Raw genomic sequence first — 115,343 nt, 5'->3', positions numbered from 1 at the left:
ACCGCCTTCCAGTCCTCGTCCTTCCGGAAGCGGCCCTTCACGCCCGCGCGATCGACGTGGTGGCGCGGCGCGCGCGCGATGAGCTCGCCCACGTCGGTGCCCTCGCGGATGGGGCAGGTGTACGGCGGCACGGGGACGTCCGCGCGCCGGATGCGCTCGGCGTCCTCGGCCGACGTCTGGAAGCCGCGCTCCCCGAACAGCGCGGCCGGCAGCGGGCTGAGCGCGCCGAGCCGATCGAGGAGCCGCCGGGACACGCCGTCGAGATCCGAGCGCGCGAGCGACCAGCAGGGGGCGCTCGCCGCCGCCCGGGGGGACGGGGGCGCGAGGCGGGTCGAGAGGAGGCCCATGCACGGCTGGAAGACGCCCTCGAACGCGTCGCTGCCGAAGCTCGGGAGGTCAGGGTCGACGGCGCAGAGCGCGTCGTGCGCGCGCCGCGTGGGGCGGTAGCCATCGAGGTCCGCCACCGACGTGGGGATGACGAGGCCGAGCCGCCCGCCCGGCCGGAGCAGCGACGCAGCCCGGTGCACGAACAGGCCGTGCAGCGAGCGGTAGCCATGGAAGGCCGGGTTCCTCCGGAGATAGAGGTTGAAGACCTCGGGCGCGATCGGCTGCGCCGCGCGGCCGACGTACGCGACCCAGGGCGGATTGCCGATCACGGCGTCGAAGCCGGGCTCCGCGCGATCGAAGGCGCCGGGGAACGCGAGCTCCCAGTGCAGGAACCGGCGCCCCTCGGCGATGCGGCGCGACACAGCCGCCCGCGGCTCGGCCGGATCGCCCGCCGCGGCCATGTAGCGCGCGAACGTGGCCGGCCCGGGCGCCAGGGCCGCGAGCTCGCCTTCGGACGGCCAGAACCACAGGGCCATCCAGGCGTCGAGCGCCGCCTGATCCGCGCCCTCGGCGCGCTCGGCGCTGTCGCAGGCCGCCCCCTCGGCGCGCGCCGGCGACCGGCGCGCAGGAGCTCGCCGCGACAGGGACCGCCGCGCCCGGCGCTCCCCGGCGGCGTCCGCGGGCCCGCCGCGCGTCCACGCCGCGGCCGGGAACGCGCCGACCTCCGCGCGCTCGGCGCCGATGAGGCTGTCGCCGCAGCGGAGCTTCCCATCGAGGAGGCTCGGCGGGAGGTCCGCGTCCTGCACGACAAGCCAGAGCGAGAGCCTGGCGAGGTCGACCGCGAGCGGGTCGAGGTCGACCCCGTACAGACAGCGCTCGGCCACGAGCGCCATCGCGCGGCGGAGCGGCGGCTCCCCGGGGGCGAGGCCCGGCGTCGCGCCGGCGCGCTGCCAGGCGGCGGCGAGGTGCGCGGCGAGCTGGCGGCACGCCTCCACGAGGAACGCGCCGGAGCCCATCGCGGGATCGCACACCGCGAGCGAGAGGATGTCGTCCGGCGCCGGCGGCCCGCCGGCCCGCGCGAGCAGCGGCGACAGCGTGCGCTCGACGACGTGGCGCGTGATGTCGCGCGGCGTGTAGTACGAGCCCGCGCGCCGCCGGAGCTGCCCCGGCTGGAGATAGAGCGTGCCCCGCGCGAGGCGGCCCGGCTGGCGCGGGGAAGCGCGGCGCGCGAGCGCCTGCGACAGCTCGGCCACGCTGCCCGCCGCGACCACGCTGGCGGCGAGGCGCGCGCCGAGCCGGAGGTCCGCCACCTCCTCGAGCCGCGCGAGGCGCTCGCCACCCGGGAGGGCGAGGAGCGCCTCCAGGTCGACGACCGCGTGCGACGGCAGGAGCGCCATCGACTCGCCCTCGGCGATCTCGAGATCGAAGGCGATCAGGCCCTCGTAGAGCGTGCCGATGTGCTCGACCTCGAGCTCGCCGTAGCGCACCGGCGCGCCGTCATGCGCGAGGAGCGCCGCGAGCACGCGGTGGAGCACGCCATCGCTGAGCGAGGATCGACCGTCCAGCAGAGGGTGCGCGTCCGGGCCGCAGAGGCCGCCGCGCGCGCCCCCGGGACCGCGCTCGAGGAGCGCACGGAAGAGCGCCGCGACGCGCGCCCACGCGCCGTGGCGATGCCCGAGGTCGCCGCCCCGCCGCCGCTCCTCCTGGAGCTCCTCGAAGAGCCGCGCGAGCGGAGCGCCGTCGCCGTCCGCGCCGGCGAGCAGGCCGCGCGCCTCGGCGTAGAGGAGGAGGATGAGCCGCATCAACGCGGTCACGAGGCCGGCGCGGAGGTGCCGCCGGCCCGCGGCGGAGCCGCCCGAGGCCGCGCCGCCGCCCTGCGGATCGGCCGACTGAACGCCGCGGAGGAGCTCGCCGAGCGCGCCCTGCGCCTGCTCGCGGAGCTGCCTGGCCACGCCGTGGCCAGGCGGCGCGGGCTGGCGGCGGAGCTCGCCGGGCGCGCCCTCCTCCCTCGCGCCGTCGCGCGGGGAGCACGAGTCGACCCGTTCACGGTCGCAGCGCAGGGAGGCGCCGAGCTGAGGGCATTCCGAGGACACGCGGGATCCGCACGGAGCATTGCGGATAGGACGGGGTGCAGGCAAGAGCCCCGACGCCGAGGCGCGCGAGGGCCGCGGCGGCGGCCCGGGTGGAGCGTCGCCCCGGCGGGCGACGCGCGGCGCGCTGGAGAGGAGTCCTTCCTCGCCCGGAGGTCCTGACGCGCGGCGCGCTGGAGAGGAGTCCTTCCTCGCCCGGAGGTCCCGACGCGCGGCGCGCTGGAGAGGAGTCCTTCCTCGCCCGGAGGTCCTCCCCCAGCACGCTTTACCGGGATGCGCGTGAAAGGATTCCCGGCGCAGCGCCGCGCGGAGGTACGGTTCGTGCCGTGTGTCCTCGAATGAAGGCCCAGACGCTCGAACGGCACGCACTCGCTCATTCACGCAACTCACACCCTGGCTCCGCGGCGCGGCGCGGCGCCTTGATCGCCGCGATCTTGCTCGGTATCTCGGCCTGCCAGGGCGCCGGAGAAGAGCCGGAACAAGAGGCCACCGGCGCCGTCAGCGCGGGCGCCGACCTCTATTCCGGCATTCCCCAGGACGGCGTCGTCCTCGGGGATCCGGGCGCGCCGATCACCCTCGTCGAGTTCTCGGATCTCCGCTGCTCGCATTGCCGGGATTACGCGCTCGAGGTCCTGCCCGTGATCCTCGACCGCCACGTGCGCACGAGGCAGGTGAAGCTCGTGTTCCGGAACCTCACGTTCCTCGGGCCGGGCTCCGTGCAGGCCGCGCGCATGGCCGCGGCGGTCGGCATGCAGGGCCGGCTCTGGGAGTTCGTCGACAACTTCTTCCGGATCCAGGCGCGCGAGCGCCCGCCGGTCACGGACGAGCTCCTGCTGCGCATCGCCTCCGAGCTGCCGGGCGTGGACGCCGCGCGGGCGATGGCGCAGCGCGACAGCGGGGAGGTCGTGCGGCAGCTCGAGGCCGCGCGGGCCGAGGCCGCTCACCTCCAGGTCCACGGCGTGCCGGCGCTGTTCCTGAGCCGCGAGGGAGAGGGGCTCCGCCGGCTCCGCCTCTCCTCGATGTCGCCGGAGCCGATCTCCCGCGCGATCGAGCAGCTCCTGCGCGCGTCGGGCCCGCGCGGGTGAGCGCGCGGCGACCGCAACAGCGGCCGGCTCCCCGCGCGGTTTTTGGTACGCTCGCGCGGGGATGACCGCCTCGCCGCTCGTGTTCCCTCCCCGCCCCCCCTCGCTGCACGGCCGGCGCCGCGAGCTCGCGACGCTCACGGCGACCCTGCGCGCGTCGCGCCCGACGCGCATCGCGCTCGTCGGCACGGGCGGCAGCGGCAAGTCGACGCTCGCGTGCGCGCTCGGGCACAGGCTCGCGGCCGAGCTCCCCGGCGGGATCCACTGGTTCCGGGTCGGCGCCTGGGACGCGCGCACCCTGCTCGGGATGCTGTCGCTCCGCTTCGGGGCCGGGCCGTCGCCCTCGCTGCCGGCGCTGCGGCGCCGCCTGCGAGCGCTCGGCGAGATGCTCATCGTGCTCGACAACCACGAGCACGACCGCGCCGTCGCCGAGCTGCTCGACGGCCTCCGCGACGAGGCGGTGACGTGGGTCATCACGGCGCGGCGCTGCCTCGTGGCCGGCGTCTCCATCTTCCCGGTCATCGCGCCCCTCGTGACCTCGGGGCAGAGCCCCTTCCCCGCGGTCGCCTCGCTGACCCGCCTGCTCCGCTGGAACCCGGTCTCCCTGGAGCTCGCCGACGCCATCGTCGAGGGCGGCGCGGCCGACGTCGCCGAGCTCCACCGCTGGCTCGTGTCGGGCGGCGTCGACCGCGTGCAGGTCATCGATCACGAGGACGACCTCCCCGAGGTCGGCCTGCTCGTCGCCTGGGTCTTCCGCGGGCTCTCGCCGCCGGCGCGGCGGATGCTCGCGGTGCTGGCGCACTCGAACGGCGACCACATCGACGAGGGCTCGCTCGCGCAGCTCGCGCGGGCGGGGCGGAGCGCCGGCGACGCCCTCGCGTCGCTCCGCCGCTTCCGGCTTGTGCAGGAGCCGCTCGCGGGCCGCTTCGCGCTGCACGCGACCGTGCGCCACGCCCTCATGAAGCGCACGCGGTTCGATCAGGGCCGCTTCTTCGAGCACTACGTGGCGCTCCTCGAGCGCTCTCCGGAGCGGCTCGACCTCGAGCAGACCCACCTGTTCGCGGCCATGGACTACGCCCATGACACAGGGAGCGTCGCGGCCGCGATCCGCGTGAACGAGCTGCTCTCGCGGCTGTCGCTCTGACGCCCGCGCTCCCCGCGGACGGCCGCCGCGGCCGCGGTCAACGCGGCTCTTCGGGGCTCCCCTCGTGCGGGCTCCCCACGTGCTCGCAGCAGAGCTCGACGAGGCGCTTCAGCACCCACTGCCCCGCGGGGCCCAGCACGAGCCCCGGCCGGTGGACCACGGCGAGCGACAGGAGGTGCTCGTCCTCTCCCCACGCCTCCGGCCGGACGCGGACCAGACGTCCGGACCTGAGATCGTCGCGGATCATGTGCTCTGGCAGGTTTCCCCAGCCGAGCCCTGCGCACAGGAGCTCTCGCTTGGTCTGGAGATCGACGACACGCCAGGTGCGGGGGGACAGCACGGCCTGCTCCGGTGAGCGCGCCCCGCCGCGCTCGCTCAGCACGATCTGCACGTGCTCGCGCAGCTGATCGGTCGCGACGCGCCCGGCGTGCTGCTGCGCGGCGGCGAGCGGGTGCGTCTTGCCGGCGACTGGCACCATGCGCACGGACGTGAGGTGACGGCGCTCGAGCCCCTGGGCCGCCGCCGCCGGCCCCACGACCCCGAGCTGGCAGGTCCCGTCGAGCACCCGATCGGCGACGGCGGCCATGGTCTCGGTGTGCACGACGAGCTCCACGGTGGGGTAGACGCGCGCGAACTCGACGCAGAGATCGACGAGCGCGGAGAGCGGAAAGACAGCGTCGACGCACAGCGAGACGAGCGGGTCGAGGCCGCCGGCGAGCCGCTGCGCCGCGCTGCTGAGCGCGTCCGCGTCGGCGCACACCCGCCGCGCGGCGCCGAGCAGGACGCGGCCCTGCTCCGTGAGCGCCGGGATCCTCGTCGATCGGTCCCAGAGGACGACCCCGAGCTGGCCCTCCAGGTTGGCCATCGCGTGGCTCACGGCCGACTGGACGCGGTGGAGCTTCCTGGCCGCGGCCGAGAAGCTGCCCTCGTCGGCGACCGCGATGAACGTGCGCAGCTGGTCGAGCGTGATGGAGTCGTGCACCGCGCGTCACCCTGCCACGGCTCGCCGCGCCCCGGCGCGTCGGTCGTCCGTCAGCCCGCCGGCGGCGGGCCTCCTGCGCTTGTGAGCTCGACAAAAACAGCGCGGCGGCCGGGGCAGGCGAGGAGCGTTTTCCCAAGGGGTCTACCCTCCAGCCGGCCGCGCGGCCCGCGGGCGGGTAGACCCCTTTTTCTACGCTCCTCGCCTGCCCCGGCCGCCGGCGCGCGCTCGATCGAGCGCGCTCGTCACGGCCTGGAGCAGCCGACGACGCCGATCAGAGCGGCGGGTTGGCGTTCTTCACGCACTCCACGAAGTACTCGTGGAACCAGAACCCCGCTTCCGGCGCGCGCTGATCTGCGTTCTCGTAGCCGCAGAACAGGTCGTAGCGCTCCGCGCTCGTGTCGGCGGTGCCGTCGGAGTCACCCGGCGGCTTGACCCAGTAGAAGGCGTCGAGGCGCGTCGCTCCGCCCGGGTTCGCCCGGGGCCGCTCGCCCATGCCGGCGCCCTCGTTGTTGCACCAGAAGCCCCAGTCCGACCGGATGTTGCCGCGGCCGTTGCGGCTCGTGTCGATGATGAAGTGCTTGTCCCCGAGGCCTTCAGCCGCCAGCGCCGAGGCCATGGCATCGACATAGTCGTACTCGCCGAAGCACGGGTTGTCCTGCTGATCGTAGCTCTCCGAGCTGTAGGTGAGCTGCGTGTAGTTCGCGACGTTGGTCGCGAAGCCGCGAACGCCCTTCGGATTGCCGGCGGCCTCGATGACGCTGGCGAAGATCTCGGCGCCCTTCTTCTGGTTGTCCGCCCAGCCGAGCCAGCCCGAGTGCGCCGCGTCGATGTACTGGTACACGTGATCCATATTGAGCTTCTGGAGCGCGTACGCGACGTTCTCGCGGTAGGCCGTATCCGTCTCCGGGGTGCAGTCCTTCTTGCCCAGATTCGTCGCGAGGTTGGGGAGCGAGTCGGGCTCGATGATCGCGATGATGCGCTGGTTCGGACGCGCGGCGAAGATCGCGGCGATCCGATCGATGAACTCTTCCCTGTACCGCTTGACGCCGCCGTTCTCGACCCGGAGCTCGCCGTTCGAGGCCTCGGCGAAGCAATCGCGGTTCGGCAGGTCGTACACGACGATGACCGGAATGACCGGCTCGCAGATCTGGTTCTGGAGCGCGAGCGCGGCGTCGAGGTGCCCCTCGAGGCGGTCGACCGCCGCGATCCGGTCGAGCCAGAACGCGGTCGGGATCTCCTGGACCTTCTTCATCTTCTCGACGAGGGCCGCGTCCGTCGTCTTGTCGATCGACGACTGGACCTTCGCGATATACTCCGGGTCGACGAACAGCGTCCCGCCCACGAACGGGTTGCCGTCCGCCGTCGAGATGTCGACCGGTCCGGTGCAGTTGCCGCCCGACGCCGTCGAGGCCGTGCCCGTCGGGGTGCCCGCGCCCGCGCCGCTGCCCGTCGGGGTGCCCGCGCCCGCGCCGCTGCCCGTCGGGGTGCCGGCGCCCGCGCCGCTGCCCGTCGGGGTGCCCGCGCCGCTGCCCGTCGGGGTGCCGGCGCCCGCGCCGCTGCCCGTCGGGGTGCCCGCGCCCGCGCCGGCGCCGCCCTCTCCGTTGCTGCTCCCGCCGCCCCCGTCGCCCGAGCACGCCGCAAAAGAGGCGGTCGTGAGGAGGACCGCAACCCACTTTGCCAACCCGAGCTGATGCGAATTCCTTCTCAGCATATTAAGCCTTTCACCTACGTCACTGAAGAAACCAGGCAAATCCAACGTATCAAAAATAGCGTGCCGAGCCTAGACCAAGGGTTTCGCAGGGGCAAGGACAAACGGCGGCTATCCCATGCCAGCGTGGCTCCATCGTAATCTGCCGTGCGGTTATTTTTCACGGCGAATAGAAATGTCCGCCGCCTCTCGACCGCCTCTCGACCGCCTCTCGACTTACGACGTTCCGACGCGCGTCGCGAGCGCGTCACATGGCGCGTCCGACAACGGCCCGCAAGGCTGTTTCGCACGGGGAAACCACGCTGGGAGAGGATGGCCTCCGGGCCCAACGCATCGCGCAACCCACGCGACGGGTCGGCGCGGCCTGGCCGTCGAAGTGACATGGCAGACAACGAGAACTGTTTCGGGTTGATTTCCAGGTACGTCACCGACGGTGAGCTCACCCTCTCTGAACCGCAGCGTGCTCGGGTTGCGCGGCGAGTCACGGTGAGCTCACCCTCTCTGAACCGCAGCGTGCTCGGGTTGCGCGGCGAGTCGGACGTGCAGTGACGCAGGGTGGCACTTTGAGACGCACCGCGCCGGGGGCGCGTCGTGCCGTGATCGTGGGGAGTGCAGCGCTCATCCTCGGCTTGCCCGCGCGCCTTCATCCAGCCGGCGCTCATGGTGTTGATAACGAGTGGGCTCTCCGGCCGGCCGCGTCGCGCGGAGCGCGTGTCGAGGGACGCCGTCCGCAGGCGCGCCCGTCGCCGGGCCGCCACCGAGCCGCTTCTGGCCGGTCGCCGCCGATCGGTTAGGCTTCGGTCCCCCCCTGCCCCGCAGAGCCCGCCATGCGCTTCGTCGTCGTCTCGCTGATCCTCCTCGTCGTCCTCGGGGCCCTTGGCCTGTACGTGCACCGGCGCGCCTCCGGCCTGCTCGGCTTGAGCCGGCGCGGCCGGCGCGTGCTGGCCTGCCTGCTTGCCGCCGGCGTGCTCGCGATGATCTCCGCGCGGCTCTGGCGGGGCGTGCTGCCCGAGGGCGTGCTCCGCGGGGTGGTGCTCGTGAGCAGCATCCTCTCGCTCGGCGTCCTGCTCTCCGCGGCCCTGCTCGCCATCGTGGACCTCGGGCACCTGATCGCGCGGCTCGGGCGCGCCGCGCTCGGACGCGCCCGAGCCGCCGCGCGCCCCGCAGACGCGGACGTGGCGCACCGCCCTGGCGAGCCAGGGGCGCGCGAGGACGGCGGCGACGCGGGCGAGCCGCTCTCGCCGCAGCTCGCGCCGCTCGCGCCGCCGGCGCTCCCCCGCCGCGCATTTCTCGCGAACGGGGCCGTCGGCTCCGCCTTCCTCATCGGCGGCGGCAGCGCGGTGTATGGCGCCCTGGTCGGGCGACACGACTACGTCATTGAAGAGGTCGCCATCCCGATACCGGGCCTGCCGCGCAGCCTGGATGGCTTCACGATCGTGCAGCTGTCCGACATCCATCTCGGGCTGTTCGTGGGTGAGCCGCAGATGCGCGCCGCCGAGGATCTCGTGCGCAAGGCGCGCGGCGATCTCGTCGTGATGACGGGCGATCTCATCGATTTCAATCCGACGTATGCCGAGCACCTCGGGCGGCTCACCCGGAGGCTGGGCCCGCTCGCCCGGGAGGGGGTCGCGGCGATCCCGGGCAACCATGACCATTTCGCCGGCATCGACGCGGCGCTCGACGCGCTGGAGCGCGGCGGCGCCCGCGTGCTGAGCAACCGGGGGAGCGTCGTGGGCGGGGCCGGCGGCGCCTTCGCGCTGCTCGGCGTCGACGACGTGTGGGCGCGAGGGCGCGTGCCCGGCGGCGGCCCCGACCTCCGCCGCGCGCTCGCGGACGTGCCCGGCGACCTGCCGCGCGTGCTGCTCTGCCACAACCCGGTGTTCTTCCCCGACGCCGCCGGCGAGGTGGCCTTGCAGCTCAGCGGCCATACCCACGGCGGCCAGGTGAACCCGCTCGTCCGGCCTGCCGACCTGGTGCTCCCGCACGGCTACGTGGCCGGGCTCTACAAGCGCGGCAGCGCGCACCTCTACATCAACCGCGGCTTCGGCACCGCCGGGCCGCCCGCGCGCATCGGGGCGCCCCCCGAGGTGAGCCGCATCGTGCTCGTCGCCGCCTGACGCCTGGCGCGATGCCCGGGGCCGCCGTCGCTGAGCCCGCCTGGCGCCTGTCGAGCCGATGCGGGCAGGGGCTCGAGAGCGGCGGTGATCTCCGGCGGCGATCGCGAGCTCCCGAAGGTCCTCGATAATTTTCGCGATAGGGCGTGTCCTCCGGTTCTTGATTCTCGTGCCGAGGGTGTTCAGGCTCTGACGCGCGATGAGCGCGACGCGCGCGACGATCCGACGACCGCTGCCGACCTGTGGCCCGCGAGGGGCGCTCTTGCTGGGCCTGCTGCTCGCGACCTTCGCCGAGGGGTGCGCGCGCCCGCCGCTCGCCGCCCCTGTCGGCCGGAGCGATGCGCCCATCGCCCCGCCGGCGGGCGGCCCGGCGGACGGCTTCGAGCCGGCGCCGGAGCCTCCGCCGCCTGCGGAGGAGCCGGCGCTCCTCGAGATCGAGGTCCCCGGCTTCGGACCTGCGGTGGTCGTGACGGCGCGCGGCGAGGGGCCGCGGCCCGTGCTCGTTGTCGCGCACGGCGCGGGCGATCGGCCCGAATGGCACTGCGAGCTCTGGCGCCCGATGGTGCGAGGGGCCGGGTTCGTGCTCTGCCCGCGCGGCAAGCCCATCGACGCCCGGGCGCCGGATGGCGGGCGGATCTTCTACTACCCGGACCACCACGCGCTGAGCCGCGAGGTCGCCGCGGCCGTCTCGGCGCTGTCGACGCGCTTCGGGGATCGGGTGGATCTCCGCGACCCGGTCTATGCGGGGTACTCGCAGGGCGCGATCATGGGCGCGCTGCTCTTGCCCGGGCACGCCGCGCGCTTCGCCCGGGCGGCGCTGATCGAGGGCGGATACGGCGGCTTCGGCGAGTGGACGCCGGGCACCGTCCGGCGCTTTCGCGGCGGCGGCGGGGCGCGGGTGCTGCTCGCGTGCGGGGGGGCCTACTGCGCGGCGCAGGCGCGCAAGACGCAGGCGATGCTCGAGCGCGGCGGCGTGACCGCGCGCGTCCTGCACGCCGAGGGCGCCGGCCACAGCTACGGCGGCCTGATGGAGCGCGCGCTCCACGAGGTATACCCGTGGGTCGTCGAGGGCGATCCCCGCTGGCTCGGCGGCGCCTCGCCCTCGCCCGATGCGGACGCGCCCTCGCCCGGTGCGGCCGCGCCCTCGCCGCGCGCCGGCGCCCGCTCAGGCGGACGCGGCGGCGATGCCGCGCGCGCGCTCGGCGAGCCCCTGCACGACCGAGTGGAAGCTGCGCAGCTGCCTCACCTTGCCCTCGCCGAACCGCCGCTCGATGCCGCGCCGGAGGGCTGGCACCCTCGCGGTCCCGCCCGTGCAGCACACGACGTCGACCCCATCGAACGACACGCCGGCGTCCTGCACCGTCTGGTCGAGCGCGCGGAGGATCGCGTCGATCTGCCGCTCGCTCCCGGCGTCGAACTCCTCCCGCGCGATGCGCTCGCGGATGTGCATTGACGGATAATCGAACCGGAACTCCGTGACCGCCTCGCCGGACAGCGCGCACTTGCTGCGCTCGATCTCCTCGAAGAGCCGGAAAGCGAGCGAGTCTTCCACGAGGCAGAGCAGGTTATCCATGCGCTGCCGATCCTCGGACCCGAGGGACCACGCCCTCACGTCGCGGAGGAAGGCGAGGACATCGCGGTGCTGGAGCACCGTCATGTCGGCCGGGGAACAGAGCTTCTCGACGATGGGCCGGGGCATGGTCAGCTGGTTCGAGCCGAGCGGGACGCGGTAGGTGACCTCCGCCCCGAAGTGGCGGGCGATCTTGTGGCGCATGACGCTGCCGTCGAGCGCGTCCCCCGCGATGGAGACGCCGCCGAGCGAGAGCACGTCGGACGGCGTGAACCCCTCCGGCCGCATCCGCACGATCGTGTAATCGGACGTCCCTCCGCCGAAATCGGCGACGAGGACGACGGCCCCGCGGTCGAGCTCCAGGTGAAAGTCGTGCGCCGCGGCGACCGGCTCGGGGCAGAAGAAGACGTCGCGAAAGCCGGCGATGCGCGCCGCCCGCTCGAGCCGCTCCTCGGCGAGGCGGTCCTCCGCCGGGTCGGTCGAGAACTTCGCCGGCCTGCCCAGCACGACGCGCGCGACGTCCGCGTCGAAGTGGCGGTTCGCCCGCTCGCGCATCTCGCGCAGGAAGCGGCCGATCAGGTCCTCGATGGTCACGAGCCGGTGCCCGATCTGCGTGCCCGAGAAGCTCCGGTCAGGGAGGTATTTCTTGATCGAGCGGATGAAGCGGCCTTGCATGCCGTTCGCGACGAAGTCCCCGATCGCCGCCGCGCCGCAGGAGAAGTGCTGCTGCCCGAAGAACAGCAGGCTCCGGAGGACGGTGGGGTCGGCCGCCGCGCCGTCGAGCGGGATGGGCGGGCAGGTCGCCTCCGCGCTGGCCGCCGAGAGCAGCGAGTTGGAGGTACCGAAATCGACGGCATACACCTCGGGCCTGAACCGTGCGGACATGATCTCGCCTCCTCGTGGGGTGCCTGGCGGGGACGGGGATCTCGCCGATCCAACCGCTGTTGACAAGCTCGCTAGGACACGCGCGTCACGCGCCGCAGCGCCACGAGGAGCGCGACGAGCGCGATCAGGGCCGGCAGGGCGATCGCGCCGATGTTGAGCCAGCCGAGCCAGTCGGTCGGGGCGAGCCCCAGGGCGGGGATCGGCAGCGCGAATGCGTTGTAGGCGGCGACGCCGAGCGCGAGGACGCCGCACGAGAGGAACAGCCACGCGAGCGCGGCCAGGAGGCCCTTGCCGAGGCGCTCCATGGCCGGCGCGCTCCGCCAGCGCCCGATGAGGACCCGGATCGTCGCGCTGAACGCGAAGAGCGAGAGCGCCCCCGCGACGCCCGCGGCGATGAGCATCTCCGTCTCGCTGAGCGCCCGCCGCTCGGTGACGCCGTAGACCGTGCGGAGGACCATCGCGGCGCTCGTGAAGACCGCCGCGCCCGCGGCGAGGCTCACCGCGATGGACAGCAGCAGCGCGACGGGCCGCGCCCGCCGCGCCCTGCGCGTCACGTCGTCCGCGCTCTGGCTGCCCTGGGCGTTGGGGATGACGACCGTGGCGATCTCGTCGTTCGGCGCGCCGTCGGTCATCGCCGTGGTCGTGCCGAGCGCGCGCGCGGGCCCGAACGGGTCCTGCATGTCGAAGTCGGCGAGCAGGCGGTCGAGCTCCTGCGCGGAGGGCGGCCGGTCCTCGCGCGTCCGGGCCATGGCGCGCTGGATCAGCGCCTCGAGCCCCTCCGGGATGGTCTTGTCGATGTCGCGCGGGCGCCGCGGATCCTCGGTGAGCAGGCGGATCATCGTCCGGGCCGGCTCCTCCTCGGGGAAGGGGCGCTCGCCCGTGAGCATGCGGTAGAGCACGGCGCCGACCGCGTAGATGTCCGCGCGGGAGTCGACCTGGGCCGAGCCTCGCGCCTGCTCCGGCGCCATGTACTGCGGCGTGCCGACCACCGAGCCCGTGCGGGTGAGATCGGCGCCGTCGAGCACCTTGGCGACCCCGAAGTCGAGGATCTTCACGTGGATGCTGCCCCCCTCGCGCCGGACGAGGAACAGGTTCGACGGCTTGAGGTCGCGGTGGACGACGCCGGTCGCGTGGGCCGCGGCCAGGCCCCGGCAGACCTGGCGCGAGATGGTGATGGCGGTCGGGAGCGGCAGCTTGCCGACCTGGTCGAGGAGGCCGCCGAGATCCTCGCCGTTGAGCAGCTCGGTCACCATGCACGGGCGCCCGTCCTTGAGGCGCACGATGTCCACCACGTCGATCACGTGCTCGTTGCCCACGCGCGCGATCGTCTGCGCCTCGCGCTCGAAGCGGGCCATCGCCTCCCGGTGGCTGGCGAAGTGCTCGTGCGGCACCTTGACGGCGAAGCGCTTGGGCAGGCGGATGTGCTCGGCGACGTAGACGCGGCCCATGCCGCCCGCGCCGATCACGCCGGTGATGCAGAAGCTCCCGGCGAGCAGCTCGCCGACCATCGGATCGGTCGCGGTCACGCCCTGGAGCTCCAGGGCGGTCGCGTCGATGGGGCAGACGAGGAAGTCGAGCGGGTACCGGACGGCGCACACGGGGCAGCGTCGGGTAGGTCGTTCCGGGGGTGCCTGCCGCGCCTGGTCCGGGTCGACGTGCCTGGCTAGCTCGACCATCGACCGGCAGTCTAGAACATAAGCGGGTTCCCGGCGCGACGGATCTCGGCCGCGCCGGCCCTGCCGCCGGCGATCACATCTCCTCGAGCTCCTTGCCCTTCGTCTCGGGGATGAAGGCGATGACGAACACGAGCGAGGCCGCCGCGGCGGCGGTGTAGAGCCCGTAGGCGATGCCCAGGCCGGCGACCTTGAGCACGGGGAACGTGGCGGTCACGAGGAAGTTCGCCAGCCATTGCGCGGCCGCCGCGATCGAGAGGGCGAGGGCGCGGATGCGGTTCTCGAACATCTCCCCGAGCAGCACCCACGTCACCGGACCCCAGGACGCCCCGAAGCAGAAGACATAGAGATTGGCCGCGAGGAGCGCGATGGGGCCGGCGGCGCCCGTCAGCACGGGGTTGCCCGCGGCGTCCTCGCCCGCGGCGGCGAACACGGCCGCCAGGGTGCCGAGCGTCAGGGCCATGCCGATCGAGCCCGCGATGAGCAGCGGCCTGCGCCCGACGCGGTCGACGGTCGCGATGGCGAGGAGGGTGGTCGCGATGTTCGTGACGCCGGTGATGACCGTGATCGCGAGGGCGCTTCGCTCGGAGAACCCGACCGCCTGCCAGAGGACGCTCGAGTAATAGAAGATGACGTTGATGCCCACGAGCTGCTGGAACGCCGACAGGCCGATGCCGATCCAGACGATGCGGAGCAGCCCTGAGCGCCCCCGCAGGTCGGCGAGCCTGGGCCGGTGCTCGGACGAGAGCGTCCTCTGGATCGCGAGGAGCTTCGCCTGGGCGGCCGCGCCGAGGAGGCCACGAAGCACGGCGAGCGCCTCGGCCACACGGCCCCTCGCCACGAGATAGCGCGGGGACTCGGGGATCAGCAGCGCGCCGATCCCATAGAGGAGCGCCGGGGGGATGGCGCTCCAGAACATCCATCGCCAGGCGCTGGCCCCGAGCCAGAACGGGTTTGACGCCGAGCCCGCGGACGTCGCGATGGCGTAATCGCCGAGCAGGGCGACGAAGATACCGAGCACGATCGCGAGCTGCTGGAGCGATCCGAGGCGGCCGCGCAGGTGAGCCGGCGCGATCTCGGCGATGTACGCCGGAGCGACGACGCTGGCCGCGCCGATGGCCACGCCCCCGAGCACCCTCCACGCGCTGAAGTCCCAGGGCGAGAGCGCCGCCCCCGAGCCCGCCGCGCTGACGACGAAGACAAGCGAGTTCACCAGCATGGTCCGTGTCCGGCCGTAGCGATCGGCCAGCCTGCCCGCGAGCACCGCGCCGACGGCCGCGCCGAGCAGCGCCGAGGACACGGACAGGCCGACCGCGACCGTGTGCGCTCTGAACATCCTCTCCAGCGCGCCGACGGCACCGTTGATCACGGCGGTGTCGAACCCGAACAGGAAGCCGCCCAGCGCGGCGACGGACGCGATCAGGGCAATCCGTATCGTGGAGGGGTGCTTGTCGCCGCGTCCGTCCCCCTGCTGCCCCGCTGGCTCTCCCATGAGCCCGGTGAACCACGAAGCGTGCCGCCGGCGCCTCGTCAGCTCGAGCGCCGCAGGCGCCCATGGGGCTGGGCGCCCAGAGCAGCGGGATGCCAGCGGGGCGGGACCGATCGCGTCAGGCGGGTCACGACGAAGAAGATCGGCAGCATGTGGATGAACCACAGCGTGCCGATCGGATCGATCCAGCGCCGTAAATAGGCCAGCACGACCCCGCGCGCTGAGGCGTCGTCCGCGCGGACCAGGGGCTCGAGGTCCACGACCACGAAGCGCAGCGTCATCCACAGCAGATAGTAGTAGAGGAAGTGCACGACCTTTGTGTCGAGGTAGCGCCGCCACGGCCGGCGCAGCGCGCTCGCCAGGAAAAGGCCGGCGATCAGGAAGAAGTCGGGCATGCGGAACGGCCGGGCGAACTTGACGACCTCCTCGAGCCAGCCGATCTCGCGCATCCGCTCCTGCGCGACGTCATTCGCGTGCAGCATCACGACGAAGAAGATGCAGATGCCCTTCGCGTAATCGACCCACTCCACCCGCGGCTTCGGGATCTGCACGCTCGGCGCGATGGCGGGCGGTTCACCTGCGGCTTGCATGGAGAGGGAAGCCTTCATGTACAGAACGACCTCGTCGACACCCACCCGACGACACGACCGCGTCACCGATGCACGAAATCGGGAGCAGTGCCCATCATAGCAAGAAACGCGAGCTTCCGGCGACGAGCGAGATCGAATCCACGTCGGACAGACGTCCGAGGAGTAATGTCGTGACCAGAGCGAACCTGGTCACTTTGACGAGCAAAACTGGTCGATGAGGTCACGACCAAAATCATCATTCGTCGTCAAATCTCGACCGGTGGTCACCCGATCTCGCTCGAGGTGCTCTGCGAGCAACCTGGACGCATCGGCGGGCGATATGGCATGAACGCATCCACGACGATCGGAGCAGGGTGCCGGAACGGCGTCCTCGCTGCCGCCGAGATCTCCGTGGCGGCCCTGCGCGAGCGGGACGAGCACGCCGGGGCGCGGCGCTGCCCCCGCGCCCTGCCGCGGGCGTGCCGCCCGTGGAGAGGGGCAAAGAACGTCTGCTGCCCGCGCGATCCGGGCGGCGTGGAGGTCCGGGAGCGCTACCGGGCGTGGGCGCAGAGGATGGCGGCGGCGCCGCGGCCGCACACGTCGAGCGCGCCGTCGCCGTCGAGGTCGGCGAGCTCCAGCGTCATGCCGTGGCGGTCGACGCCCCAGCCCGCGGCGTTCGTGTAGTCCTGCGGCAGGATCGGGCGCATGCGATCGAAGCCGCTGCCGCTCGACAGCCCGCAGACCAGGCCTGTGGGGCTGCGACCGCACACGTCGGCGTAGCCGTCTCCATTGATGTCGCCGAGGCGAATGGACCCATAATAGGCGCGCGACGCGTCCCAGCCGGTCGGGGTCCCGGTGTCGGCGAAATCGTTCCGCAGCGACCACCTGCGCGGGTCCTCGAAGCCGCCGCCGCCGGCCTTGCCGGTGGCGCAGATGATCTTGGCGGCGCCGCGGCCGCACACGTCGGCGCGACCGTCGCCGTTGATGTCGCCGAACGCGAGGGTCATGCCGTGCCGCTCCGCGCTCCAGCCGAGCGCGTCGAGGTACTCGGTGCCGAGCCACGTGGCGGCGGGCTGGAAGGCGCGGTGCTGATCGTTGATCGCGCACTGAATGCCGCCGGCGCCGCGGCCGCAGACGTCGGCGTAGCCGTCGCCGTCCACGTCCACGAGGCGCAGCGAGCCATGGTATTGCGCGCCGGCCGCGAACTCGGTCGCGTTCGAGAATGACGTGGTCCAGGCGCGAAAGTCGGGCACGAAGGCGGTGCCGGTCGCGTTCGCGGTCGCGCAGAGGATGCCGGCGCCGCCGCGGCCGCAGACGTCGGCGCGGCCGTCGTGGTCCACGTCCCCGAGCATGAGCGTCATGCCGTGCATCTCGGTGGCCCAGCCGCGCGCGTCGCTGAACTCGGCTGTGTAGAGCGCGGGAGCGCCGAAGCCGGATCCGCCCTGGTTCAGGGCGCAGTAAACGCCGTCGGGGCGGCGGCCGCAGACGTCCGCCAGGTGATCGCCGTTCACGTCGCCGAGGCGGACCGAGCCATAGTAATACGAATGGTCCCCGTAGAGGCCGGACGCGTCGCCGTCGCTGAGCAGGCCGCCGCTCGTCCAGCCGGTCACCACGCCGAAGCGCGGGGTAAAGCTCTGCCGCGGGACGACCTCCAGACCGCCGCCGCTCGCCGGCTGCGCGACGCAATCCCAGACCTGGACGACCGTGCCGTTGGCCGGATTGGCGCCCCTCACGTCGAGGCACTTGCCGTCCAGCCCGCGCAGCATGCCGTCGCTCGTGAGGGTCCACTTCTGGTTGGGCACGTCGACGCAGTCCCAGATCTGGACGGGCGTGCCGTTCGTGGTGTTCGCGCCCCGGAGATCGACGCACTTGTCCGTGCCGGTGAGCTGGATCTTGCCGCCCTCGAGGGTCCATCGCTGGTTGGGCACGCCGGCGCAGTCCCGGATCTGGAGCGTTGTGCCGTTCGTGGTGTTGCCGCCCGGGAGGTCGAGGCACTTGTCCGACAGGCCGGCGAGCCACCCGTCCGCATAGGTGATCTGGGCGCTCTGGTACTGGCTGCCCAGCCATGAGCCGTGCGCGCTGTCGCCGTAGGTCGAGCAGTCGCCGATATGCGCGTCATGCGCCGCGTAGGCGCAGAAGACGTCGGTCTTGTCCGCCTTCTGCTGCGCCGAGAGGTTCTCCTCCTCGTTCGCGATGTTGTAGTCGCGGTGCACGACGAGCTGGTGGTCCGGCGCGTAGGCGTGATGCGCATTGAACGCGAACTTCGCCGCGTGGACGTGATCGGAGTGGTCGCCGCCGTAGAGATCGCTCAGGTCCTGGATGTGCATGCGCGTCGGGGCGAAGCGCTCCACGAGCGAGCGCAGGACCGCGCCGAGCTCGCTCTTCGTGTAGGTGGTGCCGGCGCAGCTGCCCCACGTACCGAGCACCGGGACCGTGGAGGCGCCCGTCGTATCGTTCCACAGGTTGCGCAGGCTCTTGTGACCCGGGCGGTTACAATCGGTGTCGCCCGAGGGGGAGGCGAAGCCGTCGCCGCCGCCGCCGTCGGGCAAGCGCAGGAAGACGACGGAGACGCGGCGGTTGCCGTCGAGCGTGAAGCGGTAGGTGGGCTTTTCGTTCACCGTATCGACGCTGGCGGTCCAGCGGTTGGCCACGCCGGCCATGAGCGCATAGGCCGCGCGGATGCCCGCCTCGCGCCCATCCTTCCAGTAGGCGCTTGTGTCGCCGGCGTCGCCGGCCGTGAGATAGACGGTGCGCACGGTGTGCCCGGCGCGAATGCTCTCACGCACGTCCGGGCTCATGAACAGCAGGTCGTCATCCTCGTGGGCGACCATGTAGAGATCATGAAACTGGCTCCCTGCGGGCAGCGTGAGCGCCCCGGCGGCCTCCCCGGATTCGTCGCCCGGCGCGGCGTCGTCGGAGGCGTAGCACCCGGCGGCGAGCCCGCCCGGTCCGAGCAATCCGATGAGGAGAAGGCTGCGCGCTGCGGCGCGCTGCCAGCGAGAGGGAGACTTGGGCTGTTTTGAACTGGACACTGGACACTCCTGCCTTCGAGCCGCGCGGGTCGCGAGGCGAGCAGGCGCGAGAGCAGGATGCGTGCCCGGGCGATGGGCGTGGGATGGGCGAGGCTCCGGCGGTATCCTGCGGAGAGCGGTGGCGAGAGGGCGTCGCCGAGCCGGCCAGTGGCCGGCCGGTGGACCGCCGGCCACATCGAGCGGGGCCGCGCAGCGTGGGCCAGAGCAAGCCGCGCAGGTGTGGGCGTACAGTATCACCTGAATGGTTCAACCCGACGGCTGCGTGATCCTCTGGCCTGAATTTCAATTCTACCGGGAGGCTCCCGGCAGCCTCCGGTCGCGCTTCGGAAGGAGATCCGGCAGCGCTTCGCCACGGATCGCGCAGCGCTGGTCGTACGAAACACGGCGAGCGGCTCCCGCGACCGCCTCGCGCGCCGGAGACTCTATCAGCGCGCTCCGCCGCGACGTGCCTGATCGGCCCAGTAGGCCTGGTAATGCTGATACAATCCCTGCCAGGAGCGATGCTCGTCCGGCACGCGGCTCAATCGCTCTTGCCATGCCTTGTCGACAGCGAGCCTGTCGTGGTGCGACACGAGACCGTACCGTTCGAAAATGGCCTCGCTCTGCCGCGGAGACACGGCGAGCTCCGCGCACAACGAGGCGTACTGCGCGAGGGTCAGGCGAGAGATCGGCCCGCTCGTCGGCGCTGGCGTCGCCGCGGCGGAGAGGGGCTCCGGTGCCGGGGGAGGAAGCGGGGGAGCTGAGGGACGAGACAGCGAAGCGACACCCTCCTGCGACGCCGCACGCGATGGCGAAGCGGGCTGGAAGGGCAACGGATTCCTGGCGACCTGCGGTGGCGCCATCAGCGTCGAACCGAAAGGACTGCCCACCTGCGGGGTGGCTGTCACGCCTGTCGGAGCTCCCGGCGGCGGAGAGCGCCTCGTATCGCCGGCGTCCCGCTCCACGGCAGGGGGGTGCGCCGGTGCCTCGGAAGGGGACTTGAACGGAAGAACTGGCCCGTGTGGAAGAAACGCGGGCAGGTGTGAGGTCCCTGGCTGTGACCTGGGGGCGGCCGGCGCCTGGATGGGCAACGGGCGGGCAGGGACGTCACTGGACCCCCTCGAACCTCCGGCCGCGCCGGACGCCCAGCCTCCCGGCGTGAACGCAATCGTCGCCACGTGGGCTCGTAGCTCGGCGAGGTGCTTCTTTTGCCGGGCCACCCAGTCGTGAGGTGAGAAGAGCGACGGGATCCCTGTCAGCACCGCGAGCTCGAGCGCGGCCTCCTCGCGCCGGTCGGGCGGCGTCGATTTCGCCTCGATCTCGTTCACGATCTGCATCGGCGAGAACGGAACGCCGCCGCGCGTCCTCAGCCGCGCGTCGAGGCGCCGCGCCTCCTCGTGCATCCACGCGGACCACCGCGCCGGATCGGTGACGACCCGCTCCACCTTGCGCAGCGGGACGGGGATCCCGCCCGCCGCCGCCGCCTCCGGAGGAAGCTCGACTTCCCACGGCTCCTCGATGATCTCCCGCAACCCGGCGCCCGTGATGCGGTCGAGCGCCTCCGCGGCGGCCGCGACGACCTCCACGTCCTCGCGCCTCAGGAAGTCGAGCAACGTCCCGAGCGACTCGACGTGCCCGTAGCGGCCGAGCCCGCGCAGGATCGGCGCCGTGGGAGCGTCGTGCGCCGCCGCGAGCAGGCGGTCCAGATCGCTCACGCGCCCGACCAGGCAGAGCAGCGGCAGGGCGCGACGGCGCCGCGCGTCCGAGGTAGGCGCGTCGACGGCGCGGCGCAGGAGGTGGACGGCCGCGCCGCCCCCGCGCTGGAGCAACGACGCGACGGCGGCGAGGAAGAGATCGTCGTCCTCGGTCGTCCCGCAGATGCGCTCCAACGTTTCAATCGCGTCCCGCCGCGGCAGCGCCGTCGCGAGCGCCCGCGCGACACGCGCCGCGATCTTCGGCTCCGGGCGTTCGAGGAGCGCCTCGACGACATGATCCGGCGTCTGCCCGCGCGCATGCAGCACGTCGAGCGCGAGCGCGACGTGCTCGGGCCGGGCGCTCGTCGTGAGGTCCGCCATCGCGACGTCGATCGCAGGGCTCGGCGCGAGCCAGAAGCCCTCCATCCAGCCCGGATACTCCTCCGGCGCGCTCTGCTTGAGCGTCATCACCGCCGCGCCCACGGTGTCGCTGCCCTCGATACAGCCGAGCGTCAACGCGACGGCGAACGCGCGCTCCGGGTCGGGCGCCTTGGCTTCCGCATGGAACAGCGACACGAGCGGCAACACACTCCCACCCAGCGCGGCGAACGCGTCCAGGTTGTCGAGGAGGCGCTGCTCGAAGGGCTCCTGATCGAGCCACGTCTCCATCGCGTTGGGCTTGCGGAGGCTGCGACCGGCGGCGAGGTCCTCCAGGCAGTCGCGGCCAATGTCGCGGAGGAGCTGAACCTCCTCCACGGCGGGCTCGAACGGCGCATACGGGGCCTCGCCGGCCGGCGCCGGCGTGGGCTCATCGCGATCCTGGCCGGCGAGGCGCTCGGCCAGGGCGCCCGAGAAGGCGTCGGCCGCAAAGGCCTCCAGCTCCGCCAGCGTGCGAGGGGTGGCCAGGGTGACCGGCGCGGCGGCAGAGGCCCGCGGGGGATCGCCCGACTCCAGCGAGACATGCGGCAGCAGCACCAGGCGCGCGGGGGCGTGGAGCTCCGGCAGCCCGACGCTGGCGCGCATGGGGCGCGCGCGCAAGGCGCCCGCGGCGGGGCCGGAGATGACCTCGGTCCGGCGAGCCAGATGGATCTGACGGACCGCCTCGGCGCCCTGGAGCATGGCGGCCTCGGCCTCGGCGAGGTGCGCCACGGCGCGCCGGAGCGGATCGCTGAAGGCCGGATCGCCTGCGCGCTCCAGCAGCGCGCGCGACTCCCGGGCCATGGCGGCAGCCTCGATGAGGCCGTCGAGGTGCGCCGCCGTGATCACCTGCGAATCGATCGCCAGGTAGGCGCAATGAACGGCGCGCAGCAGCCTGTCGCGCAGATCGGCCCGGGGGAGGTCGAGCGGGAGGAGGGCGATGGCGAGCAGCGCCTCCTCGATCGAGCTCCGCCCGCGGCGCGCCGCGCTGTGGCCGGGCCCCGAGGGCGGCTCGGGTCCGGGAGGGGTGAATCCAGCATGGCTCGGCCCCGCGCTCATCGTGCCGTCTGCTGCTCGAGCACCATGGCGCCGCGCTCGGGTCCGTCGGAGTGGGTCGCGATCAAGGCGCGGACGCCCGGCGCGCAGCCCGTCTCCCAGCGCGTCACCGCCATCGCGGCCAGCACCGCCGCGCTCGCTGCGCCCAGATCGCCCGTCTGGAGCAGCGCGGCCTCGTGAGCCACGTCCTGAGTGAACACCGCGTGATTGCGCAGGAACGCGCTGGTCCACTCGTCGACCCGATGGCGCTCATTGGCCACATCGGTCAGCGCCCACGGAATGCTCCCAGCGCCTCCCAGGCCGGCGGCCTCGGCGGCCTTCTTGACGGCGAGCGTCATCCCGAGCCCGAGGCACGGCTCGGCCGAGCCATAAGGGTGCGGCTCGTCCACCACGGCGGCGGAGAGCAGCCTGCCGCGGCGGGGAAGCGCGCCGCGCCGGCTGCGGGCGGCCAGCAGCAAAAACCCCGCGCCCTCGCCGGGGATGAAGCCGTTCTCCGTCTCGGGTCCGTGCAGGCGCAGCTCGCGATCGAGGTGCTCGAGCGCGTCCGGATCGAAATAGCTGTCGACGCCGCCGACCGCGATCGCGTCGCAGCGCCCGGCGCGCAGCTCGCCGAGGGCCGCGTCGACGGCGGCCACGCCGCCCCCGCGGCCCTCGCATACCAGCCGCGATCGATCGAGATCGAGCGGCACCTGCGAGCGGGCCGCCAGCCCAGGAAGCAGGTGCTGCATGAGCCTCGCGTCGAAGCCGGGCCGGGCCCGGCTCGGGAGCGCCACGATGACCGGCAGGCGCGCCGCGGTCCGCCCAGACTGCGCGGTGAGCCAGGGATGCGCCGCCTGAATCAGCGCCGGCCCCGCCAGCGCCAGGAAACGATCCATGCCATAGACGCCGTCGCCGATGGAGCGCAGCCGGGCCATGCCGATGGGCTGGCCCGATTTGTCGATCATATGCGACGCGCGCGGCGCGAGCTTCCGCGCGCGCGCGCTCATGGTGACCTGAAGCGCGGTCAGGCCGGCCGCGGTGCGGGCACCGACGCCCGCGATCACCGCGCCGGCCGCGACGGCGCCACCCGGTTCGCTCACGCGGGTACGGTCTCAAGGGGGACGCCTCGTGTCAAGGATCGGAGGGCTTTGTCTTTGCGGGGCCGGGAGCGGCCGGGTAACCTGCAATCAGGCGCTCGACGCAGGGGCGGGAGGGAGCCGGTGATGGGTCGAGGATTGCGCAGGGAGGAGCGCGACATTGCGCGGCAAGTGTTCCAGTCATCCATACCGTACTGCCGCGTCGAGATTCATCCCGGCATCGGCATCGGCGGCGTCCCCTTCACCCTCCCTTTCCCGCTCCCCATCGTCTCTCCCATCGCGCTCGGCTACATCATCCACGCTGGCGCCGAGGCGTTCTTCGCCGGAATGCATACGACGGATGCGTTGCGAGCAACCCTGATCCACGAGCTCACCCACGTGTGGCAGGGCGTCCACGGCCTCTGGAGCACGCAGTTCGTGCACAGCTCGGTGATCGCGCAGGGCCGGGCGATCGCCGGCGGCAATCGAGAGGACGTTTACATCTATACCGCAGGCCTCACTTGGGACGAGTACAACGTCGAGCAGCAGGCGAGGATCGTCCAGGACTGGTTCACGGGCGGGATGGACACGAGTAGCCCGCTCTTCCCCTACATCCGCGACGAGCTCCGCGACACATCGTTCAACTTCTGACCGCCACGATTCACAGAAGGGGAGCCCCATGAGCGTGAACGCCAGGCTGACGTGCGATCCCATGGGCGAGCTCACCGTCGTCACCGCCAGCGTCACGGAGGCGATCTCCGGCGTCGTCCGGGCCGCCGTGAGCGCGCTCGGCGGCGACGACGCCGACCTCGACGGCGCGCCCGGGCAGCCCGCGCACCTCGTGATCGAGGAGGAGGGCGGCATCGTGCGCCATTTCCACTTCATCGTGAAGGCGGTCCACTTCGAGGGCCGCCAGATGCGCGAGCGCCGGCGCTACAACCTGGAGCTTGTTCACGAGCTGTATCTGCTCTCGCTGCGCGCCGATGTGCGCATCTTCCAGGACAAGGACGTCAAGGCCATCGTGTCCGAGGTGCTCGAGGGGGCGGGCGTCCCCTCCGACCACGTGAGCTTCACCGTCCAGCGCTCGCTGCAGAAGCGCGAGTACTGCGTGCAGTACCGCGAGACGGACCTCGATTTCGCCTCGCGCCTGCTGGAGCACGAGGGGATCTTCTACTTCGCCCACGACGACGCGTCCTCGACGCACCTCACCTTCGCCGACGCTCAGAGCGCATTTCCGCCCATCGAGGGCGACTGCAAGGTCCCGCTCTGGAAGGGGCACGGGTACGGCATCCACGAGCTGGTGTTCGAGTCGCGGCCCACGCCCGGCAAGGTGACGCTCTCGGACTACAGCTTCGCCAACCCCGCCGTCGATCTCACCATCCGCCAGGACACGGGCGGCGGCCCGGGCGATTGGTTCGAGTACACCGCCGGCCACACGACGCAGGCCGAAGGCAGGGCGCTGGCCGGCATCCGCCTCGACGAGCTCCTCTCGGAGGGCAAGGTCGGGCTCGGCGCGTCGGACAGGCTCGGGCTGCGCGCCGGTTCCTGGTTCGAGCTGGAAGGCGCGCAGCGCGCCGCGCTCGACGGCAAGTACCTCTTGACCGAGGTCGAGCACGTGCTGGAGCGGGCGCACGTCTTTAACCGGTTCCGCTGCATCCCGTACGACCGCACCTACCGCCCGCGGCGCGCCGCCCCGCGCCCGGTGATGCGCGGCGCCCACTCGGCGGTGGTCACGGGCCCGGCAGGCGCGGAAATCCACACCGATGAGCACGGCCGGATGAAAGCCAAGTTCTTCTGGGACCGCCTGGGCAAGAACGACGACCAGAGCTCGTGCTGGATGCGCGTCGGTCAGCTCCCCATCGGCGGATCCATGGCGCTGGCGCGCGTGGGCTGGGAGATGGCGGTCGTCTACCTCGACGGCGATCCAGACCGGCCGACGGCCGTCGCCCGGCTCTACAACGCCGAGAAGACGTCGCCCTACAGCTACCCGGCCGCCATGACGCGGATGGCGCTCCAGACGCCGTCGAGCCCGGGCGGCGGCAAGTCCAACGAGATCCGGATGGAGGACGGCTCGGGGGGCATGGAGTTCTTCGCCAATGCCTCGAAGGACTACGACGGCCAGGTGAACAACAACCTGACCGAGACCATCGCCGTCGATGAAAAGCTGGCGGTGGGCTCCGACTGCGAGATCAACGTGGGGGCGAGCCAGAAGATCTCGGTCGGCGGCGACGAGTCGACAACCGTCGGCGACGTGGAGGGCGTGACCATCAAGGCGGACCGGACCAAGAGCGTGGGCGGGTCCGAGTCGGTGACGGTCGGCAGCGGCCTCGCCATGAAGGTGGGCGGCTCTGACACCGAGTCGACCGGCGGCAGCCACACCACGCTGGCGGCGCTCGGCATCACCCGCACCTCGTCGAGCTCGCACGACCTGACCGTCGGCGGATCGCTCGTGTCCGCGGCGGGGGCCGGGGTGGGCGTGGCGATCGCCGGCGCCAAGTCCGAGACGGTGGGCGGCCTGAAGCTCGCGATGTCGCCGGCCACGGTGGGCGAGTCGGTCGTGGGGGCGCTGGCCGAGACGGTGGGCGGCGTGCGGGTGCAGGCCGCGGGCGGCAACCGCGAGGGCGCCACCAAGGGCGCGGCCGCGGTCACGGTCGGCGGCGTGCTGTGCTCCAGCGCCGGCAGCAAGGTGAGCATCAAGGGCAAGAAGGTGACAATCCGCGTCGCCGGCGTCGCGAACCTCCTGGGCGGCGGCGCCATCCTCAACATGACCCCCGGATCGGTCTCGTTCGTGGGCCTGGTCGTGCTCGACGCCTCGGGCAATATCACCATCTCGGGAAACCCCAACCTGGCAGGGTGACGCGATGCCCACCGCCGAGCTCGCGATCAACGGCGTCGATCTGGACGTCGACATCGTCCGGGGCACCTCCGGCCTCAGCCGCCCCTTCGCGTTCAGGGCGCAGGCGTCGAAGGCGTCGTCGCCGCCGGAGCTCGCCGAGCTGGTCGGCGCGCCCTTCACGCTGACCCTCCGCGATGCCTTCAATGTCGCGCTCGAGGTCCGCGGCGTCGTCATGTCCGCCGAACGGACGGCGGGCGCGTCCGGCGACGCGACCTTCGATCTCTCGCTCGAGCCCGAGGTCGCGCCGCTCTCGGTCGGCCAGGGCTCCCGCGTCTTCCAGGAGATGACCGCGGTCGACATCGTGAAGGAGGTCCTCTCGGACGCGGGCGTGCCCGGCACGGCCATCCGCTGGTCCACCTCCGGTAGCTACCCCAAGCGGCCCTACTGCGTGCAGTACCACGAATCCGACTGGGCCTTCGTCGAGCGGCTATTGGGCGAGGAAGGGATCTTTTATCACTTCGAGTGGAGCGACGGCGCGACCACGCTGGTCCTCCTGGACGATTCGACGGCTGCCCCCGATATCGAGGGCGGCGCCGCGCTGCCCTTCCGGGACGACAGCGCGCTCGCGTCCACCGAGGCGAGCGTGGTCCGGGTGGGCCGCAAGGCCTCGCTCGTCCCGACGGGCGCGCGGATCCGCGACTACAGCTTCGACAAGCCCAGGCTCGATCTCGACGCGGAGGCGGGCAGCCCCACGCGCGAGATCTACGATTTCCCTGGGCGGTTCGGCGCCCCGTCCGACGGCGACCGGCTGGCCCGCGTGCGGCTCGAAGGGAAGAAGGCGCACGAGCGGGAGATCTTCGGCGAGTCCATCAGCCTGAGGCTGCGGCCGGGCCAGATCTTCGAGCTGACCGAGCACCCCATCGAGGCGCTCAACGGCCGGTATCTTGTCGAGTTCGTCTCCTACTCGGCCACCGTGCACGGCGAGATGCACCTGATCTGGCGAGCCATCCCCGCCGCCACCCCGTACCGCGCCGCGGCCTCGGCGGTGACGCGGGCGCCCGGCGGCCCCCAGACGGGCGTGGTGGTCGGCCCGAGCGGCGAGGAGGTCTATCCGGACAAGAGCGGCCGGATCCGGGTCAAGCACTGGTGGGACCGGTCGCCCGCGCGCGACGAGACGGCCTCGACCTGGATGCGCGTCGGCCAGTTCCCGCTCGGCGGCTCGATGGTCCTGCCGCGCATCGGCTGGGACACCCTGGTCCACCACCACGAGGGCGACATCGACGCCCCGTTCGTGCTGACCCACCTCTACGACGGCGCGCACCCCGTTCCGTACGCGCTGCCCGCCGGCAAGACGCGCACCGCCTGGCAGACGGCGACCACGCCGGGGGGCGGCACGACCAACGAGATCCGCTTCGAGGACAAGAAGGGCTCCGAGGAGATCTTCATCAACGCCTCGAAAGACATGAACGTCGTGGTCGGCGACAACAAGCAAACCAAGGTCGGCGTCGATCACGTGCACGACATCGGGTCGAACCTCGGCACGACCATCGGCGGCCAGCTCAAGGTCGGCGTCGTCTCGAGCCAGAGCGTCTCGATCGGCGGATCGGAGACGCTGAACGTCTCGAGCGACCGGACGATCACGGTGAGCGGCGCCGAGTCGGCCACCGTCGGCGGATCGCGATCGGTCACCGCATCGTCGGGCGTGACCTTGTCCGCCACCGGGGGCCGGACGCTGACGGTCGGCGGGACCATGACGTCGGCGTCGGCGCTGGCGGTCGCGCGCATGGCGCTCGGTACGATGAGCGTCACCGTGGGCGGGAGCTGGATCAGCGCCGCCGCGACGGGGCTCGCCAACGTGACGGGCGGTGCCTCCTCCGAGACGGTGGGCGGCGCCAAGATCCACCTTGGGGCCGCGGGCTGCGAGACGGGCGTCAAGGGCGCCCTGGCCGAGACGGTGGGCGGCGCGTACGTGATCGCCGCCGGGGGCAACGTCTCGGAGTCATCGAGCGGCGCGCTGGCGCTGACCGTGGGCGGCGCGTTCGTGGCCAACGCGCCCGCGATCGAGATCGAAGGCGAGTCGGAGATCTCGATCCGCTGCGGAGCGTCGGTGCTGACGATCTCGTCGGGCTCGGTCGAGGTCAAGGCGCCCTCGCTGGCGAGCCCGGGCGCGACCATCAGCAAGAAGGCGTCGAAGGTCAACCACAACTGAGGCGCGCATGGCCGAGCAAACGTTCCTTCACCAGCTCATCTTCACGGCCGAAGGGGTGGACCCCGGCGCGGCGCAGGTCCGGAGCCTCGAGTGCGCCGAGGGCCTCTCGCGGCCGTACGCCGCCGAGGTCGAGCTCGACGCGGCCGATCCCGACTTCGATCCGAGCTCGCTCCTCCTGAAGAGCGCCGAGGTGTTGGTGGATCAGGGCGGCGCGGTGCTCCGCCGGTTCCGGGGCGTCGTCACGCGCACGCGCGAGGTCGCGAGCGACGCATCGGGCCGGACGCGCTTCACGGTCACCATCGAGCCGCGTCTCGCGGTCCTGCGCCTCAGCGCCGATCATCGCATCTTCCAGGAGCAGACCACGCAGCAGATCGTCGAGACGCTGCTGGGCGAGGCCGGGATCGAGGGGAGCGAGTTTCGCCTCTCGGGCTCGTACCCGACGCGGGAGGTGTGCACGCAGTTCGGCGAGACCCACCTGGCGTTCATCTCCCGGCTGCTCGAAGAGGACGGCATCTTCTACTTCTTCGAGCACCGCGAGGGGGGCGACGCGCTCGTCTTCGGCGATAGCAAGTCGGCCTACTCGGCCACCACGCCGTCCGACGAGCTGCCCTTCCGGCGCGCCTCGGGCCTCATCTCCGAGCAGGCGGTGTTCGAGCTGCGCGAGCGCGACCGCGTCCGGCCGGCCAAGGTGACGCTGCGAGATCACGACTTCAAGCGGCCCGCGCTCGATCTGGAGGCGTCGGCGCGGGACCAGGCGCCGCTCGGGCGCGAGCACTACGATCACCCTGGCCGCTACGTCGATCCTGGCGAGGGCAAGCGCCGCGCGCAGGTCCGCCTCGACGCGATGGCCTGCCAGGCCAGGCGCGTCGCAGGGACGAGCACCGGCTTCTCGCTCACGCCGGGCCACACCGTCAAGGTGACCGGCGCGCCGGACGCGAGCCTCGACCGCGAGTGGGTGGTGGATGAGGTGATCCACCACTGGTGGATCGCCCAGGGCGCGGCCAGCTTCGCCAACCGCTTCGAGCTGCTCCCGGGCGACGTCGACTTCCGGCCGCCCGAGCGCTCCCCGCGCCCCCGGGTGCGCGGCCCGCAAGTCGCGCGCGTCACCGGCCCGAAGGGCGAGGAGATCCACTGCGACGAGCACGGACGCGTCAAGGTGTACTTCCCCTGGGATCGGCGCAGCACCCGCGACGAGAAGAGCTCGGCCTGGGTGCGCGTCGGCCAGATGCACACCAGCGGCTCGGTCGCCATCCCCCGCGTCGGCTGGGAGGTGCTGATCGAATTCGAGGACGGCGATCCGGATCGGCCGATCGTGGTGGGGCGCCTCTATAACGGCATCTACGCGCCGCCCTACAAGCTACCCGGCGGCAAGACGATGTCGTCGTTGAAGTCGGCGTCGACGCCCGGCGGAGGCGGGCACAACGAGATCCGGATGGAGGACGGGGCCGGCGGAGAGCACCTGCACGTGCATGCGCAGAAGGACCTGAACCTCAACGTGGGCAACAACAAGACCGAGACGATCACGACCAACGCCCTGCACAGCGTCGGCTCGAACCAGACCCGCACCGTGGGAGCCAACGAGACGCTCGAGGTCAGCGGCCAGCACGGCCTCACCGTGGGGGCCTCACAGACGTGGTCGGTCGGCGGATCGCGGACCAAGACCATCGGCGGCGGCGAGAGCGTCACGGTGACCGGCTCGCGCACGCTGTCGATCGGCGGCAGCCACACCACCATGACGCCGCTCACGGTCGGTCACTCCACGCCCGCGGCGTTCTCCGAGACGGTGGGCGGGAGCTGCATCGAGGCGGCGGCGCTCGGGGTGAGCATGGCGGCGGCGGGCGTGGGCTCGTTCACGGTGGGCGGCTCCAAGGTCGAGGTGGTCGCCACCGGCAAGACCGACATGACGCTCGGCGCCCGCGCGTCGACCGTGGGAGGCGCCTTCATCTCGGCGAGCAGCGGCAACGTGGCGGTGAAGACCGCCGGCGCCAAGGCGACCACGGTGGGCGGCGCGTGGGCCGCCAACGCTGGCGGCGATGTGGTGCTCGCCAGCAAGGCCAACGTGACGATCACGGTGGGCGGCGCGGTGGCGCTGAACGCGGGCAGCGTCGCGCTCAAGGTGGGCGGCTCGACCGTCACCCTGGCCGCCGGCATGGTGGTGATTCAATCGCGCGAGATCAAGCTGACGGCGACAGGGCCTCACGCCGAGCTCGCGCCGATGGTGGAAGACATCTGACCGCGTCGCCTGCGGGCTCAGCGCAGCATCGTCTTCTCGATCAGGCGCACCCGCTCCAGCATCTCGTATTTGCGCGGGAGCGGCACCGCCGCGCGCCAGGTGAGCTCCACCCGCTGCGCGCCGGCGTCGATCAGCACGGTGTCGAGGTGGGTGCGGTGGTCCTGCACGCGCCCCTCGATGGAGCTGGAGAAGCCGGGGACCAGGCGGGGGAGCTCGAAGCGCCAGGCCCCCTCGGGTGTGGCGCCGTGGATCTCGCACGGCTCGTCGCCGCGCAGCGGCGTCGGCGACCATTGATCGTGCGGCACGCAGACGTGGAAGCGAGGATCGAAGTCCTCGGGCAGGAGCGGCATCCGCGTCTCGATCCAGGCCTGGTCGTGGGTGCCCGCGTACGACGCGCGGGGCTGCCAGTGACGATGGATGGCGCCGAAGCTCGCCGGCGTGTTGTTGCGGCCGCCCAGGGGGTGGGCGGGATCCTCGAGCTGCGCGGCGGGCTGGCCCACCAGCGATTCGGGATCGCACGCGACGCCGCGGCCGACGTAGTTGCGCGGCTCGCCGGCGGGTCGCTCCGGATCGGTCAGATCCATACCGCCCCAGGCCAGCTCGTAGATCAAGGGGATGGGCTCGCGGATGGGCCGCGCCGGGCCGGGCGAGAGGCCGCCGAAGGTGCTCGGCATCCAGGCTCGCACGCCGTGGGCGCGCACGGTCTTGCGGACGGGGCCGAAGCGCAGCGAGACGTCCACGTGCGTCGCGTTGCCGCGCCGCGGAGGATAGGCGCTGCCGATCAGGACAACGTCTGTCCCGGGCTTCTGGTCGAAGAGCTGCGAGGGCCGCCGGATGCTGGATTTCGCGGGGTCTTCGCCGTTGTAGGTGTCGACGAGGTCGACCTCGGCGGCGCCCTCACCCAGGAGCTCGACCCGGCCCGTCGGGCCGACCGCGAAGGTGTACTTGAGCACGCAGGCCAGCTGATCGCGGCCGGCCTTGTCCTTCGAGGGAAAGGCGAAGCTCATCCCCTGGGTGGCGTTCTGAACGTTCATCAGAACGGGATGTCGTCGGTCGAGGGAGCCGGCGGGAGCACGCCGCCCTGGCCGAAGCGCTGGAGCCAGTCGCTCGTCTCGGGCACGCTCCAGGGCGATCCGAAGAAGACCAGGCTCTCGGCCGCGGTGCCGCCCGCGCGCACCGGGCGCACCAGCGCGTCGGCGGCCACGTAGGCCGGCGGGACCTGAAGGCGGTTGATGTCGCCCCGCTCGGGCCTGTCGCCGGCGCGGAGGAGGACGGAGGTCCCCACGGGGCTCACGACGAGCGGTCCTGCGCTCTCCAGCTTCTTGCCCGCCTGCCGCAGCCGCTCGGCCAGCGCGGGGCCCACGAAGGTGAGCCAGTTGACCGAGCGGATGGCGTCGTGGAGCCTCGCCGTCGCGTTCAAGTAGTGCGGCACGTCGTAGCCGTGGAAGCGGCGGGCGTGCTTGTAGATGGCCTCGTCGGAGGTCTTGTAGCCGTACACGTCCCACGTCGCATAGGTGAGCCCCGCGGCCGCCCAGCGTAAGCGGAGCTCGGCCGCGATGGCGGAGACACGGGCGGCGAAGTCCTGGTGCGGCCAGGTGTCGGGCACCGTCAGCGAGAGAACCGGACAGACCCGGAAGCGCTCCTCGGGCGGGTCGGTGAAGAACGTCGCCCAGAAGCCATAGGAGTACGGCGACGCCGCGGCCGCAGTCCTGCCGCCCCCAAAGTGGATCGAGTAGTCGTTGCGGCCGAAATGAAAGTCGAGTGCCGCCTGGCGATCGATCGGAGGGTCCCGGGGAAGCTCGAGCGTGCGGCAATAACCGGAGACGTAATCGAGGTCGGTCTGCCGGAAGGCGGGTACGGTCCGCAGGAACGGCGCGCTGGACCAGCGCAGGCGAGGGCCGAACCAGCCCAGGACCAGCTCGTTCACCCGGTCGAAGCGCGCCTCGTCGTCCGGCTCGACCAGCTCGCAATGAAAGAAGGCGCCGAGCGCGCTGTACACCTTGGGGACGCCGTTCTCGCTCGCCAGCGGCTCTCCAGGCTCGATCGACGACGCTGCATGGGTCATGGCGAGATCTCCGCGAGCTCGATGGGCGCAACCGTCGCGTGGAAGCGCGAGAGCGCGTTGACGAGGCGCGCCCGCGCCGGCCCGGTCTTGAAGTAGAAGTCGTCGTACCCTGCGGCGAACTCGACTTTGCCGGATCCGCAGCGGGGAAGGCTCCTGTCGATGCGGCCCGCCTCCGGCTCGCCTGTGTCCCAGATGTACGAGGAGACGTCGTTGAGCCACCCCAGCGCCAGGAGGTCCAGCTTGCGGCGCAGCGCGGGCGTGATCTCGGCCCCCAGCCGGATCCGGAACATGGCCCATCGACCCTGGTCGACCACGGGGAAGCCCGGATCCGGCCACTGCCCCACGTAGGCGTCGGGATCGTCGAGCCAGCGCTTGACGTCGGCTTCCCGCACCGAGAGAACGGTCGCGTCGAGCGGCAGCGAGCCGGTGATCCGCATCGACGTGACCGGGTGGTCGAGCCCGGCCATCCGCAGCTCTTCCACGACCGTGCGCAGGAAGAGCGGATCGACCGCGGCCATGCGGACCCTCCAGAAATAGTTGGGGCCGCATGGATCCGACCCCTCGTCGGTGATGATCGCCGCGCCGGCCGTCGGCGGGAACCGCGCTCCGCCGGCGCTGCCGGAGTTCACCGAGGTGAGCAGCTTGCGCACGGTGAGCTGGGCGTAGGGAAAGCGCGTGACGCCCGCGGTCGCGACCGAGATGTCGACGAGCTGAGGATCGAGGCTGGCCCGGTAGGCGACGTGGAGGTTGCTCCGGGTGAAGTCGAGATTGGACAGGATCGGCATCGATGGCCTTTCTCAAATGGGGTCGGCCGGAGCATAGCCCATGCCGTCCGGGCAACCGTTGCCGCCCTCGCCGCAGTTTGCCCCGGGGCAGTTGCAGCCGGCCAGCTCCACCTTACCCCCTCCCGCCTCGAACGCCGCGTGCTGCTTCTTCTGCCAGTCGCTGACATCGTCGTTGGGGCGTTTGATCTCCAGCCAGGTCTTCCCGTCCCTCGACAGCCCGTCCGGATAGCAGTCCCAGGCCTGCGGGGGAGGGTTCATCGCGTCCTTGGCGGCCGTGAAGGCGCCGTGCATCTCGTTGCGCGTCATGAACCACGCGGGCCCGTTCGACGGGTTGTACGCGCCGAGCAATGCCGCCCCGAGCGCGGCCAGCGGGTGGGCCAGCTGCGCCAGCGTCGATGCGCGCGTGAGCTTCAGCGCCCCGTCCTTCATGAAGGCGACGACCGGTGTCTCGCGCGTCATGTTATTGAAGATGTCGGGGAAGTCCTTCTTCAAGTTCTTGAAGTACATGTTGTCGAAGTTGGGGCGCTTCGGCTTCTCCTTGCACCACTGGTGCAACGTGGTCACGAATGTCTCGCAGAACGGGTCCTTCCCGCTCCCGGGCGCGCCGGCGCCCGGGCCGTTGGCCACCGTGCCGCTCGACTGGGCGGTCATGGCGCGTCAGCCGTTCGACAACGACGAGTCCAGCGTGCGCACCACCGCCCCACCCTCGGCGTTGACGTCGTTCGACGCCATGGTGATCTCGCACATCCCCATGATCTTGCTGCTGACCACCCCCAGCGCCACGCCCGGCTGATCGCCGTTGGAAATGGCGGTCTTGCCGTTCTTGGTCCACATCGGGGTGGCCATCACCAACGTCTTGGTGGTGTAGCCCGGGCCCATGGTGGCCGACACCGCGACGTTGGGATACGGCAGCGGGACGGGCGCGGGCGCCGGGGGCGCGGGCGTCTTGCACACATCGTTCGGGCCCTGGCTCACGGCGACGTGGCCCGAGGCGACGCTGGCGACGAGCTTCTTCTGGTTGACGAGCGGCATAGGGCGCCCCCTCGGCTAGTTCAGCCGGATCATCCTGCCGATGATCTTGTTCACACCGGACGCTCTCGCGGTGATGTCCTGCGCCAGCGTCTCCACGTGACCATAAGCGCGCAGGACGAAGCTGGCCGCGCCGCTGATCACGCTGAACTCGTGCGCGGCCTCCACCGTGACTCGCCGCGCCTTGATGGTGAAATCGTCGCCCTCGTCCACCCCCGGCGTGGCTGCCGTGCGCAGCGCCCCCAGGACCACCCAGGCGCCGCCCTCGCGCTGGGCGATCACCCGCTCGCGTCGCCGCAGCGCCGTGCGCAGCACCGCTGGATCCACCGACGGATCGACGGTCGCCTCGACCTCCTCGCCGTCGATCCGGATCGCCGCGGTGCGCGCCGCCTCGTCGATCGCGCCGAGCAGCACCGCCACGAGCCCGGCGGACGCCTGGTCGGCCGGCTTCACGGTGATTCGAGACGAGACAGGCTCGCCGCCTTCGAACGTTCCCTCCGACCGCCACGTCGCCGCCGCTGCGCCGTTCGCTTGATCCATGGAGATCCTCCGCGGAGGAAAGAGCTTATCCGAACCGGCCGGGCGGCGCCAGCCAGGGCCCGCGTCACCGCCGGGCAGCGATCTCGGCCTGCGCGGCGGCAAAGGCCTCGTCATGATCACGAGACAGCGAGAGGTCCTGCTGCAGGAGCGCGGTCGCCACGCGGAGCAGCCAGGTCGTCTCGATGGAGGTCCAGCGCAGCTCCGTGAGGCCCGCGCGCGCGAGCACCGCCGCCCTGGGCTCGTCGCGGGCCGCGAGCGCCGCCGAGATCGCCGCGAAGGCGCGCAGATCCAGCCCGTCGACCGGCGTGCGCGGGACGGGCTGTCCCGCGTCCGGCCCCCCCGGAAGCTGCGGGACGGAGGAACGCGGCGGCATGCGGTCCACGCTAACCGCGCCACCTTGCGCCGACAACCCTCTGGACACCCGATCGGGAGTGCTCGCACCATAGCCGAATGACGGGCGGCTCCGGCGCCGGAGGCGGCGCGAAGAAAGTGACACAGGAAGGCGCCCCGCACGGCATCACGCTCTTCCACCACGCCCGGATCTCGGCCGAGATCGCCGAGGGCGATCGGCCCGTGGCGGCCGTGCTGAAGGCGCACGAACTCACCGACGCGCAGTGGAACGAGTCGACTCTGTACTGGATGACCCGCATGGGCGACGACGTGCGCCAGAGCGGCCAGGACGCGCGGATCCCGCACGTGTACTCGGACGCGTTTGCGGAGGCGCAGGACGCGATGAAGCCCGTGCCCCCCATGGACGCCGCCGGCTACGCGAGGCTCGTCGTCGATGTGCAGGCCGCGGGCGGACCGGCGGCGCCGCTGGCCGCACGCGGGCTGTCCACCGCCGATTACCTCCGCCTGTCGCGCTGCTGGGCGCGCGTGCTCTCGTCCGACCCGACGCAGGCGAAGCTCTACTTCGAGGTATACGAGGCGCTCCACGCGGCGCCATCCCCCTGATGGGCCCAAGGGTGACGGCGACAGCCGGGGGGCCTGCGGCCATCCGGGAAGATGATGGCTATTTTACGCTACATCCGTCAGCTCAACCGGGCAGTGTGATCGTTCATAAGAGGCCTGTTTCCAAGGCCGAGAAGTACCCGAACGAGCTCCTCACGCTCGCGCGTGGCTCCTGGCGCAGGGGCTCGGAAGGCTGGCCGCTGCGCGATTGTCTGCAGCACCGGAAAATGGTGGCCGTCCGGGCAAGACAGGAGAGAGTTGCCGCCGGGCCCGAGCGACCAGAGCGAGCGGTTGCCCCACCGCAGGTCGAGAGATGCCTCGACACCCCGTTCAACACCGTTCACAATTCTCCTTGATGATGAAATTGATTTTCAATATCCTCCAAGGCATGGGATCTCCAGCGATTCTCCCCCTCTCGACGTGAACTTGGACGTGAACTTGAACATCGCCAACCTGGGTTCGGCCGGCGTTACCGACATGGCCACGCCGGCGCACGACGCGCGCGCCGGCGTGGCTGCGGGCCCGCTCGCGAATGCAAGCGCCGGTGAGCGGGTGGTCGTCATCGAGGTCAGCCTCGAGGCGGATCTCGCCGGCTGGCTCGGTGCGATGGGGCTCGGCTCCGGCCAGACGCTCACGGTGATCCGGCGCGCGGCGTTCGGCGGCCCGCTCCATGTGCGCACCGGCTCCGGCGGCGAGCTCGCCATCAACGCGGGGCTCGCGCGCTCGATCCTTGTCGCGCCCCTCCCCGCGCCGAGGCAGACCACATGACCACCGCGCTCGCCGATGCCCGCACGGAGCGCCCCCCGGCGGCGGCAGGACGCCCGCTCGTCGCGCTGCTGGGGCGGCCGAACTCGGGCAAGTCGTCGCTCTTCAACCGGCTGACCGGCGGCAGCGCGCACGTCGGCAACTTCCCCGGCATCACGGTCGATATCCTCACCGCCGACGTCCGCCTCGCCGCCGGGACGGCCGTGACGATCGCGGATCTCCCCGGGCTTTACTCGATCGAGTCCGTCGTCGACCCCGCGACGGACGAGGGCGTCGCGCGCCGCTTCCTCGATCGCACGGACGAGGGCGGGCGGCCGCGCCTCGTCGTCCAGGTGCTGGACGCGACGCAGCTCGCGCTCGGCCTGCGGCTCACGCGCGAGCTCGTGCGGCGCGGGCTCGCGCCGCTCGTCGTCGCCACCCAGCGCGACGTGCTCGAGGGCGAGGGGCGCCGGCTCGACCTCGGCGCCCTCGAGCGCGGCATCGGCCTGCCCGTGCTGCTCGTGAGCGCGAGAGACCCGGCCGCGCGCGGCGCCGTGCTCGACGCGATCGCCGCGCGGCTCGACGCGATCGCCGCGGGCGCCGCGCCTGCCCCCGGCGCCGCGACATGGGACCCGGACGCGATCGCGCGCGACGCGACCCTCGAGGCGACGCGCCACGACGCCGCCGCGGAGCGAAGGAGGACGTTCACCGCGCGCGCCGACGCCGTGCTGCTCCACCCGGCGGCCGGTCCGGTCCTGTTCCTCGGGCTCATGGCGCTCCTCTTCGCCGCCGTGTTCCTCGTCGCCACCCCGGTCACCGAGGCGCTCGACGCGGCGATCGGACAGCTCGGCGGCCTCGTGTCCCGCGCCCTCGGCGGGGGGCTCGCCGCCTCGTTCGTCGTCGACGGCCTGCTCGGCGGCGCCGGGACGGTGCTCGCCTTCATGCCGCAGATCGTGATCCTCACGGTCGCCATGGAGCTGCTCGAGGCGAGCGGCTACCTCGCCCGCGGCGCCTTCCTCGTCGACCGCCTCCTCCAGCTGATGGGGCTGAGCGGCCGCGCGTTCGTCCCGCTGCTCATGGGGCATGCGTGCGCGGTGCCCGCCGTGCACGCCACGCGCATCCTCCGCGATCCGCGCGAGCGGCTCACGGCGATCCTCGTCCTGCCGCTCATGGCCTGCTCCGCGCGGATCCCGACCTACGGGCTCCTCCTGACGACCTTCTTCGCCGCCCACGGCGCGTGGGTGCAGGCGCTGCTCTTCGTCGCGCTGTACGTCGCCGGCATCGCCTCCGGGCTCGTCGCCTCGCTCGCGCTGCGGCGCACGGCGACCCGCGGGCGTTCGCTCCCCATGGTGCTCGAGATGCCGGCCTACCGCAGCCCCGAGCCGCGGCTCGTGGTCCGCAAGGGGGCCCAGGCGGCGTGGCGGTTCACGCGCGAGGTCGGGACCGTGATCCTGGCCGTCTCGGCCGTGCTGTGGGTGCTGCTGAAGGTCCCCATGCCGGGCGCCGCGGCGCCGGAGCCGTCGACCGCCGCGGCCGACCTCGCGGGGGCCTCGCTCGAGTCGAGCATCGCCGGCAGCGTCGGGCGCGCGCTCGAGCCGGTGACCGCGCCGCTCGGCTTCGACTGGCGCATCAACGTCGGCCTCATCGGCTCGTTCGGCGCGCGCGAGGTCATGGTCGGGACGATGGGCGTCATCTTCGGCGTCGAGGGCGCCGACGACGAGCCCGCGCCGCTCGCCGAGCGGATCCGCGAGGCGAGGCGCCCGGACGGGACGCACGCCTACTCGAGCCGCACGGGGCTCGCGCTGCTCGCGTTCTTCGTCCTGGCCTGCCAGTGCATGAGCACCGTGGCGGCGATCCGCCGCGAGACAAAGACATGGCGCTGGCCGGCGTTCGTCCTCGCCTACAGCTACGCGGCGGCTTACGTCGCGGCGCTCGTCGTCTACCAGGGGAGCGGGCTGCTCGGGCTCCCGTGAGCGGGCGCCTGACACCGCCGCGGCACGTCGCGCGTGGCGGCCGTCGAGCGAGGCCGCTGTGCACGTCGTGCGCGAAGGGGGCGGCGAGTCACGCCTCCCCGAGGATCCTGCGAAAGATGTCCACATAGCTGACGATGCCGAGCAGCGCGCCTTCTGCGTCGACGACCGGGAGCGCGCCGATCTTGTGCTCGAGCATGAGCTCCATGAGCTCGGTCATGTCCGCGTCGGGACCGACGCTCACGACATTGCCGCTCATGATCGTGGATACAGGCATCGTCGACACCGGCACGCCGGTCTTCTGTCGCGCTGCGTCAACCACGGCGGTGTTCGCCGAGTAGGGCAACTGGAGCCCTCGCAGGTCGCGATCGCTGAGCATCCCGACCAGCTCACCCTGCTCGTCGAGGACCGGCAGGTGGCGGAAGTCCGTCGTCTGGAGCACGTCCACCGCCTCGGCGATGGGGTCGTCGACCCGCACGGTCCGGGGGTTCTCGGTCATGAGCTCGGCGGCGCTGATCCTGGGTATCGTGAGCAACGACATCTCGCTCCGCGCCTGGTGCAACTCGCGGACCAGTGGAGCCCTCGATGAGGCGCGCCGCCCGCCTCCGGGCGCCCCCTCGGCGCCGAGGCCCGCTGCGCGCTCGCGAGCGCGGGTCCGCGGGCTCCGTCTCGCGCGAGGTGCGGATACGCGACATGCGCGAGCGCAGCTGGCCTGATGCCTGAGGGGTGTTCCACGAGCGAGTTGACGACGCGCGCGGAGGACCGTAGTTTTCGCGGCCCAATGGCCCCAAGCGGTTATCTCGAGCGGATCCTGCGCGCCCGCGTCTACGACGTGGCCCAGGAGAGCCCCCTGGAGGATGCGCCGCGGCTCTCCGCGCGCCTCGGCAATCGCGTGCTGATCAAGCGCGAGGACCTGCAGCCCGTCTTCTCGTTCAAGCTGCGCGGCGCCTACAACAAGATCTCCTCGCTGAGCGCGGCCGAGAGGGCGCGCGGCGTGATCGCCGCGTCGGCGGGCAACCACGCGCAGGGGGTGGCGCTGGCCGCGCAGCGGCTCGGCATCCGCGCCTGCATCGTGATGCCGACCACGACGCCCCGGATCAAGGTCGACGCCGTGCGCGCGCTCGGCGCCGAGATCGAGCTGATCGGCGATTCCTACGACGAAGCTTACGCCCACGCCAAGGCGCTCGAAGCGAGCGCGGGGCTGACCTTCGTGCACCCGTACGACGACCCGGACGTGATCGCGGGTCAGGGCACCATTGCCATGGAGATCATGCGCCAGCATCGCGGACCGCTGGACGCCATCTTCGTGCCCGTGGGCGGCGGCGGGCTGATCGCCGGAATCGGCGCGTATATCAAGCATCTGTACCCCGAGATCAAGGTCATCGGCGTGGAGCCGGACGACGCCGCGTGTCTGCGCGCGGCGCTCGACGCGGGCGAGCGTGTACGGCTGAGCCAGGTCGGGCTGTTCGCTGACGGCGTGGCGGTGCGTCAGGTGGGGGAGGAGCCGTTTCGCATCGCCCGGCGGTGCGTGGATGACGTGATCGTGGTGGACACCGACGCCATCTGCGCCGCCATCAAGGACATCTTCGACGACACGCGCTCGATCGCCGAGCCGTCGGGCGCGCTGGCGGTCGCGGGCCTCAAGGCGTACGTCGAGCGCGAAGGCCTGGACGGAAGGACGCTCGTGGCGATCCACAGCGGTGCGAACATGAACTTCGACCGTCTGCGGCACGTGGTCGAGCGGGCAGAGCTGGGCGAGCAGCGCGAGGCGCTGTTCGCGGTCACCATTCCGGAGCGACCGGGCGCGTTCCGTGAGTTCTGCCAGCTGCTCGGGCGCGCGACGATCACGGAGTTCAACTATCGTTTTGGACGCGCGGACGAGGCGCAGATCTTCGTCGGCGTGGGCCTGGCGCACGGGCGCAAGCAGCGCGACGAGGTGCTGGAGCGCCTCCACGACGCCAAGCTGCCGGTCATCGACCTCAGCATGGACGAGATGGCCAAGTTGCACGTGCGCTACATGGTCGGCGGGCGCGCCCCGACAGCCAACGAGCGGCTCCTGCGCTTCGAGTTCCCGGAGCGCCCCGGGGCGCTGATGCAATTCCTCACGCAGATCGGCGGGCGCTGGAACATCAGCCTGTTCCACTACCGCAACCACGGCGCCGCCTTCGGGCGAGTCCTCGCCGCGTTGCAGGTCCCGGAGGTCGAATACAACGAGTTCGACCATTTTCTCACCGAGCTCGGTTATCCGTGCATCGAAGAGACCAAGAATGCGGCCTATCATCTGTTCTTGAGATGACGCGCGTGCCGGCTGGGGACATCGGCGGGACCCAGACCGACTGGGTCTGATTTCAATCCTCCCCGGAGGCTCCCGGCGGCCTCCTCCTCCCCTCGCCCCAGCGCGACTCGTCAGGATGCGCTCCTGTCATCGGGGCGCGGCGCGTGATATCAATGTCATGAGAGGACGACGGCGCCGTCAACCCCCGGCGGCTCGGTCAGCTGCCGCGGGCGCTGCCGTGAAGGGGTGATGCTCCCCGTCCAACCCCTTCCGGCATGTCCATTGCTTCCGTGGACGGAAGAGGCCCCCGCGGGCAATGGAAGAACCCGCTTGCCGAAGCCATGCCCTTGCGCCTGGAAACGCCGCCCGGCGCGCCGTTCGCCTTCGAGGTTGTCATCGATCCTCGGGGGCCGCGCCGCTTCCGGCTGACCGAGCCGGGGCGGGACGCCCGGAGTTACGAGCTCGCCCGGGCGGAGCAGCCGGACTACCTCGACCTGTTCGAGGCGCTGGCGCGTGACCTCGGGACCCGCGTGCCGCTCGCCCGCACCCCGCTGCCGCCACGGAAGGGCGGACCGCCGCTGCGGCCGCTGCTGACCGAGCCGGTCGCGCCGGAGATCCTCTACGGCTATGGCGACCCCTGCGTGGTGCGCGTGGGCGAACGCGAATGGCGCTTGCTGGTGACCTCGAACGACGCGCCGAACGCCTTCCCCATCCTCGCCTCCAGCGACCTGACCACCTGGCAGCTCACCGGCTTCGTCTTCCCGGAGGGGCAGACGCCGGCGTGGGCGCTGACCGGCCTGAACCAGGCGGACTTCTGGGCGCCGGAGATGCACCGGATCGGCGACGAGTACTGGGTCTGCTTCACGGCGCGCGCGCAGGACCGCTCGCTGGCGATCGGCCTCGCCCGGTCCGGGAGCCCGGATGGCCCGTTCAAGGCCGACGAAGCCCCGATCGTCACCGGCGACGTGATCGACGCGCACATCCTCGTGGACGCTGGCGGCGCGCCCTGGCTGATCTGGAAGAAAGACGACAACGGCGTGTGGCCCGGCAGGCTGGCGGCCTTGCTCCACCGGGAGCCCGCCCGGGTGAGCGAGCTCTTCGCTGCCCGCGAGGACCAGCGCACCGCGGTCCTCGCGCTGACGTTGTGGCCGTGGGTGGAGACGCTCGAGCCCATGGAGCAGTTCTTCGTGCTACAGCCGCTGATCGAGGCAGTGACCGCGGACTTCACCGGGTTCGCGGCGCGACTTACAGGCCTCGGGGCGCGGGCGAGCGGCGCGGAGGCGGAGGACATCGCCGCGATATCGCGGGCGCTCAGGACGGGCATCCACGCCCAGCGACTGTCGGCGGACGGCCGCAGGCTGGAGGGGGAGCCGGCCGTCATCCTGGAGAACGACCAGCCCTGGGAGGCGCACCTCATCGAGGGCGTCTGGATCACCCAGGAGGGCGGGCGGTATTACCTGCTCTACGCCGGCAACGACTTCTCGACCGCCCATTACGGCATCGGCGCGGCCGTGGCGGACGCGCCGACGGGCCCGTACCGCAAGGCATCGGAGGTGCTCCTGAGCTCCAGCGCGGAATGGTGGGGGCCAGGGCACCCCTCGGTGGCCATCGGCGCCGACGGGCGCCATCACGTCTTCCTGCACGCCTTCCGGGCGGGCGTGGCCGGATACAAGGTCTTCCGCGCCTTGCTCACCGCGCCGATCCGCTTCGAGGGCGGCGTCGTCTCGCTGGACGGGTCCGTCTAGCTCCGCCCGCCGCTCCGCGCGTCGCCCGGGGCGTCCTCGCTCCGAAAAGAACGGATTCCACGCCTCGCCGAGAGTCCTGGCGAGTCCCGATCGCCGTTCATGGTCATCCAGTCCCCTCGATCCGGAGCTTCCCGGATTGCTCGGATTCCCGCGCCCGTCATGATGGCCTGGCTCGCAGCGTGAGCTGAGGAGCAAGGAGATGCGATGTCCTCCATGAAACGACGACAGCTCCTGAAGCATGGTCTGGCCGCGACGGGCGGGCTCTTGGTGCTCCGGCGCGGAGGTCTGGCGAGGGCGCTCATCGACGCGTGTCCGGTCCTCCCGGCACAGGGACCAACCCTCCCCGGCGCCGTCATCGCCGAGCACCGGTTCACCCATCCGCTGCTCATCCCGCCCGTAATGCCCAGGGCGCGCATGCGCCACGGGCTCGGCTCGCACTTCGATTACTACGAGATCGCCGTCCGTCAGTTCCCGCAACAGGTGCTGCCGACCGAGCTGGGTCTGCCCCTGACCCCGGTGTGGGGGTACGGGTCGATCCACGACCCGGAGACGTTCAGCTACCCGGCGTTCACCATCGAGGCGAGGTGGCAAACGCCGGTGATCGTGAAGTGGATCAACGACCTCAAGGATCCCGCGACCGGCCAGTTCCTCCCCCACCTGCTCCCGGTCGACCCGACCCTCCACTGGGCCAACCCGCCCGGCGGGGTGAATGGCCGCGATACGAGGCCCACGTTCATCGGCGAATGCCCGGGCGAATGCCCGCCGGAGCCGTACCGCGGCCCGGTGCCGATCGTCACGCACGTCCACGGGATGGCCAGGGTGGCGCAGGAGAGCGACGGCTACCCCGAAGCCTGGTATCTCCCCGCGGCGACCAACATCCCCGACGGGTACGCGGAGACCGGCACCTTCTACGATTACTACAAGCGCACGTCGCCGCTCGGGGATCTATGGAAGCCGGGGGCGGCCGTGTTCCGGTACCCGAACGACCAGCGGGCAGCGACGCTCTGGTACCACGATCACGCGCTCGGCATCACCCGCCTCAACGTCTATGCGGGGACGGCCGGCTTCTACCTGCTCCGCGGCGGCCCAGGCGATCTCCCGCCCGGCGTGCTCCCCGGCTCGGCCCGGGCCCGGGCGCGGGGCGGCTGCCATGGCTCCGGGACGTACGAGGTCCCGATCGTCATCCAGGACCGCTCCTTCAACGACGACGGGTCGCTCTACTACCCGGAGACACGCGGGCTCGCTCCCGAGCTGGCGGACCTGTACGTCCCGTGCGGCCCCTTCCCGCCGATCTGGGTCCCGGAGTTCTTCGGCGACGTCATGGTCGTGAACGGCCGAGCGTGGCCCTACCTCGAGGTCGAGCAGCGACGTTACCGCTTCCGCCTCCTGAACGGCAGCAACTCGCGGTTCCTGCTCCTTCAGATGAATAACGGTCTCCCGTTCTGGCAGATAGGCAACGAGGGAGGGTTCCTCCCCGCCCCGGTGCAGCTCAATAGCATCCTGCTCGCCCCGGCCGAGCGCGCGGACGTGATCGTGGATTTCAGCGGTGTCCGCGCCGGCACCGAGATCGTCCTCCTCAACCTCGGTCCGGACGGGCCCTTCACCAGCGGCCCGCAGACCCCGGCGGATCCGGCGACGACAGGACAGGTGATGCAGTTCCGCGTCGTGCGGGCGACGAGCAGGGACACGAGCACGCCACCTCACCGGCTCAGGCTGCCGCCGATCAAGCCGCTCGGCGCCGAGGACGTCGTGCGGCGGGTGTCCCTGAACGAGGAGTTCTCCGAGGTCGCCCCCGACGCCGGCCCGCTCGCCGTCCTGCTCGGCACGTTCCGGCCTCCGGGCTCCGATACGCCCTTGCCGCTGCACTGGGACGATCCCGTCACCGAGCACCCGGAGGTGGGGTCGACCGAGATCTGGGAGATCTACAACTTCACCATGGACTCGCACCCGATCCACATCCACGAGATCCTGTTCCAGGTCGTCGATCGCCAGCCATTCGACGGCCCGCCGCGCCCGCCGGAAGCGGGCGAGGGGGGTTACAAGGACACCGTGATCGCGCCGCCTGCCGAGATCACCCGCGTCAAGATGCGGTTCGACAGGCCTGGCCGGTTCGTGTGGCACTGCCACATCCTCGAGCACGAGGACAACGAGATGATGCGGCCCTATCAGATCGGCCCCATGCCCCCCGATATCCCGAGGCGCTGAGCCGGCCGCGCTCCGCACGGACAGCCACGGCGAGCCCGCCCGCCGAGCTCGAGCGATTGGCGAGGACGCCCTGCACGCCTCGGCGCCGGTACGGTCGTTGCTCGACCGCGTGATGAACGATCTCGCGGTGCGGTAGACCGCCATGGAGCCGCCCGGCGCCGTTGCGTGGCAGCCGTCATATCGCTCGACCGCCAGCGGAGCGATTGGATCGGCGAACCGCGCCCGCTCCGGCGAGGGGGTCGAGGAGGTCTCGCTGCACGCCGCGAGGCCTGCGCAGGCCGCGCAGGCGATCAAGCCCGGCTTCAAACACGTGGAGATCGTGGATACGACCGAGCGCCTGGCCTGCCTCGCGGGGGCGGAGGGCTCAGCGGCGATCGGGGCGAGCGGGCTCGGGCGGGTGCTCATCACAGGACCTCCGGGACACGCAGCAGACGTGCGTTCACGCCCCGTCATGCAGCCCGCGGGCCACGGCATGAAGCGGTCGCACACGCTCGGGCGATGGCGGCGCGGATCGGATACCCGCCACAAACGCATCTGGCGAGCTCGGCCAACCTACGTGTCCGGATCCTCTGCTTCTCTCTGGATGTCAGGCACGGGCGAGAGGCGAGCGCCGACTTGCCGTCTCGCAGGCTCGATGGCATGTCTCCCCGCGCAGCCGTGATGAAGGCGACGCGCATCGAGGAGGGGGTCGCTTGACAAGCTTCCTGGAACAGCCGAGCCGTTTCCTCTTCTTCACGGGGAAGGGGGGCGTCGGCAAGACAGCGCTCGCGTGCGCGGCTGCGATCCGGCTCGCCGACGCCGGGAAGCGCATCCTCCTCGTCAGCACCGACCCTGCGTCGAACCTGGACGAGATGCTCGGCGTCGCGCTCTCTCATCGACCCACGCCGATCCCCGGCGTCGACGGGCTCTCCGCGCTCAACATCGATCCCGAGAGAGCGGCCGACGCGTATCGAGAGCGCGTGATCGCGCCGTACCGCGACATCTGGACCGAGCCGCAGATCGCCGAGCTGCGCGAGCAGCTCGCCGGCGCCTGCACCGTGGAGATCGCGGCGTTCGACGAGTTCGCCGCGCTCCTCGCCGGCGACGAGCAGAGCGCGCCGTTCGATCACATCCTGTTCGACACGGCGCCGACCGGACACACGCTGAGGCTGCTCAGCTTGCCGCGCGCCTGGTCCACCTTCCTCGGGTCGGCCACGCACGGGGCTTCGTGTCTGGGCCCGCACTCGGGGTTGAAGATGCAAGCGACGCGGTTCGCCGCCGCGGTCGAGGCGCTGGCTGACGATGAACGCACGACCATCGTCCTCGTGACGCGGCCTGATCGCGCTGCGCTGCGCGAGGTGGAGCGGACATCGGGCGAGCTCGAGGCGCTCGGCCTCCAGAGCCAGCACCTCGTCGTCAACGCGGTGTTCGAGGCGAGAGACCCCGCCGATCCGATCGCCGTCGCGCTCGAGCAGCGGGGACGAGCAGCGCTCCGCGAGCTGCCCCCTCGGCTGCGACGACTGCCCATGACGCAGATCCCTCTGCGCGGCTTCAACATGGTCGGTCTGCCGGCCCTCCGCGCGCTCCTGGACGAGCGTGCGTCCGCAGAGCTCACGCGCGCCGTCCCTCCGCTCGTGACGCCATCGCTGCCACCCCTTCGGTCGCTCATCGACGAGATCGCGGCGCCTGGCCACGGGCTCGTGATGGTGATGGGCAAGGGCGGCGTGGGGAAGACGACGATCGCCGCATCGATCGCCGCGGAGCTCGCGTCGCGCGGTCACAAGGTTCATCTCAGCACCACCGATCCCGCGGCTCACGTCGCCGCGACGCTCGACGGCCAGCTCGACAATCTGGAGGTCAGCCGCATCGATCCGGTCGCCGAGACGAAGGTGTACGTGGAGCGCGTGATGGCGAGCCGCGGGGCCAATCTCGACGAGGCGGGACGAGCCCTTCTGGCCGAGGATCTCCGCTCGCCCTGCTACGAAGAGGTGGCGGTCTTCACGGCCTTTTCCCGGACCGTCTCCCAGGCGCGCTCGAGCTTCGTCGTCCTCGATACGGCACCTACCGGGCACACGCTCCTGCTCCTCGACGCGACGGGCTCGTATCACCGGCAGACGATGGCCATCGACGCTGACGCGAAGCACGCGTCAGCCCGGCTCGTCACCCCTCTCATGAAGCTGCGCGATCCGCAGTACACAAAGATCCTGCTTGTGACGCTCGCGGAGACGACGCCCGTCTCGGAAGCGGCGCGGCTACAGACGGATCTGCGTCGCGCTCAGATCGAGCCCTTCGCCTGGATCATCAACAGCAGCCTCGCAGCCGCGGGTGTCACGGACCCTTGCCTCGAGCAGCGCGTCGCAGCCGAGCTCGGCCAGGTCGAGGCGGTGCGCGAGCGGCATGCCCGAAGGATCGCGATCGTCCCCTGGATGACCGAACAGCCGGTCGGCCCTGCCCGCCTGCTCGCCCTGGCGCGCGGCCGGGGCGCGGAGGAGCACCCGAGCGCGGCGAGCACGTGAGGAAGAGGATCAAAGGTCGCGGTGAGCCGCGGCGCACGAGCGCCAGGTAGCGAGCAGGCCTCCACGCGAACAGAGCGCCCCTGCGGCGTCGGGCGCGACGCCTGGCGGGACAATTGCACGCCCCACCACGCGCTGTCGATGTCCAGCGACGCCGGATGGTGAGGGAAACATGCCATTTCGAGATCGGGCCGACGCCGGCCGCCAGCTCGCGTCGCGGCTGACCGCCTACGCCGGGCGGGAGGACGTGACCGTCCTTTCGCTGCCGCGAGGCGGGGTGCCGATCGGCTTCGAGATAGCGAAGCTCCTGCGGGTGCCGCTCGACGTGCTGATCGCGCGCCGGATCGTGGCACCCGGCGATCATCGCATGACGATCGGCGCCGTCGCGAGCGGCGGCGTCCGGGTCGTGGATGCAGAGCTCTGCCGTGCGCTGGGCATCTCGGACCGGACGGTACAATGGCTCGCGGATGTGGAGGCCCGGGAGGTGGAGCGCCTGGAGCGCGTTTACTACGGCTGCCACAGGGCGCCTGACATCCGGGATCGAATGCTCCTCCTCGTCGACGACGGTGTGGCGACCGGAGCGAGCATGCGCGCCGCCGTGACGGCCGTCGAGCAAGTAGGCCCGGCGGGAATCGTCATCGCGGTCCCCGTCGCGTCCTACGCCGCGTACGCGGAGCTCTCCCGGCGAGCACGCGAGTTCGTGTACTGCCATATCCGAGATCCTGTCTATTCGGTCGGGCTCTGGTACGAGGACTACGCGCCCGTGTCCGAGCAGGATGTCTGTCGGCTGCTCCGGGAGGCGCTCGACCGGCGCGCACCGGGTGCGCCGGAGACGTCTTGACGATGAGGTCGGCCGGTCACGTCGGCGGTTCACCGCATCGGAGAGCGCCGTGTCTTCTCCACCGGGATCCGCTGGATAGGCTGCGTGCTGTCCCCGTGCCGGTCCGGTCCAAGTTCCATGGCCGTGGTGGACCGGCTTCACGCGTGTCTGACCGTGGCTACAAGTCCCAGCAATCGTCATGCCCTCTCGACGCCGTCTTGGGCCATGCGTCACGGGCCACGTAACGGAGCCGGTCGAGACGACCGGCCGGGGCGCTCGTCGAAGGGTCCACGTGATCCGCTGAGCATGCATCGTGCGACAGCCGCCTCGCATGCGACCTGCCGTAGCCATGCGAGCTCTCGTTGCGTGCGTGCTCGCCTTCTCGCTGCTCTGGAGCGAGCCCGGGCGAGCTGCGCCGATCGAGCCGCGCGCCGACGTGGAGCTGTTCACGCGCAAGGGGTGCCCTCGCTGCGACGAGGCCAAGCGCTTCCTGACCGAGATCGAGGGCCGGCGGTCCGGTCTGCGCACGATCGTCGCGGATGTCGTCGAGGACCGCGCGGCGCTCGACCGGCTGAGGGCGATCGCCGAGGCGCAGTCGACCGCTGCCCTGAGCGTCCCTGCGTTCTATGTGCGCGGGGTGCTCGTCGTCGGGTACGCGGGGCGCGACGTGACGGGCCGGCGCATCGAGGCGCTGCTCGACAGCGCACCGCCGCCGCCCGCCGCGTCGGGCGAGCCTGCTGCCTCGTGCCCTCTCGCGCCGGAGCAGCCGCCGTGCCCGGCCGATGGCCCCGCGCCGCGCGCGGGGGTCGTCGACGTGCCCGTCCTCGGGCGGCTGGACGCCCGCGATCTTGGCCTGCCGGCGTTCACCGTCCTGCTGGGGCTCGTGGACGGCTTCAACCCGTGCGCCATGTGGGTGCTCCTGTTTCTCCTCTCCTTCCTCGCCACGCTGCGGAGCCGGTCGAAGATGCTGCTCATCGCCGGCGTGTTCGTGCTCGTGAGCGGCCTCGCCTATTTCGCCTTCATGGCTGCCTGGCTGAACTTTTTTCTCCTGGTCGGCGCCTCGCGTGCCGTGCGGATCGCGCTGGGGGTCATCGCCGTGCTCGCCGGTTCGGTCCACATCAAGGACTTCTTCGCGTGGAAGCGGGGCGTGTCGCTCAGCATCCCCGAGTCGGTGAAGCCTGGGATCTACGCGAGGATGCGGGCCGTCGTCAGGGCGGAGAACCTGCCTTCCGCGCTGGCCGCCGCGGTCGTCCTCGCCGTCATGGTCAACGTCGTCGAGCTGCTCTGCACCGCGGGCCTGCCGGCCCTCTACACCCAGATCCTCGCCGAGGCGGGCCTCCCCGCGTGGAAGCACTATGCCTATCTCGGGCTCTACAACGTGGCCTACATGGCGGACGACATGGTGATGGTCGGCGTCGCGGTGGCGACGCTGAGCCGCCGCAAGCTCCAGGAGAAGGAGGGACGGTGGCTCAAGTTGCTGAGCGGGGCGATCATGGTGCTGCTCGGTCTCCTCCTGCTGCTCAAGCCCGACTGGCTGGCCACCTGATCGCCGCGGCGGGCACGGCCGTTGAAGTTGGTCCCTCGTCGACAGCCTCCGGGTTGAGTTTCAACTCTCCCGGGAGGCTCTCGACAGCCTCCGGGTTGAGTTTCAACTCTCCCGGGGGGCTCTCGACAGCCTCCGGGTTGAGTTTCAACTCTCCCGGGGGGCTCTCGACAGCCTCCGGGTTGAGTTTCAACTCTCCCGGGAGGCTCCCGGCAGCCTCCGACCGGCGGCCCGAGCCGAGCCGCACCGCCAGAGCGATCACTCACCCGGCTGGGTCGCTGTACTTGCTCCTCCCCTCGCCCCAGGTCGACTCATCAACGTGCTCGTATACGGCCTCTACGAGCTTCGCGTAGACCTCATCGCTGTAGGTTCCTCGGGGTAGCGCCTCGAGCACGCGCTTGATCGTCACTTTCACGGCCGCCCGCGCGCGCTGACTCTTTCGCCAATCGATCACGAGCTTCGGCGCGAGCTTCTTCGGCAGCTCGCGCGCGAGCTGCTTCACGGCCTCATGCTCCTTCGCGTCGAGCTTCAGGTCTGGCGGGAGAAGAAGCTCGTGCAGCGCGAGCTCCTCCTGGCTCAGCGCCTCGGCGCTGCTGCGTTGCTCCTCGGGCTCGACCTTGTTCTTCATGAACGCGAGGAGATCCTTGAAGAACTGCTCCGTGTTGCGGGCGCCGTCGTTGTACTCGGCGATGAGCTCCTCGAGCTGCGCGCGCAGGTTCCCGCGCGTCGGGTTCAGGCGGACGAGCGTGTCGACCAGCCCGCGGCCGAGCGACCGGTCGACGAAGTAGGTGAACGGCTCACGCAGCTTCACGCATCTCGCACCGGATCGCGTCCTCGATCTTCTCGATCTCGACGCCGTAGTCCTTCGCGAGAAGCCGCACGGACTCGCCGGCCCGGTAGCGCTCGGTGACGATGCGGGCTTCGATCCCGGTGCCGGCGAGCACCGGCTGCCCGAAGCCGCGCCGCGGGTCGACCACAATCGTCTTCGGCTGGCTGCCTATCCCCGTGCTTCGGACCCAGGGGTACAGCCGCGCGGCACGCGGGACCGGGTATGCCGGAAGCTCCTCCGGGGCCTGGCCGTCGTAGATGTCCACCTTCAGCGCCACGGGGCTATTTACCATAGCGCGCGCCCCCCGGGGTGCGCAGCTCGGTTCGGGGGCGGCGCCACCCCGCGATGCCGCATGTCCCAGACCGTGTAATTACCAGGTCACCCCGTCTCAAGAAGTGCTTTTTGAACTGCTCTTCGTCGAGCTGGGCCAAAGGCATGGCATCATAGGAGATGCGACCGCGATTATCGAGTTCAGTCGTCCGCAAGGTAGCCACGTTTCCGTCAGAGGAGTGGTCTCTTGAACCGAAACGTGGGCCGAATGCGCTACTATCGACGATCTCGCTGAAGCGAACAATCTGTCAGCGTGATGGAGGGTCGTAGATTCTGCCGTGGTACGGCTCGATGACCTCGACGATCGGGCGCACGACCGAGTAGGGCGTGAAGTACGCGCCGCCCTTCCGCAGCGTGCGCGGCGCGAAGTTGCCGAGGAAGCACTCGTAGATGCGCCCGAAGACATCGCCCTCGACGTTCTCCGGGATGGTGCCGAAGATCTTGAGCAACTCCCTGAGCGTCTTCGCGTCGAAGCGGCCGTAGGTCTTCGGCAGGACCTCCTTCAGGTCCTCATTCTCCGCCTCGATGGCCTTCATCGCATCGTTGAGCGCCTTGCCGATGTCGGCCCCTCGCGGAGCTGGAGGAGGCGGCTGAAGCGGGCCTTCTCCGGGACGAGGAGGACCCCCGGCGTCTTGCCTCGGATCGAGCCGCGACGGGTGGTCCGCCGAGATCGCTCGGTCGGCACAGGTCCGAACGCGAGGAGGCCCGGACGCGGCTCGGTCGGGCGAGCACGGCGCCCCTGCCGTTCGGCGCTCGTGAGCCGAAGCGGACGGACAGGTAAAAAGGGCTACCCCAGAACGCCGAAAGCCCGCCGACCCATGGGGTCTCGGGCTTTCGAGCATCTGTCCCGGCCGCTTCTCGCAGCGGCCAGGGTTCCTCAATCATCTCGGGTGGGCCATGAAGGACTTGAACCTTCAGCCAATGGATTAAGAGTCCACTGCTCTACCAATTGAGCTAATGGCCCGGATGAGTTGTCAAACCGACGGATTCTGAAACAGTCCCGGGATCTGGCCGGATCGCTTGCGTCGTCCGTTGAGCCCGGTACGCCCGGCCTGATTCGAACAGGCGACTTTCGGATTCGAAGTCCGACGCTCTATCCAGCTGAGCTACGGGCGCTCCTGCGCGCCCCTCGGCGAGGCACGCGGAACGCTTCTAACCGCACCGGAGCCGTTGTGTCAAGGCGATGAAGCGACATGACGCGCAATTCTCAGGCCGCCGTCCCTGATGAGCCTGGACGGACGCTTCCATGAGCTCGCCCTCGCGGCGCGGCACACCTCCACCTGCCGCAACCGGCCGAGCGCCCCTCGCGGCCACGCCTTCCGCCTCGCCTCGCCTTCCGCCGCGCCTCGCCTCACCAGCGGCGGCTGCGCGGCCGCGAAAGAATTTCTCTGCCCGCCGCGCCGCGGGTAGGGTCCGCCCCCGTCATGCCGTTGCTTCGCCCGCTCTCTCGCCGCTGCTTCGCGTCCCGGGGTCCTGTCGCCGCGCTCCTGCTCGCGCTCGCGCTCTCGGTCGCGACGCCGGCCCTGGGCGCCCCGGCGAGCGCGCAGGTCGCCTCGGCGGAGCAGCAGCCGGACGAGCGCCCGCAGGGCAAGCGCTCCGCCGCGCGGCGGAGCTCGGCCGGCGACGAAGGCGGAGCGCGGGCGGCACGGAGCGCCGGGGCGATGGGGAAGGCCGCGGACCGCGCGAGCAAGAAGCGCGCGGCGAAGCGGGACGAGACCTCCCGCGCGGCGCGCGGCGGCACCGCCGCCGAGGCCGACGAGCGCAGGCTGCTGTCGAAGGGGGCGCCCAACCGGGGACGGTTGACCGGCGCGGTGCGGCTCCGGTCGTCGAGGCACCTCAAGACGCGCGAGGGCGCCAGGACCTGGGGGCTGCCCGTGCTCGTCAAGGCCCTGCGCCGCGCCGCCTTCCAGGTGGCCAAGAAGCACGGCGACTCCGCGCTGCTCGTCGGAGATCTCTCGGCCAGGACAGGGGGCCCGCTCGACGGGCACAACTCCCACCAGACGGGGCGCGACGTCGACGTCGGGTTCTACGTCGTGAACTCGAAGGGCAGGACGCTGCGCACCGACCGGTTCGTGGCGTTCGACGACAGGGGCAACGCCATCGGCCTCCCCGGGGCGCGGTTCGACGACAAGCGCAACTGGGCGCTCGTCGAGGCGCTGCTCCAGGACCGGCAGGCAAGGGTCAAGTACCTGTTCGTGACCGACGCGCTGAAGGCGCGGCTGCTCGCCTACGCCACGAAGAAGCGCGTCCCGGCGGAGCTCCGGACCCGGGCCGCCGCCGCGATGATGAGCCCCAGGGACGCCGATCTGCACAACGACCACTTCCACATCCGCGTGATGTGCCCCCCGTCGATGCGCGCCGCCTGCGTCGAGGAGTCGCTCGCCCGCCCCGCGTGCGCCGCCGACGAAGCGAAGAAGCCGCTCGACGCCAGCGCGCCCGCCGCGTCCGCGCTGTCAGCGGGCGCCGCCGACGCGCCCGCCGCGTCCGCGCTGTCAGCGGGCGCCGCCGACGCGCCCGCCGCGTCCGCGCTGTCAGCGGGCGCCGCCGCCGCGGACGACGCCCCCCGCTGACGCCCGGCCGCGCTCAGGCCGCCGGCACGGCCCCGGGCGGCGCCGCGCCGTCCGCGAGCTCCACCACGACCGGCGCGTGATCGGAAGGGCGCTGGAGCTCCCGCGGGCGCGTGTCGATCGACACATCGGTGCATCGGGCGGCGAGCGGCCGCGTCAGCAGCGCGAGGTCGATCCGGAGGCCCTTGTTGCGCCGGAACGCGCCCATCCGGTAATCCCACCAGCTGTACGCCGCCTTGGCGGGGTGACAGGCGCGGAACGCGTCCACGAGCCCCCACTCCATCAGGCGGCCCAGCGCCGCCCGCTCGTCCGGATGGAAGAGCACCTGCCCCTCCCACTTCTTCGGCTCGGCGACGTCGATGGCCTCGGGCGCCACGTTGAAGTCGCCGCAGATCAGGAGCTCCTGATCGGGCCGGTAGCTCGCCTCGAGCTCGCGCCGGAGCCGCTCCAGCCACGCGAGCTTGTAGGCGAACGCCGGCGTCCCCACCGCCTGCCCGTTGGGCACGTAGACATTGATGATCCGGATCCCCTCGACCGTGGCCGACAGCATCCGCCGGGCGACGTCTTCCTCGTCGCCGTCGAGGCCCTTCTTCACGTCGTCCACCGACAGGCCGAAGCGCGCGGCGATCGCGACGCCGTTGTAGGACTTCTGGCCGAAGATGACGGACCGGTAGCCCACCTCGGAGAGCGCGGCCTCGGGGAAGCTGCCGTCCTCGACCTTCGTCTCCTGCATGCAGACGACATCGGGCGCGGCACGGACCAGCCAGCTCGTGAGCTGCTCGAGCCGCGTGCGGATGGAGTTCACATTCCAGGACGCGATGCGCATGGGTCCCCTCACCGATAATGGATGGACAGCAGGACGGAAAGCCTGGATCCGGGGGCGCGCGCTCCGCTCACCGGGGACAGGGGAGCGCAGGTCACAGGGCCGCCCGGATCACGTCGAAGAGGCCGTCCGGATCGTCGACGTGGAGCCAGTGACCGGCGCGCGGGAGGACGTCGACCGACAGCCAGGGCGCGCGCGCCGCGAGCGCCTCGAAGCGGGCGCGCGACGCCGGCGAGACCGACGCCGACCTGCCGCCGAGGACGACATGGATGCGCCGCGCCTCGACCCCCGGGCCGGCCGGCGCCGGCGGATCCTCCAGGACGTGCCACAGATCGCGGGCGAAGTAGTCGGTGAGCAGCTCGTTCAAAACGTCGAGGTCGAGCCGGATGCGAAAGCCGTCGCCTTCGCGGCGGACGTTCATCGCCAGCCACTCGGCGATGCCGCGGCTCAACCCGGCGGCCTGCACCGCCTCCAGGAACGCCTCGCGCGACGCGATCGGCTGCGGGATCGCGCGGAGCAGCTCGAGCACGCCGGGGCTCTCCGAGCCGCTCTCGCCGGCGGGGCTGGCGCTCGGATCGACGTCGAGGAGGAAGCCGCGCTCCAGGCCCTCGGGCCGGCGCTCGAGGTAGGCGAGGGCCACCTTGCCGCCGAACGAGTGGCCCATGACGCCGCGGACATCGAGGCCGAGGCGGTCGCCCAGCCGGAGCAGATCGTCGGCCGCCGCCGCGATGGTGTGCGGAGCAGGCGGGCTCTGCGACATGCCGTGGGCCCGCAGGTCGACAAGGATGAAGCCCCACGGCCGGGCCGCGGCGCCGGGCGCGCCGCCGGCGGTCTGCGCGTCGGCGAGGCGCCGGACGAAGGTGCGCCAGTTGGCGCCGGAGCCGAAGATGCCGTGCAGCACGAGCATCCAGCGGACAGGCGCCGCGGAGGGCGCGGTGACGAGGGCGTGGTGGGGCACGAAGGCGGCGTGGGCGTTCATGGCTCTCCGGGCGGCGCGAGCGCGCGGCCTGCGCCTAGCGCTAGCATGGCCCCATGGTCAAGAAGCCCTCCATCGCGCCGGTGAGCGCGGACGCCGCGGAGGACCAGGTCGTCCAGCCGCCGAGGCCCGAGCGCTTTCACGGATCGACGCTCGCCGGGGCCGACTTCGACGACGTCGACCTGCGCGGCGCACGCCTCCACAACGTCGCCCTCACGAGGGCCGAGCTCGACGACGTCGACCTGCGCGGCGCACGCTTCCACAATGTCGCGCTCACGAAGGCCGAGCTCGACGATGTCGACCTGCGCGGCGCTCGCCTCCACAACGCCGCGCTCACGGCGGCCGAGCTCGACGACGTCGACCTGCGCGGCGCACGCCTCCACAACGTCGCCCTCGCGAAGGCCGAGCTCGATGACGTCGACCTGCGCGGCGCGCGCCTCGACAACACCGACGCCGCGGAGACCCGGTGGTCCGGCGCGAGCCTGCGCGGCGCTCGGATCGAGGCGTCGGACCTCCGCGACGTCACGATCGCCGGCTGCACGATCGAGGGGCTCACCATCGACGGCGTGCGGATCGATCGCCTGCTCGAGGACGCGAAGCGCCGAGCGAGCGCGGGCTTGGCGCCGAAGGCAACCGCGAAGAAAGCGCTTCCGGGGAGGAAGAAGTCGAAGCGCCCCGCTCCCACGAAGTGAGAGGGGGCGCGCGCCCGCGCCGTGACCGCGGCCGGGCTACGCCTCGATGAGCCCGGTGCGGACCGCGATGCGGGTCAGCTCGACCGCGCTCTTGCACCCGAGCTTCGCGTAGATGCGCACGCGGTGGGTCTCCACCGTCTTCGGGCTGATCGTGAGCCGCGCGGCCGTCTCGCGCGTCGACACGCCGGCCGCGAGCAGCCGGAGCACCTGGCGCTCGCGCGGCGTCAGCGCGTCGAGGCCGCCGGAGCCCTCGCTCGCCGGCTTGCGCATCGCCCGCACGACCGCGCCCGCGATGCTCGAGGACAGCGGCGCACCGCCGGTCGCGATCCGGCGGATGCCCTCGATGACCTCCTCGAGCTTCGACGTCTTCACGAGGTATCCCTGCGCCCCGGCGCGCAGCGCCTCGGCGACACGGAACTCGTCGTCGTAGCCGCTCAGCACGAGCAGCTTCGCCTGCGGCAGCTGCGCTCTCAGCGCCCCGAGCAGCTCGATGCCGTCCCGGTCGGGGATGTTGAGATCGACAAGCACCACGTCCGGCTTGCAGCTCGCCGTTTCGCGCAAGGCGTCGGCTGCTGTCCCGGCCTGGCCCACGACGACCATGTCGGGCTCGTCCGAGAGCGCTCGAGCGAAGCCCTCGCGGACGACCGGGTGATCGTCGATCAGATAAATGTGCAGCTTGCTAGCAGGGGTTTCCGCCATGATGACCACAGGGGGATTGGAGTGTCCTTCGGGCCACAATTCGATACCCGCAAGCAGTCCAAGTCAAGCTGCTCGGGTCGTCCTGGGAGGAACCTTACAGGGGTATCAGGTGCTCAACGATCTGCAAGCAACGGCGCGGCGGCAAGCCCAATTGATAAGGAAAACTCCGTCCTGAGCGAGTTTCGGAGCTCAGTGGAGATCTGCGGCGTGGGAAGCGCCACAACGCGACGCCGCGGCATGCCCCATGCCGTCGCGGCGGCCGTCTGGTATCCTTTGCGGGTCTCATGCGCCGAAAAGGCCAGCGATCGAGAGGAATTGGATGAGCTCGCCGGGCCCTTCTCCATGCCTGGCCGGCGCCGCGCCGCTCGCACGCGCGGAGATCTTCGTCGTTGACGACGACCCCGCGCTTGTCGAATCGCTGATGGACCTGCTCTCCGACGAGGGCTACCGCGTTCAGGGGTTCACGCGACCGCTGGAGGCGCTCGATCGTCTCACCCGCGGCGCCCGGCCGCGCGCCGTGCTGCTCGACTACGTGATGCCCGAGATGACCGGCGAGGAGTTCCTCGCCGCGCTCGCCGCGGCGGGCGTCGAGGTGCCCGTCCTCCTGCTCTCCGGGGTGAGCGAGCCCAGCATCCACGGCGCCGTGGCCGGCGTGCTCGCGAAGCCGTTCGACGTCGACCGGCTCCTCGTCGTGCTCGCTCGGCTGACCGGCGCCGTGCAGCGCTAGCCCACCGCCGCCGCGCCCCCCCCCTGCTCCCGGCCTGCACAGGCGCGGCGGCACGCTCCTCGCGTACCGTGGCCCCCGGGAGAAGCCGGGATGTCGTCGCTCCTAGACAGCGCCGCCGGGCCGCCTGCCCTCGCGCGAGGCGGGCCGGGCAGCCCCGGCCCCGCGAGCGCGCCGGCGGCCGCGACCCGGATGCCGGCCGAGCTGCACCACCGCTTCCGCTTCATCGCGCTCGACGCGGGCCTCCTCCCGGAGGCGGCCGACGCGGCCGCGGCGCTGCTCGCGCTGGGGGCGCGCGTGGCGCTCCTCGCCCGCGAGGGCGTGCCCCACCTCGCGCGGCGGCTCGAGCGCGTCGTGCGGCCGGAGAACCGCAGGCGGCTCTTCGTCGGCGCGCTCGGGGGCGCGGAGCTCTACGGCTTCGATCGTCGCGGCGCCGCGGTCGCGCTCGTCGACAGGGCGGAGCCGCACGGGCGCTCCGCGATCGCCGCGCTGCTCGCGCAGGGGATCGCGCCGCTCCGTATCGCGCGGCACGACTGGCTCGCGATCTCGCCGGACCCGGGCGGGGGCGCGCCGGCCGCGGACGCCCGCGGGCTGCGCGACGCGCCCGAGCTCGCCGGCGCGATCCACGCGACGGCGGGCGCGCAGCGGCTCGGCGAGATCCTCGCGCTCCAGCGCGAGCTCGACCGGGAGCTCGGCCCGCTCGCGGCGCCGCGCGACGCCGCGTGGTCCATCGAGGAGCCGGGGTTCGACGTGGCGCGCGAGCACGAGATCGAGTCGCTGCTCGCGATCGCCAACGGCTATCTCGGCTCGCGCGCGTCGCTCCCGGAGGGCTCGCGCGTGTCGCGGCCGGCGACGTTCATCGCGGGCGCGTTCGAGCCCTCGGCCGACGTGAGCCGCGTCCCGGAGCTCGTGATCGCCCCCGACTGGGGCCGGCTGAGCGTCGTCATCGAAGGCGAGTCGTTCTCCGCGGAGACGAGCGGCGTGCTGCACCACCTTCGCGCCCTCGACCTGCGGCGCGGCGTGCTGCTGCGCGAGTGCCTGCGGCGCGGCGAGGCGGGGCACCTCACGCACCTGCACACGCTCCACGCGGCGTCGCTCGCGGACCGCCACGTCCTCGTCGAGGCGCTCAGCGTCGCCCCCCTGAACTTCACCGGGACGATCCGCGTCGACGCGATCCTGAGCGGCGACGTGAAGAGCGCGAGCGGCGCGGCGCACTGGGAGCGCTTCGCGGCGGACGCGAGCGCGGACAGCCTGCTCCTCGTCGGGCACACGCGCGGCGGGCTCGAGACCGCGATGACCTCGCACCTGCGCGTGCTCCCGGGGCAGGCCGCCGAGGGCTCGCCCCCGCCCGAGGCCGGCGAGGGCGCGCGCTGCGAGCGCACCGAGGGCGCGCGCTCCATCGCCGAGCGCTGCGACATCGGCGTCCGCGTCGCCGAGCCGCGCCGCCTCTTCCGGACGACGACGCTGCACACGTCGCGCGACACGCCCGCGCCGCGCGAGGCGGGCGAGGCGCTCCAGGCGGAGCTCTCGCGGCGCGCCATGGACGACGTGCTCGGCGAGCACACCCGCGCGTGGGCAGAGCGCTGGCGCCGCGCCGACGTCGAGATCGACGGCGCTCCGAAGATCGAGCGGGCGCTCCGGTTCGCCCTGTACCACCTCATCGGCGCCGCGAACCCGGACGACCCGCGCTGCTCCATCGGCGCCCGCGGGCTCAGCGGGGAGGCGTACCGCGGCCACGTCTTCTGGGACACCGAGACCTTCCTCGTCCCCTTCTACACGCACTGCTACCCCGAGGCCGCGCGCGCGCTGCTGCTGTACAGGCACCGCACCCTCGCGGGCGCGCGCCGCAAGGCGAAGGCGCTCGGCTACGAGGGCGCCCTCTACGCGTGGGAGTCGGCGGACACGGGCGACGAGACGACGCCGCCGCTCGTCGTCACGCCGTTCGGCGAGGTGACCCGGGTGCTCTCCGGCGAGCAGGAGCACCACATCAGCGCCGACGTCGCGTACGCGGCGCACGCCTACGGCCGCGCGACCGGCGATCTCGACTTCGAGCGCGGCGAGGGGGCCGAGATCCTCATCGAGACGGCGCGCTTCTGGGCGAGCCGCGCCGAGATCGGGGCGGACGGCCTCGCCCACATCCGGCGGGTCATCGGGCCGGACGAGTACCACGAGGCCGTCGACGACAACGCGTTCACGAACTGGATGGCGCGGTACAACCTGCGCGCCGCCGCGGACGTCGTCCGGCGCGGCGTCGCGGGGGGCGACGTGCTCGCGCGGCTCGACCTCCGGCCCGAGGAGGTCGATCGCTTTCGCGACGTCGCGGATCGCCTGGTCCTCGGGATCGACCCGGACACGGGCCTGATCGAGCAGTTCGCGGGCTACTTCCGCCTCGAGCCGTTCTCGATCGCCGACTACGCCGTGCGCAGCGCGCCGATCGACGTGCTGCTCGGGCGCGAGCGGACGCAGGCCTGCCAGGTGGTGAAGCAGGCGGACGTCGTGCAGCTCCTCGCGCTGCTCTGGAGCGCGGTGCCCGCGGGCGCTCGGCGCGACAACTTCCTCTACTACGAGCCGCGCACCGCCCACGGGAGCTCGCTGAGCCCGGGCATGCACGCGCTCGTCGCCGCCCGGCTCGATCTCCACGCGCACGCCGAGCGCTACTTCGACCAGACCGCCGACATCGACCTCGGCAACACGATGGGCAACGCCGCGGGGGGCGTGCACATCGCCGCGATGGGCAGCCTCTGGCAGGCGGTCGCGTTCGGCGTCGCCGGCGTCACGCGGGTGCCGCGGAGCGCGCTCGCACAGCGGCTCCCTCACGCGCCGCCCAGCGCGGGCGAGGACGAGGCGATCGGCATCGAGCCGCACCTGCTGCCGGGCTGGCGGCACCTCAAGATCCCGATCTTCTGGCGAGGGCGCGCGCTCGAGATCCACGTGGAGGACGACGCGGTGGAGGTCGCGCTCGAGGGGAGCGCGCCGCTGCCGATCGGACTGCTCGACGGGGGCGCGCCCGCCGCGGCCGTGCTGGCCGAGCCGGGGCGCCGCTACGCCGCGCGGCGGATCGGCGGCCGGTTCCAGCCCTGGGAGGAGGTCACGTCATGCTGAGCGCTGTGCGCGATGGGTCCCCCGGCGAACGCGGGGCGCTGTCCGGGCCGGCCGCCGGGGCCGAGCCGTCGATCGGGGCGCGCGAGGGAGGCGACGAGGCCTCGCCGGAGAGCGGCGCGCGGAGCAAGGACGTGCTCGTCGCGCTCCACGGCCGCCGCGCCCACCTCGGCGCCCTCGGGCTCGGGCGGATCATCGCCGGCGCGTTCCACGCGCCGCTGCACGGGCTCCTCGTCTGCTCCGAGCCGATCGACGCGAGCGAGGTGCCCGCCCACCTCGGGGTCGCCCCGGAGGCGCTGCAGGGCGTGGTGCTGCGCGTCGCGGCGAGCGAGGATCCGCCGGGCGCGCTCGCGTCGGCGGTGAGGGGCCGAGGGGCCTCGATCGTCGTGGTGGCCTCCGAGCCGGAGGAGCTCCTGGACGAGCGCCTAGGCGTCGGCCGGCTCGCCGCGCGCGCGCTGGAGGCCGCCTCCTGCGGGGTCGTCGTCATCGGCCAGGCGACCCGGCCGCCGTCGCGGCTGGAGCGCATCCTCTTGCCGCTCGACGGGACCCCCAGCACGGCCGCCTCCATCACCCCCGCCGGAGAGCTCGCCCGCAGGCTCGGCGCCGAGCTCGACATCGTGATGGTCGGCTGCGCCTCGCCGCGGAAGGAGGCCGACGACGACGCGCCACCCGTCTCGGCGCCGGCGCCCTCCGAGCCGGGCGCGATGGTGGCGCCCCTGTACGTCGACCAGCCCCACCATGAGTGGCCCGCGTTCACCGAGGAGTTCCTGGGCCGGTTCCTGAGCGCGATCGGCCACTGCCCCCACGACGTCGCCACGCGGTTCTTCCTCGGCAAGGGCGAGCCGGCGGCCGAGATCCTGCGGTTCGCCGGCCAGCTGGCGAGCGATCTCGTGGTGCTTGTCTGGCACGGGCAGCTCGAGGATCACCACGGCGGGGTCTTCCGCGACGTGCTCTGCGGCGCTCCCTGCCCGGTGATGGTCCTGCGGCGGTAGAGCGCGCTCCCCGCGTGGGCTCCGGCGCGCTCGCCGGCGCGGATCGGCGCGGATCGGCGCGCCGGCGCCCCGCCGGTCGGGCGCCACGCCAACGAGCGGCGAAAGGCGCTATCGTGCGCCGCCATGGTCTCCCGGAAGCTGCCCGCCAGCGAGTGCCGCAAGATCGTCGAGCCCGAGGGCTTCCGCTTCTCCTCGACGGAGGAGGTCGCGCCGCTGTCGGCGGGCATCGGCTCGCAGGAGCGCGCCCTCGCCGCGCTCGCCTTCGGCCTCGACATCCGCCAGCCCCGCTTCCACGTCGTCGTCGTGGGCGCGCCCGGCACGGGCCGCACGTTCTGCGCGCGCGCCGTCGCGAAGCGCATCGCCGCGAGCCGCCCCACGCCCGACGACATCCTCCTCTTGCCGAACCCCCACCGCCCGAGCGAGCCGACGGTCCTGTCGCTCCCCCCGGGCGAGGGGCGCCCCTTCGTCGAGGCGATGGAGGAGCTCCACGAGAAGCTCGTCGACGCCCTGCGCGGCGCGACCGAGGGCGAGCGCTTCAAGCAGGCGCGCGGCAAGATCCAGCGCCGGGTCAACGCGGAGGAGCGGCGGCTCGAGGAGCAGCTCAAGTCCGCGGCGCGCGAGCTCGGCCTCGACCTCGTCCGCGGCGACGACGAGGTGCAGATCACCTCGATCCAGGACGCCTCGACCTCGCCCGACAGCGAGGCCCTGCTCGCCATCGCCGGCTCCATCGAGGAGTTCGAGATGCGGCTCGCCACGGTGCAGGACGAGGCCGACGTCGAGCTGCGCGGCGTCGTGAAGCAGCTGCTCAGCGACGGCGTGAAGGGCTGCTTCCAGCCGGTGCGCGCGCGCTTCGAGGGGCGCGACGACATCAGCGCCTTCCTCGCGGACGTCGAGACGGTCGTGTCGAAGGAGTTCCGCCTGCTCGTCGACGAGGCGCGCGGCGAGGAGGGCGGCGGCACCCTGCCGCGCGGCGTGGTCGTCCCGACGCTGCTCACCGAGCACACGCCCGACTCCGGCGCCCCAGTCGTGGAGGTCCCCTACCCCACGCTGAGCGCCCTCTTCGGCCGCACCCACGCGCCGCCCGACTCCGGCTTCCCGCCGGAGCCCGGCTTCGCCGTCGCGGGCGCGCTCCACGAGGCGGCCGGCGGCTTCCTCATCCTGCCCGCGGGCGCGCTGCTCAAGAACGAGGCGCTCTACGAGCAGCTCAAGGCCTGCCTCCTCGCCGGCAAGTTCATCGTGCCCGAGCACAACCCGTCGTACTTCCGCGGCACCTCGGAGGAGCTGCTCTTCCCCCCGATCCCGATCGACGTGAAGGTCGTCCTCGTCACGAACCCGCAGCTCTACCAGGACCTGCACGACGCCGATCCGGAGTTCTCGCAGCTCTTCAAGGTGCAGGCGCGCTTCGAGACGACGATCTCGCTCGATCAGGCGCTGCTCACCTACCCCGCGTTCCTCGCCGGCTTCGCGCACGATCGCGGCCTGCCGCCGATCACGGCCGACGGCGTGACCGCGCTCCTCTTCCACGGCGGCCGGCTCGCGGAGAGCCAGACCAAGGTGAGCGCGCAGCTCGGGATCATCGCCGAGGTCGCGACCGAGGCCGGCTACCGGGCCCAGCGCCGCGGCCGCAAGGTCGTCGACGGCCCCGAGGTCAACGAGGCGCTCGAGTCGGCCCGCCGCCGCGGCAGCCATTTCCGCGACCACGTGCACGAGATGCTCTCCGACGGGACGATCCGCATCGACGTGACCGGCCGGCGCGTCGGGCAGGTCAACGCGATCTCGGTCCTGTCGGACGGCCCGCAGACGTTCGGCCGCCCCTGCCGGGTGACGGCGGTCGTCTACCCGGGCCGCGAGGGCCCGGTGAACATCGCGCGCGAGGTCGAGATGTCCGGCCCGCTCCACAGCAAGGGCGTGCTCGTCCTCACGGGCTTCCTCGCGGACCGGTTCGCCCAGCGCCGCCCGCTGTCGTTCGGCGCCTCGCTCGTCTTCGAGCAGACCTACGAGCCGATCGAGGGCGACAGCGCCTCATCGAGCGAGCTGTACGCGCTCCTGTCGGCGCTCTCCGGCGTCCCGATCCGGCAGGAGCTCGCCGCGACGGGCAGCATCGACCAGCAGGGGAGCATCCAGCCCGTCGGCGGCATCAACGAGAAGATCGAGGCCTTCTTCGATCTGTGCGCCGCCAAGGGCCTGACGGGCGACCAGGGCGTGCTGATCCCGAGCGCCAACCGCGACGCGCTCATGCTGCGGGGCGACGTCGTCACGGCGATCGAGGCTGGCCGCTTCCACGTGTTCGAGGTGAGCTCGGTCGAGGAGGGCATCGAGATCATCACCGGCGTCCCGGCGGGCGTCGCCGACGCGGACGGGAGGTATCCGGACGGGACCGTATTCCACGCGGCGGACCAGCGGCTGGAGCGCTTCCACCAGGCGATCGCCGACACGATGAGAGGGGGGCCGAGCGCGGATCCCAGGAGCATGCTCCGGGGTCGCTGAGGAGCGACCGATGGCCGCGAAGCGCACAGACCCGCTCCGCTTCCAGCGGCCCCCGGACGCGCCGTTCGAGCCCGCGCTCCACGAGATGCTGGCGTCGGCGCGGCGCCTCGATCCGGCCGCGGTCCGCCCCGACCAGGCCGCGCGCGCCGCCGGTCCGCCCGAGGAGCCCGCCGGATGATCGGGCTCATCGACGAGGGGTGACGGACTCGCGCGCTCCGGGCTCTCTCTCGCCGACCCCGCAGTTCAGCGCTTCATCCGAGGCGCCGGAGAGGCGATGAGCTCCGCCTCGCGCCGCGCATTCACGCCCTCGTCGAGGCAGACGCGGCGCCGTGAAGCCGCGATTCTCCAGAAGGCATCGAGTCGGCCGATTGGGCAACAAATTCAGTACATTGGACGACTGTCAATCACCATTTGCCTGATTCACCGTACAGAAACCTCCTTACGCTGCCTCCGGGCAGCCCAGCACGCCCGGGCGATCGGGTGGGCTCGTGGCTGGGATTCCGGTGGACCGTGGGGGGCGCAACGTTGCGAGCGGTTGGCGTCTGGTAGAAAAAGGATGCTGTACGCAAAGTGCATCGGGCCAGGTAGGCTTCTCGCGACGGCCGGGGGAGAGGGCATGCCAACCTGCACGGGTGGCCAATGAGGGTGGGGGCGCCGCGGGCGGGCATCGGCGGGTGCAGCACCGGTTCAGCCACGACCGCGCGGTCCGCCGTGGCGGCTGCCCTCGCTGACCGGAGCCTGCCTGGGAGGCTCCCATGATCCGCCCATCCGACAACCCGCCTCATCGCATCCTCATCGTGGACGACAGCCCCACGTACCTGCACCAGGTCGCGGCGGCGATGCGCGACGAGGGCTACGTCGCGGTGCTCGCCCACTCGGGGGAGGAGGCGCTCGCGCGGCTCACGGCGGCGCGCGTCGACGGCATCCTGCTCGACATGGTGATGCCGGGGCTGTCGGGTCCGGCCACGTGCCTCCGCATCAAGGCGAACGCCGCGTGGCGGTCGATCCCGCTCCTCATGCTCACCGGCCGGGACGACCACAAGGCGATCCTCGACGCCCTCTCGGCCGGCGCCGACGACTTCGTCACGAAGACGGGCGAGCTCACCGTGCTCAAGGCGCGCCTGCGCGCGCAGCTGCGCCGCAAGCTCTACGAGGACGAGAACCGCAGGATGCGCGAGCTCCTCCTGCGCCGGGAGATGGAGGCGGCCGAGGCGCGCGCCGACCGGCGCCTCAAGCAGAGCGAGGAGCGGTTCCGCCTCATCGTCGAGGGCGTCCAGGACTACGCCATCTTCATGCTCGACCCCGCGGGCCGCATCGCCAGCTGGAACCCGGGCGCCGAGCGGATCAACGGCTACCGCGAAGACGAGATCCTCGGCCGTCATTGCTCGGTCCTCTTCCCGCCGGAGGACATCGAGCTCGGCAGGCCCGCCGCGGAGCTCGAGTGCACGGTGGAGACCGGCCGCTCGGTCCAGGAGGGCTACCGCGTCCGCAAGGACGGCACGCGCTACTGGGCGAACGAGGTGATCAGCGTCCTCTTCGACGAGGCCGGGCGCCTGCGCGGCTTCGCGAAGGTCACCCGCGACGTGACCGAGCGCCGCCGGGTCCACGAGGCGCAGCGCATCCTCGTCTCGGCCGGGCAGATCCTCGGCGAGTCGCTGGACTTCGAGGAGACGCTGCGGCGCGTGGTCCGCGTCGCGCTCCCTGATTTCGCCCAGATCTGCGTGCTCCTCCTGCAGGACGAGTCCGGCGCGCACGAGCGGCAGGTGACCGCCCACGCGGATCCCTCGATGGCGGCGGCGACCGAGCTCCTCGGCAAGCTCACGGCCGACTCCGCCGGGCGCGGCATCGGCAAGGTCCTGCGCACGGCGCAGCCGGAGCTCACCCCCCGGGTGACCGACTCGTTCGTCCGCGCGATCTCCTTCGATCAGGCGCACTACGAGGCGCTGCGCTCGCTCTCGCTCGCCTCGCACCTCACGGTCCCGCTGACCGCGCGCGGCCGGACGCTCGGCACGCTCTCGTTCGCCTCGACGCACCGGCGCTACGACGCCGTCGACCTCGATCTCGCGCAGGATCTCGCGCGGCGCGCGGCCCTGGCCGTCGACAACGCCCGGCTCTACCGCGAGGCGAAGCTCGCCGTGCGCGCGCGCGACGATTTTCTCACGATCGCGTCCCACGAGCTCCGCACGCCGCTCACGCCCATGCAGCTGCAGGTCGACGGCCTGCTGCGCGCCGGCAAGCGCGGCGATCTCACCGCCGAGCGCGCGACGCCGCGGCTCGAGATGATCAAGCGGCAGGTCGAGCGGCTCGCCCGGCTCATCACGAACCTGCTCGACATCTCGCGCATCTCCGCGGGCCGCCTGCAGATCGAGCTGGAGGACGTCGATCTGGCGGCCACGGTGAACGACGTGCTGGATCGGTTCCGCGACGAGCTCGCCGCCGCGGGCTGCCCGGTCGACCTGTCGGCCTCCGCCTCGATCGTCGGCCGGTGGGACCGCCTGCGCCTCGATCAGATCGTCACGAACCTCCTCTCGAACGCCATCAAGTACGGCGCCGGCAAGCCCATCGACGTCGCGGTCTGGGACCTCGGGGATCGCGCCCGCCTGGTGGTGCGGGATCGCGGCATCGGCATCGCGCCGGACCAGCAGGCCCGCATCTTCGAGCGCTTCGAGCGCGCCGTCTCCAGCGAGAACTACAGCGGCTTCGGCATGGGGCTGTGGATCGTGCGGCAGATCGCCGACGCGCTCGGGGCGACGATCGAGGTCGACAGCCGCCCGGGCGAGGGGGCGACGTTCACCGTCGACCTGCCGAAGGCGCTCGCCTGACGCGTCCGCGCCGGGCGCGCTACAGCGCCCGCCGCACCCGGCGGCGCTGCTCGATCATGTGCTGCGTGATCTGCTGCCTGCCCTCGGCGCGCTCGACAAGCGTCCACACGTTGTCGCCGCGCTCCCTGCCCGCGCAGTCGAGGAGCGCGTCGGCCGCCTGCTCGGCGGGGATGAGCCCGTCGGGCCGCCCCGGGAGCTCCACCACGGCGACGCGCGTGCAGAGCCCGCCCATCGTCGCGAGCATCCCGCGCACGACCTCGCGGAAGATCGCCTCGTCGAACGCGTCGCGCCGGCCGGCGCCGAACAGGACGAGCTTGTCGAAGGCCATGCGCGGCTTGCACGGGATCATCACGACCTCGCCGAGCTCGCAGGTGATCAGGCCCTGCCGCCTCAGCTCCGAGAGCCGGCCGCCGAGCCGCCAGTCGCAGAGGCCGGCCACGCCGTGGGCGGGCAGCGCGTCGCTGAAGGGGGCGCACGCGAGCACCTCGGAGTCGAGCTCGTCGAGGCTCTGCAGGTCGGGGGAGATGAACCGGAGCTCCACGCGGATCAGACGCTGATGGCGCCCTTGCGGAAGTCGCTCTTCGCGATCTTCACGTTGACGCACGCGGGCTTGCCGCACCGGAACGCCTCGTCCAGCGCGGGCCCGAGCTCCTCGATGCGCTCGACCCAGGCGCCGAAGCCGCCGAGCGCCTCCACCACGCGGTCGTACCGGGTGAAGTCGAGCGACGTCGCGGGCGCGCGGCCCTCGCCGTAGATCTCGACCTGCCCGCGCCGGATCTGCGTCCAGGCCGCGTCGTTCCCGATCACGCTCACGACGGGGATCCCCTGGCGCACCATCGCCTCGAACTCGAGCGCGTGGAACCCGAACGAGCCGTCGCCGTACACGAGCACCACGTTGGCCTCGGGGCGCGCGAGCTTGGCCGCCATCGCGTAGCCCGGTCCGACCCCGAGGGTCCCGAGCGGGCCTGGGTCCATCCAGAGCTGCGGCCACTCGAGCTTCAGCACGTTCGCGGCCGTGGCGACGAAGTCCCCGCCGTCGCCGATGACGATGTCGTCCTTGCCGAGCCGCTTGCCGATCTCCGCGCAGACGCGCAGCGGGTTCGGCGGATCGCCGTCGCTCGCGATCTCGGCCAGCATCTTCGCGCGCGACCGCTCCTCGGCCTCGCGCACGGCCGAGAGCCACGGCTCGGCCGACTTCTCGGTCACCTCCGCGAGCAGCTGCTCCAGCACGACGCCGCTGTCCCCGTCGATCCCGACGTCCACGCGGCGGTTCCTGCCGAGCTCGCTGCCGTCGAGATCGATCTGGACGACCTTCGCGGCCGGGCCGACCGCGCGGCCGTACTCGAGCCGGAAGTCGAAGGGGGTGCCGAGCACCACGCAGAGATCGGTCTGCGAGAGCGCGAAGCGGCGCGAGCGGCTCATCAGCCCCGGGTGGGCGTGGGGCAGCGCGCCGCGGGCCATGCCGTTCAGGTAGAAGGGCGCCTTCACGGCGTCGGCGAAGCGGCGCAGCGCGTCCCGCCGCGGCGACCAGCGGAGCTGGCTCCCGACGATGAACATGGGCCGCTCGGCTTCCCTCAGCAGGGTCGCGGCGCGCGCGACGGCGGCCGGGTCGCCGCCGGGCCGGGCCGGGGCCATGGGCGCGGTGGCCGGCGCCTCGTCGCCTGCGAAGCCCATCAGGAGGTCGAGCGGCATCTCGAGGAAGACCGGGCCTGGCACGTTCGCCTGGGCGACGCGGAAGGCCGAGTCGACGTACTCCTGGATGCGGTCGGTCGAGGGGACGGCGGCGCTCCACTTCGAGATGGGGCGCATCAGCTCGACGTGGTTCATGTCCTGCAGCGAGCCCATGTCGGCGAGGGCGCGCGGTCCGGCGCCGCCGATCACCACCATCGGGATCCCCGCGCGCTGCGCGTTGGCGACGGCCGTCACCACGTCCGTGACGCCCGGTCCCGCGGTGACCGCGCACACCCCTGGCCTCCCGGTGACCCGCGCGTACCCGTCCGCGGCGTGGCCTGCCGTCTGCTCGTGCCGCACGTCGACGACGCGGATGCCGTCGTCCAGGCACCCGTCATAGATCGCCTGGATGTGTCCGCCGCACAGGGTGAAGAGGTGGGTCACCCCGTGCCTCGCGAGCGCCTTCGAGACGAGCTTGCCGCCGTGCACCTGCGCCATGGGGCCGGCATATACCATGTGCGCCCCAGCGTCCTCCCGGCGAGCGGGCCGTTCTCGAGGCGCCGCGCGACCGCCGGCGCCGCGCGCCGGGCAAGCCGCCTCACCGGCCGGGGCGCTCGCCTTCCCGGGACGACCCAGGCGGCGTCCCGGGACCGACCCTGGCGGCCGCGCGTGCGGCGCCGCTGCGTTCGGAGCTCCACCCCGCGTCGGCGCCGGCGGGTCGCGCCCACCGCGGGGGTGCCCGCCTCTGAAACGGCACGAGCGGAGGTGAGGAGAAGGCTCGGTGTTCTTCCCAACCTCCCGATCTCCTTAGAGCGTGCTCCGGGGCCAGCGCACCCCCCTCTCGGCGCGCGCGCCGCCTCCCCGGCCCGTGAAACCACGCTGTCCGCGGACCGGGTCGTCCATGCCGCACCCGTGGAATACCCCGCTTGCAGCGGACAGCGCTGTAAAAATCCAGCAACGCTACAGGGTCGACTCCGCCCCTGCCTGCGAGATTGTCGTCCACCCGGCGCGACCGGCGCCATGGTGTCCGCTGCCCGGCGCTGTTCTCTCCGGGCGATGAAATGATATAGTTGGGGTCTTATTGCAGCTGCCAGCTCGACACCGCTATCTCTCTCGACCTCTCCCCGGTGCCCCTGCCCTGCAACCGCCGGCCTGGGGGGACGGCTCCGGACGTTTCGGACGGGGATCGCCCCACGGCTCGTCTCCGGCGCCCGCGCTCCCCGCAACCTGGTGGAAACATTCGCTCCCCGCAACATGGTGGAAACATTCGGGCGTGGGCCGAGCCCGCATGCGAGCATCTGTGAGCAAGTTAACCGGTTCATCCGCCGAGGGCTCAACGAGCGCATGGTGGTTGATGAGAAGGAGCATGTCCTCCTGGCCGCCCCGAGCGCGGCGCGCGGTCGTGAGCTCCGGACGCTCGACGAGGGCGGGCTGCCGCGGCAAGGAGGCGACCCGGGCACATGGCCGCGCTGGCGCGGCGCGCGCGCCGCATCACGATGACACGCGATCTCCTTTACGTATGCGCGCCAACCTCCTTGAGGTGCGGCAACCTCGGCGGGCTCGAGGCGCCGTCGCGCCACGACGACCGTTTCGCCGGGGTGATGGGTGTGATGGGTGAATGCAAGCCATCGTGTGCGACGCTCTCGCGGACGCTGGCTTCACAGCCTACGTCCCGAGCGGCGTCTGCTACGTGCACGCCGACTTCATCCGTCCGGGTGTGCCTGAGCCACCGGGATGGACTCCGTCCTCGGCACATCATTTCATCGACGCGCGATCGGCCAGGGCATCACGCGCTGAAGATGGGCCAACTTTCTCGGCGAATTTGCGCGCCGGGCGCGCGTGGGCAGCAGTGCGCTGGGTCCTTCCTTCTCGCAGCGTCCATTTCAAATATCCTGCTCTCACAGAACGTTATCCAATACACCAAACGGACGCGTGACTGCTTACATGAGCTGGCGACCTTGTTGTTTTCTATTTCGGGAAAGCTCTGTATCGGTTATGCGGGATAAGAGGACGCGCAATAGCGCTTCGCTGGAGTAGCATCTTCCTATGTCGGAGCCCCCTAGTAGCAGCAGTCAGTTGATCCGGATTCCCATCGTGCTGGCGCTCGACTGCAGCCCCGGTTTTCTGGCCCGTTGCCGCAGGGTTGCGGCGCGGGCTCGTTTCCTTGTCCGCTCCTGCGAGGCGGCGTCGGCGTGGGGGATGGCGGTCCGCCTCCGCCCGCAGGCGATCGTCCTGCCGAGCCACCTGCACGACCGCGCGCCGCGGACGTTCGAGCTGCTCGCGGAGGACGCGGGAGCGCGCCTTGTCGTCGTGGAGTCCGAGCAGCTGCCCGCGGGCGAGCTGGAGGGGCACATCACCCACGCGATCGGCGAGGCGACGCGCGCCCGAGGCGCGTAGCCGGACGGCAGCCGCCGCCGGTCTCGGCCGCCGAGGGCCTCAGTCCATGCGGACACCCGCGGTGAAGTGGAAGCCCCAGGTGTGGTCGAGCGGCGGGCCGAGCTCCTCGTCGAAGGGCAGCAGCAGCCCCGTTCGGACGAACGCGGTCTTGCGCTCCATCGCGAGGAACGGCTCGAGGGCGAGGACGTAGAGATTGCGCGCGACGGCGTGCCGGATGTCCACGTTGTCGAACGTGACCAGCGCCATGCCTTGCACGCGCACGCCGCCGCCGATCCCATGGCCGATCTGGAGCTCGGCGGCGTGCTGGATGGCGACCTCGTACTCGTCGTTGCGGCCGAGCGGGATGTAGAGCACCGGCTCGATCTGGGCGCGCGCGATCAGCGGGCCGACGTGGGCCTCGGCGCCGAGGCGCGCGTGGATCGGGAGGATGCTCGGGAAGTATTCGTGGAGGTCCCAGTAGGCCCGGCTCGCGCCGACCGGCTCGTAGCTGTCGTGGTCGTGGGTCTGGCCCGAGAGCGTCGCCAGCCCGACAGCGCCGCCCACCGTGAGCCAGAGCGTCCGGCCGACGCGGCCGACGTGGTGGGCACCGAGCATCACGTTGCCGAGCACGGCGTCGGTCCGCTCATCCATTGCGAGCCCGAAGGGGACCCGGACGTCGAGGAACGTGTGCTCGGCGAACGGCACGCGGGCAAAGAGGGCGATCGCGAGCCCGGAGACGTCGTTGTCGCCGCCGGTGAACGACGAGGTCTCCACGCCGATCGCCCCGCGCCGGCCGCGCGGGACGCTCCCCCCGCCAAGCGCGCCGTCGGGGTCCGGCGCGGGAGCGGGCGGCGGCCCCAGCGCGGAGTCCGAGAGGGACGCGGACCAGATCTCCGTGCTGCGCTGCGGAGTTACCGCGGGCTCGGCCGGCGCCCCGACGGGCGGCTCGGCGCCCGCAGGCGGCTCGGCGCCCGCAGGTGGCTCGGCGCCTGCAGGCGGCTCGGCGCCCGCAGGTGGCTCGGCGCCTGCAGGCGGCTCGGAGCCCGCGGGCGGCTCGGAGCCCGCGGGCAGCTCGGCAGCTCCCGGCAAGGGCGGTGATCCCTCCGGCCCAGGTGCGGCCGCTGCCGGCGCCGGGCGCGTCGCCGGGCGAGGCGTCACGGGCTGCGCGACGGTCGGCGCGGCCGCGAGGGTCGTCGCCGCCAGCCAGGAAAGCGAGGACAAGACCAGGATTCGACGTTGCATCGTGTCTCCTTGGAGCGCGCATCCTATCGTCTCGGAAGGCGCGCGCGGTCGGCTGCGACGAGCGCCGCGCGCACGAAGCGCGGCCGCGCCCGGGCAGCCCGCCGCGACGCCGAGCCCGGGCGATGCTCCGAGAACGAGGCGAGCGCCGCGCGCACGCCGCCGTGCAGCGGCGGCCCGAGACGCGGCCGGGCTCCTTCGCGCGACGCTACAGCAGCGCCGAGAGCGCCGCCGCGAGCCGCTCGTACTGCGGCCTGTCGTTGTAGATCTGCGCCGAGATCCGCAGGAACCGCCGCGGGGACGCGGGCCAGGCGAACACCGGCACCTCGATCCCCCACCGCTCGAGGAGCGCGTCCTGGAGCGGGTCGAGGCGCAGCGGCGACGACGGCGCGTCGGGGAGCGGCACCGTCGCGAGCGCGCCGATCATCGCGTCAGGGCTCGGCGGCGGGCAGCCGAGCGCCCCGCAGAGCAGGTCGCGCGCGGCGAGCGCCGTCGCCCGGTTGTGCGCCCGCAGCGCGGGCCAGCCGCCGGGCAGGAGCGCTCCCATCGCGCGGATCGCGTCCGCGATGCAGAGGGCCGCGCTCGGATCCCAGGTGCCCGTCCAGTCGAACTCGAGCAGGAAGCGCGACCGGTCAGCGCGCGGCGAGTTGGCGCCGTGGCTGATGCAGAGCGGGCGAACCGAGCCCTGCCTGTCCCGCCGCACGTGGAGGAACGCCGCGCCCTTCGGCGCGCAGATCCACTTGTGGCAGTTGCCTGTGTAATAGGCCGCCCCGAGGGCGCGGAGGTCGAGCGGCAGCATGCCGGGCGCGTGCGCCCCGTCCACGAGGACGTCCACGCCGCGGCCAGCGAGCTCGGCGCACAGCGCGGCGACCGGGAACACGAGCCCGGTCGGGCTCGTCACGTGGTCGACCAGGACGAGCCGCGTCCGCGACCCCACCCGCGCGAGCACCGCCTCGACCACCCGCTCGGGCGCCTCGATCGGGAACGGCACCGGCGCCACCACGACGCGCGCCCCGGCGCGGGCCGCGACGGCCTCGATCGCGTTGCGGCAGGCGTTGTACCCGTGGTCGGTGACGCAGAGCTCGTCGTCGGGACCGAGCGAGAGCGACCGCAGCACCGTGTTGACCCCGACGGTCGCGTTGGGCACGAACGCGAGGTCGTCCGGGTCGGCGCCGACGAACGAGGCGAGCTCCCCGCGGGCCGCGTCGAGCAGCGGCTCGAGCTCGCGGAGGAAGAAGCGGACCGGCTCGCGCTCGAGCTGGTCGCGGTAGCGCTGCTGCGCCTCGAGCACCGCGCGCGGGCAGGCGCCGAACGAGCCATGGTTCAGGAAGGTGACGGCCGGGTCGAGCGGCCAGAGCTCACGCACGGCGCCGGCGCGCGACTCCGGGAAGGCGTTGGGGTTCATGGGGGGTCGAGTGCCCAGGGAGGTGAGATGTCGGACGGCCCGGGGCAATGTCGCGCGCGACCGCTCCCCTGTCGAGGGCCCACGCGAGGTGGATCAACATGGATCTATGGTGTACAGATCAATCAATGTTGATTGGTTGATCCACTGCGATCGGTTGACGGGATGCGCGCAGAGCTCGGTCAACCCATCCATGATGGACACCTCGACGGTCCATCATGGATGAGAGGGCGCGGGCGGCGCTTCGATCGCCGCTCAGCGGCCCGCCCAGACCGGAGAGGCGCTGTTCATCTGGAGGGCATCCATGCGCCGCGCCGCCGGCGGGGCCGCCGCGGCCGCGCGGGCGGTCTTTCGCGCGCTCGCCACCGCCGAGGCCGCGTCGGCGACGCGCGCCTTCTCCTTGGCCGACTGCGCGCGCGCCGCCTGCTGCCGGAGCCGATCCTCCGCCGCGGCGAGCTTCGCCTCGGCCGCGCCGAAATCGCCCGAGCTCACGTCCTGGGCCGCGTCGAGCTGCATCATGCCCGTCTCGATCACCGCGGCGAGGGTCTGGGTCCTCTCGTTCTCGTGCGCGGCGACCAGGGCCGCGTCGCTCGTCACGTCGTAGCGGGCCACCACCTCGTGCACGCGCGGGACGTTGCCGTTCTCGGGGTCGCGGAAGTGGAGCCGCACGCTCGCGAGCGGGTGGGAGCCGGCGGCCGGCGCGGTGACCCGCACCCGCACGAGCATCTCGCGGTGCTGCCCGCCGAACATCGTGCCAAGGAGCACCCGGATCGTGTCGCCGGACCGGTCGGTGCGCTCGCTCGGGACGCCGATCAGCTCCACGCCGGGCGCCGGGACGATCTCGACGAAGGCGCCCGTCGCCGCGGTCGTCTGGAGCAGGGCGAGCTCGCGCTCGAGGACGGAGGACATCTGACGCGCCTCGGTGAGGTGGTACAGCCGGCCGCTGGAGCCGATGGCGAGCGCGTTGAGCGTGCGCTCGTCGTAGTCGGCGCCCACCCCGATCGACGTGATCTGCACCCCGTGGGCGGCGCCGCGCTGGGCGAGCGCGCCGAGGATCTCAGGGGACGAGGGCCCGATGTTCGCCTGGCCGTCCGAGATGAGCACCACGCGCCGGACGGCGTGCGTCGACGGCGCCGCGGCCGCGTGCCGCTCCGCGAGCCGGAGGCCCTCGAAGAGGTTGGTGCTGCCCTCGGAGCCGAGCGCGGCGATGGCGCGCGCCACCGCGGGGCGCGTGGCGGGGCCGAGCACGGAGGGCGCCACGCGCTCCTGCGCGGCGTCGGCGAACGACGCGAGCGAGACCACATCGCCGTCGGGCAGCCGGTCGACGAACGCCTGCGCCGCGGCGCGGGCGTGGTCCATCTTCGCGCCCTGCATCGAGCCGGAGGCGTCGACGAGCAGCGCGACCGCGGCCGGCGCGCGCGCCCCGCGGCGGGCCGCCGGGACGTCGACCCACACCCCGAGCTGCGTCTCGCGCGTCCCCGGCAGCACGAAGTCGCTCGCGCCCGCGGCGCCGATCCAGACGCCCCGGCGCGCCTCGCCGGCCGCCTCCGACCGGGACGCCGGCGCCTCGACCGCCGCGGGCTCGGCCGCCACCGCCGCGGTGGGCCCGGCAGCCCCCGGCGCCGCGGCGGCTGCCGGCGCGCCCTCCAGCCGCGCCTCCATGCCCGGCGCGACCCCCGCGGCCGCGGCGCTCGTCCCCGGAGGCGCCGCCGCGCCGGCCGCGCAGCCCAGAGCCGCAAATCCCATCAGCAATCCCGCGAGCATCGTCCGCATCGAGAAGCTCCTTCCGCCGCAAGCCAAGGCGCCGCCCGCGGGGACTCGCGTCCTCCGCCGCGATCTCCTCGACCCCCGCAGCGCGCGACTTCTACGGACCTGGCCGAAAAAAGATCTCAGGGAGAGCTCGCCCCGGCGCCGTCGCCGCCGGCCCTCGCCCGGCCGCGAGGTCCGCTGCCCGGCCTCCGGAGCCCCCTCCGAGCACACCTCATGGGTCGTCCCTGCCTGACTCCAGGGCACATCTCGAGATCTCACGAGCGCCGCGACTTCCAATGTCCCTCCGCCGGTGGTCCGGGTCTTGCCCATTCACGATCATGATCATGGATGGGCGCTCGCCGGAGCGCGGCGCCCGGGCACGATGCGCCGCGCCGAGCGGCGATGCAGGAGGAGGTCGATCCGATGAAACTCGCACGTAGCAAGTCTCCAGCTTTTCTCGCCGCGTTCGCGGCGATCTTCCTGGCTGTCGCGAGCCTCTTTGCTTTACCGGACTACACGCTGACGGGGAGCGGCGTCCGCGCGAGGACTGTTGGCACGGCCAGCATCGAGGTCTACCGGATCAGCCACTACATGGATGAGCTCCCTGCCGCGAGGTCCACGCAGGCCGTCATCGACATGGATACGGGGAAGAAGCTCGTCTGGACGATGCTGCGCGACGTCGACCGCGAGAGCACCGTCAAGGCGTTGACGGACGCCTATGCGTTGAACGGATATGCCGATCAGGCGAAGATCGCGAGGTTCGTCTCGGCGTTCGAGGGCGACCTCAAGACGGGAGCGGAGGTCACCATCGAGTACGACGCGCGCGCGAAGACGACGACCGTCAAGGTCGCCGGCGGCGGGACCGCGACGGTGGGCGGCATCGATTTCATGAAGGCCACCTGGCGGATCTGGTTTGGCAAGATCGACCAGCCGAGGCTGAGCGAGGAGCTCATCGCCAAGCTCCGTTGAGGCCGGAGGCCTCGTCAGTCGGACGGCTTGTCGCGCACCACGAGCACCGATCGGCTCGTGTGGTTCACGACCTTCGCCGCCGTCGTCCCGAGCACCTTGTCGATGCCCGAGTAGCCGTGCGACCCGATCACGATGAGGTCCGCGTTCTCCTCGTCGGCCGTGCGGCAGATGACCTCCCAGGCGACGCCGACGTGGACCACGATCTTCGCGAGGAGCTCGGGCGGCACGTCGCGCGCGAGCTGCGCGAGCTCCGCCCGGTCGCCCCGCTCCAGGATCTCGGGGACGCGCGTCGGCGACTCGTTCAGCGCCTCGGCAGGCAGGCTGTGGTGCAGCCCGATGCCGCGGACGAGCACGAGCTTGCCGCCGAGCTTCTGCGCGAGATCGACGCCCTCGGCGAGGATGAGCGGCGCCCTGGGAGAGCTGTCCAGTGCGACGAGGAGGGTCCGGGGGTGCTTGAGGCTCATGGCGTCCGCCTTTCGTGCGGTAGCGTTCCCGGATCTCTTTAGCCGACTCCGCGCCGGGCGCGCAGTCCCGCGCAGGCGGCGCCCGCGCCGGCGCGCCACCCGGCCGGCCGCCCGCGCGCAGCGCGCCGCCCGAGCGTCCGGCGCGGATCAGGCGCGGATCGTCACGCCGTGGCCGCGGTCGTCCGTGAGGATCTCGAACGCCGCGCGCCGCGCCGTCGTCAGGGTCTCGCTCCCGACCTCGCGGCCCAGGCTCTTCCGCCGCAGGGTGACGCTGCAGGCCCCGATCTTCGTGTTCAGACAGTGCTTCACGCCGCCGGGGGGGTTCCTGTAGGCGAGGCCCACGACGTCGCCGGCGCGCGCGGTGATCTGCCCCTCGACGCTCAGCCGATCGGTCTCGGTCCGGAAGCGCCAGGTGAAGTAGTCGAACGAGGCCTCGGCGCGGACCGCCTGGACCAGCGAGCTCAGCGCGATCTCCTCCCCCCCGTGCCGCAAGACCAGCGGCGTCATGCTCGGCGTCCAGAACGGGCCGACCTTGAGCCGGGCCGTGGCGACCTCGAGAAAGCTGTCCGGGTGGCTGTCAAACCCGGCGACCTGCCCCCAGGCGTAGAGGTCCGTGTGCTTCGTCCCCCAGTTGTGGTTCTGGCTGCCCACCCACCCCGAGATGTCCACGTCGCGCCCGGAGGCCCGGAGGACGCCGCTGTAGACGGCCAGCGGCGCCCCGACCAGCGCCTTCGCCTTCGGCAGCGGGGCGTCGTAGAGGGCCGCCGGGAGCAGCAGGAGCGGCTCCCCGCCGCCCTCGTACGCGAGGTCCCAGGAGATGGCGTCCTCCCCCTCGCCCGCCGCGCCGGCGAGCCTGCCGGGGCGCAGCCGGGCGCCGTCGATGTCGACCGACAGGGCGTCGCGGGCGAACGAGCAACGCCCGGCGAAGGGGACCTCGCGCTTGGCGACCGCGTGGCGCCCCGACTCGCCGTCGAAGTAGATGGCCCAGAGCTCGCCCTCTGCGGCCTCGGGCCGCCCGGCCGGGCTGAAGAGCGTGTACCGGATCCAGAAGGCGAGCGGCCGCGTCGGATGGTTCGCGCGCTGGAAGAAGCTCTCGTAGAAGCCCTCCCGCTGCCCCGGCCGGTAGCGCGCGTGGTTCGCTCGCTCCCGCACCGCGCCCGCCTTCGCGCCCGCCACCTACTGCCCCCGCTTCTGCCCGCCGCTGAGGAGATCGGCGATCACGCGCTCCAGGTCGTCGAGCGAGATCGGCTTCGCGATCTTCGCGTTGTCCACCCGCTCCACGAACTCGCGCGCGCTCGACGTGAACGCACCGCCCGACATGAAGGCCATCTTCGGCTGGAGCTGCGGGAACCGCTCGCCGATCTCGTCGTAGAGGGCCATCCCGCTCATCTGCGGCATCAGGAGATCGCAGACGATCGCGTCGATCCGGCCGCCGCGGTCCCGCAGGAGGTCGAGCGCCTCGTGGCCGCTCTTCGCCACGAGCACCTCGTGCCGCTCCTCGAACGCGCGCGCGAACGCGTTGAGGAGCATCGGCTCGTCGTCGACGAACAGGATCGTCCCGCGCGACGAGGCGCGCGGCGGCTCCGGCGGCGGGCGCAGCGCGGGCAGATCCGCGGGGTTGAGGCCGGTCAGGCGGATCGTGAAGATGGTGCCGATGCCGGGCTGGCTCGACACCGTCATCGTGCCCTGCTGCTCCTCGACGATGTTGCGCGACACCCAGAGCCCGATGCCCGGGCGGGCGCTCTCCTCCTTCGTCGTGAAGAACGGGTCGAAGATCCGCTCGACGACCTCGGGGGTCATGCCGCGCGCGTTGTCCTCCACCTCGACGTGGTGGACCCCGTCGTCGAAGCGCGCCGTCACCCGCACCATGTTCTCGTCGCGCGGGCGGTTCGGCATCGCCTGCGCCGCGTTGATGAACAGGTTCACGAACACCTGCGAGAGCTTGCCCGGGTAGCCGACCAGCGGGGGCATCTCGCCGTAGTGGCGCTCGATGCGGCAGAGCTGGCTGAGCTGCGGCCCCGTCATGCGCAGCGCGAGCTCGATCACGTCGACGAGATCGACCCGCTCGGGCTTGCGCTCGCTGCTGCTCGAGAAGAGGTTGAGGTCCGTCACGATGTCGCGCATCCGCTCGACGCCGGCGAGCGCCTCGTGGCAGGACCTGTCGATGAGATCGATGGCGCGGAGCAGGTCCTCGTAGGAGCCCGACGCGACGGGGCGCGCCGCCGAGACGAGCTTGTGCGCCCCGCTCCGGATCTGCTCCAGGTTCGCCATCACCCACGCCATGGGGTTGTTGAGCTCGTGCGCGACGCTCGCCGCGACCTGGCCGATCGAGGCGAGCTTCTCGCTGTGGAGGATCTGCGCGCGGCGCGCGACCTCCTCGGTGACGTCGCGCATGAGCGCGAGCGAGGCGTCCTCGCCGTAGAGCCGCGTGATCCGGACCGTCATCACCTTGGTCAGGCCGGCGCGCGTCGCGCAGCGGATGGTGGCCTCCCGGGGCGCCTCGGACCGGGACGCGGACATCACGAGGGCGCGCAGCGCCGGCACGTCCGCCGCGACCGCGAGCGCGGTGATCGGCCGGCCGATCCACGCCTGCCGCGAGTGCCCGAAGAGCACCTCGAACCGCACGTTCAGCCGCGTCAGCATCCCCTCCTGATCGATCGTCGCGAGGACGTCGGACGAGAGCTCGACGATCTCGCGGTGGCGCTCCTCGGAGGCGAACAGCGAGCGCTGGGCGTACGCCTCGGCGAAGCGGTGCTCGAACTGGAGCAGCAGCGCGTCCACGGCGCGGAGCACGTCGATGGAGGACGTGCCGTCCGCGTCGCCGTCGTCGTGCGTCGTGTCGAGGACGCCCGCGACGGCGGTGCGGAACTCGGATGCGGCGATCAGCGGACCGCTGATGGAGTACCCGGTCGCGTAGCGCTGCTCGACGAGGTGCGTGATGAACTCGTCGAGCAGCGTCTCGCTGCCGTCCTCGAGGATCCTCGTGAAGGCGGCGAGCCAGGAGCGCACGTTCTCCGTCACCTCGCCCACCGGCCGGTCGGTGTACCGGCCGCGCTCCGGCGGCAGCGCCAGCACGTTCTCGATCCAGTCGTCGATCAGCTCGTCCTTGTGCCGCTTGCAGAGCTCGAGCAGCCGCCGGCGCGCGAGCGCCATGGACGTCTCCGCGTGGCTCGGCGGCGCGTGGACCTGCGAGCGGCGCTCGCCCTCGCCCCTCGACTCCGGGACCTGCGAGCGGCGCTCGCCCCTCGACTCCGGGACCTGCGAGCGGCGCTCGCCCCTCGACTCCGGGACCTGCGAGCGGCGCTCGCCCCTCGACTCCGGGACCTGCGAGCGGCGCTCGCCCTCGCCCCCGTCGCGCGCGCCCCTCGACTCCGCGAGCTCGCGCTTGGCCTCCTCGTCCGCTGCCATCGCTGCTACCTGCCGCGGAGGACCTCGCAGCCCATGAACGCCCGGAGCGGCTCCGGCACGACCACCGTCCCGTCCGCCTGCTGGTACTGCTCGAGGATCGCGATCACCGTCCGCCCCACGGCGAGCGCCGACCCGTTCATCGTGTGGACCAGCCGCGGCTTCGCCTTCGGCTCCGGCCGGTAGCGGATCTGGGCGCGGCGCGCCTGGAAGTCGCCGAAGGTCGAGCAGCTCGAGATCTCGCGGTAGCCCCCCTGGCCGGGCAGCCACACCTCCAGGTCGTACGTCTTCTGCGCGCCGAAGCCGAGATCGCCGGCGCAGAGCGCGGAGACGCGGTAGTGGAGGCCGAGGCGCTTCAGCACCTCCTCGGCGTGCGAGGTGAGCAGCTCGTGCTGGCGGGGCGAGTCCTCCGGCGTCGAGAACCGCACGAGCTCGACCTTGTCGAACTGGTGCTGCCGGATGAGCCCCCGCACGTCGCGCCCGTGGCTGCCCGCCTCGCTGCGGAAGCACGGCGTGTACGCCGTGTAGGCGATCGGCAGCGACGCGCCGTCGAGGATCTCGTCCGCGTGGAGGTTCGTGAGCGGGACCTCCGCCGTCGGGATGAGGTAGAGGTCGTATGCCCGCTCCGGGTCGCTCTTCTGCGTCTTGAACAGGTCCTCGGCGAACTTGGGCAGCTGGCCCGTGCCGAACAGGGCCGAGTCCTTGACGAGGAAGGGCGGCAGCACCTCGAGGTAGCCCTGCTCGCGCGTGTGCAGGTCGAGCATGAACGAGATGAGCGCCCGCTCGAGGCGGGCGGCCGCGCCCATCAGCACCGTGAACCGCGCGCCCGAGAGCTTCGCCGCGCGCTCGAAGTCGAGGATGCCGAGGGCCGTGCCGATGTCCCAGTGGGACTTCGGCGCGAACGAGAAGCTCGGCTTCTCGCCCCACGTCCTGACGACCACGTTGTCCTGGTCTCCGGCGCCGTCGGGCACCGACGGATCCGGCAGGTTGGGGACGCTGGAGAGCAGCTCGGTCATCCCCTTCTCGAGCTCGGAGACGACCTGCTCGGCCTCCTTGATCCTGGCGGACAGGCCCTTCAGCTCGTCGCGCTTCTGCGCGAACTCCGGCGACTTCTTGTCGAGGCGCGCCATCGCGTCGTTCGCCGCGTTGCGCTCCGCCTGCCACCGCTCGAGCTCCTGGACCTTCGACCGGCGCGTGCTGACCGTGGAGGCGAAGTCGTCTCCGAGGGTGGCGGCGGCGGCGGGCGAGCGACGAGCAAGCGCCGCGCGCACCTCACCGAGGTGATCTGCGACGTAGCGGGGATCGAGCATGCCCCAGGGTCTAGCCGAAGCCTGCACGCGCGTCAGCAGCCGCGAGGCGCCGCTCCGCATTCGGGAGGGGTCCGCTCCCCGCCGGAGCGGGTGGGTGGGGAGCGGCGCGGTGAGGAGGCGCTAGGCCGTGGCGCCCAGGCTGCGCAGCACGAACTGGAGGATGCCGCCGTGCTGATAGTAGTCGACCTCGTTCGGCGTATCGATGCGCGCGGTGACGGTGAACGTCGTCGTCTTCCCGCCTTCCCCGGTCGCGACGACGCTCAGCTTCTTGCCCGGCGTGAGGTTGTCCGAGATGCCGTCGATCTTGAACACCTCGCGCCCGGTGAGCCCGAGCGTTCCGGCGTCCTCGCCCGGCGCGAACTCGAGCGGGAGCACGCCCATACCGACCAGGTTCGACCGGTGGATGCGCTCGAAGCTCTTCGCGATGACCCCGCGCACGCCGAGCAGCTTCGTCCCCTTGGCCGCCCAGTCGCGCGACGACCCGGTGCCGTACTCGGCGCCGGCGATCACGAGCAGCGGCACCTTCTCCGCCTTGTACCGCATGGCCGCGTCGTAGATCGTCGTCTTCTCGCCGTCGGGCAGGTGCATGGTGATGCCGCCCTCCTCACCCGGGCGCAGCAGGTTCTTGAGGCGGATGTTCGCGAACGTGCCGCGCATCATCACCTCGTGGTTGCCGCGGCGGGCGCCGTACGAGTTGAAGTCGGCGGGCGCGACGCCGTGCTCGCCCAGGTACTTCGCGGCGGGGCTGTTCTTGGCGATGTTGCCGGCCGGCGAGATGTGGTCGGTCGTCACCGAGTCCCCGAGCAGCGCGAGCACGCGCGCGCCCTGGATGTCGTGGAGCGGCTCCGGATCCTTCGACAGCCCCTCGAAGAACGGCGGCCTGCGCACGTACGTCGAGGCCTCGTCCCACACGAACGTCTGGCCGCTCGGGATCGAGAGCGTCTGCCACTCCTCGTCGCCGGCGAACACGTTCTCGTACTGCGTCTGGAACTGCTCGGGCCGCACCGCCGTGCGGATGGCCTCGTTGACCTCGGACGAGCTCGGCCAGATGTCCTTGAGGTACACCGGATCGCCGTTGCGATCGGTGCCGACCGGCTCCTTGAAGAGGTCGGCGTCGACGTCGCCGCGCAGCGCGTAGGCGACGACGAGCGGCGGCGAGGCGAGGAAGTTCATCCGCACGTGCTGGTTGATGCGGCCCTCGAAGTTGCGGTTGCCGGAGAGGACGCTCGCCACGACGAGATCGTTGTTGCGGACCGTGTCGCCGATCACGTCCGGCAGCGGCCCGGAGTTGCCGATGCACGTCGTGCAGCCGTAGCCGACCAGGTGGAAGCCGAGCGCCTCGAGGTACGGCAGGAGCCCCGCCTGGCGCAGGTAGTCGGTGACGACCTTCGACCCGGGGGCGAGCGAGGTCTTCACCCACGGCTTCACCGTGAGCCCGCGCTCGACGGCCTTCTTCGCGAGGAGGCCCGCGCCGAGCATGACCGCCGGGTTCGAGGTGTTGGTGCACGACGTGATCGCGGCGATCACGACCGAGCCGTGGCGCAGCGTGTAGCGCGCGTCGCCCTCGGTGATCTCCGCCGGGCGCATGAGCTTCTCGAGCGCGGGCGCGCGCGCGGCCGAGGCGCCGGTCTCCTCCTCGAGGAACGCCTTCACGGCGGTCGCGTCGGCGGCGGCGAACTCCTTCTCGAGCATGCCCTGGAGCGAGGCGCGGAAGGCGCGCTTCGCGTCGCGGAGCGGGACGCGGTCCTGCGGGCGCTTCGGGCCGGCGAGCGACGGCTCGACCTCGCCGAGGTCGAGCGAGAGCGTGTCGCTGAAGACCGGGTCCGGAGTGCTGTCCGTGCGGAACAGGCCCTGCGCCTTGTAGTAGGCCTCGACGAGCGCGACGAGCGGGGCGGGCCGGCCGGTGAAGCGCAGGTAGGCGATCGTCTCGTCGTCGACGGGGAAGAAGCCGATGGTGGCGCCGTACTCGGGCGCCATGTTGGCGATCGTGGCGCGGTCGGGGAGCGAGAGCGCGCTCAGGCCGGGGCCGTAGAACTCGACGAATTTCCCGACGACCTTCCGCTGCCGCAGCATCTGCGTCACCGTGAGGACGAGATCGGTCGCGGTGGCGCCCTCGGGCAGGCTGCCGTGGAGCTTGAAGCCCACGACCTCGGGGATGAGCATCGAGAGCGGCTGGCCGAGCATCGCCGCCTCGGCCTCGATGCCGCCGACGCCCCAGCCGACGACGCCGAGCCCGTTGATCATCGTGGTGTGCGAATCGGTGCCGACGAGCGTATCCGGGTAGGCCAGCGTGCCCTGCCGCATGACGGCGCCCGCGAGGTACTCCAGGTTGATCTGGTGGCAGATGCCCTGGTCGGGCGGCACCACGCGGAAGTTCGTGAACGCCTGCGCCCCCCAGCGGAGGAAGGCGTACCGCTCCTCGTTGCGCTCGAACTCGAGCGCCGCGTTGACCTTCAGGGCCGTCGTCGACGCAAACTTGTCGACCTGGACCGAGTGGTCGATCACGAGGTCGACGGGCTGGAGCGGGTTGATCTTGAGCGAGTCGCCGCCGAGCTTCGCGAGCGCCTCGCGCATGGCCGCGAGGTCGACCACGGCGGGGACGCCGGTGAAGTCCTGGAGCAGCACGCGCGCGGGGTGGAAGGCGATCTCCTGCGAGGGGCGGGCCTTCGGGTCCCAGTTGAGGACGGCCTCCACGTGCTCCTTGCGCACGACGCGCCCGTCCTCGTGGCGGAGGAGGTTCTCCAGGAGAATGCGGAGCGAGAAGGGGAGCTTATCGAGCGAAGCGCCGCCTTGCGCCAGCGAGGTGAGCTTGTAGTAGGTGTATGTATCGGCTTGAACCGTCAGCGTGCTCTTCGTGCCAAAGCTGTCGACCATGCGGCATCCTCCAACGTCCGAGGCGCCCTTGTAGGCGCGCCGAAGGCGCTAATCTAGTGTTATGTGCGCGCGTTTCACCCTCGCCGTTCCGGACTTTGCGTCCCTCCTGGCGATGCTGGAGGCGGCCCTCGGTGCAGGCGCCGCGGGCGGCGGCCCCGCTCGGGCGATCGTCGCCGACCCGAAGGCGGCCGCGCTCTACCGGCCCCGGTACAACATCGCTCCCTCGACCGTCCACCCCGTGCTGCGCGCGCAGGGCGGCCAGCGAGAGCTCGTGCCGGCGACCTGGGGCTTCGCGGGGCGCTTCGCCAGGGGCGGCGCGGCGCCTTCGCTCCTCGCCAACGCGCGGGCCGAGAGCGCGCGAACGAAGCCGACGTTCCGCGGGGCGTTCGCGGCGCACCGCTGCGTGGTGCCGGCGGACGGCTTTTACGAGTGGACCGGGCCGAAGGGTGCGCGCCGGCCGACGTGGTTCCACCCGGCGGGGGGCGGGCTGCTCCGCCTGGCCGGGCTGTACCAGCCGGCGAAGGACCCCGACACGGGGGAGCTCGACCTCCGCTTCACGATCCTGACCACCGAGGCGAGCGCCGACGTGGCGCCGGTCCACGACCGCATGCCGGTCCTCCTCGAGCCCGGGGACGTCGATCTCTGGCTCGGCGGCGACGGCGCGGACGCTGAGCGGGCCGAGGCGTTGCTCCGGCCGGCGCCTCGCGGCTCCCTCGCGGCGCGCGCCGTCTCGCCGCGGGTCAACTCGGTCGGCCACGACGACCCTGCCCTGCTGCAGGAGGTCGCGGCGGAGGCTGCTGCCCCGAAGGCCAGCCCCTCGAAGGCCGCTGCCCCGAAGGCCGGCGGCACGCTTCCGCTCTTCGACCTGGATGGCGGCGCGGGGCCCGCCGTCCCCCCCGGACGGACCTCGCGCCGCTGACGTTCCCCGGCGTTCGCCGGTGTACCGCGATCTCAGCGCGCGGAGGCGCTGCTCGTGCGACCGCCCTTGCGGCCCGTGCGGCTCGTCTTCGCGGGCCGGCTCGCCTTGCGCGTGGGCGCGGCTCGCCCGGTCTTCGCCGGCGCCGCGTCCGCCGCCTTCTTCCGTCCGGTCGCGGCCGCGGCGCCGCGACGGCCCTTCTGGGCGCCCCGCGCCGGCTCGGCGCGCTGCGTCGATGCGCGCTTCGCGGGCGGACGCTTGGCCGCCGCCTTGCGCGCCGCCGGCTTCGCCGCCCGCGTGCGGCGGCCGGTGGCGGCGGGCATGCTCTTCGCGACGAGCTTGCTCAGGAGCGTCTCGACGTTGCCCTCGCGCACCTGGTCGAAGCGCGCCTCCAGGCGAGCGCCGAGCTCCTCGAGGCGCTCGGCGCCCATGGCGCTCTCGACCTGGGGGAAGAGCTCCTTCTCCTCCTCCTCGACGTGGTGCTGCACGAGCTCCTTGAGCACACTCAGCCTGGCGTGAAAGGTTTCGTCACCTGGCTTGGTGCTGAGCAATTTCTGCAACATGATCTCGACGAGGGAGTGCTCCTCGTACGAGGTCGGGATCAGGGGGGAGGAGCCGAGCGCCTCCCGGGTCTGGGGGTAGAAGAGCTCCTCCTCGATGGCCGCGTGGCCGACGAGGCTCGCCACGAGCTCGTCGCGGAGCGCGCTGATCTCGTTGCTGTCAGCCTGCGCGATGCGCTCGAAGAGCTCGTCGACTTCCTGGTGCTGCTCCTTCAATAGGTCGGTCGCCTTCATGCGGGGACTCCTCTCACGGAAAGATGAAGCGCCTTCGAGGCGCTTTGCCTGTGCGGTCTGCGGCGTTTGCGCGAAGCATGCCAGGCGCCCGGCGCGCGCGGAGCGAGCGCATCACGCGCACGCTGACGCGCGTGCGGCGGGCGCGTGACGCGCACGCGCGGGCGCGGGCGTACGTCGATCTCGACCCCGCGCGCGGGCGCCGCCGGGAGCGCGGAGCGGGGCATGCTGCCTCGCAGCGGGGCATCATGACGTCGCGGAGCGCGATCGCGCGCGGCCTGCGCGATGTCGCGGACGCCCGCGCCCGGCGCCGGCGCGCCGCCCGGGCGCCGTCAGCGGGCTGTCGTCTGCGCGCGGGCGCGGCGTCGCGCGGGCCTCATTGTGCGCCCCATACGTTGAGCACGGCCGCCGTCTCCGCGTCGATCGTGGCCGGCTCCCTTTGCGCCGCCGGCGCGCGCAGGGACAGGTCGAACGTCACGGTGCGTCTGAAGAGCGACACGGTGGCGAGCGGCATCACCTCGCGGCGGTTGAAGGCGCAGGTTGGGTCCACGTCGAGGTCGCAGAGAAAGGGGGGAACACCGAGCCGCCCCGAAAGCACGAGGTTACCCCAGCGCGTGGAGTAACGATCGCCGAGGGCGGCGATCTGGGGGTCGCGCTCGACGCCCTCGAGGCCCGAGGCGACGGCCGCCAGATCCTTCCCGAGCGGTTTGCGGGCGAACGAGAGGCCGAGGGAGGCGACCGCGGTGCGCGCGATGTCGATGATCTCGGTCGGGGCAGAGACGCGCTGGCCGGCGTAAAGGTCGCCGGGAAAGTGGACATAAAGCGGGAGCGCCAGGACCGGCTCCTGGAGGTCGAGGCTCTCGGCGTAGAGCGCGGTGTCGGAGCGCCCGCTGGCCAGGTCGCCGGTGACGATGAAGAGGGTCTCGTCCCACAGGCCGGCGGTCTTGAGGGTCCCGATGAGGTTGCCGAGGGCGCGGTCCTGGCCGGCGAGCGCGATGGAAAAGAGGTCGCGGATCCGGTCCCGATCGTCGGGGCTGAGGACGTCGCGGCGCCGGTTGCGCAGCCTGGCCAGCACCTGGGCGGCGCGGCGCGGCTCGATCGGGCCGGCGTAGTCGGCGGGCTTGAGGGCGTTCAGCTCCTTCGGGCCGACTTCCCAGGGCGGGTGGCCTCCGCGCGCGTGGACGAACGCGAGCAGGCGGTTCCCGGCGTCCTGGCGGACGGTCTCGCTGATCCAGGCGGCGGCGGCGTCGATCGGGGTGGTGGCCGGCTCGCCGCTGGTCGGGGGGTGCTCGAGGACGCGGGACCAGCCGGGTCCGAAGCCGAACGCCCGGAAGGTGGTGGGGACACCGGTGAAGAAGCCGGTCCGGATGCTGCTGTCGCTCGCGATGGCGCCGAGGGTGGTCATGCGGGCGGGGAGGCGGGCCCCTGTATCGGTGACGGTATGGGCTGGCGGCGGCAGTCCGGTGAGCAGCGACGCGACCACGGCGGACACGACGGTGCTCGGGCCCCGGTGGTGATCGAAGGTCGTCGCCGACGTGGCGAGCTCGGACAGCGTCGCGAGGTGCGGCTCCGGGCGACCGCTCCAGGGGGGCAGATCGGGCCGCTCGACCCCGTTCAGGGCGACGATCACGACGGCGCGCGCTGCGGGCACGGACGGCGGGGGCTCCGGCGATCCGGCGAGGACGGGGTCGCCGAAGAGGATGCGTCCGCCGCGGGCCGCGGCGGTGGCGCGGAGCTCGAGGGAGATGAGGGAGCCCGCGAAGGGCGCGAGCGGCAGCTCGATGTCGGTCCAGGTCGCCTTGTCGCCGCCCTCGACGTGGACCCGATGGATCACGAGGGGCTCCTGGCCGTCGCGCAGGACGCGGATCTCGGCGTCGCCTTCCGCGGAGCCCTGCGCGCCGACGGCCGTGCGGAGGCGGGTCACCCTGGAGGGGCGGAAGGCGCAGCGGACGGCGCCCGGGGCGCGCAGCGCGATGGACCGGTGCGGGACGCCCGAAAGCGCCGCGGCGGGCGCGACGACGTCGCGCAGGGTCGGGGGGCCGTAGGTGGTCGGGTCCTCGTCGGGGATGCCCACGCGGACCCAGTCGACGTCGGCAAACGCCTCCCCTGCGCGGAGCCGGCCGGAGAACCGGATCGTGAGGGTGTGCAGGCCGGGATCGGCGGGGAGCGTGGTGGTCGGGGTCGAGGCGATCCGGATCTGGTCGCGCTGGAAGCGGAGGGTCCCGAGCAGCTGGTCGTCGAGGGAGATGGTGGCGTACCGGGAGGCGAGGCCGACCGCGCGGGCGGACACGAAGATGGGGCTCGCGGACGGCAGGACGAACGTGAGCTTGATCTGTCGGTCCGAGATGCGCGCCCAGGTGGATCCAGCGTGCTCGACCGCGTGGATGCCGGTGGGCACGGTCCCCTGCCAGGCGAAGCGGCCGAGGAGGGCGCCGGCGCCTGTATCGAACAGGAGCCCTCGGTGCTCGATGTCGCAGTTGGGCAGCTCGTCGACGAGGTGCACGAGGTCGCGGGCCGGGGGCAGCTGCGGCGCTGCGGGGCTCGCCGGCGCCGCGGCGGCGCCGGCCGGAAGATCGCGGGTCGACGTCTCGCACCCGGTGCAGCCGGAGAGGAGCGCGGCCGCGGCGGAGAGGAGCGTGAGCGCGGCAGAGGGGTGGCTGGGTCGGATCACGCGGGCGCGCACGGGGCGTGCTCTACCACGAGCGGCGTTTCCTGCCTGTGGTTGGGCACCCGGGGCAGCGCGGGCTGGTTCGGCGGCGGGGGCGGCGCCTCCGGCGCGGTCAGCGGCGCCACGGCGGCGCGATGCGGAGCCGGGTGAGGCGGCCGGCCTTGACGAGGGCGAAGCGCACCCGCTCCTCGTCCCGGAGCTTCGCCCGGATCTCGTAGACGCCGTCCTTCGGCGCGAGCGGCAGCTTGGCGCTGCCGGTGCCCACCTTCCGCCCGTCCACGAAGAGCGTGTCGCCCGACCCGGCGATCACCTCCAGCATGCCGTGTCCCTCGGGGACCTTGTGCTCGGCGGCGAGCGGCAGATCGTCGGGGAGCACGGGGTTGGCCGTCGTCTCACCGATCGGTCCGGCGGCCGTCACGGCCGGCGGCGCGGCGGCCGGCGGCGCGGCGGCGGACGCCACGGCAGCGCCCGCCATGGCGGCGACCGCGGGCTCGACCGCTGACGGGCTCGGCGGCTGGGCGGGCGGCGGGGCGCTCTGCAGCTCGTGATCGCGCGACAGCCGCGCGGCCACCGCGAAGACGAACGCCGCCACCGCGAAGAGGACCCACATGGTCAACCGGTTGTCGCGGGCGGGCGGCGGCGGCGTGGGCACGTAGGCGGACGGCCGGCGCACCCGGCGCGGCGTGGGCGACTCGTCGACGGAGGGCGCGGGGGCGGACGCCGCGCCTCGCGCTGCGGAGGGCGCGGGCGCCCTCAGCGCCACGGGCGCCGGAGCCGGTTCCTCGGCGACCGGGGGCGGTGGGAGCGAGCCGAGCGTGACGAGCCGCTCGGGCCTCGGGTACTCCAGCGCGGGCAACGTGGCGTCCGGCCGACGCGGCGCCGGCCGGACGCCCGCCACGGCCGGCGTCGCGCTCGCGAGCGTCACGGCCTCGGCCGGCGGGGTCCATGTCGCGCGCGCGTTGACCACATCGCCATGGATCTCTGCGAAATCACTCGGGATTCTGGCGCTCGCCAGCGCCCTCGCCTCCGCCCTGAGCGCGCTCGCAACCGCGGTGGTCTCGTCGTCGCCGTCGACCGACACCACCGGGATGGACGCCGCCGACCCGGGCGCTGACACCACCGACATCACCGGGATCGAAGCCGCCGAGCCCGGCGCAGACACCGCCGAGATCGGCGCCACCGAGCCGGGCACCACCGTGAGCTGGTCATCGGCGAGCTCGACCGGTGCGCGCGATGACGCGGCGGCGTCGCCGCCGAGCTCCGGCAGCAGCGCCATGACCGGTGCACGCTCCGGGGTGCGTCGCACGCCGCGCAGCGTCTCCTCCTCGTGGATCACGGCGGGCGCCAGCAGGTCTTCTCCCTCGCGGCCGATCACGCGCCGCACGCCGCCGCGCGCCGCGACGTCGTTCAGCACGTCCTCGACGAGGCTCGCGGCGAACTCGCCCGAGGTGATCACCGATCGCGGCGAAGTCCCCCGGGCGAGCGCCTTCAGGAGCGACCGCGCCGGCTCGGGTGTCGCGTCGATGGTGGCGCCCATCCCCTCCAGATCGAGGATGACGCGCTCGGCCTGCATCAGGGGCGGCCCGTGGAGCAGCCGCTGTGCCGCCCGGGCCGCGGCGATCGCGGGCACGAGCTGCTCTGCGAGCGTCCCCTCGAACCCGGGGCGCGGCGGCGCCTCGAGCTCGCTCTCCGGCGCGGACGCCACCGCGAAGCGGCCGGAGCCGACGCCGAGCAGCGCCGCGAGCACCGCGGGGCCGCGATGGAACGTCCCGTCCTGCGCCGTCCGGGTCGCGCCGGCGGGGCGGCCGTCCCGGATCAGCACCTCGTACAGGAACGCGGCATCGCGCACCGACACCAGCGCGTCAGGCCGGCGCGCGCACGCGAGCGACAGCAGTGTCCGCGTCGTCATGCCGTCGAGCCGCCCGCGGACCTCACCGCCGGTCGCGATGCGCTCGGCCACGCGCCGCCTGCCCCGCAGGACCTCGTTCACCCGCTGCACGAAGGCCGCGGCGCTCGCCTCCTTGCGGAGGTAGCCGTCGGCCTGGGCACCGAGCTCGCGGAGCCGCTGGAGCAGGTCTTCCTTCCAGGACAGCAGGATGACCGGCACGTCGCGCAGCGCCACGTCGCGCTTGAGCGCCCGGCAGAGGGCGAAGCCGTCGAGGCGCGGCATGAGCACGTCGCTCACGACCAGATCCGGCGTCGTCTGGTACGCGAGGTCGAGCGCCCGCGCCCCGTCGTGCGCCTCGTGCACGTTCGCCCCCGCGGCCCGGAGCACGCCGGCGAGGAACCACGTCACCGCCGGATCGTCGTCCGCGACCACGATGTCCATCGCGTCGAGCGCCGCGTCGACCGGCGCCGCGGTGGACGCGGCGACCCCGCGCGCCGGCGCCTTCGCGCGGATCTCGCTGTGCAGCCTCGATCGGTCGCCCTCGGGCGCGCTCGGCGCGGTCATCCACGGCGCGAGCGGCAGCGCGCCCTCCGGACCGTTCGGCGAGAACCGCACGCCGCCGTGCGAGCGGATCGTCACGAGATCGCGGATGCGCGCCACAGCGCCCCAGAGCGCCGCGAGGACCTCGGCGCCGTCGCCGAGATCCACGTGCTCCCCGCGGCTCCTCGGCTCGGCGGCGTCGCAGAGCCCGCGGCGCAGCTCCTCGGCGAGGCGCGCCCCGAGCTCGTCGAGGCTGACGGCCCCGAGCGGCCCGCGCGCGGCGCGCGTGTCGTCAGAGCGCACGCAGATCGCCGCGGCCTCGGCGGCGGCGCGCCGGAGCGCGTCGGGTGACGCCGGCTTCGCGAGCGCGCGCGCGGCGCCGAGCGCAATGTACGGGGCCGCGTCCTCCGGTCGAGCGAAGCGCCCCACGGCGACGACCGGGCAGAGCTCGGTCAGCGGGTCGGCGGCGAGCGCCTCCGCGAGCCCGCGCGCGCCCGGCAGATCCGCGTCGAGCAGGACAACGTCCGGCGCGAAGGCGCGCGCGAGATCGATCGCCGTGTCCACGTCGTCGGTGCGCTCCACCTCGAACGACGGCCCGGCGCCGGCGCTCCCCGGATCGAGCGCCCCGGCGAGCGGCGCGCCGCCCACGACCAGCACCGTGATCGACGCCTCGAGCGACGCGGCCTCCGGCGCCTCGGCGGAGAGCGCCTGCTCCGCGCTGCGCGGCGAGGACGCGCGCGCGCTCGCCTCCTCGTCGTCATCGAGCGTGAGCGGCCCGGCGGCGAGCGCGCGCCCGTTGCTCACCCCCGCGATCCAGGTCGTGCTCTTGCCCTTCGCGGAGCCTGCGTCCGCGGCCTCCTGCTCGGCCTCGGCGCAGCGTGCGCTCGCCGGTCCGGCAGCGTGCGCGCGCTGCGCCACCGCCTGCTCGCGCGGCGCCTCCACCTGCTCGCCGATCGCCGACTGCCCCCATGCCAGGGCGGGCAGCTCCTCGAGTATCTTCCGCAGCGCCGCGGTGACCTCGCCGGTCGGCCGGCCGCCGCTCGCGCCGATGAGCTGCGACTCTCCTTCGGCGAGCCGCTCGGCGACCCGCGCGAAGCGCAGGAGCCGCGCCCCGGCGCCGAGCGAGTGCAGGCGCCGCTTCAGCTCCTCCGCGAGCCGCGGCGCATCGTCGTCCGCCTCGATCCGCCGGACCATCGTGCGGAGCTCGGCCACGCGGCGACCCAGGTTCGCCACGAACTCGGCCCGCGCCCCGCCCAGCCGCTCGTGCCGAGCCTCGCCCGCTGCATTGCTCCGCGGTCCCGCGTGCTCCACCGCCCTCGATCCTACGCCCATTGGCGGTCCCGTATCACAGGAGGATCGGACACCCGAACTTCTCGGCGATCGGGCCCGCGCGGTCACCGGGCCGGGGCGCAGGCGTCACCTGCGTCACCTCATTGAGAGCCCAGCTCCGCGGCGATCTGCTCCCGGACCCAGGCCCCTGCGGCCTGCGTGCCGAGCGTGCCGCCGACATCGGCCGTGCACTTCCCCTGGTCGAGCGCCTGGGAGACCCAGCGCTCGATGCGGCGCTCCTCCTCGGGCCACCCGAGGTGGGCGAGGAGCAGCCCGGCGGTGAGCATCGCCGCGAACGGGTTCGCCACGTCCTTGCCGGCGAGCGGCGGCGCCGACCCGTGGACCGGCTCGAACAGCGCGACCCGCGCCGGATCGGACGCGTGCACGTTCGCGCTCGCGGCCATGCCGAGCCCGCCCTGCAGCGCCGCGCCGAGATCGGTCACGATGTCGCCGAACAGGTTGTTCGTCACGATCACCTGGAACTGCGACGGATCCTGGATGAGGTACAGGCACAGAGCGTCCACGTAGACGTGGTTCGACTGGATCTCCGGGTACTGGGCGCGCACCTCGTGAAAGACCCGCAACCACAGCTCGTGCGCGTGGCGCATTGCGTTGGACTTGTCCGCCATCGTGACGCGCGTCCGCCCGCTTGCGCGCGCGTAGTCGAAGGCCGCGCGGATGATCCGCTCGACCCCCTTCCTCGTATTTACGTCCTCATTGATCGCAACCTCGTCGGGGGTGCCTCGCTTGAACTGGCCGCCCATCCCGACGTAGATGCCCTCGGTGTTCTCGCGGAACACGACGAAGTCGATGTCCTTCGCCGCGCGACCCTTGAGCGGGACGAGCCGGTCGGACAGCGCCCGGACGGGCCTCACGTTGGCGTAGAGGTCGTAACCGAAGCGCATCCCGAACAGGATGTCGCGCGCGTGCTCGAGGTTCGGCACGCGGGGATCGCCGAGCGCGCCGAGGAGCACCGCCGAGCACTCGCGCTGGATCGCCACCTGGATCTGGTTCGGGAAGGTCGTCCCGTCGCGCAGGTACCTGTCGGCGCCGAGGTCGAGCTCCCAGAGGTCGATCGGCAGCCCGGCGCGGGCCTGGTAGAGCTCGAGCAGGAGCCTGGCCTCCGCGGTGACGGACGGGCCGATGCCATCGCCGCCGATGATCGCGATCTTCTTCTTTTTTCCGGCTGCCACGGGGTCGCGTTCCGGGCTCAGCCGAGCGCGCGTTCGACCGGCACGTACTCCAGCCGGTGGGTTGCGGCGACGGGGCCGTAGGTCACGTGTCCGCCGTGGGTGTTGATGCCGAGCGCCACCGCCCGGTCGGCCCTGGCGGCGGCGGCGATGCCCTGGTTGGCGATCGCCACCGCATAGCCGATCGTCGTGTTCGTCAGCGCCCAGGTGCTCGTGTGCGACACCGCGCCGGGCATGTTGGCGACGCAGTAGTGGACGACCCCGTGCACCTCGTAGGTCGGGTTGTCGTGGGTCGTCGGTCGGCAGGTCGCGATGCAGCCCCCCTGATCCACGGCGACGTCGACCACGACGGTCCCCTTCTCCATGCAGCGAATGTGGTCCTCGGTCACGAGCAGGGGCGCCTTGGCGCCGGGCACGAGCACCGCGCCGATCACGAGATCGGCCCGCTCGCACATTGTCTCGATGTTCTCCGCGTTGGAGTAGAGCGTCTCGATCGCGCCGCCGAACACGTCCTCGAGGTAGCTCATCGTCTCGGCGCGCACGTCGAGCACGGTGACCTGCGCCCCCATGCCGACCGCGATGGTCGCCGCGTTCCGCCCGACCACGCCGCCGCCGAGGATCGCCACGCGGCCGCGCCGCGTCCCCGGCACGCCGCCGAGGAGCACGCCCTTGCCACCCCGCTCCTTCTCTAGGCACGAGGCGCCGACCTGGACCGCCATCCTGCCGGCCACCTCGCTCATGGGGCGGAGCAGCGGCAGCGAGCCGTCCTCGTGCTGGATCGTCTCGTACGCGACGCCGGTCACGCCGCGCCTGGCGAGCTCCCTCGTGAGATCGGGCTCGGCGGCCAGGTGCAGGTAGGTATAGAGGAGCAGACCCTGGCGGAAGTGGCCGTACTCGGAGGGGAGCGGCTCCTTCACCTTCACGACCATGTCGGCGCTCCACGCTTCCGCTGCCGATCGCGCGATGACGGCGCCCGCGCGCACGTAGGCTTCGTCCGAGAGCCCGCTGCCCTCGCCGGCGCCGGACTCCACGAGGACCCTGTGCCCGTGCCCCACCATGGCCCGGACACCCGCGGGGGTCATGCCGACGCGGTACTCACGTGTCTTGATCTCCCTGGGGACTCCGATAAGCACACTCGCTCCTCTCCTCGCCGAACTGCAGAGCGAGGTATGTGCGACGATAGCAGAAACGCGCCCTTGCAACCCTGCAAGCCGCCGATACGGAGGCTGTTTCCGAGGCGAGAAACCTCGGAAAATCCGTTCGAATTGACCCTCGTGTCAGCGGTTCACACCCCTGCGGCGGCCTCGAGCGCGGCGCGCACCAGCAGCGTGATCTGTCCCGGAGACGCGAGATCGAGCGGCCCCAACATGGCCTCTGCGTCGAGCAGCAGGAGCTCCAGCGCCTCGCAGTGCGCCGCCAGCGCGTCCTCCCGGGCGTCCCCGAGCCGGACGACCGCGGCCGCGCCGTGCAGGGCGAGCGCCCAGGTGGGGGCGAAGCTCTCCTCGGTGGGGAGCCCGATCAGGGCGAGCTCGACCCCGTCACCGAGCCGGATCACGCCGAGCGGCCTCGGGAGCGGCGCGTGCGGCGACGGCTCGGCCGGGACGACGGCGTCCGCGATGCGGCGGACGGCGTGGGCGAGCATCGTCATGCGGCGCGCGCTCGCCGCGATGACGAGGTGCGGCGGCGGCGCGAAGCCCGGCCGGGCCAGGCGCGTCACAAGGGACCGGAGCACCGGAAAGTGCTCCGGCGGGGCGAACGGCGTGGTGAGGTCGGCGAGCGAGATGCGGCGGATCTTCCCGGCCGCCGTGAGCTCCATCAGGACCTCCAGGATCAGCAGATCCGGCGCGCCGATCTCGTCGAGCAGCTCGTCCAGGTTGTGCGGCATCTGGAGCAGCGCCGTGAGCTTCTCGGCCACGACCGCGCGCTCCGTCGGCTCCCCGAGCGACGAAGGCGGCGCCGTCGGGAAGCGCATCGCCTCGAGCTTGAGCGCGGTCGACTCGGCCGCGCGGAGCGTCGGCGGCGGCGGCATCGATCCAGCGCGGCTCCCGCGCGCCGCGCTGGTCGGCATCGGCGCGGTGATGTCGGGCACCGAGGTCGCCGCGCTCGCGTCGTCCGCCGCGCCGGCGCCCCCGGAGGCCGCGCCGACGTTGAAGGTCTCGTGGCTGTGGAGGGGCGGCAGGTCGAGATCGTCGCTCGACGGCTCGGTCACCAGGAAGGCCTCGCCGGCGGGCGCGAGCTCGATGCGCCGGCGCTGGACCTCGTCGACCTGGTGGAGCGCCTCCATCAGGAGCCGCGAGGTCGGCACCATGAGCCGGCGCACGCTCGTCGGCTCGCCGGGGGAGAACGCGAAGTGGCCGTCGCGCTCCCCGAGCAGCCGGTAGAGCGCCTTCTCCCCTTCGAGGAGGCGGTAGACGGCGTCGATCACCTCCCCTGCCGAGAGCCGGAGCTCGCCGGCGCCGATCGGCGTGGTGATCCCGAGGACGCCGCTCCGGCGGTTCATCGCGAGCAGCTGGAGCAGGTCGACGAGCGGCACCTGCTGGAGGTCGCCGCGGATCTCCTGCAGCGGCGTCGGCTTGGAGCCGCGCGGCGAGGCCTCGGTGATGCGCGAGACGATGTGATCGACGTCGCCACGCAGGACGTCGTCGGGGCCGAGATCGCCCTCGGCGTCGTCGACGACGAACAGGATCGGCGTGTCGGCGAGGTCGGGGACGGCGGCGAACGCGTCCGCGAGCGCGCTGTCCTCGTCGATCGCCCTGGCGGCGAGCACGACGTCGGGCGGCCGCTTGAACGCCTGCTCCACGGCCTCGAAGGCGCCGTTCGCGTTGTTCACCGTCAGGCCGCGCGCCCTCAGCGCCGACGCGAGCGCGCCGAGCGCATCCACATCCGAATCAACCAGCAGCACCCTGCGAGACACTGGACGGCGCCCTCCGAGTCAGCCGAAGACCCGCAGCCCGGCCGCGCGGCCGAGCCGCTCGGCGAGGAAGTCCGCGAGCAGCGGATCGGCGGCGTGGATACCCTTCACGAAGCCCCCCTGGTTCCGCCCGACGAGGGCATACGCGCCGTGCTCCGCAAGCACGCAGAGCGCCTCGATGTCGTCGCACCCCGGCGAGGATCGCAGGTCGAGGGCGTGCACCACCACGTCGTCGCGCGGCGAGGCCAGCAGCGTCTTCACCTGAGCACCGAGGCTGAGCCCGTCGTGGTGGGCGACAAGGATCAACACGGCGCCCCCGCGGAGCGCGTTGCGGACCACCGACGTCGTGAGCAGGACCGTATCGGACACCGACAGGTCGAGCGCCCTGGGCGCCGAGATCGCGGAGGGGCCCTCGGCGCTCGGGGTCTCGCGCACGAGCAGGCTGAAGACCTCGCCGATGGTCCGCCGATCCTGGGGGATGCGGTGCATGATCGAGGACTTTGTGGCGTCGGCGCGCCGCCGGGCGATGCGGAGCAGCTGCGCGAGCCCCTGGCCATCGTGCGGGAACGTGGCGACCCCGACGAGCAACCCCTTCGGCAAGTACCCGGCCCGCTTCTCGCTCCCGGCGACGCGCGAGAGCATCCGGCGGTGGCAGGCATGCGCCTCCAGCCCGGCGGTCTCGGGCATGAGCAGGTGGAACTCGTTCTCGTCGACGCGGGCCAGGATGTCGGTGTCGCGCACGGCGCGGAGCAGGTGCTCGGCGACCTGACCGGGGTTGAGCGTGTTCGAGGGGGGCGGCGGCGTGGCCCGCCAGAAGGCGAGGTCGTCCGGGCGCTCGGGTACAGCCGTCGCGTCGGGCTCGATCACGATGGTGGCGATCGTGAACCGGCGGCCGTGCCGCTTGGCCTTGTCGATCTCCCGACCGGCGACGTCGACGTAGTAGGCGAACGAGTAGGCGCTGGTCGCCGGATCCTTCATCGCGGCGCCGACGGTCGAGCGCTCGCGTTCACCGAGCAGAGCGAGCGCCGTCGTCGCCTGCGTGGCGAGCAGCTTGACGAGGCCGTCGAGGAGCGGAGCGCGCCGGGACGTGGAGGCGCTGCTGTCCGGGCGCCTGACCGAGGGGAACGCCGAGCTGCGACCGGGCTCCTTCTGGAGCAGGAGGTGCCCCGCCGACAGCCTGCGGAGGGCGAGAGGAACGACGACAAGCTGCTCGCGCCGGGCAAAGTCGAGGATGTCGGCCTCGCTCCCGTAGGCCGGTGCGCGGTCGAGCGGCCCGGTCAGCGCCGAGCGGGCCAGCTCGGTGGAGCGCTCGCCGACGGTCAGGTACACGGCGGCCGCGGCCGCGGCGGTCGCCTCGACGAACACCTCGGCGAGCTGCTGGGCCGCCGCGTTGCGGTCGCGCGCGTCGGCGAGCTCGGCCACGCGGGCGATCCACCCGGCCGCCCGCGCGCTACGCGCCGACTCCTGCTCGAGCTGCATCCGGAGGGCCCGCTCCGCGAAGCGCAGCCGCACCGAGCCGACCGCGTTCAGCACCTCGTCGCCGCCGAGCGGCAGGAGGAAGAGCCCGGCGCCGCCGAGCGCGACCGCGTGGGCGCCCGCCTCGAGCTCTGCCCGCGTCGCCAGCGCGAAGACGGTCGCCTCGGGCGCGAGAGCCTTCAGATGGTGAACCATGGCGAGGCCCGCCCCGTCGCCGAGCCCGACATCGATGAAGGCAACGTCGGGCGCGCCGGTCTCGGCCAGGGCGATCCCCTCCGAGAGCTCGCTGGCGAGCATCAGCTCGTCCGTCGTGACGACCCGCGAGAACAGCGTATGGGTCGCCTCGTCGGCGATGACGGCGAGCACCTTGAGCGAGATCTCGTGGATCGGCGCCCGGTTTGGGCTCCAGACCCCCTCGAGCGAGGCGGTCACGCGATCACCACCTCGCCCGAGAACGCCCGGCGCGCCGGGCCTTGCATGAGCAGCTCCAGGGATCCGGCGGCGACGGTCACACGCAGCGCGCCGCCGGGCAGCACCACGCGGACGGGCGATCCGTACGGCGCGCGGCCCTGCGCGCACGCGGCGGCGGCCACGGCGCAGGCGCCCGTGCCGCACGCCAGCGTCCGGCCCACCCCACGCTCCCAGACGGTCACGTCGATGCACGCCGCCTCGCCCGGTCGAACGCGGCAGAACTCGACGTTGACGCCCTCGGCCGGCGTGGTCGCGACGGTGGGCCCGAGCGCGTCGATCGCGTCCTCGGTGTAGGGATCGAACGTCACGGCGTGCGGGTTGCCGACGTCCACGGTAGCGAACCGGTGCTCCGCGCCGAGCGCGGTGACCGCGAGCGGCTCGCCCATGCGGGCGCGGCCCATGCCGACGAGCACGTCGAAGCGATCGCCTGCCCGGGTGACCTCGCAGCGCTTGTCGCCGGCGTCGGTCGCGATGGTGATCTCCTTCTGGGGCGTCCCTCGGGAGACGAGGTAGGCCGCGACGCAGCGGATGCCGTTGCCGCACATCTCGGGGCGGCTCCCGTCGGCGTTCCAGACATGCATGCGGGGCCGATCGCGATCGATGACCAGCACGCCGTCGGCGCCGACGCCGAACCGCCTGTCACACAGGCGCCGCGCCGCCTCGGCGGTCATCGGGACCGCCTCGACGAGGATGAAGTCGTTGCCAAGACCTTCCCATTTCTCGAACCGGACGACGTTGTCCCTCATCGCTTCGCCCCGGAGAGCCGCATTCGCGCCTCGGTCTCGTTGAGCCCGCGGACGGCGACGACCTTGCTCCTGCCGCTCGTGCCGAGGGCGATCTGGATATCGTTCTGGCGCACGTCGAGCGCGCGCGCGAGCAGCTTGACGAGCTCCGCGTTGGCGGCGCCGTCGACGGGCGGCGCGGCCAGCGACACGTCGAGCGCCCCCTCGCGCACCCCGGCGATGGCCGAGCGCGACGACCTGGGGCGCACGTGGACCGAGATGCGTACGCCTTCGGCGCGCTCGGTGATCGCGAGGCGACTCCATGCACCGACGGGATCGCTCTCCTCGGGTTTGCTCATCTGGCCGTTGGCATCGTAGCGTATCTGGAGCTCACGCGTGGTTCCCGCGAGCCGCGGCAGCGTCGCTCGGCGGACGGCCACCGCGAATTTGCCGCTCGGCGGGCTGACCCGCTACTCTTTTCGACCAGGTCGTGGGCCGGCTCGCGCAACATGATCCGGCAGGGGCGACTTGCGCCGGCGGTTCTCGATAGTCGCCGCTGATGCTCATTTCCGCGGTGGAGGCGTTTGCCATGACTGATGAAGGACAAGGGTCGGTGGCCGCGACGTCCGGCCTTGCGAGGAGGTTGTGTGCGCTCGCGCTGCTCGCGGCGTCGGGCGGTCTGCTCGCGTCTGCATGCGCCAGTAACGAGAGCAGCCTGTTCATCCGCATGCGGATGGCGCCGACGGAGGACTGCTCCTCCATAACCTGCGGCCCTGGCGAGGAGTTCTGGACCGCAGATGAAGTGGACGCCGCGTACGATTTCAGCCACTCGGCGACGCTCCTCGTGGGCAACCAGATCGTCCAGCGCGGCGACTCGGACGTGCTCCGCACCGAGACGTCGCGTGTCCAGCTCTACGAGGCCGAGGTCCGCGTCGCCGACCTCGCGGGCACCCCGATGACGGAGGGGTACGTGGTTCCGATCGCGGGCCTGGTCGACCCGGGGAGCGGCGGCGACGCCGGCTACAACTGCACCGAGGTCCTCCTGATCGACGGTGCCACGATGGACAACCTGCGCTTCCAGGCCGCGGCGCTCGAGCGCGACATCGAGGTGGTGGCGACGGTGGTGGTGCGGGGCAGGACGCTGGGCGGCCAGGAGGTCGAGACCGCCGAGTGGTCCTACCCTGTCCGGGTCTGCTTCGGCTGCAGCCCGTGCGTCGACACGGCCCCGCCGAGCTGCTGCCAGAGCTCCGCGAGCGAGGAGTGCCAGGAGCTCGACGAGATCGAGCGTACCTGCTCCGGCAGGGTGGGCCCGAAGGACTGCCGCGACCTGGGTGAGACCTGCGGCGAACACCTCGACGGCTTCGGCCTGTAGCGCCGCGCCCCGGAAATCCCGCCGGGGATGGCTGGCCGGCGGAGCCAGGACGCCCTCCCCCGGGCGCTGGCTCGAAGCGCCGTCACGGCGTCGCTTCAACGCGGCGCACCGGGGCTGCCTCGGGTGACGGCCCCTTCATCGCGTTGAACAGATAGACGAACGGGAGACCGAGCAGCGCGAGGTCGACCTGGGCGGCGAGGACGACCGCCGTCTCCCTCGAGTCTCCGAGCCCGAGCCGCATCTGGGCGAGCAGCCCTGTGCTCAGCGCGTAGCGCGAGTGGAAGTTGTAGCTGCGGACCCCCCAGAAGACGGCGGCGGCGATCCCCGGCTCCACGGCCTTCGCGTCATCGCTCCACCGGCCGTACATCCCTGCGGAGAGGACCAGCGGAAACGAGTCGAGGACCGGAACGAGCGCCGCGACGCCCGCGCCGGCCTGAAGCTCGTCGAACGCGTGGGTGAGCACCTCGGCATAGGGTCCGACGCCGAAGTCGTCGTTGGCGGTGCGGCCGAACAGGACGTCTCCTCGCAATCCAGCGTGAAAGACGGTGGTGTCCCACAGCCGCCGTTCGAGGCCGGCGCCGGCGAGGCCGAGGGTGACGCCGACGCTCGCCTGGGGTTCGGCGCGGGCAGTGCCGTGCACGAGGACGACCCCCAGGAGGGCGGCAATCAAGGCAGCTGGGCGGCCCGCCGTAGCCATGATGGGGCGATGCTACAGGGCGCTGCCGGGCAGCGCGCTCGAATTCTGCGATCGGCGCCGATCAACGCGGTTGCCCGGGGCTCGTCTTCGAGGTTTCCGGCCAGGTCTTGGCGCGCGTCTCCCGGTTCGCCGGCGCTCGATCCGGCGCTCGATTGCCACGCTGGTCACGGGGCGGGTCATTCCGTTCGCACATCGCACAGTGCATGCCGCTCTGCGCGTCTGGCGGCGTTCATGGTAGCGTCCGGGGGCTATGGCGCGCCGCACCGTGCAGCTACGGGTGGGGGGTCAAACCTACCGCGTGGTGACTTCCGCGAGCGATGAGGAGCTCCAGCGGCTCGCTGCTGTCGTGGATCAGAAGCTCGCCACCGTTGTGCCCGCCGGCCGCTCTGTGACTCCCCAGGCCATGTTGCTGGCCGCCATCGCGCTCGCGCACGACCTGGAGGAGGAGCGAACCCGGACGGCCCTGGTCGCCGGGCGCGCGCGGGATGCGTTCGGGCGGATCCTGCAGCGGGTGGACGCAGTGCTGGGCGCCGGCCCGGAATCGCCACCTTCGGGTGAAGCGAACGGCAGCACGCCCTGAGCCGGAGCCCCTTCAACCGCCCGGGCGCCGCTGGTGACGGCCCTGCTGCTGAGACGGCCGTGCTGCTGACTGGAGATGGCATGCCTGCACCCATGGATGAAGCTCCCCTTCCCCACGCGTCGACGCCCGATGGAGTGAGTGCCCTCCGGCACCTGCAGGACGAGCTCGCTGAGCTCGAACGCGCGGGTTTGCTGCGCACGCCTGCCGCCACCCCGCCTGTCGCCGGGGTGCTGGTGCTGTGCTCCAACGACTATCTTGGCTACGCCGCTCTCCCCTGGTCCTTGAAGGGCGGGGCTGCGAGCGGTGCGGGCGCGTCCCGCCTCGTGAGCGGGACGCACGAGGCCCACTTGATGGCCGAGCGAGAGATCGCTGCGTGGCTGGGGGTGGACGCGGCGCTCCTGTTCTCTTCAGGGTACGCGGCCAACGTCGGGACCATCACCGCGCTGGCCAGGCCGGGGGATGTCATCGTCTCGGACGCCCTGAACCACGCGTCGCTGATCGACGGCTGCCGTCTGTCGGGAGCGGCGGTCGAGGTGGTTCGCCATGTGGACGTCGAGGCGGTCGAGAGCGCTCTCGCGCGCAGCCGCGGCGCTCGTTGCCGGTGGGTCGTGACCGAATCGCTCTTCAGCATGGATGGCGACAACCCCGATCTGCGCCGTCTCCGCGAGCTGTGCGACCGTCACGACGCCGCGCTGGTGGTGGATGAGGCACATGCCCTTGGCATCTGTGGGCCGCGCGGCGCTGGCCTTTGCGCCGAGATCGGCGTTCGCCCTGACGTGCTCATCGGCACGCTCGGCAAGTCGCTCGGGCTCCACGGAGCCTTCGTCGCGGGCTCCGCGACGCTGCGGACCTACCTATGGAATCGCGCCAGGAGCTTCGTTTTCTCGACCGGCATCAGCCCCATGGTGGCTCTGGCGTCGGTGGACCGCGTCCGTCGTGCCTCTGCTGACGATGCCGCTCGGGCCCGCCTGGCCCTGGTCACGCGCCAGCTCCGCTCGGGCCTGCATGCGCTGGGGGCCCCGCTGCTCCCGGGTTCATCGGGCCCTATCCTGCCGTGGATCTTGAAGTCGCCGGGTGCCGCGGTGGAGATGTCCCAGCGCCTCGCGCGGGAGGGCATCCTTGTCCAGGCGATCCGGCCGCCGACGGTGCCGGCGGGCACATCGCGGCTCCGCATCACGGCCAGTGCGTCTCTCTCGGAGGTCGACGTGGCCCGCGCCCTCGCAGGGTTCCGCGAGGCACTCCGATGAGGCGCCGTCCTGTTTCACGTGAAACAGGGCAGCTCCGGGTCGCGGTGGTTGGAACGGGGACCGGGGTAGGCAAGACGCACGCATCGGTGGCGCTCGTCGCCGCGCTGGCAGCGCGCGGCGACAAGGTCTGCGGCTTGAAGCCCATCGAGTCGGGCGTGGACGGCCTCTCGACGAGCGACGCCGATCGCCTCGCTCTGGTCAGCTCGGTCCAGCCCGAGCCGGCGCCGTACCGCTTTCTGGAGCCGCTCTCACCTCACCTGGCGGCACGCCGCTGCGGCCGAGGCATCTCGCTGGATCTCGTGGCCGCGTGGGTCGACAGGCAGCCGGCACCCCTCGTGATCATCGAGAGCGCCGGCGCGCTCCTCTCCCCGCTGGGGCCGGGCGTGACGAACGCAGATCTCGTGCGCGCGCTCGCGCCTGACGCTGTCGTGCTGGTCGGCCTTGACCGGCTCGGCATCCTTCACGAGGTGGCCAGCTGCGTGCTGGCCTTGCGCGCTCTGGCCCCTGGCTTGCCGCCAGCCCTGGTGGTGCTGAACCCCCCGGCAGCACCCGACGCATCGACCGGTACCAACACGGGGGAGCTCGAGACGCTGGGCATTGCTCCGGATGGCGTTGTGATGCCTCGTGCCCTCCCCACAGCGCCGGCGTCGCTTGCCGCCGCCGAGCTCACCTTGGCGCGACTCGGCATGTAGGAATGCGCTCACGCGCGGAGCTGCGGGCGAGGGTCTGGTTGGCCGTCCGCCGAGTCCGGGCCGGGGACGGCTGAGCCACCCTGCTAGCTGAGGTCATCCGGCCTGCCTTCCAACGCGGGCCGACCAGGCTCATGTCGCCCAAGCTCGTCCCCGATTGTGCGGGAGGTCGTGCCGAGCTGCCCGGCCCGAGGAGACTCAGCTCGTCGCGGGGTGCGGGGGTCCCGCCGGACTCGCCTGGGCCCCCGCTTTCCGACAGAACCGGAGGAGCGAGAGCCACTGGGCTGTGGACATCGGCCCTCTCCGCGCCGCGCGACGAACGGGGCTTCCTGATCACACTGCGGCCCGTGTTGAACTGCGTGCTCACGAGACCGAAGTCGACCTGCGCGACCTTGCCGGGTCCCGGTGGCAGCGACACGAACCGTCGGCGTCATTTTGCGCTACGCGAACGGAGCGCCTGAGCGTCTCGTAGCTGGCAGTGACGCCGCGCTCGCGCTTGAGCAGCGTGTGGACCTTCCGCAGCTTCAAAAGCCGCCCTCATGTGGCCCATGAGGCTGCGAACTGGCGCCTCCCCGCGCCGCGCGACGAACAGGCTTCAGCGGCGCCCTCCCTCTGATCCACCCCGCGGCGCCCGACTGATCCACGACGCCGCCGTCTGAAAGCGCCGCCCGCGGCGCTTTCGTGATCCACCCGCGCAGCGTCGCGGCCGTCTCCGCCGCAGGGCGCCCGGCCCGCCGCCGCCCGCGACGCTGCGGGGATGGCGTCCCGCCGTCGATGCGCTGAGTGCCGCTTCTCCTTCACGCCGTCACCACGTGCCCTGACCACCCAGCGCGTTTGTGGCGCTGCGTGTCGCCGCGCTCGCGGCCGCAGCTCGCGCGAGCGCGGCGCTGCCGCGAGCTCGACGACCATCGCGTCGATGAGCGCAGGCGTCAGCGCGACTGTCGCAGGGGTCGAGCGGCGGCGCCGCCCGCCGTCGCTCCCGCCGGGGGTCACGCTCCACCTTCGGCCTCCAAGTCCGCGGAATTGCCGGAGGAAATCGCCCAGCTCGTGGATCGCGCCGTCGACCGGTCACGCGCCAGCTTGCTTCGCGATCTGCGCAGAATCTGGCCGCACGCGCCACGGCCAGCTCGACGCGGTCTCCGTGTTCGCCGATCGCGGCCAGATCGAGCTGCTCGACGGGTTCAAGCGCGCTCGCGCCGCGCGCATTCTCGGCTGGCCCACCCTCCGCGCACGCGCCGTCGACGCGGACGTGGCCGAGGCCAAGATCCTGCTCGTCGCGCTCCACGACCGTCGCCGGCTCACCGAGCTCGAGGAAGGGTGGTTGATCCGGTCGCTCCATCACGACCACCACCTGTCGCAGTCCGCCATCGCCGCACGGCTCGGCCGTCACAAGAGCTGGGCGTTCCGGCGCCTGCTGCTCGTCGAAGCGCTGGATCCCGCGGTGCAAGCCGACGTGCGCTCGGCCTCATCGCGCCGCGCGCCGCCGTCGCTGTGAGCCAGTTGCCACGTGGCAACCAGCACGCCGCCGCGGGCGTCGTGATCCGCCGCGGCCTGACCGTGCGGCAAACCGAGCTCCTCGTCGCCGAGCTGCTCGACGCCACCGACGATGCAGCCCGGGCCGAGCAGCTCGCACGATGGCTCGACGAGGGCGCGCCGGGCGCGAAGCCCGGTGTCCGCCCCACGCGCCGGTCCAGGAGCGAGCTTGACTGGCTTGCGGGCGACCTCCGGACGGTGCGACTCGTCGCGGCCCGGCTCGAAGCACGCCTGGCCGGCGGCACGCTCCACACCATCGGCCCCGAGGCCGCGGCGCTCGCGCAAGACAGCCTCGTCGCGCTCGTGCCGGTGCTCGATGCCCTCGGGCGCACCATCCAGCTCGTCTGCGGCGACAGCGCCGCTTTGAAAGACAAGGACGCCGCATGACCGTGACATGGCGCACCCGCGAAGAGCTGGTGCTTCAGCTCGTGACACTCCACCGGCAGGGCCTCTCCTCCCGAGCTATCGCCCGCGCGCTCGGCGTCAGCCGCAACACCGTCAAGGCGCTGCTCGCGGCCGACGCGGACGCGCGCGACAAGGAGCACAAGGCGCTCCTGGAGCCGCCGCCGCGAGCGCCGCGCGCGTCCAAGGTCGATGCGTATGCGGCGCGCGTCGCCGAGCTGATGGCTCGCTACCCGGACATCACCGCTCAGCGCATCTTCGAGACGCTGCGCGAGGACGGCTATCGATTCCCACGCGCTGGGGCGCATCCTCGCCGCCCGCGCGACGCCGCGCTCGCTCGACGAGTACGTCGCCGAGGACACCGTCCGGCGCATCGCCAAAGCCCTCGGCGAGACGCGCACTGGGACGCGCGATCTCGTCGAGTACGACCGCCTTCCCGGCCACCCCGAGACCTCCGGCGCTGCCCGCGCCGACTACAAGGAGAAGACACCATGCCCAGACGGCAGAGCAGCGGCATCGACCCGCCCCTCGGCGACGACGTCGTCGCCGAGCGACTCCGGCGACACCTCGGCTTCCTCGGCTTGACCCGCAGCCTCGCTCGCCTCGATGAGCTGCTCGCATGGGCCACGCGCGAGCGGCGCGGCGCGACGGCGCTGCTCGAGCACGTGCTCGGCGCGGGGGTTGCCAGCAAGGTCGAGGCGCGCGTCGCGCGCCGCGTGGTTTGGAGGAGCCGCTCGTGTCGGCCGTCCACGACGCGTCCGAGCGCAAGCGCCAGCGGAAGCCCACAAGTGCAGCGCTACCGGTCGGCATCCGCGTGCCTCCCTCTCGCCCACAGCGTCGGTCGTTTTGCTCGATGGCGGAACGAGCCACCAGACGCCTCAGGACACCAAGAGCTGGCTGACCTTCTGGCGGCTCGAAACTCTGCTGCTTGTCGTCGTCGGTGCCTGACCCCTCCATCGCTGCGGCGGGTCCGGTTCTCACCGCGCGCACTCACCTGCGCCGCCTCCTCGCTGCGACCGAAAGGCTCCGCCGAGCGCGCGGGATGAGCTTGCTTCTTGGCGCCGAAAGCGCTCAAGGACGTGCCCGGGTGGCCAACCCCGAAGAAGCCTCATTGCCGGGACGAATGGCGGAGGTGCAGTCGAGCCCGGCCGGTGTTGCTGCTCCTCGGCTGAAAGCGTCGGCGTCTCAGAGGCTTCTTACGAGCCCGGTGCGTCGCCCCAGCTCACTCCTCGCTTCAACGCGAGTCGCCGCTGTCACGCACGATGGGTTCAGCAGCCAGCAGACGAGGACGACGACCTTGTTTCACGTGAAACTGCCCGGGTTGCTTCCCCACCGGCTCAGGTCGACTCGGTGACGACACGACCCCGCTCCAGTACGAGACGAGCGGCAGCTCGATGCCGGAAGACGTCCGGCTCGTGCGAGACCACAACCACAGCGGCGCCCCGCGCGACCTCCGCTTCCACGACCGTGAGGAGCCGCGCGACACCAGAGCGGTCAAGGCCCGTCGTGGGCTCGTCCAGCAACACCAGGGAGGGATGGTGAACCAGCGCTCGCGCGAGCGCGATGCGCTGCCGCTGGCCGCGCGAGCACGTGCGCAGCGGTCGCAGCGCGAAGCTCCCCAGCTCGAAGCGCTCCTCCGCGCGGCGCCACGCCTCGTGCGCATCCAGACCATGGAAACCGGCCGCCAGCTCGACGTTCTGCCGGCCGGAAAGATCGGGGTACGCCAACGACTCGTGCGACAACCAGCCGATGGTGCGGCGAACCAGCCCCGCGTCGTCCCCCAGCGGCTCGTAAGTGACAGCACCCGACGTGGGACGAATCACGGTGCCCAGGATGCCGAGCAGCGTCGACTTGCCTGATCCGTTCGCCCCCTCAATGAGGGTCAACCGCCCCGACTCGACGGTCGCGTTCACCCCACGCAGCGCCGCTGTCCCTCCGTACGTCTTCACGACGCCGCGCGCCACCACGCGCTCGATCGCATCCACTGCGCTCACCTCGCTTCTGCGCTCCACACCGCGGTCAGCTCTGGCCGCCGCCTCGCGTGCGACCTTCACCCCGAACGACGGTGGTCATGTCCTCCGGGAACGCAGGCGGATCAACCAGGGTCGCCTCCGTATCCTCCGAGAAATCCGTGCACCGATCGAGCGGGGGCAGCGACGGGATCGTCGGACGATCTTCCGCCTCGTCGTCCCGGGATTGTCCGTCCACCACCTCGGCGACCGGCTCGCTCCGCCTGCGGACAGCGCCCCGGTCGCTCGATGCGCCGATCGCCGGTGGCGACCACGCACTGTGACGCAGCTGGACCCCGTTGCCGCTGTCCGTCACTCGATGTCCCTTCCTCGCCGCCTCCGGCTCAGGGCGGGCGCCCCCGACGACGAATCGACCAGCCTCGCCGGCGTCCTGCTCGCCCCCGAGCCGCGCGAACATCATCGTCCCATCGTCGTTCCGATCCTCGACGATGCTCTGGACCGCAACGCCCTCCAGCCGGCGCTTCTGCGACACAGGGACCTGGTTCTTGAACCGCCGCAGCGCCTTCTGGAACTCCCGGGCGCTCTGGAAACGCTCCTCGCGCTCCTTCGCCAAGGCACGATCCACCATGCGCGAGAGCCCGGGCGGAGTCGTCGGATCGAGCTCTGTCACAGGGCGGTGCCAGAGCGTCAGTATCTGGACGAGCAGCGCGTTGTAATTGCGCGCCACGAACGGGCGCTGGCCGGTCAGCGCCTCGTAGAGGATCACGCCCACGGCCCATAGATCGAGTCGGTGATCAAGTTCCACATCCCCCCGAGCCTGCTCGGGCGCCATGTAGTACGGCGTGCCCATCACCATGCCGGTGCGGGTCAGATCCATCGCCATCCCATCGACGCCAGACGCCTGCGAGATGCCGAAATCGAGCAGCTTGGCAACCGGCAGCATGCCGGCACGCTCCGAAAGGAAAATGTTCTCCGGCTTCAGGTCACGGTGGACAATCCCCCGCTCATGTGCCGTCACCAGCGCCGAGAGCACCTGAAGCATGATGTCCACGAGCTCGCTCGGCGGCACAACCCGGCAGCGCTCGAGACGCTGCGCCAGCGTCTCACCGTGCAGGCGCTCCATCACAAGGTAGGGGCTGCCGTCAGAGAGCCACCCCATGTCGTAGACCTCGCAGATGTTCGGATGACCGATCCGCCCCGCGACCCGCGCCTCGTGCTCCAATCTGGAGATCGCCTCGTGCTTCTGCATCTCCCGCGGATGCATCACCTTGACAGCAACCAGCCGCCCGATCTGGAGGTGCTCGGCCTCGTAGACCGCGCCCATGCCGCCCTCCCCGATGATGGCGGTGACCCCGTACTTGTCGCCGATCACGTGGCCGAGCAGCGAGCGCCCCCACGACGCGCCCGCCACATTGCTCCCCGGCCACGCTTCGATCCGCGCGTCATCCGCACCGCCAAGCGACCGTGCGCGCAACGCCACGGCGCGCTGCTCGGGACGCGGCGGCGGCGCGCTGCGCGTGGCCGAGCTCGACCCCGCCCCCGGCGAGCCCCTCGGCGATGGGGGCGCCGCCCTCGATGAAGGCGGCGCTCCCCCCGAGGGCAGCGCTCCCCTCGAGGGCGCAACTCCGCTCGATGCGGGTGCCGCCGCCCTCGGCAGCGCAGCTGGGCGGGGAACGGGTTGCAACGGAGCCGCACCAGCCCGCCCACCCCCGCGTGACGACAAGGGCGCCTCCGACGACGCAATCACGAGCCCGGTCGCCGGACACACGACCGCCGCACCGTCGTGGTGGTTACCGCAGTGGATGCACCGCACCGAACTCAAGTCCGTACATTTTGCAATACTCCATCCGGGTGCTGCTCGGAACTGCACAGCGCATCAGGTCAACACGTGCCCCGCCGCGCTCGGTTCTACATTCCCGAACCCACCCCGGGAGATCTTGGGGATAACCCCGTCGGGAACCCTGGGGGCAAAACGGGGGAGACACGCCGCCCGCCAGCTCTCCCCTGTCCACCTACCCCTGAGCACGGTCCATTTACCCCAGGGCACACGCTTCCAACTGGTCGTATTTATTGAGCAATTTGGGTTATCCCCGCCCTCCACAGCGCCTACGACGAAGACGTTGTCTTAAATTTATCTAATTCATGGAAGAGAGAGGCGTCCCGCAAGGTCACGGGAGCGCTCATTTCCGAGGCACGCCCGGGCGATAACCCTGCTAAAGGGAGCTGCTCTGGAGTCGGCTATGGACCTTGTGATCCCCAAGAAAGATCTGCTTCGCCTCGTCGCACGCTGCCAAGGCGTGGCGGACAAGAAGAGCGCCATGCCGGCGCTCGCCAACGTCCTGCTCGCCGCCGAGGGCAACGCCGTCCGCGTCGCCGCGACCGACCTGTACATCGGGGTCACCGGCCAGACGCACGCGGACATCAAGACCGGCGGCACCGTCGCGGTCCCGGCCAGGGACCTGCTCGAGCGCGTGAAAGCCATGCCCGATGGCCCGATCCAGATCACCACCACCGAGGGCGCGCACACGTCGCTCAAGGCCGTCGGATCGCCCCGGCGCTACACGCTCCCCGGCCTCCCCGGCTCGGAGTTCCCGCAGCTGCCCGTCCCGGCGCACGACGCGCCCTCGCTGGAGCTCCCCGTCGAACAGCTCGCGCTCCTGATCACCAGGACGCACTTCTCGATCTCCACCGACGAGACGCGCGCGCACGTCAACAGCGCCCTGTTCGAGTGGGCCGGCGACCGCGTCAGGATGGTCACCACCGACGGCCACCGCCTGTCCAAGATGGAGGCGACCGTCTCCGGCAGCTCCGCCACGGCCACCATGCTCATCCCGCTCAAGGCGATCACGGAGCTCCGCCGCCTCGCCGAGGAGGCGCGCGCCGAGAAGGAAACCCCGATGGTCGCCATCACCCAGAGCGGGCCGAACGCGTTCTTCAACATCGCCGGGATGCAGTTCTCGGTGAAGCTCGTCGACGCGCAGTTCCCCCCCTACCAGCAGGTCATCCCCTCGGTCACCGAGCGCTCGGTCCGCGCGCCCCGCGTCGCGTTCGCCGAGGCCCTCCGCGCCATCGCGCTCGCCGCCAACGACCGCACCGGCGGCGTCAAGCTGTCGATCGCGCCCGGCACCCTCCGGATCACCAGCGAGAGCCCGGACACCGGCGCCGGCTTCGACGAGCTGGCCGTCGACTACAACGGCCCCGAGGTCACCATCGGCTTCAACGCCAAGTACTTCCTCGACGTCCTCGCCTCCATCGACGACGACGAGGTCGTCCTCGGCATCTCCGGGGAGCTCGACCCCGCCGTGCTCCGGCCCGGCAGCGAGTCGAACCAGCAGAGCTACGTCGCCGTCATCATGCCGATGCGGATTTGAGCGCGCCCCCCGACGAGCTCCAGGGACGCCTCCCGAGCCTGCTGCTCGAGCGGCTCCAGATCCGCGAGTTCCGGAACCTCGGCCGCGTGGACGTCGAGCCCGCGCCGCGCCTCAACGTGATCGCCGGCAACAACGGTCAGGGCAAGACGAGCCTGCTCGAGGCGATCTACTTCGCGGCCACCTCGCGCAGCTTCCGCACCCACCGCATGGCCGAGCTCGTACGCCACGGCGCCGACGTCACGAGCGCGCGGGCGCGCTTCGTCGAACGACGGGACGCGCTGCCGCCCCTCGGGCGCGAGCAGACCGCCGCCGTGGAGCAGAAGCGGTGCGTCGTGCGGATCGACGGCAACCGGCCCCCGAGCCTGGCGAGCTTCGCGACGCGCTCGCCGGTCGTCGCGTTCCACGCGGAGGAGCTCGCGCTGTCGACCGGGCCCGCGAGCGCGCGGCGCACGCTGCTCGATCGGCTGGCGCTCTTCATGGATCCGCAGAGCGCCGACCACCGCGCCCGCTACGCGCAGGCGCTCCGCGCGCGCCACGAGCTGCTCCACCGCGGCGGGGGCGGGTCCACGCAGGCGGGCGCCGAGCTCGACGCCTTCGAGGAGCTCTGCGCCGTCCACGGCGCGGCGCTGACCCGCGCCCGCGAGGCCGCCGTCGAGGCGCTGGCGCCGGAGCTCACGCGCGCCTTCACCCGCATCGCCGCGCCGGACCTGATCCTGGCGGCCCGCTATGCGCCGGGAGGCACGAGCGACGCCGAGCAGGCGCGCGAGGCGCTGCGCGAGCACCGCCGGCGCGACGCCCATCGGCCGAGCGCCGGCTTCGGTCCCCACCGCGACGACCTGCTGCTCGAGCTCGATGGCCACCCCGCCCGCGTGGTCGCCTCCCAGGGGCAACACAGGGCCCTCACCCTCTCGCTCAAGGCGGCCGAGACCGCTGCCATTGCGTCCGTCCGGGGCGTAGAGCCCATTCTTCTGCTGGACGACGTGTCGAGCGAGCTCGACCCGGACCGGACGGTCGCGCTGTTCACGTTCCTCGGAATGGCGCGTGGACAGGTGTTCCTGACGACCACGCGGCGCGATCTCATCGTCACGCCGGGCGTCGCGTCGTCGGAGCGGCGCGATTTTCACGTCGAAGGCGGCGCGCTCAGCTGACGTGCGTCGCGGGCGCGCGGGCGTCTGCGTCCACCGAGCGGACGCTGAAGGGCGGATGGCGCGCGCGCCAGGTCCCCCGCCGCGACCGCCATGACCGCCGCCAGACGCGTTGATCGCCCGCCCACAGGCCACGAGTTGGGGCGCTCCGGACGCGCCCGCGCCGGGCGCTGAAAATACGGTGTTACGAGGCTTCCGGACTCGGCGAAACGCTTGCCCGAGCCGCTGATTTCGGCTACATTTCCGCAGTCTTTACGGGGCATCGACGAGCGGTCCGCGCATGATCGTTCGTGCCCTCGGAACCGATCCGGCGCCGCGGCCGCGGCACCCGGGTCCCACCTGACGAGCTGCGATCGAGCCGGCCCCTCCACTGCAAGAACTCCGGCAATCCGAGCGGCCTCCGCCGCTCTGCGCCCCCGGTGAGAGGCGGCGGGCGCGCCACCAGGACCGATGATGACGGAACCCACCCTGAGCCAGCCGACCGACCTCACCAAGGCGTCGTATGACGCCCACAGCATCACGGCGCTCGAAGGCCTTGAAGCGGTGCGAAAGCGCCCCGGCATGTACATCGGCGATGTGCATGACGGATCGGGGCTGCACCACCTCGTGTGGGAAGCCGTCGACAACGCCGTCGATGAGCACCTCGCCGGCGCCTGCACGGAGATCAGGATCACCGTCCACTTCGACGGCTCGGTGTCGGTCGAGGACAACGGCCGCGGGATCCCGGTCGGGATGCACGCCAAGGGCGTGAGCGCGGCAGAGGTCGTCATGACCGTCCTCCACGCCGGCGGCAAGTTCGACAATTCCAGCTACAAGGTCTCTGCGGGCCTGCACGGCGTCGGCGTGAGCGCCGTGAACGCCGTCTCCGAGTGGCTGAAGGTCGAGATCAAGCGCGAGGGAAAGCTCTGGTTCCAGGAGTACGCCCGAGGCGTGCCGAGGGCGCCGCTCAAGCCCATCGGCGTGACGGACAAGACGGGGACGAAGATCACCTTCAGGCCCGATCCGGTCATCTTCAGCGCGGTCGAGTTCAGCTTCGACATCCTCGCGAGCCGCCTGCGCGAGCTCGCGTTCCTGAACGCCGGGCTCGTCATCCACCTCGACGACCAGCGCCCCGGCGGAAGAGCGGAAGCCTACGAGTACAAGGGCGGCATCGCGGAGTTCGTGGCGCTCCTCAACAAGACCAAGGAGCCGATTCACGAGGAGGTGATCAGCTTCATCTCGCAGCATGAGATGAGCGCCGGGAGCGAGGCCACGAACGGCCGCGGGAGCCCGGGGGCGCCGCCGGTCGGCGTGGAGGTCGCGCTGCAGTGGAACGGCTCCTACACGGAGGCGATCTTCTGTTACACGAACAACGTCCACAACCGGGACGGCGGCACGCACCTCACCGGGCTCCGCGCCGCGCTCACGAAGACGATCAACAACTACGGGAGCGCGCACAACCTCTTCAAGGAGCTGAAGCAGGGCCTGCAGGGCGAGGACGCACGCGAGGGCCTGACGTGCGTGCTCAGCATCAAGCACCCGGACCCGTCGTTCGACTCGCAGACGAAATCCAAGCTCGTCTCCAGCGAGGTCAAAGGCATCGTCGAGGCCGCCGTCAGCGACAAGCTCGGGCAGTACTTCGAGGAGAACCCGCAGAGCGCGAAGAAGATCATCGAGAAGGCGGTCGTCGCGGCGAAGGCGCGCGAGGCGGCCCGCAAGGCGCGCGAGGTGATCCGCAAGGGCTCGCTCGACGTGACGTCGCTCTCGGGCAAGCTCGCCGACTGCCAGTCCAAGGACCCGGAGAAGAGCGAGATCTACATCGTCGAGGGCGAGAGCGCCGGCGGCAGCGCCAAGATGGGGCGCGACCGGCACTTCCAGGCGATCCTCCCGCTGAAGGGCAAGATCCTCAACGTCGAGCGGGCGCGGCTCGACCGGATGCTGAGCTCCGCCGAGGTCGGCACGCTGATCACCGCCCTCGGTTGCGGGATCAACGACGCCGGCGGCTTCGAGATCGACAAGCTCCGCTACCAGAAGATCATCCTGATGACGGACGCCGACGTCGACGGCTCCCATATCCGCACGCTGCTCCTGACCTTCTTCTTCCGGCAGATGCCCGAGATCATGGAGAAGGGGTATCTGTTCATCGCGCAGCCGCCCCTCTACCGCGTGCGCAAGGGCAAGCGCGACCTGTACCTGAAGGACCAGGCCGCGCTGGACGAGTTCCTCGTGGGCAACGCCGTGGACGGGCTCGAGATCGTCGCCTGCGGCGCGGAGACGGGCATCCTCGGCCAGCCGCTCTACCGCCTCGCGCAGCGGCTGAAGCGGTTCCGCGCCGTGCTGTCCAACATCGACAAGCGCTGTGACGCGCGGATCGTGGCCGCGGTGCTGAGGTCGAGCGGGCTCGGGCGCGACGACCTGCGGGAGACAAAGAAGGTCGCCGCGGCCGCCGACGAGCTCCGGGCCTACCTGAAGCAGCGCTATCCGGACCTGTTCCCGCTCACGCTGGCGACGCCCCGGGACACAGAGCACGGGACGAGCCGGATCGAGGTCGTTCCGCGGCCCGGCGCGAGCGCTCGACGGAGCGTCATCGACTGGGATCTTGTGAACTCGCCGGAGTACCAGGAGGCCTGGTCGATCGAGCAGGACCTCCGGTCCATCGGCGCGCCCCCGTACCGGGCCCGCACCTCGAGCGGTGAGGACACCATCGAGAACGGCGAGACGCTCGTCGAGTACATCGAAGAGCGGGGCAAGAAGGGTATCGCGATCAGCCGTTACAAGGGCCTCGGCGAGATGAACGCCGATGAGCTCTGGGAAACGACGATGAACCCGGACGCGCGCACCCTCCTCCAGGTCCGCATCGACGATGCGGTGAAGACGGACGAGCTCTTCACGATCCTCATGGGGGATCAGGTCGAGCCGCGGCGCAACTTCATCGAGCAGAACGCGCTCAACGTGAAGAACCTCGACATCTGATCCTGCATCCGGCGCGCGGTTCCTGCGCGCGCGGCGCGGCTGCTGCGCCCCGCGCGCAGCGGCCGGGCGCGCGGCGGCCCGGCGCGCGAGTCGCGCGCACCTGGGGTTGACGCGGCGCTGGCGCTGCATCGATCACCGGATGCGTCCGCTCGGTATCTCTGGCAAGCCGCTTGCTTGGTCGGCCCCTTGCTAGCCAAGGCACGCGCCTTAGCTTCGAGGGGCCATGAGAATCGAGCGAATGACGACGAAGGCCCAAGAGGCCATACGAGAGGCTGTCGATTTCGGCAGCCGCCGGGGAAATCCCGAGCTCTATCCCGAGCACATCGTGCGGGCGATCGTCGGCCAGGATGGCGGCGTCGGCGCTCCCCTCGTGCAGAAGGCAGGCGCCGACCCGGCAGGGTTGCTGCGCCTCCTCGACGCGAAGATCGACACCTACCCTCGCGTGAGCGGCGGCGCCGAGCCGAACCTGTCGCGGCGCGCGCTCACGGTGCTGCAGAAGGCCGAGGACGAGGCCAAGGCGCTCAAGGACGAGTACATCTCGACAGAGCACGTCCTGCTCGCCGGGACCAAGGCCGACAAGGAGATCCAGTCGATCTTCGAGCGAGCCGGGCTGTCGTACGACAAGCTCCTCGCGTCGCTCGCGGCCGTGCGCGGCAACCAGCGCGTGACAGACCGG

The 115,343-nt window shown here is 72.0% G+C and carries 84 protein-coding genes and 2 tRNA genes (2 of these 86 running past the window's edge); 38 read left to right on the top strand and 48 right to left on the bottom strand.

Annotated features, from left to right (window positions below; genetic code table 11):
• A protein-coding gene (locus WME75_RS42910; RefSeq protein ID WP_437483363.1) for an Eco57I restriction-modification methylase domain-containing protein crosses the window boundary here: on the bottom strand, positions 1 to 2,420 show its 5' portion. It extends 430 nt beyond the left edge of the window; only the first 2,420 of its 2,850 coding nucleotides appear in the window; it begins with the start codon at positions 2,418 to 2,420; its stop codon lies beyond the left edge, outside the window.
• A 416-nt stretch (positions 2,421 to 2,836) separates the two neighbouring features.
• Between WME75_RS42910 and WME75_RS42905 the strand changes: the two genes are divergently transcribed.
• Both WME75_RS42905 and WME75_RS42900 read left to right on the top strand, forming a co-directional pair.
• Positions 2,837 to 3,502 (top strand): DsbA family protein, encoded by a 666-nt coding sequence (locus WME75_RS42905; RefSeq protein WP_437483360.1) that lies wholly within the window; start codon positions 2,837 to 2,839, stop codon positions 3,500 to 3,502.
• Between the two features lie 61 nt (positions 3,503 to 3,563).
• A complete protein-coding gene (locus WME75_RS42900) occupies positions 3,564 to 4,643 on the top strand; it encodes a hypothetical protein (RefSeq protein WP_437483357.1) in 1,080 nt (359 codons plus the stop codon).
• A 37-nt stretch (positions 4,644 to 4,680) separates the two neighbouring features.
• Here WME75_RS42900 and WME75_RS42895 read toward each other — a convergent pair whose 3' ends face one another.
• Together WME75_RS42895 and WME75_RS42890 are read right to left on the bottom strand one after the other, a co-directional pair.
• Positions 4,681 to 5,625 carry a LysR family transcriptional regulator gene (locus WME75_RS42895; protein ID WP_437483354.1) on the bottom strand — a complete coding sequence of 315 codons (945 nt, stop codon included), beginning with the start codon at positions 5,623 to 5,625 and terminating at the stop codon, positions 4,681 to 4,683.
• A gap of 271 nt (positions 5,626 to 5,896) precedes the next feature.
• Positions 5,897 to 7,336 (bottom strand): glycoside hydrolase family 6 protein, encoded by a 1,440-nt coding sequence (locus tag WME75_RS42890; RefSeq protein WP_437483352.1) that lies wholly within the window; start codon positions 7,334 to 7,336, stop codon positions 5,897 to 5,899.
• 824 nt (positions 7,337 to 8,160) lie between these two features.
• Here WME75_RS42890 and WME75_RS42885 point away from each other — a divergent pair.
• Complete coding sequence (locus WME75_RS42885; protein ID WP_437483349.1) at positions 8,161 to 9,450, top strand: metallophosphoesterase; 1,290 nt, start codon at positions 8,161 to 8,163, stop codon at positions 9,448 to 9,450.
• A gap of 1,162 nt (positions 9,451 to 10,612) precedes the next feature.
• Here WME75_RS42885 and WME75_RS42880 read toward each other — a convergent pair.
• The 7 genes from WME75_RS42880 to WME75_RS42850 form a co-directional block, all read right to left on the bottom strand.
• On the bottom strand, positions 10,613 to 11,902 hold the full coding sequence (locus WME75_RS42880) for an Hsp70 family protein (protein WP_437483346.1): 1,290 nt from the start codon (positions 11,900 to 11,902) through the stop codon (positions 10,613 to 10,615).
• A 71-nt stretch (positions 11,903 to 11,973) separates the two neighbouring features.
• Positions 11,974 to 13,500 carry a serine/threonine-protein kinase gene (locus tag WME75_RS42875; RefSeq protein WP_437483343.1) on the bottom strand — a complete coding sequence of 509 codons (1,527 nt, stop codon included), beginning with the start codon at positions 13,498 to 13,500 and terminating at the stop codon, positions 11,974 to 11,976.
• 151 nt (positions 13,501 to 13,651) lie between these two features.
• A complete protein-coding gene (locus WME75_RS42870) occupies positions 13,652 to 15,067 on the bottom strand; it encodes a sugar porter family MFS transporter (protein ID WP_437483340.1) in 1,416 nt (471 codons plus the stop codon).
• Between the two features lie 38 nt (positions 15,068 to 15,105).
• A complete protein-coding gene (locus WME75_RS42865; protein ID WP_437483337.1) occupies positions 15,106 to 15,672 on the bottom strand; it encodes an acyltransferase family protein in 567 nt (188 codons plus the stop codon).
• Between the two features lie 512 nt (positions 15,673 to 16,184).
• Positions 16,185 to 18,665 carry a ricin-type beta-trefoil lectin domain protein gene (locus WME75_RS42860; RefSeq protein ID WP_437483334.1) on the bottom strand — a complete coding sequence of 827 codons (2,481 nt, stop codon included), beginning with the start codon at positions 18,663 to 18,665 and terminating at the stop codon, positions 16,185 to 16,187.
• Between the two features lie 425 nt (positions 18,666 to 19,090).
• On the bottom strand, positions 19,091 to 21,814 hold the full coding sequence (locus tag WME75_RS42855; RefSeq protein ID WP_437483332.1) for a HEAT repeat domain-containing protein: 2,724 nt from the start codon (positions 21,812 to 21,814) through the stop codon (positions 19,091 to 19,093).
• Complete coding sequence (locus WME75_RS42850) at positions 21,811 to 22,890, bottom strand: beta-ketoacyl synthase N-terminal-like domain-containing protein (protein WP_437483329.1); 1,080 nt, start codon at positions 22,888 to 22,890, stop codon at positions 21,811 to 21,813. Before WME75_RS42850 ends, WME75_RS42855 begins: the two co-directional genes overlap by 4 nt.
• A 123-nt stretch (positions 22,891 to 23,013) precedes the next feature.
• Between WME75_RS42850 and WME75_RS42845 the strand changes: the two genes are divergently transcribed.
• The 4 genes from WME75_RS42845 to WME75_RS42830 are packed head-to-tail and all read left to right on the top strand — an operon-like array spanning position 23,014 to position 30,144.
• A complete protein-coding gene (locus WME75_RS42845) occupies positions 23,014 to 23,517 on the top strand; it encodes a hypothetical protein (RefSeq protein WP_437483326.1) in 504 nt (167 codons plus the stop codon).
• Between the two features lie 28 nt (positions 23,518 to 23,545).
• The gene (locus tag WME75_RS42840; protein WP_437483323.1) at positions 23,546 to 25,723 is read left to right on the top strand and encodes a type VI secretion system Vgr family protein; all 2,178 of its coding nucleotides are present in this window, start codon (positions 23,546 to 23,548) and stop codon (positions 25,721 to 25,723) included.
• Positions 25,724 to 25,727: 4 nt separating this feature from the next.
• Positions 25,728 to 27,911 (top strand): type VI secretion system Vgr family protein, encoded by a 2,184-nt coding sequence (locus WME75_RS42835; protein WP_437483320.1) that lies wholly within the window; start codon positions 25,728 to 25,730, stop codon positions 27,909 to 27,911.
• A gap of 7 nt (positions 27,912 to 27,918) precedes the next feature.
• Positions 27,919 to 30,144, top strand: a complete 2,226-nt coding sequence (locus WME75_RS42830; RefSeq protein ID WP_437483317.1) for a type VI secretion system Vgr family protein — start codon at positions 27,919 to 27,921, stop codon at positions 30,142 to 30,144.
• 17 nt (positions 30,145 to 30,161) lie between these two features.
• Here the strand turns inward: WME75_RS42830 and WME75_RS42825 are convergent, their stop codons facing one another.
• From WME75_RS42825 to WME75_RS42795, 7 genes are all read right to left on the bottom strand, one after another.
• Positions 30,162 to 31,178 carry a DUF2169 family type VI secretion system accessory protein gene (locus WME75_RS42825; protein ID WP_437483315.1) on the bottom strand — a complete coding sequence of 339 codons (1,017 nt, stop codon included), beginning with the start codon at positions 31,176 to 31,178 and terminating at the stop codon, positions 30,162 to 30,164.
• Entirely contained in the window at positions 31,178 to 32,209 is a 1,032-nt protein-coding gene (locus tag WME75_RS42820) for a type VI immunity family protein (protein WP_437483312.1), read from the bottom strand. The genes WME75_RS42825 and WME75_RS42820 overlap by 1 nt, the downstream gene beginning before the upstream one ends.
• Positions 32,206 to 32,994 (bottom strand): hypothetical protein, encoded by a 789-nt coding sequence (locus WME75_RS42815; RefSeq protein WP_437483310.1) that lies wholly within the window; start codon positions 32,992 to 32,994, stop codon positions 32,206 to 32,208. The genes WME75_RS42820 and WME75_RS42815 overlap by 4 nt, the downstream gene beginning before the upstream one ends.
• 12 nt (positions 32,995 to 33,006) lie before the next feature.
• A complete protein-coding gene (locus tag WME75_RS42810; protein WP_437483308.1) occupies positions 33,007 to 33,645 on the bottom strand; it encodes a hypothetical protein in 639 nt (212 codons plus the stop codon).
• Positions 33,646 to 33,651: 6 nt separating this feature from the next.
• Entirely contained in the window at positions 33,652 to 34,026 is a 375-nt protein-coding gene (locus WME75_RS42805) for a PAAR-like domain-containing protein (RefSeq protein ID WP_437483305.1), read from the bottom strand.
• 15 nt (positions 34,027 to 34,041) lie between these two features.
• Positions 34,042 to 34,563 carry a hypothetical protein gene (locus WME75_RS42800; RefSeq protein ID WP_437483303.1) on the bottom strand — a complete coding sequence of 174 codons (522 nt, stop codon included), beginning with the start codon at positions 34,561 to 34,563 and terminating at the stop codon, positions 34,042 to 34,044.
• A 64-nt stretch (positions 34,564 to 34,627) separates the two neighbouring features.
• A complete protein-coding gene (locus WME75_RS42795; protein ID WP_437483300.1) occupies positions 34,628 to 34,936 on the bottom strand; it encodes a hypothetical protein in 309 nt (102 codons plus the stop codon).
• Between the two features lie 77 nt (positions 34,937 to 35,013).
• On the opposite strand from WME75_RS42795, the gene WME75_RS42790 reads away from it, so the two are divergent.
• The 3 genes from WME75_RS42790 to feoB all read left to right on the top strand — a co-directional run bounded on the left by WME75_RS42790 (position 35,014) and on the right by feoB (position 38,231).
• Entirely contained in the window at positions 35,014 to 35,517 is a 504-nt protein-coding gene (locus WME75_RS42790; RefSeq protein WP_437483297.1) for a hypothetical protein, read from the top strand.
• Positions 35,518 to 35,934: 417 nt separating this feature from the next.
• On the top strand, positions 35,935 to 36,282 hold the full coding sequence (locus WME75_RS42785; RefSeq protein WP_437483295.1) for a FeoA family protein: 348 nt from the start codon (positions 35,935 to 35,937) through the stop codon (positions 36,280 to 36,282).
• Positions 36,279 to 38,231: a ferrous iron transporter B gene (gene feoB, locus WME75_RS42780; protein ID WP_437483292.1), complete on the top strand. Its 1,953-nt coding sequence runs from the start codon at positions 36,279 to 36,281 to the stop codon at positions 38,229 to 38,231. The genes WME75_RS42785 and feoB overlap by 4 nt, the downstream gene beginning before the upstream one ends.
• Before the next feature lie 88 nt (positions 38,232 to 38,319).
• Here the strand turns inward: feoB and WME75_RS42775 are convergent, their stop codons facing one another.
• The gene (locus WME75_RS42775) at positions 38,320 to 38,769 is read right to left on the bottom strand and encodes a CBS domain-containing protein (protein ID WP_437483289.1); all 450 of its coding nucleotides are present in this window, start codon (positions 38,767 to 38,769) and stop codon (positions 38,320 to 38,322) included.
• A gap of 240 nt (positions 38,770 to 39,009) precedes the next feature.
• Here WME75_RS42775 and ilvA point away from each other — a divergent pair, with 240 nt between their 5' ends.
• From ilvA to WME75_RS42745, 6 genes are all read left to right on the top strand, one after another.
• Positions 39,010 to 40,524 carry a threonine ammonia-lyase, biosynthetic gene (gene ilvA / locus WME75_RS42770; protein WP_437495041.1) on the top strand — a complete coding sequence of 505 codons (1,515 nt, stop codon included), beginning with the start codon at positions 39,010 to 39,012 and terminating at the stop codon, positions 40,522 to 40,524.
• 320 nt (positions 40,525 to 40,844) lie between these two features.
• Positions 40,845 to 42,248, top strand: coding sequence for a family 43 glycosylhydrolase (locus WME75_RS42765; protein WP_437483287.1), 1,404 nt, complete (start codon positions 40,845 to 40,847; stop codon positions 42,246 to 42,248).
• A 414-nt stretch (positions 42,249 to 42,662) separates the two neighbouring features.
• The gene (locus WME75_RS42760; RefSeq protein ID WP_437483285.1) at positions 42,663 to 44,453 is read left to right on the top strand and encodes a multicopper oxidase family protein; all 1,791 of its coding nucleotides are present in this window, start codon (positions 42,663 to 42,665) and stop codon (positions 44,451 to 44,453) included.
• Positions 44,454 to 45,145: 692 nt separating this feature from the next.
• Entirely contained in the window at positions 45,146 to 46,948 is a 1,803-nt protein-coding gene (arsA, locus tag WME75_RS42755; RefSeq protein ID WP_437483283.1) for an arsenical pump-driving ATPase, read from the top strand.
• A 169-nt stretch (positions 46,949 to 47,117) separates the two neighbouring features.
• On the top strand, positions 47,118 to 47,786 hold the full coding sequence (locus tag WME75_RS42750) for a phosphoribosyltransferase (RefSeq protein ID WP_437483280.1): 669 nt from the start codon (positions 47,118 to 47,120) through the stop codon (positions 47,784 to 47,786).
• 328 nt (positions 47,787 to 48,114) lie between these two features.
• A complete protein-coding gene (locus WME75_RS42745) occupies positions 48,115 to 49,311 on the top strand; it encodes a glutaredoxin domain-containing protein (protein WP_437483277.1) in 1,197 nt (398 codons plus the stop codon).
• Between the two features lie 259 nt (positions 49,312 to 49,570).
• Here WME75_RS42745 and WME75_RS42740 read toward each other — a convergent pair whose 3' ends face one another.
• The 5 genes from WME75_RS42740 to WME75_RS42720 all read right to left on the bottom strand — a co-directional run bounded on the left by WME75_RS42740 (position 49,571) and on the right by WME75_RS42720 (position 51,583).
• The gene (locus WME75_RS42740; RefSeq protein WP_437483274.1) at positions 49,571 to 50,119 is read right to left on the bottom strand and encodes a type I restriction enzyme endonuclease domain-containing protein; all 549 of its coding nucleotides are present in this window, start codon (positions 50,117 to 50,119) and stop codon (positions 49,571 to 49,573) included.
• Complete coding sequence (locus tag WME75_RS42735) at positions 50,106 to 50,414, bottom strand: DUF433 domain-containing protein (RefSeq protein ID WP_437483271.1); 309 nt, start codon at positions 50,412 to 50,414, stop codon at positions 50,106 to 50,108. The genes WME75_RS42740 and WME75_RS42735 overlap by 14 nt, the downstream gene beginning before the upstream one ends.
• A 301-nt stretch (positions 50,415 to 50,715) precedes the next feature.
• The gene (locus WME75_RS42730) at positions 50,716 to 51,003 is read right to left on the bottom strand and encodes an N-6 DNA methylase (RefSeq protein WP_437483268.1); all 288 of its coding nucleotides are present in this window, start codon (positions 51,001 to 51,003) and stop codon (positions 50,716 to 50,718) included.
• 355 nt (positions 51,004 to 51,358) lie between these two features.
• Positions 51,359 to 51,431, bottom strand: a tRNA-Lys gene (locus WME75_RS42725).
• 78 nt (positions 51,432 to 51,509) lie between these two features.
• Positions 51,510 to 51,583 (bottom strand) — tRNA-Arg (locus WME75_RS42720).
• A 308-nt stretch (positions 51,584 to 51,891) separates the two neighbouring features.
• Here WME75_RS42720 and WME75_RS42715 point away from each other — a divergent pair.
• On the top strand, positions 51,892 to 53,037 hold the full coding sequence (locus WME75_RS42715; protein WP_437483266.1) for a penicillin-insensitive murein endopeptidase: 1,146 nt from the start codon (positions 51,892 to 51,894) through the stop codon (positions 53,035 to 53,037).
• Between the two features lie 13 nt (positions 53,038 to 53,050).
• On the opposite strand, the gene xth is transcribed toward WME75_RS42715, so the two are convergent.
• Both xth and WME75_RS42705 read right to left on the bottom strand, forming a co-directional pair.
• A complete protein-coding gene (xth, locus tag WME75_RS42710; RefSeq protein WP_437483263.1) occupies positions 53,051 to 53,860 on the bottom strand; it encodes an exodeoxyribonuclease III in 810 nt (269 codons plus the stop codon).
• A gap of 91 nt (positions 53,861 to 53,951) precedes the next feature.
• Complete coding sequence (locus WME75_RS42705) at positions 53,952 to 54,836, bottom strand: alpha/beta fold hydrolase (protein WP_437483260.1); 885 nt, start codon at positions 54,834 to 54,836, stop codon at positions 53,952 to 53,954.
• A 53-nt stretch (positions 54,837 to 54,889) separates the two neighbouring features.
• Between WME75_RS42705 and WME75_RS42700 the strand changes: the two genes are divergently transcribed.
• Entirely contained in the window at positions 54,890 to 55,525 is a 636-nt protein-coding gene (locus tag WME75_RS42700; protein ID WP_437483257.1) for a pentapeptide repeat-containing protein, read from the top strand.
• Between the two features lie 36 nt (positions 55,526 to 55,561).
• Here the strand turns inward: WME75_RS42700 and WME75_RS42695 are convergent, their stop codons facing one another.
• On the bottom strand, positions 55,562 to 56,224 hold the full coding sequence (locus WME75_RS42695; protein WP_044970202.1) for a response regulator: 663 nt from the start codon (positions 56,222 to 56,224) through the stop codon (positions 55,562 to 55,564).
• Positions 56,225 to 56,543: 319 nt separating this feature from the next.
• Here WME75_RS42695 and WME75_RS42690 point away from each other — a divergent pair, with 319 nt between their 5' ends.
• From WME75_RS42690 to WME75_RS42665, 6 genes are all read left to right on the top strand, one after another.
• A complete protein-coding gene (locus WME75_RS42690) occupies positions 56,544 to 56,951 on the top strand; it encodes a response regulator (RefSeq protein WP_437483254.1) in 408 nt (135 codons plus the stop codon).
• A gap of 90 nt (positions 56,952 to 57,041) precedes the next feature.
• The gene (locus tag WME75_RS42685) at positions 57,042 to 60,050 is read left to right on the top strand and encodes a glycoside hydrolase family 65 protein (protein ID WP_437483252.1); all 3,009 of its coding nucleotides are present in this window, start codon (positions 57,042 to 57,044) and stop codon (positions 60,048 to 60,050) included.
• On the top strand, positions 60,044 to 61,039 hold the full coding sequence (locus WME75_RS42680; RefSeq protein ID WP_437483249.1) for a universal stress protein: 996 nt from the start codon (positions 60,044 to 60,046) through the stop codon (positions 61,037 to 61,039). The genes WME75_RS42685 and WME75_RS42680 overlap by 7 nt, the downstream gene beginning before the upstream one ends.
• A 123-nt stretch (positions 61,040 to 61,162) precedes the next feature.
• Positions 61,163 to 63,526 (top strand): Lon protease family protein, encoded by a 2,364-nt coding sequence (locus WME75_RS42675; protein WP_437483247.1) that lies wholly within the window; start codon positions 61,163 to 61,165, stop codon positions 63,524 to 63,526.
• Positions 63,527 to 63,536: 10 nt separating this feature from the next.
• On the top strand, positions 63,537 to 63,704 hold the full coding sequence (locus WME75_RS42670; protein WP_437483244.1) for a hypothetical protein: 168 nt from the start codon (positions 63,537 to 63,539) through the stop codon (positions 63,702 to 63,704).
• Between the two features lie 577 nt (positions 63,705 to 64,281).
• Entirely contained in the window at positions 64,282 to 66,348 is a 2,067-nt protein-coding gene (locus tag WME75_RS42665; RefSeq protein WP_437483242.1) for an ATP-binding protein, read from the top strand.
• Between the two features lie 19 nt (positions 66,349 to 66,367).
• Here WME75_RS42665 and WME75_RS42660 read toward each other — a convergent pair whose 3' ends face one another.
• Positions 66,368 to 66,889, bottom strand: coding sequence for a M17 family peptidase N-terminal domain-containing protein (locus tag WME75_RS42660; protein WP_437483239.1), 522 nt, complete (start codon positions 66,887 to 66,889; stop codon positions 66,368 to 66,370).
• Between the two features lie 5 nt (positions 66,890 to 66,894).
• Positions 66,895 to 68,517, bottom strand: coding sequence for a thiamine pyrophosphate-binding protein (locus WME75_RS42655; RefSeq protein ID WP_437483236.1), 1,623 nt, complete (start codon positions 68,515 to 68,517; stop codon positions 66,895 to 66,897).
• 1,578 nt (positions 68,518 to 70,095) lie between these two features.
• On the opposite strand from WME75_RS42655, the gene WME75_RS42650 reads away from it, so the two are divergent.
• Positions 70,096 to 70,416, top strand: coding sequence for a hypothetical protein (locus WME75_RS42650; RefSeq protein WP_437483233.1), 321 nt, complete (start codon positions 70,096 to 70,098; stop codon positions 70,414 to 70,416).
• A gap of 39 nt (positions 70,417 to 70,455) precedes the next feature.
• On the opposite strand, the gene WME75_RS42645 is transcribed toward WME75_RS42650, so the two are convergent.
• From WME75_RS42645 to WME75_RS42635, 3 genes are all read right to left on the bottom strand, one after another.
• Positions 70,456 to 71,637 carry a hypothetical protein gene (locus tag WME75_RS42645; RefSeq protein ID WP_437483230.1) on the bottom strand — a complete coding sequence of 394 codons (1,182 nt, stop codon included), beginning with the start codon at positions 71,635 to 71,637 and terminating at the stop codon, positions 70,456 to 70,458.
• Between the two features lie 205 nt (positions 71,638 to 71,842).
• Positions 71,843 to 73,039, bottom strand: coding sequence for an aminotransferase class V-fold PLP-dependent enzyme (locus tag WME75_RS42640; protein WP_437483228.1), 1,197 nt, complete (start codon positions 73,037 to 73,039; stop codon positions 71,843 to 71,845).
• A gap of 252 nt (positions 73,040 to 73,291) precedes the next feature.
• A complete protein-coding gene (locus tag WME75_RS42635) occupies positions 73,292 to 74,782 on the bottom strand; it encodes a vWA domain-containing protein (protein ID WP_437483225.1) in 1,491 nt (496 codons plus the stop codon).
• 426 nt (positions 74,783 to 75,208) lie between these two features.
• On the opposite strand from WME75_RS42635, the gene WME75_RS42630 reads away from it, so the two are divergent.
• Complete coding sequence (locus WME75_RS42630) at positions 75,209 to 75,754, top strand: chalcone isomerase family protein (protein ID WP_437483222.1); 546 nt, start codon at positions 75,209 to 75,211, stop codon at positions 75,752 to 75,754.
• 14 nt (positions 75,755 to 75,768) lie between these two features.
• Here WME75_RS42630 and WME75_RS42625 read toward each other — a convergent pair whose 3' ends face one another.
• The 5 genes from WME75_RS42625 to acnA form a co-directional block, all read right to left on the bottom strand.
• Positions 75,769 to 76,218 (bottom strand): universal stress protein, encoded by a 450-nt coding sequence (locus WME75_RS42625; protein ID WP_437483219.1) that lies wholly within the window; start codon positions 76,216 to 76,218, stop codon positions 75,769 to 75,771.
• Between the two features lie 147 nt (positions 76,219 to 76,365).
• Positions 76,366 to 77,394, bottom strand: coding sequence for a hypothetical protein (locus tag WME75_RS42620; protein WP_437483216.1), 1,029 nt, complete (start codon positions 77,392 to 77,394; stop codon positions 76,366 to 76,368).
• Positions 77,395 to 79,626 carry an ATP-binding protein gene (locus WME75_RS42615; protein WP_437483213.1) on the bottom strand — a complete coding sequence of 744 codons (2,232 nt, stop codon included), beginning with the start codon at positions 79,624 to 79,626 and terminating at the stop codon, positions 77,395 to 77,397. It lies immediately after the preceding gene.
• A 5-nt stretch (positions 79,627 to 79,631) separates the two neighbouring features.
• The gene (gene serS, locus WME75_RS42610) at positions 79,632 to 80,933 is read right to left on the bottom strand and encodes a serine--tRNA ligase (RefSeq protein WP_437483210.1); all 1,302 of its coding nucleotides are present in this window, start codon (positions 80,931 to 80,933) and stop codon (positions 79,632 to 79,634) included.
• 120 nt (positions 80,934 to 81,053) lie between these two features.
• A complete protein-coding gene (gene acnA / locus WME75_RS42605; protein ID WP_437483207.1) occupies positions 81,054 to 83,807 on the bottom strand; it encodes an aconitate hydratase AcnA in 2,754 nt (917 codons plus the stop codon).
• A 61-nt stretch (positions 83,808 to 83,868) separates the two neighbouring features.
• Between acnA and WME75_RS42600 the strand changes: the two genes are divergently transcribed.
• Positions 83,869 to 84,726 (top strand): SOS response-associated peptidase, encoded by an 858-nt coding sequence (locus tag WME75_RS42600; RefSeq protein WP_437483203.1) that lies wholly within the window; start codon positions 83,869 to 83,871, stop codon positions 84,724 to 84,726.
• A 32-nt stretch (positions 84,727 to 84,758) separates the two neighbouring features.
• Here the strand turns inward: WME75_RS42600 and WME75_RS42595 are convergent, their stop codons facing one another.
• The 9 genes from WME75_RS42595 to WME75_RS42555 form a co-directional block, all read right to left on the bottom strand.
• The gene (locus WME75_RS42595; RefSeq protein WP_437483200.1) at positions 84,759 to 85,517 is read right to left on the bottom strand and encodes a hemerythrin domain-containing protein; all 759 of its coding nucleotides are present in this window, start codon (positions 85,515 to 85,517) and stop codon (positions 84,759 to 84,761) included.
• 373 nt (positions 85,518 to 85,890) lie between these two features.
• On the bottom strand, positions 85,891 to 88,197 hold the full coding sequence (locus tag WME75_RS42590; RefSeq protein ID WP_437483197.1) for a sulfatase-like hydrolase/transferase: 2,307 nt from the start codon (positions 88,195 to 88,197) through the stop codon (positions 85,891 to 85,893).
• Between the two features lie 97 nt (positions 88,198 to 88,294).
• Positions 88,295 to 91,921, bottom strand: coding sequence for a response regulator (locus tag WME75_RS42585; RefSeq protein ID WP_437483195.1), 3,627 nt, complete (start codon positions 91,919 to 91,921; stop codon positions 88,295 to 88,297).
• A gap of 119 nt (positions 91,922 to 92,040) precedes the next feature.
• Entirely contained in the window at positions 92,041 to 93,132 is a 1,092-nt protein-coding gene (locus WME75_RS42580; protein WP_437483193.1) for an isocitrate/isopropylmalate dehydrogenase family protein, read from the bottom strand.
• A gap of 17 nt (positions 93,133 to 93,149) precedes the next feature.
• Positions 93,150 to 94,262: an alanine dehydrogenase gene (gene ald / locus WME75_RS42575; RefSeq protein WP_437483190.1), complete on the bottom strand. Its 1,113-nt coding sequence runs from the start codon at positions 94,260 to 94,262 to the stop codon at positions 93,150 to 93,152.
• 152 nt (positions 94,263 to 94,414) lie between these two features.
• On the bottom strand, positions 94,415 to 96,010 hold the full coding sequence (locus WME75_RS42570) for a DUF4388 domain-containing protein (RefSeq protein WP_437483187.1): 1,596 nt from the start codon (positions 96,008 to 96,010) through the stop codon (positions 94,415 to 94,417).
• 51 nt (positions 96,011 to 96,061) lie between these two features.
• Positions 96,062 to 97,948 (bottom strand): diguanylate cyclase domain-containing protein, encoded by a 1,887-nt coding sequence (locus WME75_RS42565; RefSeq protein ID WP_437483184.1) that lies wholly within the window; start codon positions 97,946 to 97,948, stop codon positions 96,062 to 96,064.
• Positions 97,945 to 98,733 (bottom strand): diaminopimelate epimerase, encoded by a 789-nt coding sequence (gene dapF, locus WME75_RS42560; RefSeq protein WP_437483181.1) that lies wholly within the window; start codon positions 98,731 to 98,733, stop codon positions 97,945 to 97,947. The genes WME75_RS42565 and dapF overlap by 4 nt, the downstream gene beginning before the upstream one ends.
• Positions 98,730 to 99,068: a DUF167 domain-containing protein gene (locus WME75_RS42555; protein ID WP_437483178.1), complete on the bottom strand. Its 339-nt coding sequence runs from the start codon at positions 99,066 to 99,068 to the stop codon at positions 98,730 to 98,732. Before WME75_RS42555 ends, dapF begins: the two co-directional genes overlap by 4 nt.
• A 230-nt stretch (positions 99,069 to 99,298) precedes the next feature.
• On the opposite strand from WME75_RS42555, the gene WME75_RS42550 reads away from it, so the two are divergent.
• Positions 99,299 to 100,081: a hypothetical protein gene (locus WME75_RS42550; protein WP_437483176.1), complete on the top strand. Its 783-nt coding sequence runs from the start codon at positions 99,299 to 99,301 to the stop codon at positions 100,079 to 100,081.
• 82 nt (positions 100,082 to 100,163) lie between these two features.
• Here the strand turns inward: WME75_RS42550 and WME75_RS42545 are convergent, their stop codons facing one another.
• Positions 100,164 to 100,778 carry a hypothetical protein gene (locus tag WME75_RS42545; protein WP_437483173.1) on the bottom strand — a complete coding sequence of 205 codons (615 nt, stop codon included), beginning with the start codon at positions 100,776 to 100,778 and terminating at the stop codon, positions 100,164 to 100,166.
• A 250-nt stretch (positions 100,779 to 101,028) separates the two neighbouring features.
• Between WME75_RS42545 and zapA the strand changes: the two genes are divergently transcribed.
• The 6 genes from zapA to WME75_RS42515 all read left to right on the top strand — a co-directional run bounded on the left by zapA (position 101,029) and on the right by WME75_RS42515 (position 106,275).
• Positions 101,029 to 101,358, top strand: a complete 330-nt coding sequence (gene zapA / locus WME75_RS42540) for a cell division protein ZapA (protein ID WP_437483170.1) — start codon at positions 101,029 to 101,031, stop codon at positions 101,356 to 101,358.
• A 92-nt stretch (positions 101,359 to 101,450) separates the two neighbouring features.
• On the top strand, positions 101,451 to 102,605 hold the full coding sequence (locus WME75_RS42535) for an aminotransferase class I/II-fold pyridoxal phosphate-dependent enzyme (protein WP_437483167.1): 1,155 nt from the start codon (positions 101,451 to 101,453) through the stop codon (positions 102,603 to 102,605).
• Positions 102,602 to 103,297, top strand: a complete 696-nt coding sequence (bioD, locus tag WME75_RS42530) for an ATP-dependent dethiobiotin synthetase BioD (protein ID WP_437483165.1) — start codon at positions 102,602 to 102,604, stop codon at positions 103,295 to 103,297. Before WME75_RS42535 ends, bioD begins: the two co-directional genes overlap by 4 nt.
• A 1,138-nt stretch (positions 103,298 to 104,435) precedes the next feature.
• Complete coding sequence (locus WME75_RS42525) at positions 104,436 to 104,789, top strand: hypothetical protein (protein WP_437483162.1); 354 nt, start codon at positions 104,436 to 104,438, stop codon at positions 104,787 to 104,789.
• Entirely contained in the window at positions 104,786 to 105,214 is a 429-nt protein-coding gene (locus tag WME75_RS42520) for a hypothetical protein (RefSeq protein ID WP_437483160.1), read from the top strand. The genes WME75_RS42525 and WME75_RS42520 overlap by 4 nt, the downstream gene beginning before the upstream one ends.
• Positions 105,211 to 106,275, top strand: a complete 1,065-nt coding sequence (locus WME75_RS42515; protein WP_437483158.1) for a helix-turn-helix domain-containing protein — start codon at positions 105,211 to 105,213, stop codon at positions 106,273 to 106,275. The genes WME75_RS42520 and WME75_RS42515 overlap by 4 nt, the downstream gene beginning before the upstream one ends.
• Positions 106,276 to 106,566: 291 nt before the next feature.
• Here the strand turns inward: WME75_RS42515 and WME75_RS42510 are convergent, their stop codons facing one another.
• Both WME75_RS42510 and WME75_RS42505 read right to left on the bottom strand, forming a co-directional pair.
• On the bottom strand, positions 106,567 to 107,214 hold the full coding sequence (locus WME75_RS42510) for an ATP-binding cassette domain-containing protein (RefSeq protein WP_437483155.1): 648 nt from the start codon (positions 107,212 to 107,214) through the stop codon (positions 106,567 to 106,569).
• Positions 107,215 to 107,248: 34 nt separating this feature from the next.
• On the bottom strand, positions 107,249 to 108,679 hold the full coding sequence (locus tag WME75_RS42505; protein WP_437483152.1) for a serine/threonine-protein kinase: 1,431 nt from the start codon (positions 108,677 to 108,679) through the stop codon (positions 107,249 to 107,251).
• Between the two features lie 760 nt (positions 108,680 to 109,439).
• Here WME75_RS42505 and dnaN point away from each other — a divergent pair.
• The 4 genes from dnaN to clpB form a co-directional block, all read left to right on the top strand.
• Positions 109,440 to 110,570, top strand: a complete 1,131-nt coding sequence (gene dnaN / locus WME75_RS42500) for a DNA polymerase III subunit beta (RefSeq protein WP_437483150.1) — start codon at positions 109,440 to 109,442, stop codon at positions 110,568 to 110,570.
• Positions 110,567 to 111,718, top strand: a complete 1,152-nt coding sequence (recF, locus tag WME75_RS42495) for a DNA replication/repair protein RecF (RefSeq protein ID WP_437483147.1) — start codon at positions 110,567 to 110,569, stop codon at positions 111,716 to 111,718. The genes dnaN and recF overlap by 4 nt, the downstream gene beginning before the upstream one ends.
• Before the next feature lie 450 nt (positions 111,719 to 112,168).
• Positions 112,169 to 114,667 carry a DNA topoisomerase (ATP-hydrolyzing) subunit B gene (gene gyrB, locus WME75_RS42490; protein ID WP_437495039.1) on the top strand — a complete coding sequence of 833 codons (2,499 nt, stop codon included), beginning with the start codon at positions 112,169 to 112,171 and terminating at the stop codon, positions 114,665 to 114,667.
• Positions 114,668 to 114,890: 223 nt separating this feature from the next.
• Positions 114,891 to 115,343, top strand: the beginning of a protein-coding gene (clpB, locus tag WME75_RS42485; RefSeq protein ID WP_437483144.1) for an ATP-dependent chaperone ClpB. It continues 2,157 nt past the right edge of the window; the window shows 453 of its 2,610 coding nt (coding positions 1-453); it begins with the start codon at positions 114,891 to 114,893; its stop codon lies off the right edge, out of view.

The sequence above is a fragment of the Sorangium sp. So ce1014 genome (assembly GCF_051521505.1).
Taxonomy (GTDB): Bacteria; Myxococcota_A; Polyangia; order Polyangiales; family Polyangiaceae; genus Sorangium.
The sequence above is the reverse complement of the archived record's forward strand: the minus strand, read 5'-3'. Positions and strand labels throughout refer to the sequence as shown.

Excerpts from the sequence above, each read along its gene's own strand:
- WME75_RS42750 (WP_437483280.1), top strand. The coding sequence starts at position 47,118 with ATGCCATTTCGAGATCGGGCCGACGCCGGCCGCCAGCTCGCGTCGCGG.
- WME75_RS42625 (WP_437483219.1), bottom strand. The coding sequence starts at position 76,218 with ATGAGCCTCAAGCACCCCCGGACCCTCCTCGTCGCACTGGACAGCTCT.
- ilvA (WP_437495041.1), top strand. The coding sequence starts at position 39,010 with ATGGCCCCAAGCGGTTATCTCGAGCGGATCCTGCGCGCCCGCGTCTAC.
- WME75_RS42545 (WP_437483173.1), bottom strand. The coding sequence starts at position 100,778 with ATGGCTACGGCGGGCCGCCCAGCTGCCTTGATTGCCGCCCTCCTGGGG.
- bioD (WP_437483165.1), top strand. The coding sequence starts at position 102,602 with ATGAGGCGCCGTCCTGTTTCACGTGAAACAGGGCAGCTCCGGGTCGCG.
- WME75_RS42760 (WP_437483285.1), top strand. The coding sequence starts at position 42,663 with ATGCGCCACGGGCTCGGCTCGCACTTCGATTACTACGAGATCGCCGTC.
- WME75_RS42645 (WP_437483230.1), bottom strand. The coding sequence starts at position 71,637 with ATGCAACGTCGAATCCTGGTCTTGTCCTCGCTTTCCTGGCTGGCGGCG.
- WME75_RS42855 (WP_437483332.1), bottom strand. The coding sequence starts at position 21,814 with ATGAGCGCGGGGCCGAGCCATGCTGGATTCACCCCTCCCGGACCCGAG.
- dapF (WP_437483181.1), bottom strand. The coding sequence starts at position 98,733 with ATGAGGGACAACGTCGTCCGGTTCGAGAAATGGGAAGGTCTTGGCAAC.
- WME75_RS42795 (WP_437483300.1), bottom strand. The coding sequence starts at position 34,936 with ATGCCGCCGCGTTCCTCCGTCCCGCAGCTTCCGGGGGGGCCGGACGCG.
- WME75_RS42535 (WP_437483167.1), top strand. The coding sequence starts at position 101,451 with ATGGATGAAGCTCCCCTTCCCCACGCGTCGACGCCCGATGGAGTGAGT.
- WME75_RS42805 (WP_437483305.1), bottom strand. The coding sequence starts at position 34,026 with ATGCCGCTCGTCAACCAGAAGAAGCTCGTCGCCAGCGTCGCCTCGGGC.
- WME75_RS42885 (WP_437483349.1), top strand. The coding sequence starts at position 8,161 with ATGCGCTTCGTCGTCGTCTCGCTGATCCTCCTCGTCGTCCTCGGGGCC.
- WME75_RS42835 (WP_437483320.1), top strand. The coding sequence starts at position 25,728 with ATGCCCACCGCCGAGCTCGCGATCAACGGCGTCGATCTGGACGTCGAC.
- WME75_RS42665 (WP_437483242.1), top strand. The coding sequence starts at position 64,282 with ATGATCCGCCCATCCGACAACCCGCCTCATCGCATCCTCATCGTGGAC.
- WME75_RS42900 (WP_437483357.1), top strand. The coding sequence starts at position 3,564 with ATGACCGCCTCGCCGCTCGTGTTCCCTCCCCGCCCCCCCTCGCTGCAC.
- acnA (WP_437483207.1), bottom strand. The coding sequence starts at position 83,807 with ATGGTCGACAGCTTTGGCACGAAGAGCACGCTGACGGTTCAAGCCGAT.
- WME75_RS42845 (WP_437483326.1), top strand. The coding sequence starts at position 23,014 with ATGGGTCGAGGATTGCGCAGGGAGGAGCGCGACATTGCGCGGCAAGTG.
- WME75_RS42670 (WP_437483244.1), top strand. The coding sequence starts at position 63,537 with ATGGCCGCGAAGCGCACAGACCCGCTCCGCTTCCAGCGGCCCCCGGAC.
- WME75_RS42745 (WP_437483277.1), top strand. The coding sequence starts at position 48,115 with ATGCGAGCTCTCGTTGCGTGCGTGCTCGCCTTCTCGCTGCTCTGGAGC.
- WME75_RS42630 (WP_437483222.1), top strand. The coding sequence starts at position 75,209 with ATGAAACTCGCACGTAGCAAGTCTCCAGCTTTTCTCGCCGCGTTCGCG.
- WME75_RS42865 (WP_437483337.1), bottom strand. The coding sequence starts at position 15,672 with ATGAAGGCTTCCCTCTCCATGCAAGCCGCAGGTGAACCGCCCGCCATC.
- WME75_RS42870 (WP_437483340.1), bottom strand. The coding sequence starts at position 15,067 with ATGGGAGAGCCAGCGGGGCAGCAGGGGGACGGACGCGGCGACAAGCAC.
- WME75_RS42555 (WP_437483178.1), bottom strand. The coding sequence starts at position 99,068 with ATGAGCAAACCCGAGGAGAGCGATCCCGTCGGTGCATGGAGTCGCCTC.
- WME75_RS42775 (WP_437483289.1), bottom strand. The coding sequence starts at position 38,769 with ATGTCGTTGCTCACGATACCCAGGATCAGCGCCGCCGAGCTCATGACC.
- serS (WP_437483210.1), bottom strand. The coding sequence starts at position 80,933 with ATGCTCGATCCCCGCTACGTCGCAGATCACCTCGGTGAGGTGCGCGCG.
- WME75_RS42730 (WP_437483268.1), bottom strand. The coding sequence starts at position 51,003 with ATGAAGGCCATCGAGGCGGAGAATGAGGACCTGAAGGAGGTCCTGCCG.
- WME75_RS42810 (WP_437483308.1), bottom strand. The coding sequence starts at position 33,645 with ATGACCGCCCAGTCGAGCGGCACGGTGGCCAACGGCCCGGGCGCCGGC.
- WME75_RS42635 (WP_437483225.1), bottom strand. The coding sequence starts at position 74,782 with ATGGGATTTGCGGCTCTGGGCTGCGCGGCCGGCGCGGCGGCGCCTCCG.
- WME75_RS42840 (WP_437483323.1), top strand. The coding sequence starts at position 23,546 with ATGAGCGTGAACGCCAGGCTGACGTGCGATCCCATGGGCGAGCTCACC.
- WME75_RS42890 (WP_437483352.1), bottom strand. The coding sequence starts at position 7,336 with ATGCTGAGAAGGAATTCGCATCAGCTCGGGTTGGCAAAGTGGGTTGCG.
- WME75_RS42640 (WP_437483228.1), bottom strand. The coding sequence starts at position 73,039 with ATGAACCCCAACGCCTTCCCGGAGTCGCGCGCCGGCGCCGTGCGTGAG.
- WME75_RS42685 (WP_437483252.1), top strand. The coding sequence starts at position 57,042 with ATGTCGTCGCTCCTAGACAGCGCCGCCGGGCCGCCTGCCCTCGCGCGA.
- WME75_RS42820 (WP_437483312.1), bottom strand. The coding sequence starts at position 32,209 with ATGACCCATGCAGCGTCGTCGATCGAGCCTGGAGAGCCGCTGGCGAGC.
- WME75_RS42680 (WP_437483249.1), top strand. The coding sequence starts at position 60,044 with ATGCTGAGCGCTGTGCGCGATGGGTCCCCCGGCGAACGCGGGGCGCTG.
- feoB (WP_437483292.1), top strand. The coding sequence starts at position 36,279 with ATGACCACCGCGCTCGCCGATGCCCGCACGGAGCGCCCCCCGGCGGCG.
- gyrB (WP_437495039.1), top strand. The coding sequence starts at position 112,169 with ATGACGGAACCCACCCTGAGCCAGCCGACCGACCTCACCAAGGCGTCG.
- WME75_RS42880 (WP_437483346.1), bottom strand. The coding sequence starts at position 11,902 with ATGTCCGCACGGTTCAGGCCCGAGGTGTATGCCGTCGATTTCGGTACC.
- WME75_RS42690 (WP_437483254.1), top strand. The coding sequence starts at position 56,544 with ATGAGCTCGCCGGGCCCTTCTCCATGCCTGGCCGGCGCCGCGCCGCTC.
- WME75_RS42815 (WP_437483310.1), bottom strand. The coding sequence starts at position 32,994 with ATGCCGATCCTGTCCAATCTCGACTTCACCCGGAGCAACCTCCACGTC.
- zapA (WP_437483170.1), top strand. The coding sequence starts at position 101,029 with ATGGCGCGCCGCACCGTGCAGCTACGGGTGGGGGGTCAAACCTACCGC.
- WME75_RS42550 (WP_437483176.1), top strand. The coding sequence starts at position 99,299 with ATGACTGATGAAGGACAAGGGTCGGTGGCCGCGACGTCCGGCCTTGCG.
- WME75_RS42515 (WP_437483158.1), top strand. The coding sequence starts at position 105,211 with ATGACCGTGACATGGCGCACCCGCGAAGAGCTGGTGCTTCAGCTCGTG.
- xth (WP_437483263.1), bottom strand. The coding sequence starts at position 53,860 with ATGCGCATCGCGTCCTGGAATGTGAACTCCATCCGCACGCGGCTCGAG.
- dnaN (WP_437483150.1), top strand. The coding sequence starts at position 109,440 with ATGGACCTTGTGATCCCCAAGAAAGATCTGCTTCGCCTCGTCGCACGC.
- WME75_RS42595 (WP_437483200.1), bottom strand. The coding sequence starts at position 85,517 with ATGAAGGCGACCGACCTATTGAAGGAGCAGCACCAGGAAGTCGACGAG.
- WME75_RS42790 (WP_437483297.1), top strand. The coding sequence starts at position 35,014 with ATGACGGGCGGCTCCGGCGCCGGAGGCGGCGCGAAGAAAGTGACACAG.
- WME75_RS42800 (WP_437483303.1), bottom strand. The coding sequence starts at position 34,563 with ATGGATCAAGCGAACGGCGCAGCGGCGGCGACGTGGCGGTCGGAGGGA.
- WME75_RS42655 (WP_437483236.1), bottom strand. The coding sequence starts at position 68,517 with ATGGCGCAGGTGCACGGCGGCAAGCTCGTCTCGAAGGCGCTCGCGAGG.
- WME75_RS42615 (WP_437483213.1), bottom strand. The coding sequence starts at position 79,626 with ATGGCAGCGGACGAGGAGGCCAAGCGCGAGCTCGCGGAGTCGAGGGGC.
- WME75_RS42695 (WP_044970202.1), bottom strand. The coding sequence starts at position 56,224 with ATGGCGGAAACCCCTGCTAGCAAGCTGCACATTTATCTGATCGACGAT.
- WME75_RS42825 (WP_437483315.1), bottom strand. The coding sequence starts at position 31,178 with ATGAACGTTCAGAACGCCACCCAGGGGATGAGCTTCGCCTTTCCCTCG.
- WME75_RS42765 (WP_437483287.1), top strand. The coding sequence starts at position 40,845 with ATGCCCTTGCGCCTGGAAACGCCGCCCGGCGCGCCGTTCGCCTTCGAG.
- WME75_RS42715 (WP_437483266.1), top strand. The coding sequence starts at position 51,892 with ATGCCGTTGCTTCGCCCGCTCTCTCGCCGCTGCTTCGCGTCCCGGGGT.
- WME75_RS42700 (WP_437483257.1), top strand. The coding sequence starts at position 54,890 with ATGGTCAAGAAGCCCTCCATCGCGCCGGTGAGCGCGGACGCCGCGGAG.
- WME75_RS42830 (WP_437483317.1), top strand. The coding sequence starts at position 27,919 with ATGGCCGAGCAAACGTTCCTTCACCAGCTCATCTTCACGGCCGAAGGG.
- WME75_RS42600 (WP_437483203.1), top strand. The coding sequence starts at position 83,869 with ATGTGCGCGCGTTTCACCCTCGCCGTTCCGGACTTTGCGTCCCTCCTG.
- WME75_RS42705 (WP_437483260.1), bottom strand. The coding sequence starts at position 54,836 with ATGAACGCCCACGCCGCCTTCGTGCCCCACCACGCCCTCGTCACCGCG.
- WME75_RS42675 (WP_437483247.1), top strand. The coding sequence starts at position 61,163 with ATGGTCTCCCGGAAGCTGCCCGCCAGCGAGTGCCGCAAGATCGTCGAG.